A 113,914-nucleotide genomic window follows, 5' to 3' on the forward strand; every position below is an offset into this window, starting at 1 on the left:
GGAGCAGGCAGTTGCAGAAATGAGCCATTACGCGGAATATGATTACCTTATTGTGAATGATGATTTTGATGCCGCGCTGAGCGATCTCAAAACCATTCTTCGCGCAGAACGCTTGCGTATGAGCCGCCAGAAGCAGCGACATGACGCATTAATCACCAAACTGTTGGCAGACTGAACCCACTTTCAGTATCATGCCCAGTCATTTCTTCACCTGTGGAGCATTTTAAGTATGGCACGCGTAACTGTTCAGGACGCTGTAGAGAAAATTGGTAACCGTTTTGACCTGGTGCTGGTCGCCGCGCGTCGCGCTCGTCAGATGCAGGTAGGCGGTAAAGATCCGCTGGTACCGGAAGAAAACGATAAAACTACCGTTATTGCACTTCGCGAAATCGAAGAAGGTCTGATCAACAATCAGATCCTCGACGTACGTGAGCGCCAGGAGCAGCAAGAGCAGGAAGCCGCAGAACTGCAGGCCGTAACCGCCATTGCTGAAGGTCGTCGTTAATTAAACCTGCGGGTCGCCCTTGTATCTGTTTGAAAGCCTGAATCAACTGATTCAAACTTACCTGCCTGAAGACCAGATTAAGCGTCTTCAGCAGGCGTATCTCGTTGCACGTGACGCTCACGAGGGCCAGGCACGTTCAAGCGGTGAACCCTATATCACGCACCCGGTAGCGGTGGCCTGTATTCTGGCCGAGATGAAACTCGACTACGAAACGCTGATGGCTGCCCTGCTGCATGATGTGATCGAAGATACCCCTGCCACCTACCAGGATATGGAACAGCTGTTTGGCAAAAGCGTTGCCGAGCTGGTGGAAGGGGTCTCTAAGCTTGATAAGCTGAAATTCCGCGACAAGAAAGAGGCGCAAGCCGAAAACTTTCGCAAGATGATTATGGCGATGGTGCAGGATATCCGCGTCATTCTTATCAAACTTGCTGACCGTACCCACAATATGCGCACGCTGGGCTCACTTCGCCCGGACAAACGTCGCCGCATTGCCCGTGAAACCCTCGAAATCTACAGTCCGCTGGCGCACCGTTTAGGTATCCACCACATTAAAACCGAGCTGGAAGAGCTGGGTTTTGAAGCGTTATACCCGAACCGCTATCGCGTGATTAAAGAGGTGGTGAAAGCCGCACGCGGCAACCGTAAAGAGATGATTCAAAAGATCCTCTCTGAAATTGAAGGACGTTTACAGGAAGCGGGAATTCCGTGCCGCGTCAGCGGTCGCGAAAAACATCTGTACTCCATCTACTGCAAAATGGTGCTCAAAGAGCAGCGTTTTCATTCGATCATGGACATCTACGCGTTCCGCGTGATCGTCCACGACTCTGATACCTGCTACCGCGTGCTGGGCCAGATGCACAGCCTGTACAAACCGCGTCCAGGGCGCATGAAAGATTACATCGCCATTCCAAAAGCGAACGGCTATCAATCTTTGCACACCTCAATGATCGGTCCACACGGCGTGCCTGTTGAAGTGCAGATCCGCACCGAAGACATGGACCAGATGGCGGAGATGGGTGTGGCTGCACACTGGGCTTATAAAGAGCACGGTGGCGAAAGCAGTACGACCGCACAAATCCGCGCCCAGCGCTGGATGCAAAGCCTGCTGGAGCTGCAGCAGAGTGCAGGTAGCTCGTTTGAATTTATCGAGAGCGTTAAATCCGATCTCTTCCCGGATGAGATTTACGTTTTCACCCCAGAAGGCCGCATTGTCGAACTGCCTGCAGGCGCTACGCCGGTCGACTTTGCTTACGCCGTGCATACCGATATCGGCCACGCCTGCGTGGGCGCGCGTGTCGACAGGCAGCCTTATCCGCTCTCTCAGCCGCTTTCCAGCGGCCAGACGGTGGAAATTATTACCGCACCGGGCGCACGTCCGAACGCGGCCTGGCTGAACTTTGTCGTGAGTTCCAAAGCACGCGCCAAAATCCGCCAATTGCTGAAAAACCTCAAGCGCGATGATTCTGTCAGCCTGGGGCGTCGTCTGCTCAACCATGCGTTGGGTGGTAGCCGTAAGCTGGCTGAGATCCCGAAAGAGAACATTCAGCGTGAGCTGGAGCGCATGAAGCTCGCCTCGCTTGATGACCTGCTGGCAGAAATCGGCCTCGGCAACGCCATGAGCGTGGTCGTGGCGAAGAACCTGCAGCAGGGTGATACCACGGCGATCCCGACGACGACGCAAAGCCACGGTCATCTGCCGATCAAAGGCGCGGACGGCGTACTTATCACCTTCGCGAAATGTTGCCGTCCTATCCCGGGTGACCCGATTATTGCGCACGTCAGTCCGGGTAAAGGGCTGGTTATCCACCACGAATCCTGTCGTAACATCCGCGGCTATCAAAAAGAGGCGGAGAAGTTCATGGCAGTCGAGTGGGATAAAGAGACGGCACAGGAATTTATCACCGAAATTAAGGTGGATATGTTCAACCACCAGGGTGCCCTGGCGAACCTGACGGCAGCAATCAATACGGCCTCTTCCAACATTCAGAGCCTGAACACGGAAGAGAAAGATGGCCGCGTCTACAGCGCCTTTATTCGTCTGACCGCCCGTGACCGCGTGCATCTGGCGAACATTATGCGCAAGATCCGCGTGATGCCGGACGTGATTAAAGTCACCCGTAACCGAAACTAGACTTATGAATTCAAAACGTTACGAGCGTATCTGCGAAATGCTCGCCAGGCGTCAGCCTGATCTGACGGTCTGCATGGAGCAGGTCCACAAACCTCATAACGTCTCTGCAATTGTCCGTACCGCAGACGCCGTAGGCGTGCATGAAGTACACGCCGTCTGGCCGGGTGCCCGCATGCGAACCATGGCTTCAACTGCCGCAGGCAGTAACAGCTGGGTGTCCGTCAAAACCCACCAGACTATTGGCGAAGCCGTATCGCACCTGAAAGGTCGCGGTATGCAGGTCCTGGCCACTAACCTGTCCGCAAAAGCCGTCGATTTTCGTGAGATCGACTACACCCGCCCGACCTGTATTTTGATGGGTCAGGAGAAAACCGGGATCACCCAGGAAGCGCTGGATCTGGCGGATCAGGATATCATCATCCCCATGATCGGCATGGTGCAGTCTCTCAATGTCTCCGTGGCCTCTGCGCTCATTCTCTATGAAGCGCAGCGCCAGCGTCAGAACGCGGGTATGTACAAGCGCAGCAACAGTATGCTGCCGGAAGAGGAGCAGCAGCGCCTGCTGTTCGAAGGTGGTTACCCGGTGCTGGCTCGCGTCGCGAAACAGAAAAAACTGCCTTACCCCCACGTCAACGCGCAGGGCGAAATTGAAGCCGATGCCGAGTGGTGGGCCACCATGCAGTACGCAGGATAACCGATGAAAGGCCGTCTGCTGGATGCCATACCGCTCAATAGCCTGACGGGCGTAGGTGCGGCGCAAAGCAGTAAACTGGCAAAAATTGGCCTGCACACCGTGCAGGATCTCCTGCTCCATCTCCCCCTGCGTTATGAAGACCGCACCCAACTCTATAAGATTGGCGATCTGCTGCCTGCCATTTACGCCACCGTTGAAGGCGAAGTACTGAACTGCAATATCACCTTTGGCGGACGCCGGATGATGACCTGTCAGATCAGCGACGGCACCGGCATTCTCACCATGCGCTTTTTCAACTTCAATGCGGCCATGAAAAACAGCCTTGCGACCGGTCGCAGGGTGCTGGCCTATGGTGAAGCCAAACGCGGGAAATATGGCGCAGAGATGATCCACCCGGAGTATCGCGTTCAGGGAGATCTGAGCACGCCGGAGCTGCAGGAGACCCTGACCCCGGTTTATCCGACGACCGAAGGCATCAAGCAGGCAACGCTGCGTAAACTCACCGACCAGGCGCTGGAACTGCTGGATACCTGCGCCATTACCGAGCTACTGCCGCCTGAGCTGGCTCAGGGCATGATGAGTCTGCCCGAGGCGCTGCGCACCCTGCACCGCCCGCCGCCAACCCTGCAGCTTAGCGACCTGGAAAGCGGCAAACACCCCGCTCAACGGCGTCTTATCCTTGAGGAATTACTGGCTCATAACCTGAGCATGCTGGCGGTACGGGCGGGTGCGCAGCGTTTTCATGCCCAGCCCTTAAGCCCGCGAGATGAACTCAAAGATAAGCTGCTGGCCTCACTGCCGTTTAAACCCACCGGTGCACAGGCACGCGTCACGGCCGAGATCGAACGCGATATGGCGCTCGATGTGCCCATGATGCGCCTGGTTCAGGGGGATGTGGGGTCCGGTAAAACGCTGGTTGCAGCCCTGGCTGCCCTGCGCGCGATTGCCCACGGAAGGCAGGTGGCGCTAATGGCCCCCACCGAACTGCTGGCTGAACAGCACGCTAATAACTTCCGCGCGTGGTTTGCCCCGCTTGGGATTGAAGTGGGCTGGCTTGCCGGGAAGCAAAAAGGTAAAGCGCGTCAGGCACAACAGGACGCCATTGCCAGCGGTCAGGTACAGATGATTGTCGGCACGCACGCGATTTTCCAGGAGCAGGTGCAGTTTAATGGTCTTGCCCTGGTGATTATCGACGAACAACACCGCTTCGGTGTACACCAGCGTCTGGCGCTGTGGGAGAAAGGGCTGCAGCAGGGCTTCCACCCGCATCAGCTGATCATGACTGCCACACCTATCCCGCGCACCCTGGCAATGACCGCCTACGCCGATCTCGATACATCGACCATCGACGAACTGCCGCCGGGCCGTACACCGGTCACCACGGTCGCCATTCCGGACACACGCCGCAGCGATATCATCGACCGCGTGCGCAACGCCTGCACTCACGAAGGCCGTCAGGCCTACTGGGTCTGCACGTTAATTGAAGAGTCTGAACTGCTTGAAGCGCAGGCCGCGGAAGCGACGTGGGAAGAGCTGAAGCTGGCGCTACCCGAGCTGAACGTGGGTCTGGTTCACGGGCGGATGAAGCCTACTGAGAAACAGGCAGTGATGCAGTCGTTCAAACAGGGTGAACTGCATTTGCTGGTTGCCACAACGGTGATTGAAGTCGGCGTAGACGTGCCCAATTCCAGCCTGATGATCATCGAAAACCCGGAGCGTCTTGGCCTTGCGCAACTCCATCAGCTGCGCGGCCGCGTTGGCCGCGGTGCTGTCGCCTCTCACTGCGTGCTGCTCTACAAAGCACCGCTCTCGAAAACCGCACAGATGCGTTTGCAGGTGCTGCGCGACAGTAACGACGGTTTTGTGATTGCACAAAAAGACCTGGAGATCCGCGGCCCAGGCGAACTGCTGGGCACGCGTCAGACGGGTAACGCCGAATTTAAAGTGGCGGATTTACTGCGCGATCAGGCCATGATCCCCGAAGTTCAGCGCCTCGCACGCCATATTCATGAGCGCTACCCCGAACAGGCGGCAGCGTTAATTGAGCGCTGGATGCCGGAAACCGAACGCTATTCCAACGCCTGATCTCAGGCAAACATCGGCAGCATCAGGTAAAGCTTGATCACCAGCGCGTTGACGATATCAATGAAGAACGCCCCGACCATCGGGACCACCAGAAACGCCATATGCGAAGGCCCAAAACGTTCTGTGATCGCCTGCATGTTGGCGATAGCCGTCGGCGTTGCCCCCAGACCAAACCCACAATGCCCGGCCGCCAGCACTGCTGCATCGTAGTTTTTGCCCATCATGCGCCAGGTCACAAACATGGCGTAGAACGCCATAAACAGTGCCTGAACGGCCAGAATAGCCACCATCGGCAGCGCCAGTGAGGCCAGCTCCCAGAGCTTGAGGCTCATCAGGGCCATCGCCAGGAACAGCGACAGGCAGACGTTACCAAGCACCGATACGGCACGTTCAAATACGCGGTAGAAGCCCATCAGCGCCAGACCGTTACTCAGCAGCACCCCAACAAACAGCACGCACACAAATGTCGGGAGCTCGAACGCTGAACCTGCCAGCCATTGCGCAACCACTTTGCCCACCGTCAGGCAGATGGCAATCATCGCGATAGTTTCAATCAACACCAGCGAAGTGATGGTGCGCCCGACGTCGGGTTTCTCAAAGGCAGTGGGCACCAGCTCATCGTCCGGTCTTCCGTCTGGCGTACCAGAGTGCTTCACCAGATACCGCGCCACCGGCCCGCCGATCAGGCCGCCCAGCACCAGACCGAAGGTGGCGCAGGCCATCGCCACTTCGGTGGCGTTTTCAAAGCCGTAGCGCTCAGTAAACAGCTTGCTCCACGCCGCCCCGGTACCGTGGCCACCTGAGAGGGTGATTGATCCGGCCAGCAGCCCCATCAGCGGATCCAGCCCCAGCAGCGTGGCCATCCCGATACCAATGGCGTTTTGCATCACTAGCAGCCCTACCACCACGATCAGAAATACGCCGAGCACTTTGCCACCCGTCCGCAGGCTCGCCAGGTTGGCATTCAGGCCAATGGTGGCAAAGAAGGCCAGCATCAGCGGATCTTTCAGGGACATATCAAAATCAATTTCCCAGCCCATGCTTTTCTTCAGCACCAGCAGGGCCAGCGCCACCAGCAGTCCGCCGGCAACAGGTTCAGGAATGGTGTATTTCTTCAGAAGGGAAACGCTGTGTACGAGCTTACGGCCAAGCAGTAAGACCAGCGTTGCGGCAACAAGGGTCGACAACGTATCGAGATGAATCATAAAAGGCTCCTGTTATGCGCGTGTTCCATACACACGCGGCGTTATCCTGGGCCGGCTTGCGCTCGTCATGAGCCGCCGGCGCAAAAAGTGTAATTTTTTTTCCCCATGGGTTGTAGAAAACCTGCTCACAGCGGCAGATTTTCTTGTCTTTTTTTGTTGGCAATCGTTTGCTTTTACCAGGTGGTCAGATAAAATGCCCGCTTTTCCACCGTGGGATTGCCGCCGATGTCCGTTAACACCCTTGAGTCTCCCGATGCGCAACCGATTGCGCAGAAGCAAAATAGCGAACTGATTTACCGCCTTGAAGACCGTCCGCCTCTTCCTCAGACGCTTTTTGCCGCCTGCCAACACCTGCTGGCTATGTTCGTTGCGGTGATCACCCCGGCGCTGCTGATCTGCCAGGCGCTTGGTTTACCGGCTCAGGATACACAGCACATCATCAGTATGTCCCTCTTTGCCTCCGGCGTGGCGTCAATTATTCAAATTAAAGCGTGGGGCCCGGTGGGGTCTGGATTGTTGTCGATCCAGGGCACCAGTTTTAACTTCGTCGCACCGCTGATCATGGGCGGTACAGCCCTCAAAACCGGCGGCGCGGATGTTCCGACCATGATGGCGGCGCTGTTTGGCACGCTGATGCTGGCCAGCTGTACCGAGATGGTGATCTCCCGGGTACTGCACCTGGCGCGTCGCGTGATCACGCCGCTGGTATCCGGCGTGGTGGTGATGATCATTGGCCTGTCGCTGATTCAGGTTGGCCTGACCTCCATCGGTGGCGGTTATGCGGCAATGAGCGACCACACTTTTGGTGCACCGAAAAACCTGCTGCTGGCCGGCGTGGTACTGGCAATCATTATTCTGCTTAACCGTCAGCGTAACCCGTATCTGCGTGTGGCATCGCTGGTGATCGCCATGGCGGCCGGTTATCTGCTGGCCTGGGCGCTGGGTATGCTGCCGGAGAACACCCCGCAGACCAACAGTACGCTGATCACCATTCCAACGCCGCTGTACTACGGCCTGGGCATTGACTGGGGTCTGCTGCTGCCGCTGATGCTGGTCTTTATGATCACCTCGCTGGAGACGATTGGCGATATCACCGCCACGTCTGATGTCTCCGAGCAGCCGGTCTCCGGCCCGCTGTATATGAAACGCCTGAAAGGCGGCGTGCTGGCGAACGGCCTGAACTCGTTTGTCTCTGCGGTCTTCAACACCTTCCCGAACTCCTGCTTCGGCCAGAACAACGGCGTGATCCAGCTGACTGGCGTTGCCAGCCGCTACGTCGGTTTTGTGGTGGCACTGATGCTGATCGTCCTCGGCCTGTTCCCGGCGGTAAGCGGTTTTGTGCAGCATATACCTGAACCGGTGCTGGGCGGCGCAACGCTGGTGATGTTCGGGACCATCGCGGCTTCCGGTGTACGTATCGTCTCCCGCGAACCGCTGAACCGCCGCGCCATCATGATCATTGCCCTGTCGCTGGCCGTGGGTCTGGGTGTTTCACAGCAACCGCTAATCCTGCAGTTTGCCCCGGACTGGGTGAAAAACCTGCTCTCTTCCGGCATTGCGGCAGGCGGTATCACCGCGATTGTTCTGAACCTCGTTTTCCCGCCTGAGAAAAATTGATCGCCCTTACGGCAGGCTGTCAACGCCTGCCGTGACATCTCTTTACACCATTCCCGCCTTGAGCATTGCGCATAAATCGTGCATAACTCCCTTATGTGCGTTTCGCGGGATGGAAGACCATGAAATTTATTGGAAAGGTACTCGTCTATCTTCTGGTGGCCCTGCTCATTGTGGTGCTGGCGCTCTATATTCTGCTCCAGACCCACTGGGGAGCATCTCAGGCCAGCAACTGGATAACGGTGAATACCGATTACGAACTCAATTTCGACCTGATGGATCACCGCTTTTCGTCACCTTCCCACATCATTCTGGAAAACGTCACGTTTGGCCGCGACGGTAAACCCGCCACGCTGGTGGCCAGGAAAGTCGATATTGGTCTGAGTAGCCGACAGGTCACCGATCCGCTGCACATGGACACCATTACCCTGTTCGATGGCACGCTTAATCTTTCTCCTCAGACGGCACCGCTCCCGTTCCAGGCGGACCGTTTGCAGTTGAACAACATGGCCTTTAACAGCCCCAATACGGAATGGGATCTCAGCGCACAGAAAGTGACGGGCGGCGTCAGCCCGTGGCAGCCAGAAGCAGGCAATGTGCTGGGTAAAAACGCACAGATCCAGGTGAGCGCAGGCTCGCTTACCCTGAACGGCGTGCCGGCCACCAACGTGCTGATCCAGGGACAACTCAACGGCAAAGAGGTGGTGCTGAACACCATTGGTGCCGATATGGCGCGCGGTTCGCTCACCGGGTCCGCCCTGCGCAACGCTGACGGCAGCTGGATTATCGACACCATGCGTCTGAATGAGATCCGCCTGCAAAGCGATAAGTCACTGGTGGATTTCTTCGCGCCTCTGACCACCATTCCCTCGCTGCAGATTGGCCGTCTGGAAGTGACTGACGCACGCCTGCAGGGGCCGGACTGGGCGGTGACCGATCTCGATTTAAGCCTGCGCAACCTGACACTCAGCAAAGGTGACTGGCAAAGTCAGGAGGGGCGTTTGTCCATGAACGCCAGCGAGTTTATTTATGGCTCTCTGCATCTGTTCGACCCGATCATGAATGCGGAGTTCTCCCCGCAAGGCGTGGCGCTGCGCCAGTTTACCTCCCGCTGGGAGGGCGGCATGGTACGCGCTTCCGGCAACTGGCTGCGCGAGGGTAACGCGCTGGTGCTGGACGATGTCGCCATCACCGGGCTGGAATACACCCTGCCGCAGAACTGGAAAACGCTGTGGATGGAGCCGTTACCGGAATGGCTGAACAGCCTGACGCTGAAAAAATTCGGCCTGAGCCGCAACCTGGTTATCGATATCGACCCGGCCTTCCCGTGGCAAATTACCTCTCTTGATGGCTATGGTGCGAACCTGCAGCTGGCGAAAGATCGCCAGTGGGGCGTATGGGGTGGCAGCGCAACGCTGAACGGCGCGGCGGCGACCTTTAACCGCGTGGACGTGCGTCGTCCGTCGCTGGCGCTGAACGCTAACGCCTCAACGGTAAACATTACCGACCTGAGCGCTTTCACCGAAAAAGGCATTCTGGAAGCCACGGCGACGGTTTCACAGCTTCCGCCACGGCAGACCACAATCAGCCTGAACGGACGCGGCGTGCCACTCAACGTGCTGCAGGCGTGGGGCTGGCCGGCGCTGCCCATTGGCGGTGATGGCAATATCCAGCTAACCGCCAGCGGCAGCGTGCAGGCCAACGCACCGCTGAAGCCGACGGTTAACGGGAAACTGAATGCGGTAAATATGGATAAACAGCAGGTGCAACAGACGATGACGGGGGGAGAGGTGTCGACACTATCCTCGCCCCTGCCCTCTCCCTGAAAGGAAGAAGAAGCAAACCCTTCCCTCCCCCCGTTGGGGAGAGGGTCAAGGTGAGGAAAATTAAAGGTGTACCACCACCTCATTACCCTCCGCTTTCACCACCACGCCCCACTCGCTTCCGGCCTCTGAGCCGCCTTTTACGCCACTCAGTTTCTGCACGTTGCGCAAGCAGACCGACCAGTTTCGTGCGTCACCTGTGCCGGTAATGGTCACGGTGTCGCCGCTGCGTGTGGCTTTCAGCGTAAATGCCACAGAACCGTCCGCCGCGGGCACTTCGCTCACCGCCATCGCGCCATCGCCCAGGTTAAACAGCTGGAAAGCTGTCCCTTCGTTCCAGGCGTAGTCCGGTTTCTGTTGATTGTTGCCCAACGCCAGCAGGGTGTTATCGCGCACATAGACCGGCAGGCTGCGGAAATCATGCTGCTGTTTATGCCAGCGGCTGCCCTCGATTTCATCGTTATGCCAGAGATGGGTCCAGCGCCCTTCCGGCAGGTAAAACTGCACGTCACCGGCCTCAGAAAACACCGGGGCTACCATCACCGACTCCCCCAGCATGTACTGACGGTCGAGGTAATCGCATGCCGGATCGTCCGGGAACTCCAGCATCATCGCCCGCAGCATCGGTGTGCCATACTCGCGAGCCAGAGCAGCCTGGCGATAGAGATACGGCATCATCTGACATTTCAGCTGAGTGAAGTGACGCACCACATCACAGGACTCATCATCGTATGCCCACGGTACGCGGTAAGATTTGCTGCCATGCAGGCGGCTGTGGCTGGATAACAGCCCAAACGCGCACCAGCGTTTGTAGACGTGTGCCGGCGCGGTGTTCTCAAATCCACCGATGTCATGGCTCCAGAAGCCAAAGCCGGACAGACCAATCGACAGCCCGCCGCGCAGGCTTTCCGCCATCGACTCGTAGTTGGCGTAACAGTCGCCACCCCAGTGCACCGGGAATTGTTGCGCACCTACCGACGCCGAGCGGGCAAACAGCACCGCCTCATCCGCGCCCACCGTTTCTTTCAGTACGTTCCACACCAGTTCGTTATAAAGGTATGCGTAGTGGTTGTGCATCTTCTGCGGATCGGAACCGTCAAACCACTGGACGTCCGTCGGGATGCGCTCGCCAAAGTCGGTCTTAAAGCAGTCGACGCCAATATCCACCAGGCCTTTCAGCTTGTCGGCATACCACCGGCACGCGTCCGGGTTAGTGAAGTCATAAATCGCCAGGCCCGGCTGCCATTTGTCCCACTGCCACAGGGAACCGTCCGGACGCTTGAGCAGGTAGCCCTTCTCTTTCAGTTCGCGAAATACCGGCGACTTCTGGCCGATGTACGGGTTAATCCACACGCAAACCTTCAGCCCTTTCTCCTTCAGGCGGCGGATCATCCCCTGCGGATCCGGGAAGGTCACCGGGTCCCACTCAAAATCACACCACTGGAAGGCCTTCATCCAGAAGCAGTCGAAGTGGAAGACATGCAGCGGCAGATCGCGCTCCGCCATGCCGTCGATAAAGCTGTTCACCGTCGCTTCGTCGTAGTTGGTGGTGAACGACGTGGTCAGCCACAGGCCGAATGACCACGCGGGCGGCAGTGCCGGGCGCCCGGTGAAGCACGTATAACGATTCAGGACCTCTTTTGGCGTCGGGCCGTCGATCACAAAGTACTCGAGATATTCACCTTCCACGCTGAACTGCACTTTGGAGACCTTCTCGGAGCCAATTTCAAACGACACGTTTTCCGGGTGGTTCACCAGCACCCCGTAGCCGCGGTTGGTCAGATAGAACGGAATATTTTTGTATGACTGCTCGGTACTGGTGCCGCCGTCGCGGTTCCAGGTCTCGACCGTCTGGCCGTTACGCACCAGCGCGGTAAAGCGCTCGCCCAGACCGTAGACCGTTTCACCTACGCCCAGATCCAGACGCTCAAAAACATAATGACGATCGGTACGGGTATCCTGCACGTAACCGTTGTTTTTCAGCTGACTGCCGGTAATACGCTGTCCGTTGCGCAGAAAATCCAGCGCCCAGCACTCGCCTTTGGTGACGCGCACGCTGAGGTGACCGCTTTTCAGCTCAGCAAATTCGGCATTGTTTTCAATCTCAACGTTCATCTCTTTGATGACATTCAGAGGATAGTGCGGACCGTTGTTCAGCACGCCCTGGAAGTGCTCGATACGCACGCCAACAATCCCTTCCTGCGGGGAGAAAAGACGGACGGTGAACATCAGGGTATCAAGCTGCCAGGTACGTTCTCGTACATCACGCGGCGCCACGTACACCACAAGGTCATTGCCCTGCTGCTCTACATCGAACACCTGAACCGGGCAGGTGACGTTCAGGCCCGGTTGAATGAGCCAGTTTCCATCACTGATTTTCATACTCTCGTCCTCTTAGTTCTGTAATTCTTTACTCACCGGCAGGTTGTCAAACTCCTGCTGATTGCGGCGCGCGCCGTGTGCCAGCTCGCTCATGATTTTGGTCAGGAAGGGCGTTTTCAGGGTGTAGTAGCGTTTGGCGATGATGGCGCTCAGCACGTAGCAGACCGCCGGGGCCAGGGTGAACAGGCCGATAATGATGCTGATGGTCGCGCTGTTCTGGGTTTTAGCTGCAGCGTCATAACCCCCCCCTGCCAGCAGCCAGCCGATCATCGCCCCGCCCAGCGCCAGGCCGAGTTTCAGCACAAACAGCGTGCCCGCGAAGCTGATGCCGGTAAGACGCTTGCCGTTGGTCCATTCGCCGTAGTCGACGGTATCGGACATCATGACCCACTGGATCGGCGTCACCAGCTGATGCAACACCCCAATCACAAAGATGAAGGTGAACATCACCACCGTGGCATGCATGGGAACGAAGAACATCGCCACGCTGACCACCGCCAGGGCGGCGTTAGTCCACCAGAAGATGCTGACCTTGCATTTCCAGTCGGTGAGCGGTTTCGCCAGCGCAGAGCCAATCAGGTTGCCGACGCAGTAGGTGGTGAGGAACGCGACAAAGATTTCCGGCGAGCCCATGATCCAGGTGCAGTAGTACATCATCGCGCCGCCACGCACGCAGACGGCGAGGATATTGAGAATGGTCAGCACACCAACAATACGCCACTGGTCGTTGTGCCAGATATCTCGCAGGTCTTCGCGCATGGAGGTGGTGCTGGGCGGCACCTGGATGCGCTCTTTGGTGGTGAAGAAGCAGAACGCCAGCATCAGGAACGCGACCACCGACAGCACGGCGATCCCGCCCTGGAAACCGAACGCTTTGTCATCGCCACCAATCAGGTTAACCAGCGGCATCATCAGTACCGTCGAGAGCATGCCGCCCGCGGTCGCCAGCACAAAGCGCCAGGACTGAAGGGAGATACGCTGCGTCGGGTCGTTGGTGATCACACCGCCCAGCGCGCAATAAGGGATGTTAACCACGGTATAGAGCAGCGTCAGCAGCGTGTAGGTAATGGCGGCATAGATCATTTTGCCGTTGAGGCTGAGGTCCGGCGTGGTGTAGGCCAGCACGCAGACAATGCCGAACGGGATAGCACCGAACAGTATCCACGGCCGGAATTTACCCCAGCGGCTGCGGGTACGGTCGGCGATCAGGCCCATGCACGGGTCCGAAATCGCATCCAGCGCACGTGCCAGCAGGAACATCGTGCCGACAAACCCGGCAGGAATGCCGAAGATATCGGTATAGAAAAACATCATGTACAACATAACGTTATCGAAAATGATGTGGCTGGCGGCGTCACCCATGCCGTAGCCAATCTTCTCTTTTACTGACAATACGTCGCTCATTTTTTATCCTTCACGCTGTAGGGGGCGCTGAGACCGGTTACAGATTTTTAAACCATTGTTTCAGGAGCGGGTATTGCGTTTTCTGGTTAGCTGGTTACGTTTCTTGTTTTTTGTGATCGCGGTAAATATTGACGAGCACGAAATGCTAACCTGAGGATTTTCTTAGGAATTAACTGAAACAGGGGTGTTAAGGTCAAAAGAGAGGTGAAAAAAGTGTGCCGGGGTATGTGGTAAATGCCTGAAAGTAGCTATAATGCGCCCCGCCTCCATGTAGCAATGCAGGCGCGGAAGATCGTCATCTCCGGTGAGGTGGCTGGACTTCAAATCCAGTTGGGGACGCCAGCGTTCCCGGGCAGGTTCGACTCCTGTGATCTTCCGCCAAAATTCTTTGAATAGATTATTCTCATATTTGTTCCACTATTATACCCAAATAATACTTTAATCTATTCACTAAAATTTTTTATGTGACTCTTCTGCTTTTCAGTAATTCTTAAGTTATCTTTTTTAGTTTTCTTACCCACAAATATTCGGGCATTAAACTTTACCCAAGTGTTTCAACTAATTAATTACGTTGATATTGATTTGTTCGGTTATATTACGGATATCATAATAGCCAAACTTTAATCGTGAGGTATAATTCCTGAACGGCAAAACGCGTTGCATTTCATATCTAACGAGTAGGATATCTGCGTTAAGTTAGCATTCACTCACCCAACCGCATATGCAACAACGGAAACGCATTCCCCTGTCCGTCGCGTTCTGAGCGCCCGACCTGCACAAACCCCATATGCTGATAAAACGCAACGCCCTGCGGGTTTTGCTCGTTTACATCCACTTCATTCGCACCAAAATGCGCAATGGCATAGTTCAGCAGCAATTTCCCTACGCCTTTTCCCCGGCTCGCATCATCCACAAACAGCATTTCAATGCGGTTTTCATCGACGCCTAAAAAGCCATGAATAACACCCGCTTCATCGCGGGCAATCATAACCTTGAGATTGGGCAGATAGGCATTGAGCAATAACGGGCGCAGGGTCGCAATATCGCTTTCCTGTAAAAAGTGATGGGTGGCACGAACGGAAGACTCCCAGACTGTGACGAGGCGTTCGAAGTGTGAGGGGTGTGCGGTTTCGATTTTCATGAGGGGGATCATTATAGAGCGCAGCGATTAAATCAAGTATCCAGAAGTATAGAGACAATAAAATGAAGACCTTAAATGAAGTAATAAACTCTCGAACCTGTGAAAGTCGAGAGCGTATCAAGGAAATGGCCCGGAAGTTGGTTCAGGAGACTGGTCAGCAGATAGAGCATGAAAAGCAAGAATCCCCAACAGACATTGAGAATAAAGAAACCAGCTAATCCTTCATGGTAGTTGTTCGGGTAAACCGAACAACTGAGGAATGGTAAATATTCTAGCGCCCTGTCCCCCCTAACCTAGCCCTCTCCATCAGGGAGAGGGAACTGACCGTGCGGTTTGTCATCCCCCACCTTAATCTCCATCACTGCATACACCCCGTCTTTTGGCACGACCACGGTGACGTTTTCCACCGGCACACCTGCCGCGATATGAATATCCTGCAGCTGCCGGAGCGTCCGCGGGTAAATATCCTCCCAGCCGATACAGCGCAAAATAAAATCGATTTGTGGGCTGCTGGCCAGCATATTCGAGACAATCACCGCCCCGCCGGGCTTTATCAGCCGCAGCGCACGCTGGAGAAAAATCACCGCATCGGCATCGTTGAAATAGTCGAAAATCCCCAGCGCATCCACCAGTTCGGCCTGATGCTCGCCCAGCTCATGCAGTAAATCTTCGTTACGCACCAACGTATGGAGCAAGTTGCGCCTGAGCAGGGTCAGCTGTTCACCCACGATAATGCCTTCCTGCGCCGCCATAGTTTCGGCCCAACTGAGCGCCACAGGGTCTTTATCCACCAGCGTCAGATACACCTGCTGGCCGTCGAGCTTCGCCTCGCGCAGCGCCTCCAGCACGGGAATTGCAGCCCCGCTCGCCAGGCTCACCCAATTGTTATCGTTCCCGTTGCGGATGTATTTATCCACCATCGCAGCCAGTACTTTTGCACGGGAGCGCACACCAATGGCATCGTTCGCATGGATAAACCACTGGCGGCTGTCGCTGTCCATTCGGGTTCCGTCTGGCAGGCGCTCCTCCAGCGGGTTTTGCACCACAAAAAGCGCCAGCGCGGAGGGAACCAGCCGGGTACGCCACGCGGTGAGCGCCGGACGATTGCGGTAGGCTTGCCCGGAATAACGGTTCTGTGGGACAAGCACGGCCTGTCCCCCCTCTTCGTATTCAATCAACGGAGGACGAAGCGCCGGGTCGGCTTTCAGCGCCCGGTTAATCGAATTGATCTCACGGGCAGTGTCGTCTTTCATCGGCCACTGGTCGCTAATATCCGGAAATGACGCACTGAAAATGGTCATATTTTCCGGTGCGTCGCCGCGAAAAGGCTGCCAGTTCATGTCGTCGTCTCCCGTTGAGCTTTTAACGGAAGTCTATCCAGGCGAGCCAGTAAAACCCTACGAAGAAAGCACGATCTTCACTGCTTAACCCACACCAGCTGATCAACCTTGAAGCCCAGACTGCGTGCGGTATTCAGGTAGTCCTGTTTCACGGCATCCGGAATCGTCGGCGTACGAGACAGGATCCACAGATAGTCGCGGTTCGGCCCGCTCACCAGCGCATACTGGTACTTATCGTCCAGCTTGATCACGTTATAGCCGCCGTAGAAGGGGCCGAAGAACGACACCTTCAGCGCTGCCGTCGTCGGTTCGCCGGTAAAGTACGCTTTGCCTTCACTCTCATTCCACTTGTTTTTGACCGGGTCGAAACCCCGGTTAAGCACGCTGATGCCACCGTCGCTGCGCTCGCCGTAGGTGGCGGTCACCTTCTCCAGCCCGCGTTCGAAGCGGTTTTCCAGGCGGGCAACTTCATACCACTTGCCGAGATAGCGGCTGGCTTCAAAATTTGAAATGGGCTTTACGCCTTTCGGTGGCGTAGGGGATTTGCAGGCCACCAGAGTCAGGGCAATGGCGACACCCGTCACAACAGGCCATAGTTTCATGAGAATTCCTTTCATTTGCACGGTTGGAAGTAAAGTGTAGTGCACCGTTACGGCGCTTCATCCCGTGAGGGAAAATTCGTAGTATATTGAGAGTATTCCTCCACTCTGGACACGGACATGGCTTACTCCATCGGCGAATTCGCCAGACTCAGCGGGATCACCGCCACGACGCTGCGGGCATGGCAGCGTCGCTATGGTTTACTCAAGCCACAGCGCACGGAGGGCGGCCATCGCCAGTACAGTGATGAGGACGTCCAGCAGGCACTGAAAATCCTCGACTGGGTGAAAAAAGGTGTGCCCATCGGCCAGGTCAAACCGCTACTGGAACGCCCCGTCCCGCGCCGGACCAACAACTGGCAAACGTTGCTTGAGACCATGCTGCAACGCCTGCAGGACGGGAAAATTGAGTCCCTGCGCCAGATGATTTACGACGCCGGCCGCGAATACCCCAGGCCAGAGCTGGTTGCAAATGTGCTGCGTCCGTTGCGCAGCCAGATGTCAGCCAACATCCCTGCCGCCATGACCCTGCGCGAGATCCTCGACGGCATTATCATCGCCTATGCCTCGTTCTGCCTTGAAGGCGACAAAAAAGCGCCGGGTGATAACATCCTGCTTAGTGGCTGGTACCTGAATGACCCGTGTGAAATCTGGCTCGAGGCCCTGACGCGTACCGGACAAGGTCACCGTATCGATATTTTGCCAACCCCCTCCACGTCACTGGCGCCTGAGATTTTCCCCGAGCGCAAATGGCTTCTGGTGACCAGCGGTAAACTGACCGCCGCCCGGAAAAAGCAGGTGGCGCAGTGGCAACAGCAGGTATCCCTTGAAGTGATTATCCTCTGATTATTTTCTCCTGCGGTAAACTTCACGAAAAGTTGAATATTTTTCCGTCCCGCAAATGCTAACGTTTTCCTGTGACTGACAACCCCACAGGAAAACACAATGAAAAAAACAACCCCTCTGCTGATGCTGGCCGCCATGGCCTTTACCCCTGCCGCGTTTAGCGCCCCTGCCGGCACCCTGAGCGTACATATTCTCGACCAGCAAACCGGGATGCCGCCATCTGACGTTACCGTCACGCTGGAGAAGCAGCAGCAGAACACATGGACCCAGATTGCCAGCGGCAAAACCGACCACGACGGACGTATCAAATCACTCTATCCGCAGGATCAGGACATGCAGCCAGGCGTGTATAAAGTGACCTTTAAAACCGCTGATTACTTCCACGGCAAAAAGCTGGACACCTTCTTCCCGGAGATCCCAGTGCTATTTACCGTGACCCGAACCAACGAGAAACTTCACATCCCGCTTCTGCTGAGCCAGTACGGCTACTCGACCTACAAGGGCAGTTAAGCCGCATTGATTTTAAAGGATAATAAAAAATAACTCCGCCAATACTTGGACAAATTACTCATGTTGTGTAAGTTTTAGATATACGAACTGGAGACACACACCATGACAATGAAACCTGTAATCGGTATTAGCGGATGTTTGACCGGTTCCGCCGTTCGCTTCGACGGCGGACATAAGCGTATGGGCTTTGTCATGGACGAACTGGCCCAGTGGGTGAATTTCAGGCCCGTCTGCCCTGAGATGGCCATCGGCTTGCCGACGCCACGCCCTGCACTGCGTCTTATCGTGACGGACAGCGGTGAAACCCAGATGCGTTTTAGCCACGCCCCGCACGAAGACGTTACGCAAAAGATGGCTGACTTTACGGCAGATTATCTGCCTAAAATCGGCGATCTGGCGGGATTTATCGTCTGTGCAAAATCCCCCAGCTGCGGCATGGAACGCGTGCGGCTGTATGATGAAAACGGCAACCGGGGCCGCAAGGTGGGTGTCGGGCTGTTCACTGCCACCCTCCTTGAAACCCTGCCGTGGTTACCCGTGGAAGAAGATGGCCGCCTGCACGATCCGGTGCTGCGGGAAAACTTTGTTGAGCGTGTTTTCGCGCTTCATGAACTGAACACACTGCGCGCCCAGGGTCTGACGCGCCGTGCGCTATTGGACTTCCACAGCCGCTACAAACTTCAGCTGCTGGCGCACCATCAGGCAGGTTATCGTGAAATCGGCCCGTTCGTTGCCACGCTGCACGAGTGGGAAGATCTGGACGCCTTCTTTGTGGCGTACCGCGAAAAGCTGATGACCATCCTGAAAAAACCGGCTTCGCGGAAGAACCACACCAACGTGTTGATGCATATTCAGGGCTATTTCCGTAACCAGCTCAACAGCCGCCAGCGCGGCGAACTTCGCGACGTGATCCTGCACTACCGTAACGGGCAGTTGCCCATCCTCGCGCCGATCACGCTGCTGAAGCACTACCTGGCCGAATACCCTGACCGGTATCTGATGACGCAAAACTACTTTGATCCCTATCCTGATGATTTGGGTCTGCGTCTGGCAGTCAAGTGATCATAAAAATGCGAAGGCCCCATTGACCCTCAGAGGCCCAAAGCAGTACCCCGTTTAGACGACACCCTCACTGTCGTCTCTTTTTTTGCATTTAACCTTAAAGACTGTAATTATATACAGGCCTACAGTGCAAAAAAGGAGCCTGCCTGTGATCAAAAGCCTGCACATCCAAAACTACCGCTCGATTCGCGACATGTCGCTGGAGCTGGAAGCGCTCAATATCGTCTTCGGCCCCAACGGTACCGGGAAATCGAATATCTACAAGGCGATACACCTGATGCACAGCGCGGCGCAGGGGCAGTTCTCCCAGGCGCTGGCAAATGAAGGCGGTATTCTGAAGGTGTTCTGGGCAGGTAAGACCCGTAGCGACCAGCTCCGGCGGATGAATCTTGCGGTGGAAACGGACACTTACGAGTACGAGCTGCAGGTGGGCTTTGTCGAGCAACTGCCCTATCCCTCCCAGTTTCAGCTCGATCCGGTCATTAAAGAAGAGTCCATCTGGCTTACCGGTCAGCGCCGTCGCCCTTCATCACAGCTGATGAAGCGCAGGAATCAGGCGGTATTTCTCAACAACGTGCACCACGAAAAAGTGACTCACAGCGGCACGCTGTATGAAAACGAATCGGTGTTCGGGCAGCTCGGCGAACCGCATCTCTACCCGGAAGTGTCGCAGATGCGCGAGTCCCTGCGTAACTGGCGCTTTTATCATGAATTTTCCGTCTCGTCCGGCTCGGCGATGCGTGCCCCGCAGGTCGGTTTCCGCTCCCCGGTACTGGCCAGCGACGGCGCCAACCTGGCGGCCGCATTTCAGACCATTGTCGAGATTGGCGATGAAATGTTGCTGATGCGCATTCTCGACCAGGCCTTCCCCGGCTGCGAATTTTACAGCGACAACACCGGCGGCCGCTTTCGCATGATGATGCAGCGCGAGGGGCTGAGCAGGCCGCTGGAACCAGCGGAGTTTTCCGACGGCACGCTGCGCTTCCTGTGCCTGGCGGTAGCGCTGTTAAGCCCGCGCCCACCGGCCTTTATCGCGTTGAACGAACCGGAAAATAGCCTGCACCCGCAGATGCTGCCCGCGCTGGCGAGCTTAATCGCCGAGGCCAGCCGCTACTCGCAGATCTGGCTCACCAGCCACTCGCCGGAACTGGCGAAGTTGATTGAGAAGCAGCGGTCGTTTTCGCTGTATCAGCTGTCGATGGTGGAGGGGGAGACGAGGGTGGAGAGGCTGGGGTAGTTTTTTGTCTTCTTGCTTCATCAAATTGAGTGATTAATAAGTGACAACGCCTTCGACCAACCACCAGTGAACTGCGGGGATGCGCTGAAGGGCTGAAGGGCTGAGCGTCGTCAGTATTGACCAGCCAAAGATATGTGAATGACTAAGATCCCGGTTCAGTAACCGAGATCTTAGTTTTACTCTTTTCTCAGATATACCAATATACCATATGTATTTTTATTTTTTATGGGTAATCAAGACACTGAAATGTTGTATCACAGTAATTATGCCTCAGATCCAGCCCATTATTTTTTGCTACAATTTGCCGATTTTTATCATTTTTTTAGCACGTTAGCGATCAATAACATTACTCCAGCAAAACTACCAATGTATATACTTATTTTACCTAAAAACAAAATAATACTCGGTGAAAAAGATATTGGTATTCCTTTATAAACTAAGAAAAAAACCTCTCCGCATGCATATAAAACGATCCCTGTCAGAAAAATTGAAACCATACTAAATACTATAAAAAAAACCAGAGGAAGAGTATATTTTAGTATTTTCATCTACCATCTCCTACTTGCTTCATTTTATACTCTGTATACTTACCTCCAACTTCTGAAGAAATACTACCACCAATGTCACCAATTGAGCTTGGCACATTGCTTGGTTTCATTTCTTTTGAAAGACCATAATCCCCTTTTACTTCAGTAAACTGTCTTAGGTCAGTGTTAAACTTGGGATCCCAACCACCTTTCCACCAGTTAGCACCAGCGTTAACTCCCCATTTAAGGCCATTGCCAGTGCCATAACCCACAACGGAACCTGCACCATTTACTAACGCACCAGATATTGGATCTTTACCTTCAAGCCAGTTTCCTAATGCACCTCCGGCCGCATTCCAGCCAACTGTTCCTCCAATACCATTTCCGGCACTGATCACATTAACCCAGCCACCAATAATAGCTGTTGTTGGGTCTATAGTTCCATCAGCTAGATAGTTGATACCAGCATTAGCACCTGCGCCTAATCCCCATAAGACCTGAGCGCTACCGGGTAAGAGAGCTACACTGCCTGTTGCAAGCGCCACCCCTACGGCATCACGTTCATTCATTGCTTTCTGACATGCGGCCCCACTCGGATTATCGGAACAGGTCGCCATATCGACGCCGTGCTGGCGTATCCACGCTGCCTGAGCCTCTTCACTACCGCCGAATAAATTATTCCCAACACTATTCTTCCCTGCACTGGCCCCGGCCGCCGCACCAGCCGTATTTCCCCCGGCAAGCCCGCCAGCTATGCCCGCTGAAACAGATGCCAGCGTACTCACGGTCTGCTTTTGCTCTTCCGTCAGCGTCGACGGGTCTGTGTCCGGATAGAGCTGTCTGGCAATCGCTGTCGCAATCAGTTCGCCGGATGCCGCCCCCACAGCGCCTGCTGTTGGTGATGCTTCCCCCCTTCAGGGTGACGTTGTTGCCCGCAATCACGCTGCCGTTATTGACGGTAACGTCCTTCGCCGACAGGTAAAGCTTCGGCACCATCACCGTTTCGCCGTTGACGGTGGCCTTCTCCCACCACAGTAAGCTGTGGTCGAGCGCAGCAATCTGATCCGCCGTCAGCGAGACGCCAAACTGCAGGCCCAGCGACTGCTGCGCCGCCGCGGCGTTATCCATCAGATAGCGCATCCGATCCAGATCGGAGCCGATACCGTTCAGGTAGCGGTTATCAGTCTGGTCGAGCACTACGTTGGAAACATAGCGGGTATCGAACGCCGCATCGCCGAGGAAGCCGTAATAAATTAATGACGAAGCCGAAAAGTCTTACGCCATTCTGCCGGACTCACGCCAAAACGCGCCTTAAATTGCTGGCGCCAGGTCACCGCAGAGTTAAACCCTACCAGCTCTGCCACGCTTTCAATGGGCATATTCCCGGCTTCTAACAGTATCTGGCTGCGCCGCAGGCGCTCGGTGGTCAGCCAGTCGGCCACGCTCATCCCGGTGGCTTTTACAAAATGGCGGGTAAGCGTGCGGCGGCTCATCGATACCACCTCTGCCAGCGAGTCCAGATTATGCGGTTCGGCAATGTGCTGCTGGAGATAGTCAATCAGGGAGTTGATTCGTCCGTCACGGGTATCTTTTGGTACCGGCTGGGCAATAAACTGTGCCTGCCCCCCCTCGCGGTGTGGCGGCACGATCATACGGCGGGCAATCTGGTTGGCGACCACGCTGCCAAAGCGCTGGCGGATGATGTACAGGCAGCAGTCAAGCGCGGCAGCGGTACCCGCAGAGGTGATGATATTGCCGTCATCGACGTATAGCGCATTGATATCCAGCTTTACGTCCGGGAAAAGCGTCTGAAACTGATGTTCAAACTCCCAGTGCGTGGCCGCGCGTTTACCGTCGAGAATGCCCGCATAACCCAGCACAAACGACCCCAGACAAAGCCCGACGATCTCCGCCCCGTTGTCTCTGGCCTGGACCAGGCTGTCGAGAAGCGTCTGGGGCGGGCGTTGCTGGACATGCTGCCAGTAAGGCACCACGACGATATCTGCCTGGCCGATGGCGGAGAAATCGTGAGTCGCATTAAGCGCAAACCCGTCTGTGGATGTCAGTAATCCCGGTTTTTCGGCGCAGATCAACACACTAAAGCGCTTTTCGCCGGATACCGTATCACCAAACAAAATGCAGGGAACGGAGTAGTGGAACGGGCTGAACCCGTCTACCGCAACAATCGCGACGTTGATTAGCGCCATGTATCTCTCCTTTCCCCTGGTGATGCTCAGAATATAACGGTTTCACCATCCTCGGGAATGCTCACCGCATCCCCAATCAGGTTCGCGTCAACGTACTCACGCAGCGCATGGCGGGTCAACAGACAGTGGTTGATGGCCTCCATATGGGTCGCCACAATTTTCGCCTGCGGCAGCAGGAAGTGGATGTTGAGCACATCTTCCTGGCCCATGATAATCGGCCCAAACCCGATGACGTGAGCATAGCCCGCGTTAAGCACCACCACATCCGGCTGATGCTTATGCAGATCGGCTGCCACTTCATCACGCCAGATGGTATCCCCGACAATGTAGAGCGTCTTCTCATCAGGATGACGTAAAACCACACCACAGGCTTCGCCCAGCCGTTCCGCCAGCTCCGGCACGGCGTAAGCACGATCGGTACCGTGCTGGCCGCCGCGGGTTTTAGCGATCCGGATATCGCCAAACGCCGTCTCCTCGGTCATCACCGTCAGGTGGGTAAATCCCTGGCTGCGCAACAGCGCGGCGTCGCTGTCGTTCTGCACAAAGACAGGTTTATCTTTGCCGATCAGTTCGACTGCGGCGCGATCCCAGTGATCGTCATGGGTATGGGTGACGATCACCGCATCCGCCTCCAGCAACGTGTTGACGTCAACGGGTAGCTCAACCATCGGGTTGCGGATCTCCGCGTGCGCCGTGCCGGGGAAGCCCGGATAAGCGCCCTTCGGGGCCAGCATTGGGTCGATTAAAAAGCGTTTCCCGGCGTAGGTAATCAGCTGAGTGGCATTACGAATCTGAGTGATGTTCATGGGTATTCTCCTCATAGTGTGAAGAGGAGAATAGCCCGATGCCGCGCGTAACAATGTGGGCCACAGGGCGATGATCGATGAAATCGGGTCAACGTTATCGCATTCGCAGCGCATCTACCACCAGAGAAAAGGCCGGCGACGGCTGCTTTCGGCTCGGGTAGTAGAGATAATACCCCGGGAAGGGCAGACACCAAGGGTCCAGCACGCGGATTAACCGGCCTTCAGCAATATGATCGCCAAACTCGTCTTCGGGCAGGAAAGCAATCCCGAATCCCGCCAGGGCAGCTTCGACAATATGCCAGGAAGTATTAAAGGTCAGCTGGCCATTCACGCGCACGTTCAGATCGCCACCGTCCTGATCAAAATCCCAGACGTAAATCCCGCCGGATTTAATCATCCTCTGGTTAATACACTGGTGCTGCGTCAGCTCATGCGGCGTTTGCGGAACAGGATGACGGGCGAAGTAATCCGGCGAGGCGACCGCGGCCATACGCAACTGCGGGCCTATCGGCAACGCGATCATGTCTTTATCGATGGTATCTCCCATTCGAACGCCCGCATCGAAGCGGTCGGCAACGATATCGCGAAAACCGTGATTGGCGTCGAACTCAATGTGAATGTCGGGGTATTGCCGCAAAAGTGGCGTCAACTTAGGCAAAAGAGTGCGCGATAACACATCGGGTCCACAGGTGATCCTCACCGTGCCGGCAGGCTTGTCGCGAAGCTCCGTCAACATGTCCAGCTCCGCTTCGATTTCATCGAAACGGTTGCCAATGGCGTTAAGCAAGCGTTCGCCGGCTGCGGTGGGGGAAACGCTGCGGGTGGTGCGGGTCAGCAGGCGGATCTGCATCCGGTTCTCCAGCCCGGTTATGGCCTGGCTTAACGCGGGCTGGGTCACGCCCAACTGTGCCGCGGCACGGGTAAAACTGCCCTCACGCGCCACGGTGACAAAAGCAAAAAGATCGTTCAGGTTACGCTTCATCACGCCCTCATTTATAAGCCACACTTATAAGCTCATTAAGCATTGATTAGCTAGTCAGAATACACCCGCCGTGTAAAATTTTCACTGTGACCTGACGTCAACCACATTCCAACCCTTCATCTGCATGCGTTATTCCCGTGAATAGCGCCCGGCCCCGGCTTGTCCGAATCTGGCCGAACGAATAACAAGGTAAACATGATGTCCGCTATGGTGAACGAAACATCAGCGCGCCAGTCCCGTGCCTGCTGGAGCGGCGTGCTGGCAATGACCCTCTGCGCTTTTACGCTGGTCGCCTCAGAATTTATGCCGGTAAGTCTGCTGACGCCCGTTTCGCGGGATCTCGCCGTCAGTGAAGGCCTGGCGGGCCTCGGGATCGCGATATCCGGCGCGCTGGCCGTATTGACCAGCCTGTTTCTCTCTTCTCTTGCGGGAGGCATTAACCGCAAATCGCTGCTGCTGGGCCTGACGGCGTTGATGGCCGTCTCCGGTCTGATTATCGCCGTGGCTGAGAGCTATCCCCTTTATATGCTGGGACGCGCACTGCTTGGCGTGGCCATTGGCGGCTTCTGGTCGCTCTCCGCGGCGACCGCAATTCGCCTTGTGCCACCGCATCAGGTTCAACGTGCGCTCGCCATTTTTAACGGTGGCAACGCCCTGGCGACCGTCGTTGCGGCTCCGCTCGGCAGCTGGCTGGGGGCGACAATCGGCTGGCGCGGTGCCTTTTACTGCCTGGTGCCCGTGAGCCTGCTCGCGTTTATCTGGCAGTGGTTCAGCCTGCCTTCCATGTCCGTGGAAAAGCGCACCGCGTCGTCCACCAGCGCCTTCGGCCTGCTGAAAAACCCTCTGGTGGCAAAAGGAATGGTCGCGTGCGGCGTCTTTTTCATGGGGCAGTTCGCGCTGTTTACCTACGTGCGTCCGTTCCTTGAAACCGTGACTTTCGCCAGCGCGACGCAGTTATCGTTAATCCTGCTGGTGATTGGCGTGGCGGGTTTTATCGGCACCCTGTTGATCGGCACGTTTCTGCGCCGCGGATTTTACACCACGCTGGTCGCCATTCCCGTGGTGATGGCGCTGATTGCCGCGGCACTGATGGCCTTCGGCCATCACCTTGCCGCCGTCACCGCCCTGCTCGGCCTCTGGGGACTGGTCGCGACGGCCGCCCCCGTCGGCTGGTGGACCTGGGTTGCCAGAACGCTTCCTGAAAATGCCGAAGCGGGTGGCGGACTGATGGTGGCAATGGTGCAGCTCTCCATTGCGCTCGGCTCCACGCTCGGTGGCCTGGCCTTTGACCACAGCGGCTGGCAAAGCACCTTTGCACTCAGCGGTGTACTGCTTATCGCCGCTGCCATGTTCACGTTTTACACCTCACACAACGACACACTTCACAGGAGTTAATCATGAGAAGATTCACCATGGCGCTCGGGCTGTTAGTCAGCGCCTTCGCCGCCAGCGCTGCCGATATGTCCCGGGGCGCAGATAATTTCTACAAAAGCGATAAGGTTACGCAGCAGAAGGTGACCTTTAAAAACCAGTATCAGATGAACGTCGTCGGCAATCTGTATAGGCCAAAAGAGGCGGATAAAAACGCCAGACTGCCGGCGATCGTGGTCGGCCATCCGATGGGCGCGGTGAAAGAGCAAAGCGCCAGTCTCTATGCGCAAAAGCTCGCGGAACAGGGCTTTGTCACCCTGGCGATTGATCTCTCATTCTGGGGGGAAAGCGAAGGTAAACCGGGGCATCTGATCTCACCAGAAATCTATTCCGATGATTTCAGCGCGGCCGTGGATTATCTGAGCACTCAGTCTTTTGTCGATCCACAGCGCATCGGTGCGCTGGGCATTTGCGGCAGCGGCAGCTTCGTTATTAGCGCGGCGAAAATTGACCCGCGCATGAAAGCGATCGCCACCGTCAGCATGTATGACATGGGCTCCGCCTTCCGCAACGGTCTCAACCATTCCGTGACGGTTGAACAGCGTAAAGCGATGATTGCCTCTGCCGCTGAGCAGCGTCTGAAAGAGTATCAGGGTGCAGAGACAGCCTACATTCCCGGGACGGTAAATAAGCTGGATGATTCTACGCCGGCTATCCAGCGTGAGTTCTTCGATTTCTATCGCACCGAACGCGGCGGGTACACGCCACAGGGCGAGAAAGAGGCGCTGACGACGAAACCGATGATGAGCAGCATCGGTAAGTTTATGAACTTCTATCCGTTCAACGATATCGAAACCATTTCACCGCGTCCGATGCTGTTTATCACGGGTGATAAAGCGCATTCGAAAGAGTTTAGCGAAGACGCCTATAAACGCGCCGGTGAACCGAAAGAGCTGTATATCGTGCCGAATGCAGGCCACGTTGACCTGTATGACCGCACGGATCTGATCCCGTTTGCAAAACTGGCCTCGTTCTTTAAAGCCAACCTGAAATAACCCGGTAAGGCGTATAACACCCTGTTATACGCCTTTGTCCTGACTACCAGCCTGGCACCGCGCCACCGTTAAAGAGAGTCTCTGCGGCCTTCGCCACTTCCGGCGACTGATACGACTGGATAAATTCCTTCACGTTTTCCGCGTCTTTGTTGTCTTCCCGCGTCACCACGATGTTCACATACGGCGAGTTTTTATCTTCAATAAACACGCTGTCATGCACCGGCGACAGCCCGGTTTGCTGGAGATAGGTGGTGCTGATAATGGCAACATCCACTTTCGGATCATCCAGCACGCGCGGCAGTTGCGCCCCTTCCAGCTCCATAATGTTCAAATGCTTCGGATTGGCGGTGATATCCAGCGCCGTCGGCAGCAGGCCAACGTCAGGCTTCAGGGTAATCAGCTTCTCTTTTTGCAACAGCAGCAGTGCGCGGCCAAGGTTGGTCGGATCGTTTGGAATGGCGATGGTCGCGCCGTCCTTCAGCTCAGACACGGATTTTATCTTGCGGGAGTAGCCGGCCATCGGGAAAACAAAGGTATTCGCTACAGCAACCAGCTTGTAGTGATGCGCCTTGTTATCTTCTGCCAGGAACGGGCGATGCTGGAAGACATTGGCATCAAGATCGCCCTGACTGGTGGCATCATTGGGCAACAGCGAGCCGCTGAACCCCACCAGTTCCACATCCAGACCGTATTTCTCTTTCGCCACTTTTTTAGCGACTTCCGCGACATCCTGCTCAGCGCCGTTAATCACGCCGACTTTGATGTGTTTGGCATCGCTGCCGCCTTGATCGCAACCTGCCAGCAGCAGGCCCGCGAGAACCAGAGCACCCAATCGAAGTTTCACGAGACATTTCCTTTTGATAAACGTTTCAGTGACTATATCGACAACGGTACGGCTGGCTAAAAAACGAAAAAGCATCAATAAGACGGATAAGTTATATGTGCGGGGGCGCTATTGATCCGACCTGAGCATGCCCGCACGGCGTAACGGCGTTTCACGTAAAAACCACGACAGTACAAACGCCAGCACCATAATGCTTGCCGCCAGCAGGAACACCGCGTGAATGGCTGAGCCAAACGCGTCCAGGTAATCGAGCCGCAGTGCCTCTGGCAGCCGGTGAATGGCCGCAGGATTGAGCTCATGCGGTAACTCCGCCCCTTGCGGTAAACGGTCCATCAGACCCGATTGCAAAACGTGGGTGAAGACCGCGCCAAACAGCGCGACGCCGATGGCCCCGCCAATGGAACGAAACAGCGTGACCCCGGAAGTCGCTACCCCGTATTGATCGGCAGAGACGCTGTTCTGCACGGCCAGCACCAGTACCTGCATGACCAACCCCAGACCCATCCCCAGCACGCCGGTAAAAATGTACAGCTGCCAGGTCGGCGAGTGGATCGAGATACGCGTCAGCAGCACCATGCCCACCACGCCAAGCAGCGTACCGGCGATCGGGAACAGACGGTATTTTCCGGTACGGCTGATAATCCGCCCGCTGATGATCGAGGTCAGCAGCAGTCCGCCCATCAGCGGGATCAGCTGCAGACCGGCCTGAGTCGGCGTGGCGTCTTTCACAACCTGCAGATAGAGCGGCAGGAAGGTGACCGAGCCAAAGAGCGACATCCCGATAATAAAGCCAATCAGGCTGCAGAGCAGAAAGCTGCGATCGCGGAACAGCGAGAGCGGAATGATCGGCTCCCAGGCCAGACGCTCCTCATAGATAAACCCGGCGATACCCGTCAGGCCAAAGGCCAGAATGCACCACAGCTGCGGGTCGTTCCACTGGCGTATCGTCCCGCCTTCAGTGGTAAACAGGATGATACACAGCAGCGCCATGCTGAGGTAAATCGCCCCCAGATAATCAATCTCGTGCTTGTTGCGCCGTGCGCTGCCGTGGAACACCGCGCCTATCACCAGCAGGGCAAAGAGACCGAGCGGCAGATTGATATAAAAAATCCAGCGCCAGGAGGCATGCTGCACGATAAACCCGCCGATAAGCGGCCCGATCACCGTCGCCAGACCAAACACGCCGCCAAACAGCCCCTGATAGCGGCCACGCTCCGCAGGCGGAATAACGTCCGCCACGGCGGCCATACTGATGACCATCAGACCGCCGCCGCCCAGCCCTTGCAGGCCGCGCATCAGCACCAGTTGGGTCATGTTTTGCGCCAGACCGCAGAGCACCGACCCCGCCAGAAACAGCACAATAGCGATTTGAAGGACGATTTTACGCCCAAACAGATCGCCGAATTTTCCGTACAGCGGCACCACAATGGTCGAGCTGAGGATATAGGCCGTCACCACCCAGGAGAGCTTATCCAGGCCACCCAGTTCCCCAACGATGGTGGGCAACGCCGTGGAAACAATCGTCTGGTCCAGCGCCGAAAGCAACATCACCAGCAGCAACGCGCTGAACAACAGCTTTATCGACGGCGCGTTTTGCGCAGGTTGAGTCATTACGTCGGACTCCATAAGAGATCGCTTGAAATTAATTAACTGGATAATTAATATTTAAGTAAGTGATGAATAAGATCAAGAGATCCTGCGACTATGCCAGCACATAAGGACAATTCTGAACCGCGCCGCCCCGGTCGACCACGCGGCGGAAAGCGGGCAACCGCCAGCCGCGAACAGCTGCTGGATATTGCGTTGAGCCTCTTTTCCCGCCAGGGAATCGCTCAAACCTCGCTGAACGCCATCGCCAAAGAAGCGGGCGTAACGCCAGCGATGCTGCATTACTACTTCAATTCACGAGAACAATTGCTCGACGCGATGATTGAGGAGCGCTTCCTGCCCTTACGTAACCGGATCGGCGCAATTTTCGCCGAAAACCCCGACTCGCCGGTCAACGCATTAACGCAAATGGTGAAGGTACTGGCCGAGCTGGCGGAGCAGCACCGCTGGTTTGCCCCGCTGTGGATGCAGGAGGTCATCGGGGAGATGCCTGTACTGCGCACGCATCTGCACGCGCGGTTCGGTGACGACAAATACCAGGCAACGCTCGCCACCCTTAAACGCTGGCAGCAGGAAGGGCAACTGAACCGGGCACTCGCGCCAGAACTGCTGTTCACCACGCTGCTAAGCCTGGTGCTGGTGCCGTTCTCAAGAATGCGCAACGACGAGAGGCTACACGCCCTCTCGCCAGAGATCATTGTGCGTCATGCGCTGGCCGTGATGGGCAACGGCATCGGCGGTTAAAGGGATTTGGTCAGATAATGCCTTTGCATACCCGGGTACGGGTAATCCGGCAACGACATCTGCAGCTGATAGCCCTGCTTTTCATAGAATGGACGTGCCTGGAAGCTGACCGTATCCACCAGCGCATGGGTGCAGCCTTTGCGTCGGGCTTCGTCTTCTGCCGTTTTGATAAGCTGGCTGCCGACGCCCGATCCCCGCACGGTGTCGCTGACCCACAGAAAATCGATGTTCAGCCAGTCGCCTTTGCGCACGCCAATTAACCCGCCCAGCATCACGCCCTTATCGTCTCGCACATAAACGCCAATGTCGCCGCTAAAGTTTGAGAGATCTAAAAATTGTCCGTTGTAGGCACGAAGCCCTGTTAATAATTCTTCTTTTTCATCGTGTGTGACGTTATCCGTCGTGCTCAGATGCATATTTTTCTCCTTATTTTCTGTGCAATCTTAATATTGCACAGCCTTTCCTTCATCAAAACTCCTTTTTTTCTCCATTCTTTAAACATTGAAATATTCATTCAATAAGTACTTAAAAAAAGTCTTTCCAATACGCGCCTGAAACGTATAATGAGAACGATCATTCTCACTTTTATAGGGTAACCGACGATGAGCACAAAACTGGAAGAACGCCAAAAACAGCGTCAGGACGACATCATCGCTGCCGCGCGTCAGTGCTTTCGCACCAGCGGTTTTCATGCGGCCAGCATGTCGCAGATCGCCAGCGAGGCAAAGCTCAGCGTCGGGCAAATCTACCGTTATTTCAGTAACAAAGATGCGATTATTGAAGAGATGATTCGCCGTATCATCGACTCACGCATCGAAGAGATTCAGGGTAAAACGCTGGTCGAGGGGATGCCTCAGGCGCTCGCCTGGCGACAGACCCTGAATGAAGATGACGATGCGCTGATGCTTGAGATGTCGGCTGAAGCCACGCGTAATCCCCAGGTGGCGGCCATGCTGGTCGAAGCGGAAAAGCGGATGTTTGCTAATGCCTGCGCACACCTGAAAAAACAGTTTCCCCACCTGAGTGATGATCATATTCGCTGCTGCGTGGAGATTACTGCGGTAATGATTGAGGGGTCTATTTACCGTCGACTCACCCCCTTAAACGTACCCCCTGAACAATTAGAGCCTCTTTATCAAAATATTTTAAATATGCTTTTCTCTGCGAAGTAATCGCATGTGAATAATTAGCGGGAAGACGTTATTCCCTTATTAACATTTCCGGCTCTGCCGGAGATGCGGTATCGCTGTGCCTTTAAATAGCCCCCTTCCTTGTTAAGCCATTAACAGGGCAGGCATCGTTCACCCTGGAAAAAATTATGAAAGCCATAACAACCTCCATCGCAGCATTATTCCTCCTGACGGGGTGCGATAATGCACAAACATCTGCTCCTCAACATCCCCTCCCGCAAGTGGGGATTGTTACGCTCCTGAGCCAACCCGTTTCCGTGGTCAGTGAACTGACCGGACGCACCACGGCCGCCATGAGCGCGGAAGTGCGTCCTCAGGTGGGCGGCATTATTCAGAAACGGCTCTTTACCGAAGGCGATACCGTGCAAGCCGGACAGGCGCTGTATCAAATTGACCCTTCCAGCTACCGCGCCGCCTACGATGAGGCCGCCGCAGCCCTGAAACAGGCGCAGGCGCTGGTGCAGGCCGATTGCCAGAAAGCTCAACGCTATACACAACTGGTGAAAGACGACGGCGTATCGCGTCAGGATGCCGAAGATGCAAAGTCCACCTGCGCGCAGGACAAGGCCAGCGTGGAGTCGAAAAAAGCAGCCCAGGAAAGCGCGCGCATTAACCTCAACTGGACCACGGTGACCGCCCCGATTGCCGGACGTATTGGCATCTCTTCGGTCACCCCCGGCGCACTGGTCACTGCCCAGCAAGAGACCGCACTCGCCACCATTCGCGGCCTGGACAATATGTACGTCGATTTAACCCGCTCCAGCGCCGATCTTCTGCGATTACGCAAACAAACGCTTGCCAGCAACAGCGAGACATTGAGCGTGTCGTTGATCCTTGAAGATGGCAGCACCTATCAGGAAAAAGGCCGTCTGGCCCTGACTGAAGTGGCAGTGGACGAATCCACCGGATCGGTCACACTGCGCGCTGTCTTCCCCAACCCGCAGCATCAGCTTCTGCCCGGGATGTTTGTTCGCGCCAGAGTGGATGAAGGGGTAATGAGCGAGGCCATCCTCGCCCCGCAGCAGGGAATTACCCGTGATGCCAAAGGCAACGCCACCGCGCTGGTGGTGGGGGCCGGCAATAAGGTGGAACAACGTCAGCTGGAAACGGGTGACACCTACGGCGACAAATGGCTGGTGCTGAGTGGACTGAAGGCTGGCGATAAGCTGATTGTGGAAGGCACCGATAAAGTGACCGCCGGTCAGCAAGTTAACGCCGAAGAGATGAAAACCGCGGGAGGAAACGCCTGATGTTTTCCCGCTTCTTCGTGCGTCGCCCGGTTTTTGCCTGGGTGATTGCTATTCTGATTATGCTCGCCGGGGTGCTGGCGATCCGTACCCTGCCCGTCGCGCAGTATCCCGACGTCGCCCCGCCGTCGATAAAAATCTCTGCCACCTACACTGGCGCGTCGGCACAGACTCTGGAAAACAGCGTCACCCAGGTCATTGAGCAACAGCTGACCGGGCTGGATAACCTGCTCTATTTTACCTCCACCAGCAGTTCGGACGGCTCGGTAAGCATCACCGTCACGTTCGAACAGGGAACCGACCCGGATACCGCGCAGGTTCAGGTGCAGAACAAAGTTCAGCAGGCCGAGTCGCGCTTGCCGACCGAGGTACAGCAGGCCGGCATTACGGTGCAAAAATCGCAGAGTAACTTCCTGCTGATCATGGGCGTGTACGATAAAACCGACCACGCCAGCAGTTCGGATATCGCCGACTGGCTGGTGAGTAATATGCAGGATCCGCTGGCACGCGTAGAAGGCGTCGGCAGCCTGCAGGTGTTTGGTGCGGAATACGCCATGCGCATCTGGCTTGACCCGGCAAAGCTGGCGTCGTACTCGCTGATGCCATCCGACGTTCAGAGCGCTATTGAAGCGCAGAACGTGCAGGTTTCCGCCGGTAAAATCGGCGCGTTACCCGCGTCCGGTACCCAGCAGTTGACCGCCACCGTGCGTGCCCAGTCGCGCCTGCAGACGGTCGATCAGTTTAAAAATATCATCGTTAAGAGCCAGTCCAGCGGCGCAGTGGTGCGTATCGGCGACGTGGCGCGCGTGGAGATGGGCAGCGAGGATTACACGGCTACCGCCAGGCTGAATGGCCACCCGGCAGCCGGTATGGCGGTGATGCTCTCGCCGGGCGCGAATGCGCTCAATACCGCCACCGCGGTGAAAGATAAAATTGCCGAATTCAAACGGGCAATGCCGGAAGGCTATGACGTGGCCTATCCGAAAGACAGCACCGAGTTCATTAAGATCTCGGTGGAAGATGTGATTCAGACGCTGTTTGAGGCCATTATCCTCGTGGTAGTGGTGATGTATCTGTTTCTGCAGAACATTCGCGCCACGCTCATCCCCGCGCTGGCGGTGCCGGTGGTTCTGTTGGGCACCTTTGGCGTGCTGGCGCTGTTCGGTTATTCCATCAATACCCTGACGCTGTTTGCGATGGTGCTGGCGATAGGTCTGCTGGTCGATGACGCCATCGTGGTAGTGGAAAACGTCGAGCGCATTATGCGCGATGAAGGTCTGCCCGCCCGCGAAGCCACCGAAAAATCGATGGGCGAAATTTCCGGTGCGCTGGTCGCCATTGCGCTGGTGCTTTCCGCCGTGTTTCTGCCGATGGCCTTCTTCGGCGGCTCAACCGGCGTCATCTACCGCCAGTTTTCGGTCACCATTATCTCAGCGATGATCCTCTCGGTGGTGGTGGCGCTGACCCTGACACCCGCGCTCTGCGGCTCGGTACTGCGCCATACGCCTCCTCACAAAAAAGGGTTTTTCGGCGCGTTTAACCGCTTCTACAGTAAGACCGAGCATGGCTACCAGAATAAAGTCCTGCGCGCGCTGCGCCGCTCCGCGGGCATGCTGGTGGTCTACGCCCTGCTCTGTGGCGCGATGGCCGTGGCAATGCTGAAGCTGCCCGGCAGCTTCCTGCCCACGGAGGACCAGGGTGAAATCATGGTGCAGTACACCCTGCCTGCCGGTGCGACAGCGGTACGTACCGCGGAGATCAGTCGTCAGGTTCGCGAGTGGTTCCTCACTAAAGAGAAAGCCAACACCGATGTGATTTTTACGGTCGAGGGCTTTAGCTTTAGCGGCAGCGGCCAGAATGCCGGGATGGCGTTTGTCTCCCTGAAAAACTGGTCCGAGCGTAAAGGCGACGAGAACACCGCTCAGGCGATTGCCCTGCGCGCCACTCAGGAACTCGGCTCCCTTCGCGATGCCACCGTCTTTGCCATGACGCCCCCGGCCGTAGACGGCCTCGGTCAGAGCAACGGTTTTACCTTCGAGCTCATGGCCAGCGGCAGCACCGATCGCGACACGTTGCTGAAGATGCGTAATCAGCTCATCGGCCAGGCGAATCAGGACACCTCCCTGCATGCCGTTCGCGCCAATGATTTGCCGCAGATGCCGCAACTGCAGGTGGATATCGACAACAACAAAGCCGTATCGCTGGGGCTTTCCCTGAGCGACGTCACCGATACCCTCTCCAGCGCCTGGGGCGGAACCTACGTGAATGACTTTATCGATCGGGGCCGCGTGAAAAAGGTCTACATCCAGGGAGACAGCGATTACCGCGCCGTGCCTTCCGATCTCAACAAATGGTACGTACGCGGCAGCGACAGCACCATGACGCCGTTCTCCGCTTTCGCCACCACGCGCTGGGAATATGGCCCGGAGAGTCTGGTGCGCTACAACGGCTCGGCGGCCTATGAAATTCAGGGCGAGAACGCCAGTGGTGCCAGCTCCGGTACGGCGATGACCCGGATGGAACAGCTGGCGAACAACCTGCCGGCCGGCACAACCTGGGCGTGGAGCGGGTTGTCGTTACAGGAGAAACTGGCGAGCGGTCAGGCGATGAGCTTGTATGCCCTCTCCATCCTGGTGGTATTCCTGTGCCTGGCCGCGCTGTATGAGAGCTGGTCGGTGCCGATTTCAGTCATTCTGGTGATCCCGCTTGGGGTGCTGGGTGCGGCGCTGGCCGCCTCGCTGCGCGGGCTGAGCAACGACGTCTATTTCCAGGTGGCGCTGCTGACCACCATCGGCCTGTCGTCAAAAAACGCCATTTTGATCGTTGAGTTTGCGGAGGCGAAAGTCGCGGAAGGTTACTCCCTGACGCGTGCCGCGCTGCGTGCGGCTCAGACGCGACTGCGTCCGATCATCATGACGTCGCTGGCGTTTATCGCCGGGGTAACACCGCTGGCCGTCGCCACCGGTGCAGGCGCCAACAGCCGCGTGGCGATTGGGACCGGCATCATCGGCGGGACGCTCGCGGCAACGCTGCTGGCCATCTTCTTTGTTCCATTATTCTTCGTACTGGTGAAACGTCTCTTCTCCGGTAAGCACGCAAACCGGAGGTCATAATGTTTCGTGTATCTGTTTTAGTGTTGGCACTGCTGAGCGCAGGCTGTGTTTCGTTAGACCCTACCTATCAGCGTCCTGACGCGCCCGTCCCGGCCACGTTGCCGGGCACCCACGGCGAAGCCACCACCGTGGTCAGCCAGTGGCAGCAGGTGATGAACGATCACCGCCTGAACAGGGTGGTAACAATGGCACTCACCAGCAACCGCGATGTGCAAAAAGCGATTGCTGATATCGACGCCGCCCGCGCCCAGTATGGTGAGACGCGCTCGTCTCTGTTCCCGTCGGTGGATGCCAGCCTGAGCCATACCCGCAGCCGCACGCTGGCCAGCGGCGTGAGCACCAGCGATGAGGCTAACGGCGCCGTCTCCAGCTTCGAGCTGGATCTGTTTGGTCGTAACCAGAGCCTCTCGCGCGCCGCGCGTGAAACCTGGCTTGCCAGCGAGTTCACGGCGCAGAACACGCGCCTGACAATGGTCAGCGAGCTGACCACCGCCTGGATTACTCTGGCGGCAGATAACAGCAATCTGGCACTGGCAAAATCCACTCAGGAGAGCGCAGCGAACTCGCTCAAGATTGTGCAGCGTCAGCAGGACGTCGGGGTCGCCGCCGCAACGGATGTCAGCGAAGCGATGGCGGTTTATCAGCAGGCCCGCGCCAGCGTCGCCAGCTATCAGACGCTGGTGATGCAGGACAAAAACGCCCTGAATTTGCTGGCGGGCGAGACGGTACCGGAAAACCTGCTACCCGGTACGCTGGAGAGCCTGAGCGATAACGCCATCACCCTGATCCCGGCGGGCGTTAGCTCCGCCACGCTGCTGCGTCGCCCGGATATTCAGGAGGCTGAACATAACCTGTTGAGCGCGAATGCCAACATCGGTGCTGCGCGCGCCAACTTCTTCCCGACGATGTCGCTTACCGCCAGCGCCGGGGTCGGCAGCGATTCGCTCTCGTCATTGTTCAGCCACGGCATGAAGGTCTGGTCGTTCGCGCCGTCCATCTCCCTGCCGCTGTTCAGCGGCGGCAATAACATGGCGCAACTGCGCTATGCCGAAGCGGAGAAAAAAGGGCTGATTGCCACCTATGAGAAAACCATCCAGAGCGCGTTCAAAGATGTAGCCGATGCGCTGGCGCGCCGCGAAACCCTGAGTGAAGAGCTTGATGCGCAACGTGAATACGTGGCGGCAGAGCAAAAAACGCTGGATGTGGCAACGCGCAGCTATCAGGTGGGGGCGGGTGATTACCTGACCGTTCTCACCGCGCAGCGCGCCCTGTGGTCGGCACGGGCATCATTGATTGCCCTGCAGCAGACCGACTTTGAAAACCGTATTACGCTGTGGCAGTCGCTGGGCGGAGGGATTCAATAACCGCCGGTGCCGCTCCGGGTGCAGGGTTCTCATACGCAGGAAGACAAAAATTCATACTTTCGGCTGGCGTCGCTACACTGAATGTAACGATATATTTCATGGGAAGCCTGTGACGTCTAAAGGGGATTTTGATGAAAGCTGCACACCTGGTTTGCCTGCTCGTTTGTCTGCTCTTCGCCGCGTTTGTCCATGCCCAGGAAAAAGACGATCCCGTGAAAGAGGCCCAGATAAAGCAGCAGATCCTTAAAGATGTGAAGAAGGCCTGCACGCCCCAGAAAAAGCAGAGCGATAAAGCCTGGCAGGCGATGATTTTGTCGTCTGAGGCCAATCAACTGTTGATCAAAAACGCCATCACGGCCGTGAAGCGCGACAATCTGGGTGCTTACTGGGACGCGGTCAGTCAGGTAGATTGTATGGAAGATTATTAAGCGTGAAGCCGGGCTTCACGCTTTTTTTTAGCGCTTTCGTACATCCGGAATAATCAAATCCCCGCGCAGAACATAGGACCCCAGCATCTGCGTTTTCTCCGTCAGCCAGCCCACAATACGTGCCGCCATAGCATCCATCGAGTATTCAATGGCCGGGATCACCGGGATACCCGGCAGATGCAGCGATCCGGCAAGGCTAAAGACCATAATGTCGTCCGGCACGGATTTATTAAACGCCTGCAGCTGCGGGATCACCCGCTGAGCTTCCTGTTCGTCCGCCACCAGCAGCGCGTTAAAATTCAGCGTGCTCGCATTGTTAAGCAACTCCTGCAGCGCAACGGATGAGGAGGTGGCATCCATAAAGACGAGGTTGCGATTAAAGGGCAGGAAATTTTTCTCCAGCGCGTGTTTATAGCCCAGCAACACCTGGTCGGCGAAACCGCTGCCTTGCGGATGGATCAGGGCTATCTGGCGTCGCCCCTGGCTGGTCAGATAGTTACAGGCGGTTTCGGCGGCAAAGGCGTGATCGAACTGGATGCTGTTGGAATTATCGGACTCCATACAGTCAACGAGGATGACATTGTCCATCTCGACGTCCAGCGGGAAACGCGCGCCAATCACCAGGATGTCATCACATAACCCACAGGAAAGTTCTTCCAGGGCGTGCATCACTTCCGCTTTGGTATGCGCGAAGCGCAACAGCAGATGTTTTTGATGCTGGCTGAGGTGCTTTTCCAGCGCGTAAAGATAACCGGTGGTCTGGTTAATATTCTCCTGCGCGCAAATCACCCCAATACACCCCGTCGACTGGCTCAGCAGCGACTGCGCAATTACATTGGGCCGGTAGTTCAGTTCATCAACCGCTTTTAAAACGGCCTGGCGGCTGGCTTCCTTTACGCCACGCGACCCACTCAACACTCGCGATACCGTGGCTTTAGACACCCCGGCAAGACGTGATACATCATTGATTGTCGACATCTCTTTCCCCTGGCAGGCTTACTTCGCACCTGCAAATTCCATCACCGCTACGGCTCATATTATAGCCAGAATGGAGTATATCCTTTTCCGTTTTTCATGGAAACCGATTTTCCATTTCAACTCAAAATGATGTCAAAACACGCAAATTATGTGACTTGCATCTGGTTAATTAGCGTCATAAGTAGTGGATCTTGATGGTTGTCACACTTCTGTCTTTTATAAATGGAAACCGGTTTCCGTATAATGTCCAATCATCCTCGCAATAACTTTTTACATTTAGAGGATGGTTGTCGATGTTCAAGATTATGCTGTGTTGCTCTGCCGGGATGTCCACCAGCCTGCTGGTCAGCAAAATGGTCGATGTCGCGAAAGAGCGCGGGTTGCCGGTAAAAATAGACGCGTATGGCGTTTCCGAATTTGATACGCAGTTTCCGCAGTACCAGGTTGTCCTTCTCGGACCCCAGGTGAAGTACATGTTACAGACACTCTCAGACAAGGCGGCTACAAAGGGCATCCCGGTCCAACCCATCGACATGATGGATTACGGTATGCAACGTGGCGATAAAGTACTGGACTATGCTCTGTCGCTCATCGAAGCGGCACACTAAAAGGTGTTCACATGAGTTCGTTATATCAATCAATGGTCGCGGTTATTGAGCAGTCAATTACCCCGCTGGCCGCGAAGCTCGGCCAGCAAAAGTATGTGATTGCCATCCGCGACGGCTTTACCGCCGCGCTGCCGTTTATGATCATCGGCTCGTTTATGCTGGTGTTCATCTTCCCGCCCTTCTCCGCGGATACGACGAACAGCTTTGCCCGCGGCTGGCTGGATTTCTCCCAGACTTACCGTGAACAGCTGATGCTGCCGTTCAACCTCAGCATGGGCGTGATGACGTTCTTCATTTCGGTGGGGATTGGTGCAAGCCTGGGGCGTCAGTTTAACCTCGATCCGGTGATGTCCGGTCTGCTGGCCTTTATGGCCTTCCTGCTGGTGGCGGCTCCGTATGCCGACGGCAAGATCTCGACCCAGTACCTCTCCGGCCAGGGGATTTTCACCGCGCTGATCACCGCCATCTACTCTACCCGCGTGTATGCGTGGCTGAAGCAGAACAACGTGACCATCCGTCTGCCGAAAGAAGTGCCGACCGGTGTGGCGCGTTCATTTGAGATCCTGATCCCGGTCATGGTGGTGATCGGTACCCTGCACCCGCTGAACCTGTTTATCGAAGCACAAACCGGGATGATTATCCCGCAGGCGATTATGCACCTGCTGGAACCGCTGGTCTCTGCATCTGACTCCCTGCCTGCCATTCTGCTCTCCGTGCTGCTGTGCCAGATCTTCTGGTTTGCCGGTATCCACGGCTCGCTGATTGTCACCGGCATCATGAACCCATTCTGGATGGCCAACCTGTCCGCAAACCAGGCGGCACTGGCGGCTGGCGCGGCGCTGCCACACGTTTACCTGCAGGGTTTCTGGGACCACTACCTGCTGATTGGCGGCGTCGGCTCCACGCTTCCGCTGGCCTTCCTGCTGCTGCGCAGCCGCGTCACACACCTGCGCACCATCGGCAAAATGGGTGTTGTGCCCAGCTTCTTTAACATCAACGAACCGATTCTGTTCGGCGCGCCAATCATCATGAACCCAATGCTGTTTATCCCGTTCGTGTTTGTTCCGCTGGTGAACGCCTGCCTGGCGTACGGCGCCACCAAAATGGGCTGGCTGGCACAGGTGGTGTCGTTAACCCCGTGGACGACCCCGGCCCCTATTGGCGCATCGTGGGCAGCAAACTGGGCGTTGAGCCCGGTGGTGATGTGTCTGGTGTGTATGGTGATGTCAGCGCTGATGTACCTGCCGTTCCTGCGTGCTTACGAGCGTACGTTGATGAAAAACGAAGAGCAGAAAGCCCAGGCAACCGTCGGTGCCGCTGAAACAGCAAGTCATTAAGTCAAAGAGGAAAGGTCATGAAATACGCATTTCCCGATAATTTCTGGTGGGGCAGCGCAAGCTCCGCCCTCCAGACCGAAGGGACACGAGAGGGTGAAACCACCTGGGATTACTGGTTTGCCCGCGAGCCGAACCGTTTTCATAATGGCGTGGGACCGCAGCACACCTCCACGTTTTATCAACACTGGAAAACGGACATTCAGCTGTTAAAGCAGCTGAACCACAACAGCTTTCGCACCTCGATTAGCTGGGCGCGCCTGATCCCCGACGGTATCGGTGAAGTGAACCCGGAAGCGGTCGATTTTTATCATCAGGTCATTGATGAGCTGATTGAACAGGGTATTACCCCGTTTATCACCCTGTTCCACTTCGACATGCCGATGGCGATGCAGGAGATTGGCGGCTGGGAAAACCGCAACGTGGTGGACGCTTACGCCCGTTATGCGCAGATTTGCTTCGATCTGTTTGGCGATCGCGTGCTGCACTGGTTTACCTTCAACGAGCCGATTGTGCCGGTGGAAGGCGGCTATCTGTACGATTTCCACTATCCCAACGTGGTGGATTTTCGTCGTGCGGCCACCGTGGCGTATCACACCGTGCTGGCGCATGCACAGGCGGTACGCGCTTACCGTGCCGGGCACTACGCCGGGGAGATCGGTATCGTACTGAACCTGACGCCGTCCTATCCGCGCTCGCAAAACCCGGCTGACGTCAAAGCGGCACACATTGCGGACCTGATGTTTAACCGCAGCTTCCTTGACCCCGTCCTGCGCGGTGAATACCCGGCGGATCTGGTGGCGTTGCTGAAATCTTACGATCAGCTCCCCGCCTGCAAACCGGAAGACAGTTTCCTGATTGCGGAAGGAAAAATCGACCTGCTCGGCATTAACTATTATCAGCCGCGTCGCGTGAAATGCCGTGACAGTGCGGTGAACCCACAGGCACCGTTTATGCCGGAGTGGTTCTTTGATAATTACGAAATGCCTGGCCGCAAGATGAATCCATACCGTGGCTGGGAAATTTATGAGCCGGGTATTTACGATATTCTGATTAACCTGCGCGACAATTACGGTAACCCACGCTGTTTTATTTCGGAGAACGGTATGGGTGTCGAAAATGAACAGCGCTTTATTGAGAATGGTCAGATAAACGATCAATACCGCATCGATTTTATTTCCGAACATTTGGCCTGGCTGCATAAAGGTATTAGCGAAGGGTGCCAGTGTCTTGGCTACCATATGTGGACCTTTATTGATAACTGGTCGTGGTGTAATGCGTATAAAAATCGCTACGGATTTATCCAGCTCAATTTAACTACCCAGCAGCGCACCATCAAGAAAAGCGGCGAGTGGTTTGCCGCCACCGCATTAAATAACAGTTTTGACAGAGAGTCAGCGTAATGATCGCATTAGAAGAAGCCGTAATGGAAATTATCGTCAACGCCGGTCAGTCGCGTAGCCTGTGCTTTGAAGCTCTGCACGCGGCGCGTCAGGGCAACCTTGACGAAGCCAAAAGCCTGCTGCGCGAAGCCGATGGCTACGCGCGCCAGGCGCACAAAATGCAGACCAAACTGATCGAACAGGATGCGGGCGAAGCCCGCCAGCCGATGACCTTAATAATGGTTCACGCGCAGGATCATTTAATGAATTCCCTGCTGGCACGTGAATTATCCGAAGAAATAATCCATTTATATCAGAGATAATGTATGGCGAAAAAACGTTAATGTAATCACTCTGTACCTAAAATAGAAATCCACTTGTTCTGATGATAGCGACAAACTCTGTCAGATCGGAGCGGGATGGTTATTGTCTGAATAAAATTAAACTATATTGAGATAACCATGAATTATATTAAAAAACTTCCATTAACCATGGCGGTTGTCGCCGCGCTTTGCCCAATTTCTGTACTCGCACAAGAATTTACGCAAGAGCAAATCGACGCCATCGTGGCGAAAGCGGTAGACAAAGCGCTGGCCGAACGGCAGGCCAAAATGGACGCTGCCGTCGCGAAAAAAGCGGACGTGGTCACCGAACCGCAAAGCGCGGCGCAATCACCGGACCTCGCGATTCCGTTTGGGGTTAAATTTACCGGCTATGCCCGCTACGGCGCGCACTTCCAGGCAGCCGATCAGAAATACGTGGCGGTAGACGGTTCCTATAACGGCGCATCCGCAATCGGTCGTCTGGGTAACGAAGGCAACGGCGGTGAATTCCAGCTCTCCAAAGCCTTCAAGGGCGACAACGGTGCCATCTGGGACATCAACGTGATGATCGACCACTGGGGCGACGAGGTTAACCTGAAAAAAGCCTATGCCGGTGTGACCAACATTATGGCCTCCAACCCGAACGCCTACTTCTGGGCCGGCCGTGACTTCCACCAGCGTCCACAGCAGGGTATCAACGATTACTTCTGGATGAACCACGACGGCCAGGGTGCCGGGGTGAAGAACTTCGACATCGGCGGCGTGCAGTTTGACGTTGCCGCGGTGGCCGCGGTGGAATCCTGTAGCCCGGAAGTGATGGAAGATGAGGCGAACCCGTCGCGCATTACCTGTACCGGCGGTTCCGGCACGGGCGACAAAGGTAACTACGCTGCGACCTCTAAAATCCACGGCATAAAAGTCGGCCCGCTGGATCTGGAGCTGTACGCGAACTACGGTTTTGACTCCAAAGCCATTGAGAGTGAAGAGCGTCTGAAGGCCTGGCAGGGCGGCGTGGTGCTGAGCCACACCAACGACAGCGGCGTGAATAAGGTGATTGCCCGTTATTCTGATAACGCGGACAACAGCGTATTCAACAAAACCGAGGATCTGACCACGGTCTACGCCAGCTTCGAAGGGCTGTACAAATTCACCCAGGCCACGCAGGTGGAGTACATCCTCGCCTTCCACGACTATGACAACAGCCGTGACAAGACCGACAACCGTAAGAACTACAACGCCATCGTGCGTCCGATGCACTGGTGGAATGACGTTCACTCCACCTGGCTGGAAGCGGGCTGGCAGCACGTGGATTACGACAATGGCGGTGATAACAAAGGCTGGAAGCTGACCCTGTCGCAGAACATGTCTATCGCCATGGGGCCAGAGTTCCGCCCAATGCTGCGCTTCTACGTGACCGGCGGCAAAGTGGATAACGAACGCACCGCCCGAGTGAACGGTACAAAAGATGAGACGCTGGATGATTTCAACGTCGGCGCGATGTGGGAAGCGTGGTTCTAAGCAAGGTAAAAGCAAAACGGCAACGCACGTTGCCGTTTTTCGTGTTTGCACCCTCTCCCTGTGGGAGAGGGCCGGGGTGAGGGCATCAGGCCACACCGCACCCGGCAAGACCCATGTTATGCTACACAAAAACCAACATAACAGGGGAGAACATGGGTTCCACACGTAAAGGAATGCTCAACGTTCTGATCGCCGCCGTTTTATGGGGCAGCTCAGGGGTTTGCGCGCAGTACATCATGGAGAAAAGCCAGATCTCGTCCCCTTACCTGACGATGATTCGCCTGCTGTTTACCGGCGTCATCTTGCTGACCCTCTCCTTCGTTCATGGCGACAAGATTTTCTCGGTCATCAAACATCGTAAAGACGCCCTCAGCCTGCTGTTTTTCTCGCTGGTTGGTGCGCTCACCGTCCAGCTCACCTTCCTGCTGACGATTGAAAAATCCAACGCGGCGACGGCCACCGTGCTGCAGTTTCTCTCGCCAACGATCATCGTCGCGTGGTTCGCGCTGGCGAGGAAAAAACGTCCCGGCGTGTTTGTTTTATCCGCCATTTTGACGTCACTTGTCGGCACCTTCCTGCTGGTCACCCACGGCGATCCGACCTCGCTCTCCATCTCCCCTGCCGCCCTGTTCTTCGGTATCGCCTCGGCCTTTGCTGCCGCGTTTTATACGACCTACCCGTCGACGCTTATCGCCCGCTACGGCACGCTGCCGATTGTTGGCTGGAGTATGTTAATCGCGGGGGTCGTGCTGACACCGTTCTACGCCGGACGCGGGACCACCTTTGTGATTGATGGCAGCCTGCTGCTGGCGTTTTTCTATCTGGTGGTGATTGGCACGGCGCTGACGTTCAGCCTGTATCTGAAAGGCGCGCAGATGATTGGCGGGCCGAAGGCGAGCATTCTGAGCTGTGCCGAGCCGCTGAGCAGCGCACTGCTGTCGGTGATTTTGCTTGGAGTGGCGTTTACGCTGCCGGACTGGCTGGGCACGCTGTTGATTGTGTCGTCGGTGGTGCTGATTTCGATGGATTCGAGAAGACGGGTTCAGACATCGGCATAGCCTGATATCCCCTCTTCCCTGTGGGAAGAGGGGATTTACTTATTTTGCTTTCACCTTACTCGCCACCAGCAGCGCCGTCAGCAACATCAGGGTTCCTGAAATCACCAGCGGTGATGTCAGCCCCAGATGGTCCAGCGCAACGCCGCCGATCGCCGCACCGCAGGTGTTCGCCAGCTGGATCACCGCGACCTGAATCGACCCGGCTTTTTCCGCCTGATCGGCGAGCGAGCGGGTGATCCACGTCGACCAGCCCACCGGCACCAGCGCAAAAGCAAAGCCCCAGATAATCGCAATCGCCGACGCAACCCACTTATCGCTGCCCCACAGCACCAGCACCGCAGCGCTAATTGCCAGCACCAGCGGCGCGCCCGCCAGCGCCACTTTCAGGGAACGCTTCAGGAACGCGGACGACAGCGAGGTGCCGACAAAGCTGGCGATACCGAAGCTCAGGAGCACCAGCGTCAGGCCATCCACATCAAACCCGGCCATGTTCATGAATACCGGGCGGATATAGGTGAAGAAGGCAAACTGTCCGGCAAATGCCATAAAGATGGCGGTCATCCCCGCCAGCACGCCCGGGCGCTTCAGCAGACTGAACATATTCTGTTTATGATGTGCCGCTTCCCCCGGTAAAGACGGCAGCGCTTTCCAGACCCAGAGAATGCATAGCCCCCCCATCACCGCGGCAGCGTTAAAGACGTTGCGCCAGCCGATGATCCCGCCAAGGAAACTGCCCAACGGCGCAGCTATGACCAGCGCAATCGAAACAGCACCAAAGATCACGGAGAGGGCTTTCGGCACGGTGCGCGCGGGAACCAGACGCATGGTGAGCGAGGCCGACATCGCCCAGAAGCCGCCTAATCCCAGCCCCAGACAGGCGCGACCCAGCAGCAGCAGGGTGAAGTTATTGGCAAAAGAGACCAGCAGGCAGGAGAGCGTCAGCAGCACGCTGAACAGAATGACCACTTTGCGGCGGTCGATGGTGCCGATCACCTGGGTAATAAACAGGCTCGCGAACATCGCCACAAAGGCGGTCACGGTGACGGACTGCCCCGCCACGCCTTCGGAAATGCCCAGATCCTGTGCCATCGGCGTCAGCAGGCTCACCGGCAGAAACTCAACGGTAATCAGGCAGGCAACGCAAAATGCCACGGAGAAAACCGCCGACCAGTTGGGGCGAGTGACCTCCTGGGTCTGCGGTCTGGGTGTGGGCTGAATGTGTTCTGTCATGGCGTCACCTGAAGATAAAAACGTGCGGAAAAGTCGCGCAGTTTATCATCAAAAGTGTGACGGATTTAACGATTTGACAACTTTTGTCGTTTTTAATGAGCCTGGAGAGAGCGCGTCGTCGACTGATACCTTTTCTGCATAACGAAAATGAAAATTCAGTCTCCACATTTGAGGTGAAACAATCATAGCGTCTGAAAAGGAGAAACTATGAAAACACGTAATTTATCTCAAAATCTTACCGTCAGTGCCGTCGGCTACGGTGCCATGGGTCTGAGTGAATTTTATGGCCAGACTGATGACAACGCCTCGCTGCGGGTATTGCATAGCCTCATCGATCTGAACGTGACGTTTATTGATACCGCAAATTTATATGGCCGTGGTCATAATGAAAGACTAATCGGTCATTTTCTTGCCGGGCTGGATAAAAGCACTCGCGAGCAGTTCAAAATAGCCACGAAATGCGGCATCGATCGCTCTCCCGACGAGTCTTATGCCCGCACCATCAACAATACGCCTGACTATATCATCCGCTGCTGTAATGAGTCCCTCAAGCGGCTTGGCGTGGAGCGAATCGACCTCTTTTATCTACACAGACTGAGTAACACCACCCCGGTCGAAGAGAGTATGGATTGTCTACGCACCCTTGTGAAAGAGGGCAAGATCAACCACATCGGCCTTTGCGAAGTGTCGGCGTCAACGCTGCAACGGGCCCATGCGGTACATCCGGTCACCGCGCTGCAAACGGAATATTCTCTGTGGACACGCGATATCGAGGAAAGCATTCTGCCGGTCGTGAAAACGTTAGGCATTGGTCTGGTGCCCTACTCGCCTCTTGGCAGAGGCTTCCTGACGGGAAAATACCTGAACAATAGCGAATTTGCAGAGGGTGATTTCCGTAAAAATAACGAGCGCTTTATGCAGTCCAGCCTCGATCATAATCGCCAGCTGCTCGATGTCATCCACCCGCTGGCGGCGAAATACGGCTGTACCGCGGGTCAGATTGCCCTTGCCTGGCTGTTAGCGCAATACGATCGGCTGGTTCCCATCCCGGGCACTAAGCACACTGGCTATCTGGCCGAGAACGCGCGCGCTGCCAACATTGAGCTTGAGAAGAGCGATATTGAATCATTGAACAACCTGCATCGCCGGATAGCGATTAAAGGCGATCGCTATTCTGCCGAGGGTATGAAGGGCGTGAACGCCTGATACCTCATCATGAAAATAAAAAAACCGGGTTTTCCCGGTTTTTTTATATCGGATACGCCGTGCCGTTAGCGATAAACGCTCAACGCGACGCCTTCCCCACCGCCTACGCACAGCGCGGCGACGCCACACTTGCCGTCATTACGGACCAGGGCATGAACCAGCGTCACCAAAATCCGGCAGCCGGATGCGCCTATCGCATGCCCAAGCGCGATTGCCCCGCCGTAAGAACCTGACCCATAATGACCCGAGAGATATCACTGGCCTCTACGCCAGATTCTTTCAGGAGCGCCTGAATGACCCAGCTTCCCAGGTCAGCGGCGGAATGCTCCGCAAGCGCGCCCAGAAATGCGCCCGTCGCCGTGCGGCGGGCTGCAATAATGACAACCTCGCTCATGCGTCACTCCCTTTCAGTCCCGGCAACGTATGACCCGTCGCAGCGATTGCCGCGCGGTAGGCGGTAAGACCGTTCATACAGGCGGGAACGCCGGCATACACCGCCATCTGTATCACAATTTCAAGCAGCTCTTCCGGCGTCACGCCGGTGTTGAGCGCGCCTCTCATGTGCAGTTCCAGCTGCGGCATAGCATTACCCAGCGTCACAAGCGAGGCGACAGTCAGCATTTCGCGCGTTTTGAGCTCCAGTCCCGGACGTCCCACCACATCCCCGAACGCATAGTCGGTTATCAGGGCGGGCAGGCCCGGGTCCAGTTCGCTCAGGCGGCGGGTGACTTTATCCGCGAGCCCTGCTTCAAGACGGTCCATGATCTCTCTGCCATAGCGCGTGCGGTCATTAATTTGACTCATAAGATTTCTCCATACGGGATTGTTTTGCGGTCAAGGTTGCAGGAATAACCGCGACAAGCAGAACGGACAGGCCGATAGCCGTGCCGGCGACGATATACAGGAGCGGCATTGAAAATGATGAAACCATCCAGGCACCGACCGACGCGCCGATACCAATGGCGGTATTGAAAAACGAAACGTAGATTGCGGAGGCCGGGAAGGCTTTATCTTCAGCCATACGTAAAACCCACGTCTGGAAGCCGACAAATATTCCTGACACGGCAACGCCCCAGATAATCATGCTGGTGAATATCAGCGCAGCAGAGAGCGAGGAACCTGACAGGCCCAGGAACAGCAGCACTGCACAGATCAGCAGTACAGACAGCGAAACCGTCAGCTTGAGATACTTATCAATCATCACGCCGGTCAGGAAATTACCGGCCAGACCCGCGATGCCGTAAACAAAAAGCACGGCGGGAATAAAGGCGGTGGACAGTAAACTCTGCGTGTGAAGCCAGGGTTCAATGTACGTAAAGGCGGCAAAGTGCGCCGTAACAGCCAGCAGGGTTGCTGAGTAAATTTTCCACAGGGTAGACGATTTCAGCACGCCCTTAAGCGCATCCAGGCCAAGCGCGCTTTTGCTGGCGATCTGGGGAACAAGCACGCTAATACCCACAAAGGCAATTACGCTCAGCGCGGCCATCAGCCAAAATGCCTGCCGCCAGCCGAAGTGGATACCAATGTAGTTGGAAACCGGTACGCCAAAAACGCTTGCTGCGGAAACGCCACCAAATACGATTGACGTCGCCGCACCAATATATCTGGCAGGAACCATGGCAACCGCCGTTGCGCCGATCATCGCCCAGAATGCACCGTGAGCAAGCGCGCCCAGCACGCGGGCACTAAGCAGCATTCCGAAGGTGTTTACCGTCGCGGCCATGACGTTAGAGATCAGAAGCACCACGGTGAGCACGAGTAAAAGCCGCTTCTTAGCCACATTGCCTAAAAAGACGGAGGCAAACAGCGCACTCAACGCCCCCACCCAGGCATAAAGCGACACGGTCATGCCCACCGCGGATTCCGAAGACCGTAATCCCTCTGCGATTGGCGTTAATAATCCGACCGGCGCCAGTTCGGTAGTGACAATAGTAAACGTTGAAATAGCCAGAATGAATAACGCAAGCCATGACCTTAACGTCATATTTTGCGGAGAGAGTTCTGAAGTCATACTACTTACCTCAATAATGGTTTAAATAATGTGCCAATTTTTTTCTGCTGCATATCGGGTAAGCGCGGAATGCTCTCCCACACAGACGGGATGCCCAATGGCTTCGAGCATTGGAATATCCGAAAGATCGTCACCTTAGGCATAACAATCCGCTGGATTAATCTCCTTATCCCGGCAAAACGTCATCAGGGCGTCTTTTTTACCCGCTCCAATTGTTTCGGGCAGACCGATTTCCCCCGTCAACTCGCCTGCGTCATTTATTATTAACGGAGCACAGAGTATGTCCGTTACCCCAAGATATTTCGCAATGGGTGACAGAATCGGAAGCATAGAGCCCGATATAAATACGATGTACATGTTCTGTCTCTGATGGCTTTTAAGTGCTGAAACGGCACTCTCAATAAAAAATTCGTTTTCTGGCTTACGCCTGAACCGTTCATCGCCCATTTCTTCCAGATAACGACAAGACACACCTTTAAACTGGCGATAATACTCTCTGTTCAGCGTCTCCCCTGCACACCGTTTTTTACGTCGACGCGAAAGCGAAACATATAGCGTTGAAGACGATCGTTTTGATTATTTCCCCTGCACCAGAAGTCATAGAAATCAAACATGCTTTTAATATTTATTAGCGTCTCATCAACGTCAAAAAATGCGGCGTGGTTTCATCGCGCCCCTGACGATACTGCTGATAGTTATGGGCGGGCACCTCAACGTGACGAAGCTGAATATAATTTGATTCGGGTAAACTCTTTTTATTATCGATAGAGGATTCAACAAACTTAAGCAGTTCGCGACGAATATCGGCAGAAAGAACAACAGAGAAACGATGGAATATGGATTCCATTTCACTCTCAGCACACGCAATTTCTTTAATGTCATTGACAGCGCGCAGTTCCAGCAGTTCATTAACACCGTTTTCTTCACAGGAAAACTAGCGAACGTTTTCATTGCTTTTTAAGGAGATAAAATCTTTCTCTGTAAAAGTATTTTTTAACGGGAAGCGTGATGCCAGTACATATTTAGATGACATAATTACTCCGAATATTGATTGAATGAGGATTCGGGTAGAAATTTATCAATATAGGAAACAATTGGAATTGTTAAATTTGTAATATATTTTTGGTATTACTGTTGAAATGGGTTTACTGCCCGCATTTAGCGTGTAATATCGAAATGGAAAAAAGACGAAATACCTTTTCGCATTCAGGACCCACGTATGGCCACAGCAGAACATTTAATCAGCAATAACCTGCCCAGTATCAAACAATTACAATGCTTTCTCGCTGTCGCACATGAACTGAACTTCCGTAAGGCTGCCGAACGCCTACGCATGACTCAACCGCCATTGACGCGTCAGATAAAATGCCTTGAAGCGGTTCTGAAACGTCAGTTGTTCAGCCGCAACACGCATGACGTTAGCCTCACAGAAGCAGGCCGTGCGCTGGTTGTTCAGGCTGAAAAAATACTCAAAGACATCAGTAACCTAAAAGAAGATCCTCTCTCTTCTGAAACGAGCCTGCGTATTGGACTCACGCGGACCCTTAATTTTGAATATATTGAACCCGTGAATACCCAGCTTCAAAAAATGAACGCGGGAGATGATGTCGAAACGCCGGACCTGACGTCAGCCCAACTGCTGCAAAGCTTGTCTAAAAACATGCTGGATCTGGTGCTGACCGGTGAAAAAGGAACGGGTCATGAAGACATTGTTCAATACCGCTGGGTCTGCCAGGAACCGTTGCTCATCGCAATGCCCTCTTTACATCCTGCCAGCCTGAAAGAGAAAGTCGCGCTGGAGGATATTAGCGATCTTCCCATTTTCTGGTTTTCCAGAAGTGCCAACCCGTCATTTTACGACAAATGCGAAAGCTACTTTGATACGCTGAAAACGCCTCTGAAGCGGATAAAAGAGCCGGATGATACCCTTGTGATGCTAAGCCGTATCGCAAGAGGGAAAGGATTTGCGCTGCTGCCTCAGTCGAAATGCACCTTTAATCAGGAAGGACTTTGCTACCGTGAACTCACGGACGCCGAGGCAAAAAGGTTAAACATAGATATCTATGCCGCCACTCGCCTCAATGAAAATAGAGAGGAGATCCTCAACGCACAGAATGTGTTATGCGGGAAAACGGCTTAATGCAGGTAAAACACGCCCTCTTCCGGCAGGAAAAGCTGGTTATAGCGCAACTGGAAGGCGTTTAGCTCCTGCGGATCGGGCTCCATTTCACGCATAAAACCCAGCGTCAGACGGACCTGCGCGTCCGTGATCGGCGCGGCAAGGCGGGCTTTACGCAGCATACGGTGCCAGGCAAGCAAATTCTCTTCACTGCCGTCGACAATGCAGACCTGCCAGATCAGCAGCACCTGCGCCGCGTTTTGCAGATGCGCCTCGTCCGGGCGTTCAAGGTAGCGGATAAACTCATTGCCGGGCGTTTTTCCGAACTGATCGATCATCGATTCTACAGGAACCGGGGTGATCCCCAGCCGCTCGCTCAGGCGTTTAATTGCGCGACGTGAATCTGAGGTCAGGACCCGAAATCCCACCACAAACACCACGGCAAGCGTTGCCAGCATTATCCAGACCATGCGTTCTCCTCTACGTCAGCCGCTCATCATAGCGGGAAACGCGCGGCGTCGACAGCGGGCAAGGCCATAATAGTGCAGTGAAAAAAGGTGGAAAATCGTTATAAGGGCAGCACCAGGTATGCTGGCGTGTAGTGCGCGGAAGACAGCCCGCGCAGAACGGGCTGCGGGGCTGTTGCTTTAGACCGGTCAGCGTGCCTGCAGCCCTTTCAGCAGCGCGTCATGGAAGCGCTGAGGGTCCTGCATCTGCGGCGCATGGCCCATGTCGTTAAACTCAACCAGCGTCGCATGCGGAATGCGTTTTTCCGTCTCCTTACCCAGTACTGCATAGTTGCCCAGCGTCTTGCGGATCGCCGGCGGGGCGAGGTCTTTCCCGATGGCGGTGTTGTCTTTGGTGCCGATCATCAATAATACCGGCATCTTCAGTTCACCAAATTCGTAGATCACCGGCTGGGTATAAATCATGTCGTAAAGCAGGGCTGAGTTCCAGGCGACACGCGTTTTGCCCGGCCCATTGTTCAGCCCGGCCAGCATCGTCACCCAACGCTCATATTCCGGCTTCCACTCCCCGGCATAGTAGGTATTTTTCTCGTACTGACGAATACCATCGGCGCTGGTTTTAAGTTCACGCTGATACCACTGATCGACCGTAATATGCGGTACGCCGCGGGCTTTCCAGTCTTCTAAACCAATCGGGTTAACCATCACCAGCTGTTCCACTTCCTGCGGCCACATCAGCGCGTAGCGGGTCGCCAGCATGCCGCCGGTCGAGTGCCCAATAACCGTCACGCGATCGACGCCGAGCTGCTTAAGCAACGCGTGGGTGTTATCCGCCAGTTGCTGGAAGGTGTACTGGTAATGCTCGGGTTTGGTGGATTTACAAAAACCAATCTGGTCTGGTGCCACCACGCGGTATCCGCTGGCGGAAAGCGCGCGGATAGTCCCTTCCCACGTTCCGGCGCAGAAGTTTTTACCGTGCATCAGCACCACGGTGCGGCCGTTGGGTTTTTCTGGCTTAACGTCCAGATAGGCCATATCAAGCGGCTGATGTTGCGAGGTAAAGGTGAAATGCTTAACCGGCCAGGCGTAATCAAACCCCTCCAGCTTCTCGCCGTACGTCGGCGCATCCGCCGCCAGGGCGGGGGAGGCAAGCGCCACCAATAGCGCAAGACAGGATAGTCGTCGGTTTACCATGCAAGCTCTCCATAACAAAACGGACAAAAGCCGCGGGGTGCGGCAGCAAAATTAAAATGTAGAGCATTGCAGGGAGCGGGTCTGTAAAGGGGGGTAAAGGTGGGATGTAAAAAAAAGCCCGGCGGTCAACCGGGCAAAGAAGTTACCTGCACACTCAGGCTACTTTTAATTTCTGCATCCGATTTTCACGGCGGATCTTACGTTCTTCCAGCACCGCGACCATCGCCATCAGGACGATACAGCCGATGGCGGCGGCATCCAGCGCGGCAAAGGTGCCCGCCCAGCCGGTGAGGCCGAAAATCGGCGTGCCGTCGGCGATCATACCCAGACCCAGCTTGGCGAAGCTGTCACCGATCAGGTAGGCGAAGGTGCCTTTAATTCCATCGGCAGCGCCGATCGCTTTTTTCGGTACGAAGCCGACTGCTGCCACGCCGATCAGCAGCTGTGGACCAAACACCAGGAAGCCGAGCGCGAACAGGGACGCCAGGTAAACGTACTGGTTGCTGGCGTGCTGGTAGACGCCGAGCGTGGCGATAATCAGCGCCAGCGCGACGCAGGCCACCAGCGCGCGGCGACCATTGGCGAGGTCCGAGAGCCAGCCCCACAGCAGCGTGCCGACCAGCGCGCCCACTTCAAACAGGGTAAAGCCCTGAATCGCAACTTCTTTGGAGAGCTTCAGCTCCTGGAAGGCATACACGGTCGACCACTGGTCGATACCGATACGCACCACGTACAGGAAGATGTTGGAGAAACAGAGTAGCCAGATCACTTTGTTTTTCAGCACGTACTCAACAAAGATCTGCCATTTGGACATCTCGTTTTCTTCGGTCTCTTTGTCCTCTTCGCTGATCTCCTCGCCGAACAGCTCTTCGGCTTTGCCGAGGCCGTACGATTCCGGGGAGTCGCTGCCGTAGCGCAGGCCAATAAAGCCGACGATCAGGGCGATAATCGACGGGAAGATAAACATGCCGATCACGTGGCCGTCGAACAGGTAGTTTGCGCCGAACAGCGCCACGCCTGCCGCACCCGCCCCGCCGAGGTTGTGGGAGATGTTCCACATGCCGAGGTACGAACCACGCTTGCGGCGAGGGGTCCATTTGGTGATGGTGGAGTAACTGCACGACCCGCCGGTACTCTGGAAGAAACCGCTCAGGGCGTAGAAGGCGATCATCATGAACAGGCTGACGGAACCCGCGCCCATGCTGGCGCTGAAGCCGAGCATACAGATGGCGGAGAGGATCAGCATAAACGGCAGGAACTGCTTGGTGTTTTTGCCGTCCGCGTAGTAGGAGACGACGGTTTTACCCACGCCGTAAGTGATGGAGAAGCCCAGGCCAATCATCCCCAGCTGCGTCATGCTCAGCCCGTAGGTTGAGATCATGTCGTTCTGCGCGATGTTAAAGTTTTTGCGGATCAGGTACATGGTCAGGTAGCCGATAAAGACCACCAGGTAAGACTGCATGAACGGTTTGAACCACATTTTACGCCGCACATCGAGCGGCAGATCCAGGGTCGGTTTGCGCACCTGATTTAAGAAGGCCAGCATGATTGGTTTACTCCTGAGCTGATTTTTGCAGCATTGTAAAAACCAGCCGGGAGCGACGCCTGAGACAGCGTCCAGGTGAAACCAGGAAAATTTCTTAGTTTTGCGCCATTCGGAATGAAAAGGTGAAGCACATCACGCTTCGTGTGCCTCGCGCGGTGCCTGCGCATGCAGGAACGGCAGCAGCAGCAGGGCCGAAATCCCTGCCGCGATGGCGATCACGGCAAAGAAACCGCTCCAGTGCCAGACGTCGATCACCCGCGCCAGCGGCCAGCCGGAGAGCGATGCGCCAAGGTAAGCAAACAGCCCGACAAAGCCCGTGGCTGCTCCCGCGGCGTCTTTGTGTGAACACTCCGCCGCGGCCATGCCAATCAGCATCTGCGGGCCAAAGACGAAAAAGCCGGTGGTGAAGAAACACGCCGCCTGCATCACGTAGCTGGCGAACGGCATCAGCCATAGCGAACCAACGGAAAGTAAAATCCCGGCGGCGAAGATCAGGTTCATCGGCCCCCGGTTACCGTTGAAGAGCTTATCCGAGCCCCAGCCCGCCACCAGCGCGCCGATAAAGCCGCCCAGCTCGAACATCGTCACCGCCGAGTTGGCGGTCACCAGATCGACGCCCAGGGTTTCGGACATATACAGATTGCCCCAGTCGTTGATCGCCGCACGCACCACGTAGACCAGCACGTAGCAGAGGGAGAGTAACCAGATATAGGGATTTAACAGCACATATTTGGTGAGGATCTCTTTACGCGTCAGCCCCGCACCTTCCTGCTGTTGAGCGACTTCCATCTCGTCGTGCCGCCAGTCGCCTACCGCGGGCAGCCCCACGGTTTGTGGCCTGTCACGCAGTCGCCAGCAGAGAAACAGCCCGGCAACGATCGCCAGCCCGCCGGCAATCATCATTCCCGTGCGCCAGCCGTAGTGCAGCGCCGCCGCCCCGACCACCATCGGAATAAGCGCCCCCCCGACGTTATGCGCCGTGTTCCAGATAGCCCACCAGCCGCCACGCTCGTTGCGCGAGTACCAGGCGGTAAGCAGACGGGCACACACCGGCGCGCCCCATCCCTGGAAAAAGGCGTTCAACGCCCACAGCAGCGCAAAGGCCCAGAGCGAGGTAGAGAAGCCAAACAGAATGTTCACCACCCCGGTGGCAATGAGTCCTGAGCCCATAAAATAACGGGCATTCGAACGGTCGCTGACGATACCGGAAAAGAACTTCGACAGGCCGTAGGTGATGTAAAACAGCGTCGCCAGCAGACCAATATCGGTGCGTGTCATCACCCCGCTGGCGAGGATTTCCGGCGCGGCGGCGTTGAAACTTTTGCGGGTAAAGTAAAAAAGCGCATACCCCAGCCAGATGGTGATCAGGATATGGCGACGCCAGTAACGATAGCGGGCGTCAATTTCACGTTTATCATTTAGCGGGGCGGCATTCGCCGGGGTTTTAAACATGCTGACTCCTCAGCGGTAAACTGACGCTGACGCGCGTGCCGTGGGTGCAGGAGATCGTCAGGGTGCCGCCCAACGCCTTGACGCGCTCACGCATGCCCGCCAGGCCAAAACCCAGCTGGCCGGAGCCCGGCGGCAGACCGCAGCCATCATCTTCAATCACCAGCATCAGGCGTTCATCCTGTTGCCATCCCTGCAGCGTTACCGCGCTGGCGCTGGCGTGTTTAACAATATTATTCAGCCCTTCCTGACAGACGCGGAACAGCGTGACGCGCTGGCCCTCGCTCAGCAAAGATTCATTGATGCGCCAGTCAAGATGGCTGACGATCCCGCGGCTTTCCAGCTCCATCTCGCGCATCAGCGACCGTACCGCCTGCTCAAGCGTAAGATCGTCCAGCTGGCGTGGTCGCAGCCTGCCAAGCAGTCGCCGCACCGAGTCATACACGCCAAGAGAGAGCTGTTCGATATGTGCCCCGCCCTGCTTTACGCCGGCGTTTTCGGCCGCCAGACGCTGAACGATGCCTGCCTGAGTGCGAATGGCAGTAATGGTCTGGCCGATGTCATCGTGCAACTCGCGGGCCACCTCCTGCCGGACGCTCTCTTCCGTTTCCAGCAGGCGTTCTGCCAGACGGCGATTACGCGCCAGCTCGGTTTGTAATGAGTGGTTAAGTTCACGCAGGCGCTGAATCCCGGCCCCCAGCAGCAGCCCGGTCAGGCTCTGGGCCAGCAGTGAGAGCAGTAAATCGACGGGGTGATCGTGCCAGGTCTGGCTGGCAATCAGCGCGATAGCGTTCATCAGGGTGGCAATCAGCGCGCCCTGCCAGCCGTAGTGCCACGCGAGGGCAATAATCGGCAACGCCAGGCAAAACGGGGTAAAGCGCGACAGCTCATCGGGCAGGCCAAGCTGCAGCCACAGGCTGATCGCAAACAGCAGCAGATACCAGATAAGATGCCGGGCGCGCCAGTTTACCGGCTGAGAGACCAGCGCCGGTCCGAGCGGCTGCCAGACGGTACTGGCGAGGTAGTGCCAGATAACCAGGCAGGTGGGAGCCAGCGTCAGACCGCCGGTCAGCGTCAGCAGAAGGGCGTTAAGCATCTCCTCCTCGCCGGTCCAGGGCAGGGACTGCAACAGCGCGGCGGCAATCAGCGCAGCCCCCTGACGCAGCAGCGTGCGCCAGTCGCGCTGGTGACGATAACGGGAGATCAGCGCCACCGGGATCAGCGTGAGTACGCTGCCCGTCACCAGTAAAGGCAAGTGCGCCAGCGCCACCTCCTGCGCCAGCCAGATCAGCATCAGCCATTCGGCACCCAGCAGTACCGGCCAGAAACCGCGCGGGCATTGCAGCATCAGCCCCAGACGCAGGCCAAACGGGAAAAGCAGCACCGCCAGCTCCGGGCGTTCAACCAGATGCAGGCTGATGCTCCACAGGCAGAACCAGGCGGCGGAGAAAATGGAAAAACTGGCAGCAACGGCGATCAGCCGTGAAAACAGCGGGTTCATTGCCAGCTGTCGAACATGCGGCGCGCCAGCTCAACGTCATTACTGACGCCGAGTTTTTCCATCAGGTTAGCGCGGTGAACGTGAACGGTTTTTGGCGACAGCCCCAGGTCCACGGCAATCTCTTTCACCGACATCCCCTGTGCCAGTTTTTCTGCCACCTGACGTTCGCGTCGGGTGAGTGGGTCCTGTCGCCCTGCCGCCAGCTTGATGGCGATATCCGGCGTCAGGTAGCACCCGCCGGTGGAAACCGTGCGCACGGCAGCGATCAGTTCGTCCGGGCTGCAGCGCTTGGAAAGAAATCCGCGTGCGCCTGCGTTCAGTGCCTGCTCCACCAGCGCCGGGCTGTCATGGACCGAGAGCATCACGATCGCCATCCCTTTCGGCAACTGGCTCAGCAGCTCGAGTCCGGAGAGATCCGGCATTGAGATATCGCAGATACAGACCTGGACACCGCGCCCGGGCAAACCTGCCAGCGCCTCGCGACCGGAGCCGAACTCCGCCACCACCTGAAAATCAGGCTCAAGGTTCAGCAGCTGGGCAAATCCGGAGCGGACGATGAGGTGGTCGTCGATAAGGGCGATGGTGGTCATGGCGCGTTCCTGGCGGGTTAAAAAACGCGCTTACCTTAACGATAAGCGCGTGGGGGTTCAAGCTTTGCGCTATTTACTCGAAGAACACCGCAATTTTGTTAAACATGGTGGGATCGGACTGGTTGCGCACCACTTTCTCGACATCTTCCAGCTTGTCGATCTGCGCAATCATCTGCTCCAGACGCTGATCGTCATTCACCAGTAGCCAGATGCGGCTGTGCTCGCTGCCCTGAATGGGCAGACAGAGGATACCTTCCACGTTAAACGCGCGGCGGGCAAAAAGCCCACAGACGTGCGTCATCACGCCAGGGTGGTTGCGGACGGTGAGTTCCAGAATGACGTTATCATGTTGTTTCTGCATGGCTTATTCCCCCACCATCTCAGTATTTGCCGCACCTGGCGGCACCATCGGGTACACTTTTTGTTCAGGATCGATACGCACGTGGATCAGCGCCGGGCCAGGACGAGAAATCGCCGCCTGCAGCGCCGCATGAGGGTCCGCTTCGGCGTTCAAATCGCAGGTATGCAGGCCAAAACCGGCGGCAATCTGCATAAAGTTAATCGTTCCTGGATAGGTCGCGGCAAACACGCCCTGCGTATAGAACAGACTCTGCTGCTGGTGCACCAGCCCCAGCGCCTGGTTGTTCATCAGGATGATTTTCACGTCTAACTGGTTTTCGGCTGCCGTCGCCATTTCCTGAATGTTCATCATCAGGCTACCGTCACCGGAGAAGCAGATCACCTTGCGATCGGGATTGGCCAGCGCCGCGCCCACTGCCGCCGGCAGGCCAAAGCCCATGGTCCCCAGCCCACCCGAGGTCAGCCACTGACGCGGACGGTTCAGCGGGTAGGCCTGGGCGGTCCACATCTGGTGCTGGCCCACGTCGGTGGTGATAATCGCGCTGTCATCAACGCAGGCGGCCACGGCGTTAATCAGCCCATAATGGCTCAGCGGGTCCCCCTCGGTTGGGATAGCGCCCGGGAACTCTTTTTGCAGATCGGCAACCAGCTGACGCCAGTCGGCGCGATCGGAAGCGTCCGTTTGCGGAATCAACTGCGCCAGCACCTCGGCAACATCACCCTGAATCGCCACGTGCGGCTGCTTGATTTTACCCAGCTCGGCACGGTCGATATCCACATGAATGATTTTGGCGTTCGGGCAGAACTGCTCGGTCTTGCCAATCGCCCGGTCATCAAAACGTGCACCCAGAACAATCAGCAAATCCGCTTCTTGCAGAATGTAGTTCGTGCTGCGCGCGCCGTGCATCCCCAGCATACCCAGCGACAGCGGGTGCGCTTTTGGCAACATACCCAGCGCCATCAGGGTCATGGTGGTGGGCAGGCTGGCTTTCTCTGCGAGCTGGCGTACCGCGTCGGAGGCATTAATCGCCCCGCCACCCAGATAAAGCACCGGGCGTCTGGCGGCGTTAATCATCGCCGCTGCAGCCTGCACGCTCTCTGCGCTGAACTGCGGCGCTGGCGCACGTTCACCCGGCTCCGGCAGCACGTCAATCTCGATCTCTGCGGTCTGAACATCCTTAGGAATGTCTATCCACACCGGGCCGGGACGGCCGGATTGCGCAATACGAAACGCATCGCTGATAACCTGAGGAAGCTCGGCGATATCGCGAACTAAATAGTTATGTTTAGTGATGGGGATAGAGATGCCGTAGGTATCCACTTCCTGAAACGCATCGGTACCGATCATGGAGGACGGCACCTGGCCGGTGATGCAGATCAGTGGAATTGAGTCCAGGCGCGCGTCGGCGATAGCGGTGACCAGGTTAGTCGCCCCCGGGCCACTGCAGGCCATACAGACCGCAGGTTTGCCCTGCGTACGCGCCATACCCTGAGCGATGAAACCCGCACCCTGCTCGTGACGCGCCAGAACGTGACGAATCTGCGTGCTTTGGCTTAACGCATCATACAGCGGCAGCACCGTGCCGCCCGGGATCCCCGCAACCGTGGTGATGCCCTGTCGTTCCAGCAAATGAACGATTAACTGCGCGCCCGTGAAACGCGTTTTGGTGGATGTTGTGCCCGAACTTGCCATGCTCCAGTCCTTTTCTTCTGAGCCGACTTTCCGGGGAGGGTCCTTAAACGAAAAACCCCGCCCGGTTTGCGCCGGCGGGGTTTTGGATTCGTGTGTTGATCCAGTCCCTACGGCGCATTGCCGACGACCACCACCACACGCACGACGACCACTGCGGCTGGTTGCGCAGTTGCTAGTAGGGTCGAGGTGAACATGGATGCTGTCATTGGGGACCTGTGTTTGGAATCTATTGATAGAATTTATACAAACACAGCTTTTCGGGCATGACAATGGAAATATTTTCATCTGCGCAAAAATGCGTCGAAGATCACGTTTCGTTTGTTGCGTGCAGAAAACAAAAAACCTCGCCTGAGCGAGGTTTTTTTCAGAGGTTTTGCGGTTGGTCGCCGCAGAACACACTGTGTTACGTCAACGCAAAAAGTATACGCGATCGAAGACGAACGCGCAATTCGGGCACGGATTTTGACGTTTTTGAGTATGGACCGCCTTCTGAATTTTGTCCAAAAAATACTGTTCATACATACAGTATTTATCTATACTGAGGGTGTTCGCAGTGAGCGAGGGGGCCGCAGTTCTACCGGCGCAACGAAGTCCTGGCTGAAACGGGTGGTGCCGTCAGTGCCTTAACCCCCTGAAGTGAGCACACTGTGTTACGTCAATCCAGGTGCTGGTCACAGGCGGCGGAAAGGTACGCCAGCATCGTGCTCCTTTTAACCAAAAGGAGACGCGTATGAGCGTAGTGGATATGGTGATACTTATCCTCAAACTCATTGTTGCTGTACTGCAACTACTTGATGCTGTCCTGAAATACCTTCGGTGATTCAGGTTCAAGTCGCACCTGAGAGGGGCGGGCAACCGCCCCTCTTTAATAACGAGGGAATGCTATGTCGCGTCTGTTAATTGAGCCTGTCACGCCAGAAGAACCTGGCTATATCGCCTTAAAGGCCGAAAGTATCGCATCGAATTTCAACATGCTGCGCCGGCTGGAAGAGAACTGGCAGCGCGGTGAAAACCGTTTTAACGCACCGGGCGAAAAGCTGCTGGGCGCCTTTTTGAACGGCAAGCTGGTGGGCGTATGCGGTCTTAACCGCGATCCCTTCAGCCAGCAGCCGCGCGCCGGCCGCATTCGTCATCTCTACGTCAGCGAGAAGTGCCGCGGGCTGGGCATTGGTAAGCAGCTTCTGACCGTGGTAATGGCCGATGCCAGCATCTGGTTTGATTTTCTCAACACCCACGCGCCGGACGCTGCATACGGGTTTTATCATCAGGCGGGCTTTACGCTGGTCTCGGATGAACCACGGGTCACACACCGTCTGTTTTGCGCGGTGTGACCGGCTGGCAGCATCAGGTTGTGAATGTTACAGTTGAGTGACAATTCACCGCCAGATACGCCATGACCATTACCGTCTTTTGCATTTTACTGTTCGCCGCGCTGCTGCATGCCAGCTGGAACGCCATTGTTAAAGCCGGTACAGACAAGCTCTATTCAGCAATCAGCGTTAGCGGTTCCGCCGCGTTTATCGCCCTGGTATTACTGCCCTTCTCCCCACAGCCGTCTGCTGCCAGCTGGCCGTTTTTAGGGGTCTCCTGCGCGCTGCAGGTGGTGTACACGGTGCTGGTTGCAAAGACCTACCAGGTCTCCGATATGAGCCAGACCTATCCGCTGATGCGCGGTACGGCACCGCTGCTGGTGGCATTGATAAGCGTGCTGGTGCTGGGAGATAGCCTGTCATGGCTCGCGTGGTCAGGCATCGCCGTGATCTGCCTGTCGATTCTGGCTATGGCCATGAACGGCCGCATGACGTCGCGTAAGGGGGTCTGGCTTGCACTGCTCAATGCCTGCTTTATCGCCGGGTATACGCTGGTCGACGGCACCGGCGTGCGGTTATCAGACACCGCGCTGGGCTATACGCTATGGACCTTCTTTATGAATGGTTTTTGCCTGCTCTTCTGGGCGATGTTGGCGCGCCGACGCGAAGCTTCCAGATACCTGCGTACGCACTGGAAAAAAGGGCTGCTCGGGGGTATCGGCACCATGGGCTCTTACGGGCTGGCGCTCTGGGCGATGACCCAGGCTCCGCTGGCCGTGGTCGCCGCCCTGCGTGAAACATCCATCCTCTTCGGGGCGCTGATCGCATTTGTGCTGTTAAAAGAGAAGGTTGCGGGCCTGCGTATCGCGGCCGCAGTGGGAATTGCGGGCGGGGCGATCCTGCTGCGCCTGGCATAAATCACTGGCAACATTAGTTGCCGATCTTGTTTACAAATCCTGCCTTTGCCCCTTCTGACATTCATCACAGGAATGCTTAATTTGTCATCTCTCTGTGGTAGATTCCTCGCGCATTTATGGGAATGCGTAGTCACTTATTCTTTATTTCTCTCTTTTGGCAAAAGTATTCAGCGACATGAAAAAACACAGGAACGTTAACTTATTGTTGATGCTGGTGTTACTGGTGGCCGTCGGTCAGATGGCGCAAACCATCTACATTCCGGCGATCGCCGATATGGCAAAGGAACTTAACGTCCGCGAGGGCGCAGTACAGAGCGTAATGGCAGCTTATCTGCTGACCTATGGCGTTTCGCAGCTGTTCTATGGACCGCTGTCTGACCGCGTCGGGCGTCGCCCGGTGATTCTGGTGGGTATGTCCATTTTCATGGTGGCGACGGTGATTGCCATTACCACCCATAACCTGACCATATTGATTGCCGCCAGCGCCCTGCAGGGTGTCGGCACCGGCGTCGGAGGGGTGATGGCGCGAACCCTGCCACGCGATCTCTATCAGGGCACCCAGCTCCGCCATGCCAACAGTTTGTTAAATATGGGGATTCTGGTGAGCCCGCTGCTGGCGCCGCTGATTGGTGGCCTGCTCGATACGATGTGGTCCTGGCGTGCCTGCTACGCTTTCCTGCTGGTGCTGTGCGTAATTGTGACCTTCAGCATGGCGCGGTGGATGCCGGAAACCCGGCCAACGGACGCGCCACGCACCCGCCTTATCACCAGCTATAAAACGCTGTTCGGTAACGGCGCGTTTACCTGTTATCTGCTGATGCTGGTTGGTGGCCTGGCGGGTATTGCCGTGTTTGAAGCCTGCTCCGGCGTGCTGCTGGGTGCCGGGCTTGGCCTGAGCAGCATGGTGGTCAGTATCCTGTTTATTCTGCCCATCCCGGCCGCGTTCTTTGGTGCCTGGTTTGCCGGCCGTCAGAACAAGCGTTTCTCAACGCTGATGTGGCAGTCGGTGATCAGCTGCCTGCTGGCAGGTCTGATGATGTGGATCCCGGGGCTGTTTGGTGTGATGACCGTCTGGACGCTGCTGATCCCGGCGGCGCTGTTCTTCTTCGGCGCGGGGATGCTGTTCCCGCTCGCCACCAGCGGCGCAATGGAGCCGTTCCCGTTCCTCGCAGGCACGGCGGGCGCACTGGTGGGGGGACTGCAGAACATCGGTTCCGGCGCGCTGGCCTGGCTCTCGGCGATGATGCCGCAAACTGGCCAGGCTAGTCTGGGTTTGCTGATGACGCTGATGGGGCTGCTGATTTTACTGTGCTGGCTGCCGCTGGCGTCGCGTGTTCCCCATCACGAGCAGCCGGTTTAACCGCATGATGGCCCGGCTTCTCGCCGGGCTTTTCACAAACAGGCGCGATCATGGTCTGCAGCAGCGGCTCTGGCGCAGGACGCCAGGCGCCCTCTTCCCCGTCGTAAAACTGAATATCCGCGTTGATAGCGTAGGGAATGTTGGCCTTTTGCAGTTCGCAGGCCATAAACGAGGCAAACGCCATTTGCGATGCGGTGGGGGTGAAGTGAGTTGATTCACCTACGCCCCAGCCGCCCACCCAGCTGACGTGACCGGTTTTTTGCTGCCAGTGCAGCGCGGTCGCAATGCGATTATGGATAGCCGCTTTCTCCGCCACCGTCCCGGACGTCCACGGATATTTACCGTTACTCTTTAGCGGACCCCACGGGAAAATGTGCCACTCCGCCAGCAGATAATTTTGGCTGTGCGCCGGGAGTTTCAGGCTGGGGAGATCCTCTGGCGCAGCCCGCAGACGTGGCGCGATGAAGATCATGCGATTAGCATCAATTGCATGAATGTCTTTGACGGTTTTCTCATAAACCCGGTTAAGCGACGCGGCGTTATGGTTGAGCTTGTCCGCCGGTTCATAAATCAGGTCAAAACCCAGCAGGGGATAGCTTTGGCCGAAGTAGTGCGCCACGGCAATCCACCAGTTAATCACCTCTTTTTCCGTCTCGGCTTTCGGGTCGTTTTTATATTCATCGGCCTGATAAGCGATAATCGGGATCACCCCGTATTGCTCGCAGGCTTCCACCAGCTTACGCAGATGAATCAGCCGCGCCTCCGTCGGTTCATCGGCCACGCGGATACGCACATGGCTGATACCCTTCGCACGAAAATCGCGAACCACCAGCGGATCGAACTCCCGAATGCCGCGCTCGGTGCGCGCCCAGTCCACGTCCATCCCCACGCCCAGCTTTTGCGCATAAAGCGCAGCCGTCAGCGGTGGCTCAGCGGCAATCACCCAGCCGGAAGAGAACAGTAACGCAGTGGCAATCAAAGGCTTTAACACGGTGTACCTTGCGAGAAATCAAAAGCATTACCTGTATTTAGCACGCTTTTTCACATTTGGTGTAGCGCCAAAGCGTAATAATTCTTCAGCCAGCCAGTTCTCTCAGCCAGCTAATAAAGGCATCAATTTTCGGCCACTGTCGTCCTGGCAGGGTCGACATGTAGTAATGCTGATGGCATTTAAGCGTTTTCTCCCCAAACGGTGCAATCAACTCACCGCGTTCGAGCCGCTTTTGTACCAGCCGTTTTCGCCCCATCGCGACCCCGACATGGTTCATTGCCGCGACAATCGCTAAATCAGAACGATCGAAGCCAATGCCCGATGATGATGGCATGTTCACTGCAAAATGTGCCGCCCAGCTGAGCCATTCGTCGGTACCGGAATCGTTGCTCCAGGCCTGGCGATCGTGCAGGAGCGTACAGTGGCTGAGGTGGCCGGGATTTTTCAGCAGGTCATGTTCCCGGGCATACGCCGGCGAGCAGACGGGTAAAATCGCCTCGTCCATCAGGAAGTGATGCGTCAAATTGGCTGGCGGCGTATCGTCGAAATAGAGCGCCAGATCGATACCGGTTCGCTGCATATTGACGTTTTCATTGCCGGTCAGGATGGTCAGCGAGATCGCGGGATAACGCCGGGTGAAATCCCCGAGCATAGGAACAAGCCAGCACTGGGCAATCGACGGGCGAGAGTAAACCGTCAACGTGCCGGACAGCGCCTGGTTCTTGATATCCAGGATCTCCTGGTTCAACGTATCCAGCGACGATTTCAGCGTCCAGTAGACGCGTTTTCCCTCCTGCGTCAGCTCCACTTTACGGTGGGAGCGGACAAACAGCGCTATCCCTAACTCCTCTTCCAGCAGGTTGATACGGTGGCTCACCGCACTGGGGCTGAGCGACAGCTCCTCCGCCGCCAGCGCGAAGGACTCGTGGCGGGCGGCCACTTCAAACGTATACATTTTTGACAGTTGCCAGCCGTTTAACAGCCGGTTTCGACCTTCATTTGCGTCATTCATCGCACTTCTCACACGGACTTTGCTGCTCAGAATACCGCTCAAAGTTGAATTTATGTGAACCAAATACGCATTAAGTGCGCTTTTTTGAGTCCAGTCACGCGTTTGATCCAATCTGGCTCACCTGAAAGGCAATTTATATCGTTTGTCAGCACCCGCTGATTTTTCGTCCAATACCCGTAAATAACATAAGGGTGAGGTGAGATATGGGTGCTCAGGTCTGGGTTGTGGCGACGCTGCTCATCAGCATCGCGTTAATCGTATTAACTATCGTAAAACTGAAGTTTCACCCGTTCCTGGCGTTGCTGCTGGCGAGCTTTTTTGTCGGTGCCATGATGGGAATGCGCCCGCTGGACATGGTGAATGCCATTGAAAGCGGTATTGGCGGCACGCTCGGCTTCCTGGCGGCGGTGATCGGGCTTGGCACCATCCTCGGCAAAATGATGGAGGTGTCCGGTGCGGCAGAACGCATTGGGATAGCGCTTCAGCGTTGCCGCTGGCTGTCAGCTGATGTCATCATGGTACTGGTGGGGCTTATCTGCGGCATTACGCTGTTTGTTGAAGTCGGCGTCGTCCTGCTTATCCCGCTGGCCTTCTCCATCGCCAAAAAGACCCATACCTCGCTGCTGAAGCTGGCCATTCCCCTCTGTACCGCGCTGATGGCGGTGCACTGCGTGGTTCCGCCGCACCCGGCAGCACTGTTTGTCACGAATAAGCTGGGGGCGGACGTGGGGACGGTTATCGTCTACGGTCTGATGGTTGGCCTGCTGGCCTCACTGGTTGGCGGCCCGCTGTTCCTGAAATTGCTGGGCGATCGCCTGCCCTTCAAAGCCGTCCCGGCTGAATTTTCTGACCTCAACGTTCGTGAAGAACACACGCTGCCCTCGCTGGGAGCCACGCTGTTTACCGTGCTGCTGCCCATCGGCCTGATGCTGGTGAAGACCCTCGCCGAGCTGAATATGGCAAGAGAAGGCACGCTGTATACGCTGCTGGAATTTATCGGTAACCCGATCACCGCCATGTTCATCGCCGTGTTCGTCGCCTATTACCTGCTGGGGCTGCGCCAGCATATGGGGATGGGTACGATGCTGACCCATACCGAGCATGGCTTTGGCGCCATCGCCAACATTCTGTTGATTATCGGCGCGGGCGGCGCGTTTAACGCCATCCTCAAAACCAGCGGCCTGGCCGATACCCTGGCGCACATTCTGTCGAACCTGAATATGCACCCGATCCTGCTCGCGTGGCTGGTGGCGCTGGTTCTGCACGCGGCGGTGGGGTCGGCCACGGTGGCGATGATGGGTGCAACTGCCATCGTCGCACCCATGCTGCCGCTCTATCCCAACGTCAGTCCGGAGATCATCACCATTGCCATCGGTTCCGGTGCCATTGGCTGCACGATCGTGACCGATTCCCTCTTCTGGCTGGTGAAGCAGTACTGCGGTGCCAGCCTGAACGAGACCCTGAAGTACTATACGACGGCGACGTTTATCGCCTCGGTACTTGCACTTGGCAGCACATTCCTGCTTTCTTTCATTATCTGAGCGCGAAGAGACGTACTATGGAAAACGCAACTATCAGCACCTTAACCGCACAGTTCCCTCTGATTGAGGATCTGATTGCCCTGAAAGAGACCACCTGGCTAAACCCGCGCACCACCTCGCTTGCTGAAGGGTTGCCGTATGTCGGGCTGAGCAAAGCCGATGTGGACGATGCGCATGCACGCCTTAACCGCTTTGCGCCGTATCTGGCAAAAGCGTTCCCCGAAACGGCGGCCACACAGGGGATTATCGAGTCCGAGCTGGTGGCTATCCCGGCGATGCAGAAAAGGCTGGAGAACGAATCGGGGGTGGCCATTCCCGGCACGCTGCTGCTGAAAAAAGACAGTCATCTGCCTATCTCTGGCTCCATCAAAGCGCGCGGGGGCATCTATGAAGTGCTGACTCACGCCGAGAAACTGGCGCTGGAAGCAGGGTTGCTGAGCGTCGAAGACGATTACAGCATCCTGCTGGAACCGCGTTTTAAAGCGTTCTTCAGCCAGTACAGTATCGCGGTGGGATCCACCGGCAACCTCGGGATGTCCATTGGCATCATGAGCGCGCGCATCGGCTTTCAGGTTACGGTGCACATGTCTGCCGATGCCCGTGAGTGGAAAAAAGCCAAACTGCGCAGCCACGGTGTGATCGTCGTGGAATATGAGCAGGATTACGGCGTGGCGGTGGAGCAAGGACGTAAGGCCGCGGAGAGCGATCCGAACTGTTTCTTTATCGACGATGAGAACTCCCGCACGCTGTTCCTCGGCTATGCGGTGGCAGGCGAGCGGCTAAAAGCGCAGTTTGCCGCACAGGGTCGCGTGGTGGATGCGGAACATCCGCTGTACGTCTATTTGCCTTGTGGCGTCGGTGGCGGTCCTGGCGGCGTGGCGTTTGGCCTGAAGCTGGCCTTTGGCGATAACGTACACTGTTTCTTCGCCGAGCCGACGCACTCCCCGTGCATGCTGCTGGGGGTCTACACCGGACTGCATGATGCCATCGCCGTGCAGGATCTGGGTATCGACAACGTGACGGCCGCCGACGGGCTGGCGGTTGGACGCGCGTCTGGCTTTGTGGGCCGGGCGATGGAGCGGCTCCTTGACGGGTTCTATACCCTTTCCGATCAAAGCATGTACGACATGCTCGGCTGGCTGGCGCAGGAAGAAGGCATTCGCCTTGAGCCGTCGGCGCTGGCGGGCATGGCCGGGCCGCTGCGTGTTCCTGTCGCATCCGCGAACGCGACCCATCTGGTCTGGGCGACCGGCGGCGGAATGGTGCCGGAAGACGAGATGGCGAAGTACCTGGCTAAAGGGAAAAAATAAACTGCAGATGGGTGACCGCAAACAGCAGTGACAACGACAGCACCGCGAGGGCGATCAGGAACTTATCGCGCACCGCCTTCGGCTGTACAAAATCGTCCTGCGTCACATCCATTACGTTGCGACTGCGGGTATAGCGCCACAAAACGATCGCCACAAGCGCCAGCACGACCAGTGAGATCCAGAATGGCACGCCTGTGCGATGCCAGTTGTGCTTGATGGCGAGGGCAATCAGCGCGCCATACCCCAGTAACGTACGCAGCCAGGCCAGCGACGTCCGCTCCGGCTGCAGACCGGGGTCGGCTTCGCGTCGCGCTTTGCGGTTATCCACCATACAACACCAGCACCATCACCACGCCCGCTACCGCCAGCAAAATCATGCTGATGATGAGTAACCCACGCGTATAGGGGAGATCCTGCTTGAGCCGCATCGCCTTTTCGTTACGCAGCCAGCGTAGGTAGCCGTAAATGGCCAGCACGCCGGCAAACAGGCACAGCAGCAACGCCAGCACTTCGCGGATCAGCGGCGTGGCAAAATCAGGCGCGAGCTGGTCAAGCCCCACACCCGCGGCGAGAAAGCCCAACGCGGTGCGGATCCATGCGAGGAACGTACGCTCATTAGCCAGCGAGAAGCGGTAGTCAGGGGCTTCACCGAGGCGGGAAATTTTCATGAAGATTCCTTGTCTGCTACAGGCAGGTTCCAGCATAGCGTAAATCGACAAGGACAAGGAGACCGGCATCGGGCGATGCCGGTCAGGACGATTAATGCAGCGCTGGCCAGTACGCTTTGTTGGCCTCGATCAGGTCATCCAGAATCGCTTTCGCAACGGAGGCGCTCGGCACCGTTTTCGACAGCGTAATCGCCTGCCACAATTTCTGGTACGAGCGCTGCTCCCAGGCATCCACTACCAGTTTTTCCACCGCTACCTGTTGGCTCATCAACCCTTTCTGGAAGTGTGGAATATCGCCCACCGTTAACGGCTCCGGCCCGTTATGACCGACCAGGCACGGAATTTCTACCATCGCGTCGGCATCAAAGTTATGAATGGCACCGTTGTTGGGCACAATCAGCAGCATGCGCTCCTGAGTGTTGAAGGCAATCGCAGTCGCCAGATCGACGATGTACGACGCATGTTCGTCGATTTCCAGCTCTCCGGCGGACGATACACCGGCTTCGATAATCGCCCGGCAGGCGCTGAACACATGCTTCTCACGGTGATCCATCACCTCGTTAGCGCGCGTGCGTTCCGGATTGGAGTGCGCGACCACGTAGTCCGGGAACAGGTAATATTTCAGATAGGTGTTTGGCATGGTGTCGGGATCCAGCGCCTGCACATCTTTTGCCTTCGCGAACGTGTCGTTCCAGCTGGCTTCGGTATGGGCATTGTCAGAGGGCGGCACATAGCCATTTTTCGCGACATATTCGCGCAGTTTCGGCATTAAATCATTGCCGTTTGCATCTTCAATGGATGTCCACCATCCGAAGTGGTTCAGCCCGTAGTAACGCACGCGCATCTCTTTACGGTCTTTAAGGCCGACTATCTGCGCCATACGCCCTTCAATGCCGATGGGCATATCGCAGATGTTGAGGATTTTGGCGTTGGGTCGCAGGCGACGGGTCGCTTCAGCCACGATGGCCGCCGGGTTCGAGTAGTTCAGCATCCACGCATTCGGGGAGTATTGCGTCATGTAATCGACCAGCTCCAGCACGCCGCCAATAGAGCGCATGCCGTAGGCGATCCCGCCGGGTCCGCAGGTCTCCTGACCCAGCACACCGTGACGCAGGGGGATTTTCTCGTCTTTTTCACGCATCGGGTATTTCCCCACGCGGATATGTGCCATCACAAAATCGACGTCGGTAAAGGCCGCTTCAGGATCGGTGGTGTAGCTAAACTCAATCTCCGGAGCTTGCTCTTTAAGGATGATCTTGCACGCCTCGGCGATGGTCTCCTGACGTGCGCCGTCGTTGTCATAGAATTTCAGCGCGCGCAGCGGAAAACGGTCACGGTTGGCTAACAGCATCAGGACGATACCCGGCGTGAAGGTACTGCCGCCGCCTGCAATGACAACTGAGAATTTTTTCATGATATAGCCTCTGTCAGGGTAGTTTGTTCGTTTGTTGAAGGGGTTTTCATCAGCGATTCAAGCTGGTCTCGCACCTGAGGGACGTGCAGTCCAACAATCACCTGAATGCCGTTGCCGCGTCGCACCACACCGTGTGCGCCCAGGGCCTTAAAGACGTCGTCGCTTTGGGTTTGCGCCATGTCGACCAGCGCGATACGTAAGCGGGTGGCGCAGTTATTAATGCTTTCGATATTGGCCGCGCCGCCCAGCGCCTGCAGGAATCCGGCGGCTTGCCCAACCTGCTGGCTGGCGGCAGCCGGTGCGGTGGTTTGCCCGCGCGCCGCTTTATAATCCGCCTTGCTGTAAAGTTTGACTTCGCTCTCTTCACGGCCCGGGGTTTTAAGGTTCAGCCGTTCAATCAGCGTTTTGAAGACCACGAAATAGAGGCCGGTGAAGCAAAGACCGATACCCATCTGGGTGAATACCGTCGAGGCGTGGTTGTGGAACATGGGGATCCAGTTTTGCGGCAGGAACTGGTCCAGCAGTCCGCCGCCCATGTTGCCCACGACGCCGAAGATGTACATCACCGTCGCCATCGTGGCGGCCAGAACGGCGTGGACGGCAAACAGCAGCGGCGAAATGAACAAGAAGGTGAATTCCAGCGGCTCGGTAATGCCCACCAGCACGGCGGTCAGCGTGGCCGGGATCAGCAGGCCTGCCACTTTGACGCGGTTTTCCGGTGACGCGGTGTACCAGAGCGCCAGCGCAATCCCGACAGAGCCAAACACTTTGGCGTTGCCATGAAGCGCAAAACCGCCTTCCGGGAACAGGGTTTTCAGCGGCAGCGTGCTTTGGCTAAATTCCTGAAGATGCTGCGCCCAATAAACCTGGATGCCGCCCTCGACCGCTGCCGGGCCAAAGATAAACGGACCGTAGACAAAGTGGTGTAATCCGGTAGGGATCAGAATGCGTTCCAGGAAGGTATAAACCCACACCCCCAGCGCACCGGCAGAGCGTAAAAAGGCCTGCAGGGACTCAATGCCGAGCTGCACTTTCGGCCAGCCCATCAGCGTCAGCCAGGCGCAGGGGATCATCACAAAGAACGCGAGGATAACGACAAACGAGGTGCCCTGAAAAATACCCAGGAAAACAGGCAACTGCTTGTCGAAATAGCGGTTGTGGATAGCGGTGACGATCCCCGAAATCACAATCGCCCCAATGATGCTGGTATCGAGCGTTTTGATACCGGCAATCATGGCCAGTCCGCTGCCAGCAGTGGGCTCAGCGGCGAAGTTGACGCCAAAGAAATGACCCCATGTCATCCCCATCGCATTGATAAAGTAGTTCCAGGTCAGAAAACTGATCAGCACCGCCAGGCAGGCGCGGCCCTGCGCCTGCTTCGCCAGACCAATCGGTAAACCCACGGCAAAAATCAGCGGCATGTTGCGAAACACCGCCCAGCCGCCCTCTTCAATGATGTGAACAATTTGCGCGAACAGATTATCGGGGGCGGTTAAGGCCTCGCCCACAAACAGCGGGTTGCGAAGCATGATGGCGATCCCGACCACGATCCCGGCAAAGGGAAATAACAACACCGGGGTAAACATGGCGCCGCCAAAACGTTGTATTTGACTGAGCATTTTTAAATCCTCACGTAACAACCTGTAGGGGGTAGAGGCCTTTATGATTTTTTGCTGGGCCTGAAGTGAGCATAAGAATTTACCCATGGGCGAACATGACGTGCCGCTGCGATTCGTGATCGCATTCATGGTTTTATTTTGACCAGTCAGGTCTACTTTTCGTTGTTAATATGGACATGTCAGGACGCAATCCACGCGTTAATACGGGCAGAGAGGTCTACTGGTGATCTACAAATCTATCGCTGACAGGTTGCGGCTGCGGCTGAATTCGTCGGACTACAATATCGGGAGTCCGCTGCCGGGTGAGAAAGCGCTGGCGCAGGAGTTTGGCGTGGCGCGGATGACCATTCGAAAGGCGCTGGATCTGCTGGTGAACTGGGGGCTGGTTGAACGCCGACACGGTAGCGGGACATTCGTGGCGCGTAAAGATGTCCACCACGAAACCACCAATCTGACCGGGCTGGTGGAGGTGCTGCGCCAGCAGGGAAAAGAGGTGCAGAGCAAGGTGCTACAGTTCGAAGTGATGCCCGCCCCGCCCGCTATCGCCAGCCAGCTCCGCATTCAGGTGGATGAGCGCATCTACTTCTCGCGCCGGGTGCGTTATGTCGACGGAAAACCCCTGATGCTGGAGGACAGCTTTATGCCCGTGAAGCTGTTCCGCACGCTTTCACTGGCACATCTGGAGGGGTCGAAGTTTGATTACATCGAGAAGGAGTGCGGAATAACCATCAGTGGCAACTACGAGAGCCTGACGCCGGTGCTGGCAGATAAACAGCTCGCCGGTTACCTGAACCTGCCGGAACAGACGCCGCTGCTGCGGATAACGTCTCTCTCCTACAGCGACAGCGGCGAATTTCTCAATTATTCCGTGATGTTCCGTAATACCCGTGATTACCAGGTGGACTACCATCTGCGGCGCATCCACCCGGACGATCTGCTAACTCATCCCCCAGAACAGCACCGCCAGTAGCTGCGGGGTAATAATGCGCAGGAACATCACCAGCGGGTAGACCGTGGCGTATGACAGCGCCGCCGCGCCGCTGGTGGCGTGCAGGTTGTTGGCAAAGGCCAGTGCGGGTGGGTCAGTCATTGATCCGGCGAGCATGCCGCAGAGCGTCAGATAGTTCATTTTGGCGAACATCCGCGCCAGAATCCCCATCGTCAGGAGCGGAATCGCCGTGATAAATATCCCGTAGCCGACCCAGCTCATCCCCTCGCCCTTCACCAGGGTATCGATAAAATCGCCCCCGGATTTCAGGCCGACCACCGCCAGAAACAGCACAATCCCCAGCTCGCGCAGCGCCAGGTTGGCGCTCGGCGGCATAAACCAGTAGAGCTTACCGATACAGCCGATACGCCCGAGGATCAGCGCCATAATCAGCGGTCCCCCCGCCAGGCCCAGCTTGAGCGCAACCGGAAAACCCGGGACATACAGCGGAATGGAGCCAAGCAGCACTCCCAGCCCGATACCGATAAAGACCGGCAACATCTGCACCTGCTGCAGTTTTTGCTGGGCGTTACCCACCATGTCCGCTACCGCATCAATGGATGACGGGCGCCCAACCAGGTTCAGGATATCGCCGAACTGCAGGCTGGCTTCCGGGCTGGCGACCAGTTCCACCCCAGCACGGTTAAGACGGGAGATCACGACGTCATAGCGCTCTTTAACCTGCAAATCGCGTATTTTCTTGCCAAGCACGTGCTCGTTGGTCACCACGACGCGCTCTACGCGCATATCGGTGCCGCGCGTGGAGAGCGAGGTCTCCACCTCCTGACCAATCACCAGCCGCGCGTTATTTAAATCCCCGGGCTGTCCGACCAGGTGCAGCAGGTCACCCTGCTGAATAATGGTCCCGGGCGCAGGTACCATCAGCATATCGTCACGTTTAAGGCGTGAGCAGATAATATTGGCGCTGTTCAGGATCGGCACATCCTGAATCGCCATATTGTTGAGGTTGGGGTTATCGACGCGAATGTTGATGGTTTTGATCGGCATATGGCCGTTGGTGAGCGTGGTTTCGTGGTCTTTTGCCTCGTTTTCGACGTTAATGCGAAAGAGTACCCGCACCAGCCACATGGAGAGCAGAATGCCACAAATCCCAAACGGATAGGCCATGGCGTAGCTCATCCCCATCTGGTCGACAATACCGGGAGAGATGCCAAGATCGCGTAAAATTTGCTGCCCTGCACCCAGTGCAGGCGTATTGGTGACCGCCCCGGAGAAAATACCCAGCACCACCGGCAGCGGAATATCGAAGAGCTTATGCAGAATGGCGGTGACCAGCCCTCCCATCACCACAATGCCGAAGGCAAACAGGTTCAGCCGTAATCCGGAGACCCGAAGGGAAGCGAAAAAGCCAGGCCCCACCTGAATACCAATGGTGTAGACGAAGAGGATCAGACCGAATTCCTGGATGAAATGGAGCATTTCGGCGCTGAGCACCAGCCCAAGCTGGTCGGCAAAATGGCCAACAAAAATCCCGCCGAACAGCACCCCGCCTATCCCAAATCCGACGCCGCGGATTTTAACATTGCCAATCCACAGACCCACCACTGCGACCAGGGCCAACACGCTAACGGTTAACGCGATATCACTCATGATCCACTTCCTGTGCATAACCTTAGTTATGCTAAGGATTCTCTCAGAGCCGCACGCGGTTGTATGGGCGATGGCGCACAAAAAAGCCCTGCCGGGGCAGGGCGTTATCTTTTCATCCTCTCCCTGTGGGAGAGGCAACAACCCGCAGAGGGTTAACTGTTCAGCGCAGGACGCTCGCTAATGGCGATACGCTGCGGTGCAATGGCTTCCGGCACGTTGCGGGTCAGGTCGATATGCAGCAGCCCGTTGGTAAATGTCGCGCCGGACACTTCCATATGGTCAGCCAGAGTAAAGCTCAGGCTAAACGGCTGATTAACCAGGCCCTGGTGCAGCCATTTGGTCTCGGTTTCTTGTTTTTCCGGCGTACCTTTCACGGTCAGGCGCGTGCCTTCGAGCTGAATATCCAGATCGTCCTGGCGGAACCCGGCCAGCGCAAGGGTGATGCGATAGTGGTTGTCATCGCTTTTTTCGATGTTGTACGGCGGAAACGTCTGTTGCTCGGTGGTGCTTTGCAGGGCATTAGCCAGTTTGTCAAAACCAATCCACTGACGCAGCAGGGGGGATAAATCGTAGTTACGCATACTAAATCTCCTTCTGAGAAGCGAGTTCGGCACAGTTTATTTTTGTGCGCAGTTGTTCCTGCAAATCCTCATGGATTCACATATGCTCCCATTACGGCAAGCAATTCTGGGTGGGCCGCTCGCGCGACCCGCATAATCAGTTGATCTCGATACGGCGCGGTTTTTTCTCTTCCGGAATCACACGTTCCAGTTCGATAAACAGCAGGCCGTTGACCAGGTTCGCGCCTTTCACGTGAATGTTCTCGGCTAACTGGAACTTGCGTTCAAAGTTGCGCTCGGCGATACCCTGATAAAGGTAGGTACGTTCTTTCTGCTCGGCCGTATGTGAACCTTTCACCACCAGCAGGTTGTCCTGCGCGGTGATCTCCAGTTCGTTCTCTGCAAAACCGGCGACGGCAATGGCGATGCGGTAGTGGTTTTCATCAACCAGTTCAACATTGTATGGAGGGTAACCGTTGCTCTGGCTTTGGTTATTTTCTAAATGGTTAAACAGGCGGTCAAAACCAATTGCAGAACGGTATAGCGGGGAAAGATCGAAGTTACGCATAAATAAAAGCTCCTGAAATCAGCGAGAAATTGTAGCCTTCCACCATGGACAGGCCAGTGTGCCCCTGAACACCCCGCAGGCGTGTTCGTTATCGGGTTACATTCTTAAAATGGGTCTGGAACCGGTCTTTTCAAGCGCAGCAGGCGCACTTTTTTTTGCACTTTCGTGCATCTCGCTTAGACTGGGACAACAGCACAAAGGGTTAAATTGCGATGGCTGCCACAGTGCGGGGTTATCGGGCTATCCATTTTGAACGAGGCTCGCTATAACCCTGAGTTGCAGGTTTATGCAGTGCCATTAACGATGACTGAGTGATGATGAAAAATGTTCTGATAAAGCTGACGACGTTCAGCGGGGTTGTTTTACTTTGCGGGTGTTCGAGCGTGATGTCTCACACCGGCGGTAAAGAAGGAACATATCCGGGGACGCGTGCCAGCGCTGAGATGATCTCCGATGACGATACCAACTGGGGCACAAAATCCCTGGTCATCCTGGATATGCCGTTTACGGCTGTGGCCGATACGCTTTTGCTGCCGTGGGATATGTTCCGTAAGGACAGCTCCGTGCGCTCGCGGGTAGAGAAAAGCGAGCAGCAAAATCTGGCCACCAATTCCGTCATTCCGCCCGCTTAACGCCAACGCGTTAACGCTGCCCGGTTTCCGTTAGCCAAAGCTGACGGAAACCTTCTGTCTCTTCCATCCATGCAATAAAACGCCCGTCCGGGGAAAACACGACCGCATCACCAGACGGTGGATTGCCGTGATCGGACGTCAAAAACGTCACCTCTCCGGTTTGCGCATCACAGCAGGCAATCCGCTCTTCCAGCACAAATCCAAGACGGTGACCGGCAGGGTGCCAGGTAAATGCTGACTGAATGTCACTTTCGTTATGCGTCAACTGGCGTGGTTCGCCCCCCTCAGGAGCGATAAGCCACAGCTGCACAATACCCTTATCATCACGCATCAGAAACGCAATCTGCGTCCCCTGCGGGTTACAGCGCACCCAGTGACGCGGCACGTTTACCAGACCCGGGAATGCCCGCTGGTGGGTAAAGGTCAGCCGGCGCTGCATGACACCCGCCGGGGGCGCAGGCAGCGTCTCAGGAGTCCCCTGCAGCGGCGCATCGCCCGCGCGTTTCCATCCCTGCTCGTCGTTGGGCAGATCCACAATAAACAGTTCTGGCACTTTCTCGCCTGTCGCAGACACGGTATCGCCGATAAACGCCAGCCTGTCATTGCCCACCCAGCCCTCTTCATAGGCTCGGTTGATCTCATCGCTGCCGGGCTGAGGCGCGGGCGTCGTGCGGCTCACCAGCACGCTCCAGAAGGTGCCGGAATATTCACGTGGATGCGTCCCTTGCGGCGTTACCGGGCCAAAAGGCGCTGCGACGCCGACGTTGCGTAAATCGAGCTTCGGGTCACGCTCATGCAATACATGGTCGTTGTAGGTAAAACTCACGAACTGTCCGTCAGGGCTAAAAACGTGCACGTGGCTGCCGCCACGCAGTGCGCCTGCGGTATAAGGCGGCGTGATATCCATGGCGTCCAGGTTACTCACCTGACCGTTGTGTACAACCACGCCCTGACGATGATGAAAATCGTAGTGCCAGTCTGCATCCGGGTTTTCCGGGCCGTGGATAAAGACATATTTGTCCTGCTGCGGATGAACGGTCACCACGCCAACATGCGCACCGTGACTGGCGCGATAGATCACCTCGACGTCACCCGTAATGACATTGACCCGCTCAATGGTTTCACCGGTAAACGATGCCCCGGACGGACGCACATCGTAGGCCAGCCACTGGCTGTCCGGCGTCCAGGTATTGATATTGGTAAGCTGGTGATGACGGGAGGCGAAGGTGATTTGTTTCATGGCGTTACCCTGATGCGCAGTTATCGCATCAGGGTAAAACATTGCGGGGAATTAGCCTACACGTTTGACGTCACCTACCAGCAGGATATAGGAGAGCGCACCGAGCAAGGCCACTGCGGAGATATAGATCAGTGCCGGGCCAAAGCCATAGTCCTGAGCCAGATAACCGATGACCAGCGGAACCGTGATCCCCCCCAGGCCGCCGACAAAGTTGAACACGCCACCGGTCAGACCAATCAGGCGCATCGGGGCCAGCGAGGAGACCAGCGACCAGGTGATGGAGGCAAAACCGTTCCCGAAGAACGCAATCGCCATCAGCGTCATAATCCAGACCGGATCGTTGGTGTAGTTTGCACCCATGATGCAGGTGGAGATCAGCAGCCCGCAGATAATAGGCGTTTTACGCGCGACACCCAGCGAGAACCCTTTTTTCACCAGCCTGTCCGCCAGCCAGCCGGAAAGCAGCACACCAAAGAAGGCCGCCAGGAACGGTACGGTGGTCATAAAGCCCGCCTTCAGCGCGGTGATGCCTTTTTCCTGGGTCAGATAGTTCGGGAACCAGGTCAGGAAGAACCACAGCGTGGAGGTCACCGCGAACTGCCCCAGATAAACCCCCACCAGCTTGCGGTGGAAAACCAGCTTCCAGTCGGCTTTGGTCAGCGGCTGACGCGCCTCTTTTTTCACCGGCGCATCGCCATCCACCAGACCGCCACCGTCGCGGATATAGTCCAGTTCAGCGTTGCTGATACTTTTGGTGAGACGCGGCGGTTGATAGACCTTGAACCAGATCAACGACCAGATAATGCCGATCCCTCCGGTCACAATAAAGACCCAGTGCCAGCTCAGCAGTTCCTGGATCCAGATCAGCAGCGGCGTCAGGAACGCCAGGCCGACAAACTGCCCGGAGGTGTAGAACCCAACGGCCGAGGCGCGTTCATGCTCCGGGAACCAGCTGGTCACCATGCGGTTATTGGTCGGAAACGCCGGGGCTTCGAAAATCCCGGTGATCGCACGCAGGCCAATCAGCGACATCAGCCCGGTGGCAAAGCCCTGGAACAGGGTCGCCACCGACCAGCCGAAGATGGCAATGAAATAGGTCAGGCGCGAGCCGACGCGGTCAAGGAACCAGCCGCCGGGGATCTGGCACAGCGTATACAGCCAGGCAAACGCCGAAAAGACGTAGCCCATTTCCGCTTTGCTGATCCCAAACTCCTCCTGAATATGGGCTGAAGCCACGGCAAGGTTGGCGCGGTCAACGTAACAGATGACCACAGTAATAAAAATCATGACCAGCGTCAGGTAGCGCCGACGCCCGGTTTTTGCAGCAGTAACGGGAATATCCATCGCAATCTGTCTCCAGATTTTGGGCATAGCGAAGCCGCTCACCATGCCCTGTAATTTACAGAGGGTGTGTTTGTTATTGTTGAAATTACTTTTTAGTGGCGATGTGCTTTGGCTGAATTACCACTCAGCGACAGAGCCATCTTCATGACGCCATAACGGGTTGCGCCAGTCCGGCGCGTTTTTACTCAGCTCAATGACTTTGGCTTCGTCGATATCCACGCCAAGGCCCGGCTTCGTTAACGGTTTAAAGAAACCGCCTTCCATGCTGAAATCATCTTTGTTTTTCACAAAGTCGAGCAGTTCCGCGCCCTTGTTATAGTGAATGCCCATGCTCTGTTCCTGGAACACCGCGTTGCGCGAGACAAAGTCGACGTGCAGACAGGCTGCCAGTGCGATCGGCCCCAGCGGACAATGCGGTGCCAGCGCCACGTCGTAGGCTTCCGCCATCCCGGCGATTTTGTAGCATTCCGTGATGCCGCCGGCATGCGACAGATCCGGCTGCAATATCGCCAGGCCGCCAGCTTCCAGCACGCGTTTGAACTCGAAGCGCGAGAACATGCGCTCACCGGCGGCAATCGGGATATGCGTCTGAGCGGCCAGTTTCGGGTAGTACTCCGCCTGCTCGGCCAACACCGGCTCTTCGATAAACAGCGGACGGTACGGCTCCAGCTCTTTAATCAGCACTTTGGCCATCGGCGCGCTGACGCGACCGTGGAAGTCCAGGCCAAACTCAATCTCGTTGCCGAACGCTTCACGGATCTGCGCCACGGTATTTACCGCGCGGTCTACCGCCCGTGCGTTGTCGATAACGCCCATCTCTTCGCAGCCGTTCAGTTTAAAGGTGTCAAAACCAATATTGCGCAACTGCCTGATACCGTCGATTACCTCCGCGGGACGGTCGCCGCCCACCCAGCTGTACGCTTTGATTTTGTCGCGCACCAGGCCGCCCATCAGCTGCCAGACCGGGGCATTCAGCACTTTGCCTTTGATATCCCATAACGCCTGGTCGATACCGGCGATGGCGCTCATCAGAACCGGTCCGCCCCGGTAGAAACCCGCGCGGTACATCACCTGCCACAGGTCGTTGATGCGGGCAGGATCTTGTCCTGTCAGGTACTCGCCCAGCTCATGCACCGCCGCTTCCACGGTACGCGCACGCCCTTCAATGACCGGTTCGCCCCAGCCGACCACGCCTTCATCGGTTTCGATTTTCAGGAACAGCCAACGCGGCGGTAAACGGTACGTGGTGAGTTTGGTTATTTTCATTTCACTGCCTCTCGATACGCTTTCACAAATGCGGCCGCCTGCTGTGCGGTACGTTCGACGGATTGCCCGGCGCGATAGAGATCGCTGCCCAGACCCGCTCCGACACAACCTGCGTTGATCCACTGCGCCAGGTTTTCTGGCGTCACGCCCCCCACGGCAAAGACCGGTACGCTGGCGGGCAATACCGCTTTCAGCGCGCTGATATAGGCCGGACCAAAAGCCGATGACGGGAAAATTTTGAGCGACTGCGCGCCCGCATCGAGAGCCGCGAACGCTTCTGTTGCCGTTGCGCATCCCGGGCAGACGGTCATGCCGTAGCCCACTGCGCGACGGATCACCTCAGGGTGAATATTCGGCGTCACAATCAGCCTGCAGCCCATCTGCGCAAGCTGGTCCACCTGCTCCGGTTGCAGAACGGTGCCAGCGCCAATCAACGCCTTATCACCAAACGCGTCCACGACCGCCGGGATGCTCTTTTCCCACTCTGGGGAATTAAGCGGTATTTCCACGGCGTCAAAACCGGCGTCGATCGCTGCGCCTACGTGCGCTAAAACCTCGTCGGGCGTGACGCCGCGCAGGATAGCGATGAGGGGAAGATTAGTTTGCCACTGCATGAGCGATGCTCCTTATTCCTGCCTGAAATGCCGTGTCGCCTTCTACCGCTGCCACGTCCCGCCCGATGGCATTGAACGCCTGGCGGTAGCGAGAGGTCAGCGATGAACCCGCGACGAGGGTGATGGTCTGTTGCCCGGCGAACTGCTCGCTCAGGCTGGCGACTTCCGCGCCAATCAACAGGCCCGATAAAAATTCGCTGACCTGCGTACGGGGAAGCGTGCCCAGTACATGCGAAGCGCGAACTTCAAAAAGTTGCGGCAAAACGGCAGGGCTGGCGATACCCCGCTCCAGCCCGGCGGCAAAGGCCTCGGGCGAAGCGTCCTGCTCCGGCAACCCCGCGCCCACCAGCGAGTGCGTCAGCAGCAAGTGGTGCAGCTCACCGGTCATCACGGTGCGAAAATCGTGGATGTGCTCAGCGTCGGCCTGCACCCATTTACAGTGCGTGCCGGGCATGACGTAGACAGAAGAAGGAGAGAGCGTGCGCGCGCCAAGGAGCTGGGTCTCTTCGCCGCGCATCACATTGTGGTTATCGTTCCGGGAAACGCACAATCCTGGAATAATCCAGATATTGTCACCAACGGACGTTAACTGCTCGCCAATGGCAGCGAACGCGGCAGGTACGGGCAGATAGGGCGCGACCTTCCAGCCCACGTTACTGCCCACCATGCCCGCCATGACCACCGGCGTGGCGCCCTCGCGCCAGTTGTGTGTCACCTCTGCTAACACCGCCTCGGGGGATTTACCGTTCAGGCGCGTCACGCCTGCTTCTGATTGCCTGCTTTCCAGGCACTGCTCGCCCTGATACAGCCAGGCGCGCAGATTGGTCGATCCCCAGTCAATAGCGATGTAGCGAGATGTCATGTGATTTCCTTCAACCTTCGTGTCGAGCTGGCGATCATCGTGAGTGCCGCCTGCTCTGCCGCATCGCCGTCCTGATGCCGGATAGCATCGAACAGCGCTTTATGTTCCTGGAGCGTTTTTGGCATGTTGGCCTCATCGCCCATCCAGGTTCGTTCAAATACCGCGCGCTGTAGCGAGCTGATGGCAACGCTAAGCTGCTGTAATACCGGGTTATGGACCGACTGCAGCACCGCTTCGTGATAGCGGATGTCCGCTTCGTTGAACGCATCCCGGTTCTGGTTATTGGCAATCATGTCGTTCAGGGCGGACTCAATCTGAGCCAGGTCTCCTGACGTTGCACGTTCCGCAGCCCAACGGGCGATGGCCGGCTCTACCAGGTTTCGTACCTCACTCATCGCGCCAATCAGCCTTGGGTCGTAGTCGTTTTCCAGCACCCACTGCAGGACATCGGTGTCGAGGTAGTTCCACTGATTACGCGGGGCGACAAAGGCGCCGCGGTAGCGCTTCATTTCAATCAGCCGCTTTGCCATGAGCGAGCGAAACACTTCCCGAATGATGTTGCGCGAGGTTTCAAACTCCTCACACAGCTCTGCCTCAGCAGGCAGCGGTGAACCGGGAACGTACTTTCCACCCACGATCTGGGTGCCCAGCGTGATGACGATGCGATCGGTTTTATTGAGAGTCATGGAGAGTCCTTATGCTCTGTATGTTCAGGACTACTTTACCTCGACCGCTGAATTTCGCCTCACTTTTGCAGTACAAACGTGACGCCTTTCTTCATTACCGTGTCTGTAATGTAGTACAATCAATTAATGTTGTACTACAATCCAGATCACAAAAAGAACAATTCGATAAATTCAGCGCAAAAAAAAGCCCCGGTTGATAACCGAGGCTGATGAGCGTGAAACGCGGTTACTGCAGAACAAATTTCTCGATCGCGTAGGCGACGCCGTCTTCGAGGTTAGATTTGGTCACGAAATTGGCCACGTCTTTCACCGACGGGATCGCATTGTCCATTGCCACACCCATGCCCGCATATTCAATCATCGCAATGTCGTTTTCCTGATCGCCCAGCGCCATGATCTCGTCCGGTTTGATGCCCAGCGTATCTGCCAGCGATTTCACACCGGTGCCTTTATTGACACGTTTATCCAGGATTTCGAGGAAGTACGGCGCACTTTTCAGCACGGTGTATTTCTCTTTTACCTCAGCCGGAATGCGCGCAATCGCTTTATCCAGGATGTCAGGCTCATCAATCATCATCACTTTCAGGAACTGGGTGCCCGGATCCATTTTCTCAGCTTCGCAGAACACCAGTGGGATCGTCGCGACATAGGATTCATGTACGGTGTAATAGCTGATATCACGGTTAGCGGTATAGAGCGTATTGCGATCGAGCGCGTGGAAATGGGAACCGACCTCGCGGGACAGTTTTTCCAGGAACAGGTAATCGTCATAGTTCAGCGCGGTTTGCGCCACCGTGCTGCCATCCGCCGCCTTCTGTACCAGCGCACCGTTATAGGTAATGCAGTAATCGCCCGGCTGATTCATATGCAGCTCTTTCAGGTAGCTGTGCACGCCCGCATACGGACGACCGGTGGTCAGTACCACATTCACGCCTTTTGCGCGCGCAGCGGCAATCGCGTTTTTAACGGCTGGAGAAATAGTGTGGTCTGGCAGCAACAGCGTGCCGTCCATGTCGATAGCAATAAGTTTGATAGCCATAGGGTCCCCGGGATAAATGAGTGCTGCCTCATGCTAACGCGATTAAGCCCACAAAAATAGAGCTACATTGCGCAACAAAAGCCCCCTTTTACGCCTGTCCCGGGGATAACGGCTTACTCGCGGGTGAGGACTATTTTGCCAAAAGCACCGCGGTCGAGGTGTACAAGCGCCTCTTCAAGCTGGTTAAAACGGTAGCGGTGTTCAATCACCGGTTTCAGCCCCGTGACATCGACTGCGCGGACCAAATCTTCCAGCGCACGGCGGTGCCCGACACCAATCCCCTGAATCACAGGTGATTTCAGCAAGAGTTCGCTGGCAGGCAGCGAGATTTCACTCCCGGCCAACACGCCAATGACGGATATGCGCCCGTGAACGGCAACGGCCCGCAGGGAATGTCTCAGGTTCTCCCCGCCAACGGTTTCAATAATATGGTCGATACCGCGATCCTGAGTCAGCGCGTAAATCTCGTCAGCCCAGTTCCCTTTAAGCCGGTTGATGCCCCGATCGGCACCGAGCGTTTTAGCCAGCGCCAGTTTTTCATCACTGCCCGACGTCACAAAAACTTCTGCACCGTGTGCTTTGGCGATTTGCAACGCGAAGATTGCGACACCGCCTGTGCCTTGCACCAGCACCGACTGTCCGGCACGTAACTGTCCGCGCTCCACCAGTGCAAACCATGCGGTAAGCCCCGCGCAGGGTAAGGTGCTGGCCTCTGCGTCATCCAGCGTTTCCGGGGCGGCCACCAGCCAGTTTTCACGCATGATCACGTATTCAGACAGCATCCCCTGGAAGTAACCGCCCAGCGTCTGGTAGGGCAAATTGCGGGCGTCGCCTTTCGGTTTACCGTCTACCCACTCCGGAGAGAAGGTGGAGATGACGCGAGCTCCGGGTTTAAAGCGGGTAACGCCTTCACCCGTACTGTCCACCACGCCAGCCATGTCAGATGCCGGAGTAAACGGGAAGGTGAGCGCGATCGGCATGTTGCCTTCAATGACCATTTTATCGCGATAGTTGAGCGCAACAGCGTTCACCCGCACGCGCACTTCACCCGGGCCCGGCTGGGGTACTGGCGCCTGAGTGAGTCTGAGGTTTTCACGCCCAAGGGCGTCCATTGACCAGCGTTGCATCATCTCTGTCATCTTTTTCTCCTGTTATCAAATGCACTTCAGTACTGACAGTCTAACGTTGACTCATGGTCGCCAGTGGCGATACCTTTTCCCACTATTGATTCCTGAAGAACGACAATCCATGACCGATACGCTGAAGGATATTCCCGTTTTTGTCGCCGCCGTAGAGGCAGGCAGTTTTGCTCAGGCCGCGGTGCGTTTGCATTTGTCGCGCTCGGCGGTAGGGAAAAGCATTGCTCGCCTTGAAGCGCGGCTGGGGGTACGCCTGTTTCAGCGCACAACGCGTAGCCAAAGCCTGACCGATAACGGTGCCCTTTTTTATGAACGTTGCCTGCGAGCACTCCAGGAAATCCGTGGCGCGGAGTCGCTGCTGGAAACAGGGAAACATCAGGTGAGTGGCCGTCTGCGTGTTGCCATGCCGGTGCTGTTTGGCCGCCAGTGCATCGCCCCGCTGCTGATAGCCTTGACGCAGGAGCATCCTGCCCTTGAGCTGGAAATGTCATTCAGCGATCGCGTAGTGGATATCGTCGAGGAAGGGTTTGATATGGCGGTGCGAAACGGCGCACTGCCGGACAGCACCATGCTGGTCGCCAGACGCCTGGGGGAACACCGAATGGTGCTGTGCGCCGCGCCGGAATACCTTAGGAATAACGGCCAGCCTGAAACCGTTGCCGATTTACGCCAGCATAAGGCCATTAACTACCTGCGTGCCGGCAGGGTATTACCGTGGGAACTGGCGGACCACGAAGGCACGCAGCACACCCTAATTCCCCGCTCATCCCTCAATATGGACGATCTGCAGGCTATCTGCGACGCAGCGCTGGCCGGGCATGGTATTGCATGGTTACCCTGCTGGATGGTGCGCAAAGAGTTGCAGAATGGAAGGCTCATCCCACTCTTAAAACAGGCGCCGGATGTGCGTTTCGACGTTCACGCGGTCTGGCAGCAGACGCCGCATCTGCCCCTGCGAGTCAGGATTGCGGTCGACATGCTGGTCAGCCGGTTACCGTCAGTCCTGTCGCTGGAGCTGGATGCTGATAATTCTGCGCCCACAAAAAAGCCGCGCTAAACGCGCGGCCTCTGACTTGCGGTGTAACCACCCTTAGATATCGATATTCGCCGCTTTCAGGGCGTTCTCTTCGATAAAGGCACGACGTGGTTCAACCGCATCGCCCATCAGGGTTGTGAACAGCTGATCGGCTGCAATCGCATCTTTAACGGTCACGCGCAGCATACGACGGCTTTCAGGATCCATGGTGGTTTCCCACAGCTGATCCGGGTTCATTTCACCCAGACCTTTATAACGCTGAATAGACAGACCACGACGGGACTCTTTCACCAGCCATTCCAGCGCCTGCTCGAAGCTTGCTACCGGCTGACGACGTTCACCACGTTCGATAAATGCATCGTCTTCGATAAGACCACGGAGCTTCTCACCCAGCGTACAGATACGGCGATATTCCGGACCGGTCACAAACTCGTGCTCCAGGGGGTAATCGGTATCTACGCCGTGAGTACGCACGCGCACAATCGGTTCGAACTGCTGCTGAGCGTTCTGCTGGACATCAAACTTCCACTGGCTGCCGTGCTGCTCTTTCTCGTTCAGCTCGGTTACCAGGGTGTTCACCCAGCGGGTAACAACCTGTTCATCGCTCAGATCGGCTTCCGTCAGGGTTGGCTGATAAATCAGCGCCTTCAGCAGCGATTTAGGATAACGACGCTCCATACGACCAATCATTTTCTGTGCCGCGTTAAACTCGGACACCAGACGCTCCAGCGGCTCACCGGCCAGTGCAGGGGCGTGAGAGTTCGCATGCAGGGTCGCACCATCAAGCGCGATCGCGATTTGGTACTGATCCATCGCTTCGTCGTCTTTGATGTACTGTTCCTGTTTGCCTTTCTTCACTTTGTACAGCGGTGGCTGTGCAATGTAGACGTGGCCACGTTCAACAATTTCTGGCATCTGACGATAGAAGAAGGTCAACAGCAGCGTACGGATGTGCGAGCCGTCGACGTCCGCATCGGTCATGATGATGATGCTGTGGTAGCGCAGTTTGTCCGGGTTGTACTCGTCACGGCCGATGCCGCAACCGAGCGCGGTGATCAGCGTTGCCACTTCCTGAGAAGAGAGCATCTTGTCGAAACGGGCCTTCTCCACGTTGAGGATTTTACCCTTCAGCGGCAGGATAGCCTGATTCTTACGGTTACGGCCCTGCTTCGCAGAACCGCCCGCGGAGTCCCCTTCCACAAGGTACAGTTCGGACAGCGCCGGGTCGCGTTCCTGGCAGTCAGCCAGTTTGCCTGGCAGGCCAGCTAAATCCAGCGCGCCTTTACGGCGGGTCATTTCACGGGCTTTACGCGCCGCTTCACGGGCACGTGCCGCATCGATAATTTTGCCAACCACGATTTTCGCGTCTGACGGGTTTTCCAGCAGGTATTCGCTCAGCAGTTCGTTCATCTGCTGTTCAACCGCCGATTTCACCTCAGAAGAGACCAGCTTGTCTTTAGTCTGAGAGGAGAACTTCGGATCCGGTACCTTCACGGAGACAACCGCAATCAGGCCTTCACGGGCATCGTCACCGGTGGCGCTGACTTTCGCTTTCTTGCTGTAGCCTTCTTTGTCCATGTAGGCATTCAGGGTACGGGTCATCGCCGCACGGAAGCCCGCAAGGTGAGTACCACCGTCACGCTGTGGAATGTTGTTGGTGAAGCAGTAGATATTTTCCTGGAAACCGTCGTTCCACTGCAGCGCCACTTCCACGCCAATACCGTCTTTTTCGGTAGAGAAGTAGAAGATATTCGGGTGAATTGGCGTTTTGTTCTTGTTCAGATACTCAACGAACGCCCGGATACCGCCTTCGTAGTGGAAGTGGTCTTCTCTGTTGTCGCGTTTGTCACGCAGACGAATCGAGACGCCGGAGTTCAGGAACGACAGTTCACGCAGGCGTTTCGCCAGAATCTCATATTCGAACTCGGTAACGTTGGTGAACGTTTCAAGGCTCGGCCAGAAACGCACCATGGTACCGGTTTTGTCGGTGTCACCCGTAACAGCCAGCGGTGCCTGCGGCACGCCATGCGTATACAGCTGACGGTGAATTTTGCCTTCGCGCTGGATAACCAGCTCCAGTTTCTGCGACAGGGCGTTAACCACGGACACACCTACACCGTGCAGACCGCCGGAAACTTTATAGGAGTTATCATCGAACTTACCGCCTGCGTGCAGAACGGTCATGATAACTTCCGCAGCCGATACACCCTCTTCCGGGTGAATACCGGTTGGGATGCCACGACCGTCATCGGTGACGGAGACGGAGTTGTCCGCATGGATCGTGACCACGATGTCTTTACAGTGACCCGCGAGCGCTTCGTCGATAGCGTTATCTACCACCTCGAATACCATGTGGTGCAGACCGGTGCCGTCATCCGTGTCGCCGATATACATACCCGGGCGCTTACGCACCGCATCCAGCCCTTTCAGGACTTTGATACTGGAGGAGTCATAAGAATTCGACATCAACGTTTCTCGCTCATTTCAACTTGGGTTAATCCGTTATTTTACCCTTTTCCACGGTAAACATCTTCGAATTTTCGTCCGACATGTCTATAACGTGTTCAGCGCTAATCGCACTGACGAAAACCTGTGACTGCGTGGCTTTTAAGCGGCTGGCAAGCAGCCCGCGCCGCGCGTCGTCAAGTTCCGAGGCAAAATCATCTATCAGGTACAGGCAGCGTCGCCCGCTCTCGCGGGTCAAAAACTCTCCCTGCGCCAGGCGCAGCGCGCACATCAAAAGCTTGAGCTGCCCACGCGACAGCGTGTCTTCCACCGGCGCACCGTCGGCACGAATGCGGAAATCCGCCTTGTGCGGGCCATGTGCGGTGTAGGTCAGCATGCGGTCGCGCTCGAAATTTCTCTCTAACACTTCGGCATAATCTGTCTCTTTCTCCCAGCCGCGCTGGAAGGAGAAGGTGAGAGAGAATTCAGGTAAAAACTGTTTGCAGGTGTCGGCCATATCGTCGGCGATACCCGCGCTGTATTCGGCACGCCAGCAGCTGATTTGTTCCGCAAGGGGAATTAATTCCTTGTCCCACGGGCGCAGCTGGGCGTAGCGTGTCACCTGGCGCAGTGCAGCGTTACGCTGCTTAAGCAGGCGCTTCAGGTTGCTCCAGGCGTTAAAGAAACCGGCTTCGTTGTGAAAGCATCCCCAGTCAAGGAAGGCTCTTCTGTATTTGGGGCCGCCATTGAGTAAAGTAAACCCCTCCGGCGTAATCAGCTGCATCGGCATCAGCAGCGCGAGCTCAGCCACTTTGTGGCCGTCAGTACCGTCGATACGAACCTTGCTGTCGCCCTGCTTGTCTTTGGTCAGACCGATGGCCGTTTCACGCTCCTCGCCCTGCAAACGCCCGTGCAGAACAAAGGCTTCCTGTTCGTGGCGAATGACGCGGCCAATTTGCAGACTGCGAAACGCCCGGCCATGGCCGAGCGTGTAGATGGCCTCAAGCACGCTGGTTTTACCGCTGCCGTTCGCGCCAACCAGGAAATTAAAGCCAGGGGATAAAGCGAGATCCGCGTTTTCGATATTGCGGAAATCTTTAATTAAAAGGCGCGTCAGTGACATATCTGGATTTCTTCGGGCCAGGGCGTAATCGGCTCAGCCCGTTTCAACGCGGACTGCACGCAGACCCTGGCGCGTACACAAAGTACGAGACAGGGACGAGCACAGCCCGGGTTGAAAAAGGCAAGTAAGATAGCCCGATAGCGTTCACTACAGCCTCATCGGCATGACAACGTAAGCCGCACTTTGGCTGGCCGCATCTTCAATCTGTACACTCGAAACGGAGTCGGTCAGCAGAATGCGAACGTTTTCGCATTTAAGCGCGTTCAGCACATCCAGCACATAACTGACGTTAAAGCCGATTTCCATCTCAGTCCCGGCATAGGTGACGTCCAGAATCTCTTCTGCCTCTTCCTGCTCCGGGTTGTTGGCGGTGATTTTGATCTGATTTTCGCTCACATACAGACGCACCCCGCGGAATTTCTCGTTAGAGAGAATCGCGGCGCGGGCAAAAGCCTGCTTGAGGCTGTCGCAACCGGCTTCCAGCGTTTTGTCCGGGTTCTTCGGCAATACGCGGCGATAATCCGGGAAACGACCGTCAACCAGCTTCGATGTGAAGACAAAATCACCCACATGAGCACGGATGTTATTGCTGCCGATCTGCACGCGCAGTGGCGTATCACCACCGTCGAGCATACGCATCAGCTCAATCACGCCTTTACGCGGTACGATCACCGAATGGTTTGGCAGCGAGTCGCCAATGGGCATGGAACAGACTGCCAGTCGGTGACCGTCGGTAGCCACGGTACGCAGCTCTTCACCTTCGGTTTCGAACAGCATGCCGTTTAAGTAGTAACGAACGTCCTGATGCGCCATTGAGAACTGCGTGGCTTCAATCAGACGCTTCATCGTTGCCTGCGGCAGGGTGAATTCAACTTCACTCTGCCAGTCGTCCAGGTTCGGGAAGTCCGCGGCAGGCAGCGTCGAGAGCGAGAAACGGCTACGGCCAGAGCGCACCAGCATACGGTCGCCTTCCAGCTGCACGGCAATTTCAGCGCCTTCCGGCAGCCCGCGGCAGATATCAAAGAATTTACGTGCCGGAACAGTGGTCGCGCCCGCTTCATGCGGCTGAGACAGCGTAACGCGCGCGATCATTTCCATTTCCAGATCTGTGCCGGTCAGCGACAGCGTACCGTCCGCGACCTGAAGCAGCAGGTTTCCGAGAATTGGCAGCGTTGGGCGGCCACCTAATGGGCCACTCACCTGTTGCAGCGGTTTTAATAAATGTTCACGTTCAACGGTAAATTTCATAGCGTCACGATGATAATGTTCTGATTAAATTGGAAAAATCTTCTTTTATGTCGTGGCTTTCTTCGCGTAACTGCTCAATCTTACGACAAGCGTGCAGCACGGTCGTATGGTCACGGCCACCAAACGCATCGCCGATCTCCGGCAGACTGTGGTTGGTTAACTCCTTTGCCAGCGCCATCGCCATCTGACGCGGACGCGCCACCGAGCGGGAACGACGTTTAGACAGCAAATCTGCCACTTTGATTTTGTAGTACTCGGCCACCGTCTTTTGAATATTGTCGATAGTGACCAATTTTTCCTGCAGTGCCAGCAAATCGCGCAGCGCTTCACGCACAAAATCGATGGTGATCGCACGGCCGGTGAAGTTGGCATTGGCAATCACGCGGTTCAGTGCCCCTTCAAGTTCACGGACGTTGGAGCGCAGACGCTTGGCAATAAAGAACGCCACTTCACCCGGCAGGCGAATGTCGTTTTCATCGGCTTTCTTCATCAGGATCGCGACGCGGGTTTCCAGTTCCGGTGGCTCGATCGCCACGGTCAGGCCCCAGCCAAAACGGGATTTCAGACGATCTTCAACGCCGTTGATCTCTTTTGGATAACGATCCGACGTCAAAATGATCTGCTGATTACCTTCCAGCAGCGCATTAAAGGTGTGGAAAAACTCTTCCTGGGATCGTTCTTTGTTGGCAAAGAACTGGATGTCATCGATAAGCAGTGCGTCAACAGAACGGTAGTAGCGTTTAAACTCTTCGATCGCATTGTTTTGCAGGGCTTTTACCATGTCCTGAACGAAGCGCTCGGAGTGCATATACACCACTTTCGCATTTGGCTTACGCGCCATAATGCCGTTGCCTACCGCATGCAGAAGGTGCGTTTTACCCAAACCCGTGCCGCCATAAAGGAACAGCGGGTTGTAAGCACCACCGGGGTTATCTGCAACCTGGCGTGCCGCCGCGCGCGCCAGCTGGTTCGATTTACCTTCAACGAAGTTATCGAACGTGTGTTTAACATTGACGTTAGAACGGTAGGTTTGCTCTGCCGGAGCAGGCACGTTGTCCCAGCCCGAACGGGTCGCCGGAAGGGCGCGCGGTGCCGGAGCGGGGGCTGCCTGAGCAGGTATTGCCACATTTACCGTTTCACGCACGGTCTGCGTGACCGGTTTTGTTCCCACTTCAAAGCGTAGCTGTGGCGCATCGGATCCGCAGAAATCATTCAGCAGTCCATTGATGTTATTAAGGTATTTATCCCTTACCCAATCGAGCACAAAACGGTTTGGCGCATACAAAGCCAGCGTGTTATCGCTCAGTTCCGCCTGCAAGGGGCGGATCCACATACTGAATTCTGTGGCTGGTAACTCATCCTGCAATCGGGCAAGACACTGCTGCCAAAGCGAAAGTGACACGGCGGACTCCACTCGAACAATAAAAGAAAACTATTGAATATTCATGATTGTTGGCGCACATCGACATGACCCTGTGCAAAAGGGTGATGTGCGAACCGCTATCTGCGGTTATACCCGGCCAGGATCGCTGGATCCCGATCGGGACCGCGGATCATAGCCTAAACTGAGCCAGAGATCTTCTGTTTCTCACAGATTCTTCCCGATTTATCCACAGGAAGATCGGAAACCGGGTAAGTGTAAACGATCCTGGGGCGAGTACCCTACGATTTAGCCCGCATATTGGAAAAATTAATGAGCACAGACAATTTCTTGCTTAAATGATCTAACGAAGATCCGGGACGATCCTTGCGCTTTGTTTGGGAGGCCGTATAATCCTCGACCCGGCGCGTGGTGCTCATCTTCCTGCGTCGTCCGTTGCTCATTTTCCACGCGAAAACGTGCGGAAATACGCGGGAAATAAGGAAAGAGAATTGACTCCGGAGTGTACAATTATTACAATCCGGCCTCTTTAATCACCCACGCTGAGGCGTTAGTCGTTCGAAACTCGTTCGGGTATACGCAAAAGTCAGTGAATTTATTCAAGTTTAGGTAGAAATCGCCATGAAACGCACTTTTCAACCGTCTGTACTGAAGCGCAACCGTTCTCACGGCTTCCGTGCTCGTATGGCTACTAAAAATGGTCGTCAGGTTCTGGCACGTCGTCGTGCTAAAGGCCGCGCTCGTCTGACCGTTTCCAAGTAATAAAGCTAACCCCTGAGTGGTTAAGCTAGCATTTCCCAGGGAGTTACGTTTGTTAACTCCCACTCATTTCACTTTCGTCTTCCAGCAGCCACAACGGGCTGGCACGCCGCAAATCACCATCCTCGGCCGCCTGAATTCGCTGGGGCATCCCCGCATCGGTCTTACTGTCGCCAAGAAAAACGTTAAGCGTGCGCATGAACGCAATCGGATTAAACGTCTGACGCGTGAAAGCTTCCGTTTACGTCAGCACGAACTGCCTTCAATGGATTTCGTGGTGGTGGCTAAAAAAGGGGTTGCCGACCTCGATAACCGTGCTCTCTCGGAAGCGTTGGAAAAATTATGGCGCCGCCATTGTCGCCTGGCTCGCGGGTCCTGATAGCCCTCATTCGGGTCTATCAACGCCTGATTAGTCCGCTACTCGGGCCGCACTGCCGTTTCACGCCAACATGCTCAAGCTACGGAATTGAGGCATTGCGCAGGTTTGGAGTGATAAAAGGCAGTTGGTTGACGGTGAAACGCGTATTAAAATGCCACCCTTTACACCCAGGTGGAGACGATCCCGTCCCGCCAGGACCCTTTGATACCAGAGAACACTAACGATGGATTCGCAACGCAATCTTCTTATCATCGCTTTGTTGTTCGTGTCTTTCATGATCTGGCAGGCATGGGAGCAGGATAAAAATCCTCAACCCCAGCAGCAGACCACGCAGACTACGACCACCGCAGCGGGTAGCGCCGCCGACCAGGGCGTACCGGCCAGTGGCCAGGGGAAACAGATTACGGTTAAGACCGATGTGCTTGAGCTGACTATCAACACCCGTGGTGGTGATGTTGAGCAGGCGCTGCTGTTGACCTACCCAAAAGAGCTGAAGTCTAACGAACCGTTCCAGTTACTGGAAACCACGCCTGAGTTTATCTACCAGGCCCAGAGCGGCCTGACCGGTCGTGATGGCCCGGATAACCCGGCTAACGGTGCGCGTCCACTGTACAACGTCGAGAAAGAGACCTTCGTACTGGCTGATGGTCAGAACGAAATCGCTATCCCGATGACCTACACCGACGCCGCGGGCAACACCTTCACCAAAACCTTCACCCTGAAACGCGGTGAATATGCGGTGAACGTGGGCTACAGCGTTCAGAACACCGGTGCGAAACCGCTGGAACTGTCGACCTTTGGTCAGCTGAAGCAGTCCATCAATCTGCCGTCTCACCGTGACACCGGAAGCAGCAACTTTGCGCTGCATACCTTCCGTGGCGCGGCGTACTCCACGCCTGATGCGAAGTACGAGAAATACAAATTCGACACCATTGCCGATAACGAAAACCTGAACGTCAGCGCTAAAGGCGGTTGGGTGGCAATGCTGCAGCAGTATTTCGCCACTGCGTGGGTGCCAACGAACGACGGTACTAACAACTTCTATACCGCGAACCTGGGTAACGGTCTTGCAGCCATTGGCTACAAATCTCAGCCGGTTCTGGTACAGCCGGGTCAAACCGGTAAGCTGGCAAGCACCCTGTGGGTCGGTCCGGAAATCCAGGACAAAATGGCTGCCGTTGCGCCGCACCTGGATCTGACCGTGGACTACGGCTGGTTGTGGTTCATCTCTCAGCCGCTGTTTAAGCTGCTGAAGTTCATCCACAGCTTCCTGGGTAACTGGGGCTTCTCCATCATCGTTATCACCTTCATCGTACGTGGCATCATGTACCCGCTGACTAAAGCGCAGTACACCTCCATGGCGAAGATGCGTATGCTGCAGCCGAAGATTCAGGCAATGCGTGAGCGTCTGGGCGATGACAAACAGCGTCAGAGCCAGGAGATGATGGCCCTGTATAAAGCAGAGAAAGTGAACCCACTGGGTGGTTGCTTCCCGCTGCTGATTCAGATGCCAATCTTCCTTGCGCTGTACTACATGCTGATGGGTTCCGTTGAGCTGCGCCACGCGCCGTTCGCCCTGTGGATCCATGACCTGTCTGCACAGGACCCATACTACATCCTGCCGATCCTGATGGGCGTAACGATGTTCTTCATCCAGAAGATGTCGCCGACCACCGTGACCGACCCGATGCAGCAGAAGATCATGACCTTTATGCCGGTCATCTTCACCGTGTTCTTCCTGTGGTTCCCGTCAGGTCTGGTGCTGTACTATATCGTCAGCAACCTGGTGACCATTATCCAGCAGCAGCTGATTTACCGTGGTCTGGAAAAACGTGGCCTGCATAGCCGCGAAAAGAAAAAATCCTGATTCGGTAAGTTAACGCTAAAATAAGGGCGGTCGATTGACCGCCTTTTTTATTTGTATTGAACGAGACCAACCATGAGCCATAACGACACTATCGTCGCCCAGGCAACCCCACCGGGACGCGGTGGTGTAGGCATTCTGCGTATCTCCGGCCTGAAGGCCCGCGAGGTCGCCGAAGCGGTGCTGGGTAAACTGCCAAAGCCGCGCTACGCTGATTATCTGCCGTTTAAAGACACTGACGGCACGCCGCTGGACCAGGGCATTGCGCTGTGGTTCCCGGGCCCGAACTCCTTTACCGGAGAAGACGTACTGGAGCTGCAGGGCCACGGTGGCCCGGTCATCCTCGACCTGCTGTTAAAACGCATTCTGACGCTGCCGGGCCTGCGCATTGCAAAGCCAGGTGAGTTCTCCGAGCGTGCCTTCCTGAACGACAAGCTCGACCTCGCACAGGCAGAAGCAATTGCTGACCTGATCGACGCCAGCTCCGAACAGGCAGCTCGCTCCGCACTGAACTCGCTTCAGGGCGCATTCTCGGCGCGCGTGAATCATCTTGTGGAAGCACTTACTCACCTGCGCATCTATGTCGAAGCGGCTATCGATTTCCCGGATGAGGAGATCGACTTCCTCTCTGACGGTAAAATTGAAGCTCAGCTCAATAGCGTGATGGCCGATCTCGACGCGGTGCGTGCCGAAGCACGTCAGGGTAGCCTGCTGCGCGAGGGGATGAAGGTCGTGATTGCGGGCCGCCCTAACGCCGGTAAATCGAGCCTGCTCAACGCCCTGGCGGGCCGTGAAGCGGCGATCGTCACCGACATCGCCGGTACCACCCGCGACGTGCTGCGTGAGCATATTCATATCGACGGTATGCCGCTGCACATCATCGACACGGCAGGTCTTCGCGACGCCAGTGACGAAGTAGAGCGCATCGGTATCGAACGTGCCTGGCAAGAGATTGAGCAGGCTGACCGCGTGCTGTTTATGGTGGACGGTACCACGACCGATGCCGTTGATCCGGCGGACATCTGGCCCGACTTTATTGCCCGCCTGCCGGCAAAACTGCCGATCACCGTGGTGCGTAACAAAGCGGATGTGACCGGCGAAACGCTGGGTATTAGTGAAGTGAATGGCCACTCACTTATTCGCCTGTCGGCCCGTACCGGTGAAGGCGTTGACGACCTGCGCAACCATCTCAAACAGAGCATGGGCTTTGATACCAGTATGGAAGGCGGCTTCCTTGCGCGCCGTCGTCACCTTCAGGCGCTGGAAGACGCGGCACGCCACCTCGATCAGGGGAAAGCACAGCTGCTTGGCGCATGGGCGGGTGAACTGCTGGCGGAAGAGCTGCGTCTGGCGCAGCAAAATCTGAGTGAGATAACCGGCGAATTTACCTCGGACGATCTGCTGGGACGGATTTTCTCGAGCTTCTGTATCGGCAAGTAATTACCGCTGATGATGGGTGATTTCCTCCCGGGAAATCACCTTTGTCCAAATGGCAACTCGCCTAATCCCTTTTATCCCCCTATTCTGCTTGCCTGCATCTATGGGGGGTTTATGGCTCGTTTTCTGTTTTGTAGTTTTGCGCTGGTTCTGCTCTATCCATCGGGTATTGATATGTATCTGGTGGGGCTGCCGCACATTGCCCGCGATCTGGGTGCCAGCGAGGCGCAGCTGCATATTGCGTTTTCGGCCTATCTCGCCGGGATGGCATCATCGATGGTATTTGCCGGGAAAATCGCGGACAAAGCGGGTCGTCAGCCCGTGGCCATTACCTGTGCCATCATCTTCGCGCTGGCGTCAATGCTCTGCTCCCTGGCCCAGGACAGTACCCTGTTCCTGACAGGACGCTTTATCCAGGGGATAGGTGCCGGTGGCTGTTATGTAGTGGCCTTCGCCATCCTGCGCGATACCTTAAGCGCTCAGCGCCGTGCCAAAGTGCTTTCCATGCTCAACGGTATTACCTGCATCATTCCGGTGATGGCGCCGGTGGTGGGCTATCTGATCATGCTGAAATTCCCGTGGCAGAGCCTGTTCTGGACGATGGCGGCCATGGGTGCGCTGGTCTTTATCCTCTCGATCACGGTGTTGAAAGAGACCCATCCAGGCTCGCAAAACACAGGCCATACGGCAACCCTTCATCCGGCCGAGACGCTGCTAAACCGCTTTTTCCTGAGTCGCCTGGCCATTACCACACTGAGCGTGGCGGTGATCCTGACGTATGTAAACGTTTCCCCGGTGTTGCTGATGGAGACCATGGGGTTTGATCGCGGTGAGTATTCCACCGTGATGGCACTTACCGCGATGGTCAGTATGGCCGTCTCGTTCTCGACGCCGTTCGCACTGAATATCTTCCGTCAGCGCACACTCATGCTAACTTCGCAGGTGCTGTTCCTCGCTGCGGGGGGGATTCTGGCGACCACCAGCACACATGCGCTGATGCTGGTAGGGATTACGCTGATTTGCGCCGGCTTCTCCGTCGGCTTTGGCGTGGCGATGAGTCAGGCGCTTGGCCCGTTCTCGCTGCGCGCGGGTGTGGCAAGCTCGGTGCTGGGTATTGCACAGGTCTGCGGTTCGTCGCTGTGGATATGGCTGGCGGCGGTCATCGGCCTTAATGCGCTCAATATGCTGATCGGGATTCTGATTGGTTGTAGCATGCTCTGCATCACCTTACTTATGGTCATCCAGCCCGCGGCCCATTATGAAGAAGCCAATCAGCAGTCTCGATCTTAACCTGTTGTTGTGTCTGCAGCTTTTGCTGCAGGAGCGCAGCGTAACCAAAGCCGCGAAACGGATGAACGTAACCCCGTCCGCGGTAAGTAAATCGCTGGCGAAACTGCGCGACTGGTTTGACGATCCGCTGTTTGTGAAAACACCGTTAGGCCTGCTGCCGACACCGCTGACGATGAGCCTGGAGCAGGATCTGGCCGACTGGATGCAGATTGGCAATCAGATCCTCGATAAATTCCATCATGACTCCCCGGGCGGGCTGACGTTCGTGCTGGCCGCGGAAACGCCTCTGATGTTGATCCGTTTTAATGCCCTGCTCGAGCAGGTCAATCAGCGCTATCCACAGGCCACGGTAAAGATGCGCCACTGGGATTACGACTCGGTGGATGCCATTACGCGCGGAGAAGTCGATCTTGGCTTCACGGGCCGTGAAACGCATCCGCGCTCCCGCGAGCTGTTGAAGCTCATGCCGTGGTTTATCGACTACGAAATTCTGTTCAGCGACCGCCCCTGCGTCTATTTGCGCGAAGATCATCCGGCTCTTCAGGAAGAGTGGAACCTGGAGACTTTCCTGCGCTATCCGCATATCAGCATCTTCTGGGAGCGCAGCGACACCTGGGCGCTTGATGAGGTGCTCAGAGAGATGGGACGTGAGCGTAATATCGCCATGAGCCTGCCCGGTTTCGAACAGTCGATGTTTATGGCGGCGCAGCCCGGCCATAACTACATCGCCACGGCACCACACTACTGCCATCACTATAATCAACTCCACCAGCGTAAGCTGATCGCCCTGCCCATTCCCATTGATGAAGCCCAGGCTGAAAAACTGACCGTTCCTTTCACGCTGATCTGGCATAAACGAAACAGCCATAATCCGAAAATCCTCTGGCTCCGTGAGACAATCAAAGCGCTATATGCCGCTCCAGCGCTTATTTTTGCCTAAGAAAATGTAAAGTTGGGTCCTCAGGCTTCTCTTACTCCCATTTACTGATTAAAACAGAAGGCAAGTTAAGCGATAATCATGTAACCGTTTAACCGAATACGACCATTATCAAGGAGCGAAAAATGGCAACGCACTTTGCAAGAGGGATACTGACAGAGGGACATCTCGTATCGGCCAGAATTTCATCCGCGTGTCACCAGGAAGCACGTAAACTGCCGGAGCATCGCCGGACGCGGTTTTTGGCATCCCGCGCGCTTCTCGCTGAGCTGATGTTCATGCTGTACGGCACCAGTGAACTGCCGGATATCCTCACCCAACCTGAAGGCCGCCCGGTCTTTGCCGACCCGGAGCTGCCGCGTTTCTCCATTGCCTACACGGGCAATATCATTGGCGTCGCGCTCACTACTGAAGGGGATTGCGGCCTGGACATGGAGCTTCAGCACGCAACCCGCGGCTTCCACGGCGCGAACCCGCACGATGACTACCCGCTTTCCAGTAATGAAAAGCTGTGGGTGCGTAACCAGAACGATCCCATCGAGGCCAGAGCTCAGCTCATTACCTTACGCCAGAGCATTCGAAAGCTCTGTGGCTGTGCATCAGACGACGCCAGCCTGCTGCAATTGCTTCCCGGCTCCGGACGCCTGCGTTCCGCTAAAGCCACGCTGGTAGAGGCGCTCAGCGATGCTGAAGACGTACTGATTTGGTCCATCGCGGTGACCCCCGCCATCGAACGATTGAAAATCTGGGAATTTGACAGTCAACACGGATGGAGTAGCCTTCCGGATGTGCCCGAGCGAGCCAACGAACCCGCCGCGCGCCTGATGAGATTAACCAGTTTACCGGCAGAAAAAGCATATACCCTTAGCTGATCCATTCAGGGTCATCATGATGAAACAGGAGTAATCATGTCTGATACGTTGAAAGTTGTTACGTTACTGGGAAGCCTGCGCAAAGGTTCATTTAACGGGATGGTTGCCCGCACGCTGCCTCAGCTGGCACCGGCAGGTATGGACATTAGCGCCCTGCCATCGATTGGCGACATTCCGCTTTACGACGCGGATGTGCAGCAGGAAGAAGGGTTTCCACAGAGCGTAGAAGCGCTTGCAGAGCAGATCCGCCAGGCCGACGGCGTGGTGATTGTTACGCCTGAATATAACTACTCCGTCCCGGGTGGCCTGAAGAATGCCATTGACTGGTTATCCCGTCTCCCGGAGCAGCCGCTATCGGGTAAACCGGTGCTGATCCAGACCAGCTCTATGGGCGCTATTGGCGGGGCACGCTGCCAGTACCATCTGCGTCAGATCCTGGTCTTCCTGGATGCGATGGTAATGAACAAACCGGAATTTATGGGGGGCGTGATTCAGAACAAGGTCGACCCGCAGACGGGTGAAGTGGTGGATCAAAGTACGCGTGACCATCTTTCTGGCCAGCTGACCGCGTTTGGTGATTATATTAAGCGAGTGAAAGCTTAAACGTAGCCTGACACCCTCACTCTGGCCCTCTCCCACAGGGAGAGGGCGCAAACACAAAAGCCCTTTTCGTCGAAAAGGGCTTTCTGTTTATTTGGCATCAATAAAAACAATCTTCAGCACAAACAGCAGCGCCACAATGATGACGCACGGGCTGAGGTCGCGGAAGCGACCGGTACCAATCTTCATGACGCAGTAGGAGATAAAGCCCAGCGCGATACCTTCGGTGATCGAGAAGCTAAACGGCATCATCACCGCGGTAATAAACGCAGGCACCGCTTCGGTTAAATCATCCCACTTCACGCGCGACAGGCTGGAGGTCATTAACACCCCCACGTAGATCAGCGCGCCGGCTGCTGCATACGGAGGCACCATGCCCGCCAGCGGTGACAGGAAGATCACCAGCAGGAACAGGATACCCACCACAACCGCCGTCAGACCGGTACGGCCACCCACAGAGACACCTGAAGAGGATTCAATGTAAGCGGTAACAGACGATGTACCGATAAACGCGCCGGTGACAGAGGAGACACTGTCAACAAACAGCGCCTGCTTCATGCGCGGGAATTTCCCATTCTCATCCGCCAGGCCAGCTTTGTCGGTCACGCCAATCAGCGTACCGGAGGAGTCAAACAGGTTAACCAGCATGAAGGAGAAAATCACGCCCGCCAGACCCAGGTTCAGGGAGCCTGCCAGATCGACGTGCCCAATGACGGTGGACACGCTCGGTGGCGCGGAGACAATCCCTTTGTACTGCACATCGCCCAGCATCCAGCCCAGCAGCGTGGTGACCACGATGGAAACCAGCACGGCCGCATGAATATTGCGCGAGGCCAGGATAGCGATGATAAAGAAGCCCAGCACGCCCAGCAGCACGTTGTGCGAGGTCAGGTGACCGATGCTCACCAGCGTGTCCGGGTTAGCCACGATAACGCCTGCATTTTTCAGACCCATCATGCCGATAAACAGACCAATACCGCTGGTAATGCCCACGCGCAGGCTCACCGGAATATTGGCTATCATCCAGTAACGTACGCGGAAAATGGTCAGTAACAGCAGGCCAACCGCGCCCCAGAAGATAGCGCCCATGCCAACCTGCCATGGCAGACCCATCGCCTGGACGACCACGAACGCGAAGAAAGCGTTCAGGCCCATTGCCGGGGCCAGCGCCACGGGCAGGTTAGCGAACACGCCCATCAGGATACTGCCCAGCGCAGCGATCAGACAGGTGGTCACGAAGACGGCGCTGGTGTCCATGCCAGCAACGCCCAGAATTTGTGGGTTAACAAAAACGATATAGACCATCGTCAGGAAGGTGGTGAAACCGGCGATCACTTCGGTGCGTGCCGTTGTGCCGTGCTCACGCAGTTTAAACACGCGCTCAAGCAGACCCTGACCAGATGTCTGGGTAGTGTGTTGTTGACTCATCATCAATTTCCGAACAAGGAGGGAAAATTCGTCGCTATCCTATACCAAAATGCGACAATAGTGGCGGTTACGAGAGACATTTTTTCATTGATTTTGCTTATACGGCAACGATTGCGTCTCATTAAACTGCCGTACGTAAACGTTAAACTTGTAAAAAGGGAAAGGCATGTCCGGAATTGAAGCGGTATTTTTCGACTGCGACGGTACGCTGGTCGACAGTGAGGTCATTTGTTCCCGCGCGTATGTGACCATGTTCAGGGAATTTGGCATTACGCTGGATCTCGAAGAGGTGTTTAAACGCTTTAAAGGCGTGAAGCTCTACGAGATCATCGACATCATTAACGAAGAGCACGGTGTGGATCTGGCGAAAGCAGATCTGGAGCCGGTCTACCGCGCCGAGGTCGCACGCCTCTTCGACTCCGAGCTGGAGGTCATTGCCGGGGCGAATGCGCTTCTGGATGCGATGACGGTGCCCATCTGCGTGGTCTCGAACGGTCCGGTCAGCAAAATGCAGCACTCGCTGGGTAAGCTTGAAATGTTGCACCACTTCCCGGAAAAACTGTTCAGCGGCTACGATATCCAGCGCTGGAAGCCAGACCCGGCGTTGATGTTCCATGCAGCAAAAGCGATGAACGTTAACGTGGCGAACTGCATTCTGGTGGATGACTCTTCTGCGGGAGCGCAGTCGGGAATTGATGCGGGTATGGAGGTGTTTTATTTCTGCGCCGATCCGCACAACAAACCGATCGATCATCCGAAAGTGACGACCTTCACCGATCTGGCGCAGCTGCCAGAATTGTGGAAGGCTCGCGGGTGGAATATTACTCGCTGAAAAAAAGCCGGATAGCGCTGACGCTTATCCGGCCTATAAGGTTCGCAGGCCCGGTAAGCGCAGCAGCACCGGGCATGTTAGCGCATCACTCTTTCGGATCTTTACCCGCCAGCAGCTTGTCCAGCTCATCGCCGCCAACGTGACGGAAATCCTGTCCTTTCACGAAGTAGAAGATGTATTCGCAAATGTTCTGGCAACGGTCACCGATACGCTCAATTGAGCGCGCGCAGAACAGTGCGGTCAGGACGCTTGGGATCGTACGGGAGTCTTCCATCATGTAGGTCATCAGCTGACGCACGATGCCTTCATACTCCTGGTCGACCTTTTTGTCTTCACGGTAGATACGTACCGCTTCGTCCAGATCCATTCGCGCAAAGGCATCCAGTACGTCATGCAGCATCTGCACGGTATGACGACCCAGCGACTCGAGGCTCACCAGCAGTGGCTGGTGCTGCTGAGAGAATTTCTCCAGCGCGGTGCGGCAGATTTTATCCGCAACGTCACCAATACGCTCCAGCTCGGCGATGGTTTTGATGATCGCCATAACCAGACGCAGGTCGCTCGCCGTTGGCTGACGCTTGGCGATAATACGCACGCAGGCTTCATCAATGGCGACTTCCATCATATTGACGTTTTTATCACCTTCGATAACGCGCTTTGCCAGCTCGCTGTCCTGGTTGTGCATCGCGGTAATGGCATCGGAAAGCTGCTGCTCAACCATGCCACCCATGGTCATCACCTGAGTGCGAATACTTTCCAGCTCTGCGTTGAACTGGCCTGAAATGTGTTTGTTAAGATTGAGATTGTCCATAGCGCGCTCCTGAATCAACCGTAACGACCGGTGATATAGTCTTCTGTTTGCTTTTTAGCGGGCTTGGTGAACAGATCGTCCGTATTGCTGAACTCAATCAACTCGCCCAGGTACATAAACGCCGTGTAATCGGAACAACGCGCAGCCTGCTGCATGTTGTGGGTCACGATAACCACGGTGTAATCCTGCTTCAGCTCGGTGATCAACTCTTCAATACGGCCGGTTGAGATCGGGTCCAGAGCTGAACACGGCTCATCCAGCAACAACACTTCCGGGCGAATGGCGATACCACGCGCAATGCACAGACGCTGCTGCTGACCACCGGAGAGAGAGTAACCGCTCTGGTGCAACTTATCTTTGGTTTCGTTCCATAATGCGGCCTTGGTCAAAGCCCACTGAACGCGCTCATCCATATCCGTACGGGAGAGCTTTTCAAACAGACGTACGCCAAAGGCGATGTTGTCATAGATGGACATCGGGAACGGCGTCGGTTTCTGGAACACCATCCCGACTTTCGCACGCAGCAGGGCGATATCCTGGCTGTTGGTCAGAATGTTATCGCCGTCCAGGATGATTTCACCTTCGGCACGCTGCTCCGGATAGAGCGAATACATTTTGTTAAAGGTACGCAGCAGCGTGGATTTACCACAGCCAGACGGACCGATAAATGCCGTGACCTGGTTCCTGGCGATATCCAGGTTGATGTTCTTCAGGGCATGGAATTTGCCGTAGTAGAAGTTCAAATCACGAACCTGAATCTTACCCGGGGCAGTATCAACCATACTCATTGACTCATTTCCTCATTCGGCGCCGCGATCTGCCGCGCCGTAAAAATTTAACCGTGTTTCTGCTTCGCGAAAATGACGCGCGCCAGAATGTTCAGCAACAGTACGCAAAGGGTAATGATCAGCACCCCGGCCCAGGCCAGCTGCTGCCATTCCGCGAATGGGCTCATCGCAAATTTAAAAATCGTCACCGGCAGGTTGGCGATCGGCTGCATCATGTCCGTACTCCAGAACTGGTTGGAGAGGGCAGTAAACAGCAGCGGCGCCGTTTCGCCTGCAATACGGGCAATGGCCAGCAGGATACCGGTCATGATCCCCGATACGGAGGCTTTCAGCGTAATCGCGGAGATCATTTTCCACTTCGGCGTGCCCAGCGCGTAAGCCGCTTCACGCAGGCTATCCGGCACCAGTTTCAGCATGTTCTCGGTGGTACGAATGACGATAGGTACCTGCAGCAGCGCCAGCGCAATCACGCCGGCCCAGCCGGAGAAGTGTTCCATTTGCGCCACCACAATGGTGTAAACAAACAGACCGACCACGATAGACGGCGCAGACAGCAGGATGTCGTTAATGAAACGAATCACCTCTGCCAGCCAGGATTTACGCCCGTACTCCGCCAGATAAATCCCCGCCATAATGCCAAGCGGCGTACCAACTACCGTCGCCCAGAGGATCAGCAAACCGCTTCCCGCCAGGGCATTCGCCAGGCCGCCACCCGCCGTATTTGGCGGCGGCGTCATCTCGGTGAACAGTGACAGCGACATCCCGTCGATACCGCGCACAACGGTCGAGAACAGGATCCAGACCAGCCAGAACAGACCGAACGCCATCGTTGCCATTGAGAGCGTCAACGCAACGCGGTTTTTGAAACGACGCTTCGCCTGCATTTTGCGACGGGATTCCGCCAGCGCAGTGGTGCTTTGCATTTCGAGAGTTGCCATTAGCGTGCCCCCTCATTTTTTGCGAGACGCAGGATCATCAGCTTGGAAATCGCCAGCACAATGAAGGTAATCACAAACAGGATCAGGCCCAGTTCCATCAGCGCCGCGACGTGCAGCCCGGATTCCGCTTCGGCAAATTCATTCGCCAGTGCGGAAGTAATACTGTTACCCGGCATGTAGAGGGAGGCGCTGTCGAGCTGGTAGGTGTTACCGATAATAAAGGTCACCGCCATGGTTTCACCCAAAGCACGGCCTAACCCCAGCATGACGCCGCCAATCACCCCATTTTTGGTGAACGGAAGGACGATGCGCCAGATAACTTCCCAGGTGGTGCAGCCGATGCCGTAGGCCGACTCTTTCATCATCACCGGCGTTTGTTCGAAGACATCGCGCATTACCGCCGCAATGTACGGAATAATCATAATGGCGAGGATCACCCCCGCAGCCAGAATACCGATACCGAAAGCCGGGCCAGAGAACAGGGTGCCGACAAACGGAATGGCAGAGAGAACATTACCCACCGGTTCCTGGAAGTACGTTGCGAACAGGGGAGCAAAGATAAACAGGCCCCACATGCCGTACACGATACTTGGAATAGCGGCCAGCAGTTCAATGGCGATACCCAGTGGACGACGCAACCAGCCCGGCGCCAGTTCCGTCAGGAACAGGGCAATACCAAAGCTCACCGGCACCGCAATCAGCAGGGCGATAAACGACGTCACCAGCGTGCCGTAAATCGGCACCAGCGCACCGTAGATATCGTTCGGCGCATCCCACTCTTTGGTCCACAGGAAGGAGAAACCGAATTTCTGGATGCTCGGCCAGGAGGAGAAAATCAGGGACACGATAATGCCGCCCAGCAGCAATAGCACAATCAGCGCAGCCAGTTTGACCAGCGCGCTGAAAATCATGTCACCTTTTTTACCCGGAGGGTTAAATGCAGGCTTTGTTGCAGCCATAAATCACTCTTCTGTTAAACGCGTTTACGAAATCGGCGGGTAGCGCGAGCGCCACCCGCCATTTTCGTCAGAATACTAAGTTAATACAATGCTTTACCGCTGCTGTCTTTCACGTTGGTTTTCCATGCAGCGCGAATCTGCTCAACCACGTTGTCCGGCAGGGTGGCGTAATCCAGCGCGTTAGCCTGTTTGCCGCCGTTTTTGTACGCCCAGTCAAAGAACTTCAACACTTCAGCGCCCTGCTCAGGTTTCTTCTGCTCTTTGTGAACCAGAATGAAGGTGGTAGAGGTGATTGGCCACGCACCTTCGCCTTTCTGGTTAGTCAGATCCTGAGCGAAGGATTTGCTCCAGTCAGCGCCTTTTGCAGCGTTAGCAAAGTTCTCTTCAGTCGGGCTGACTGGCTTGCCATCGGCAGAAACCAGTTTGGTGTAGGACAGGTTGTTCTGCTTAGCATACGCATACTCTACATAGCCGATAGAACCAGGCAGACGCTGTACGAACGCGGCGATACCGTCGTTGCCTTTACCACCCAGACCGGTTGGCCAGTTAACGGTAGAGCCGGAACCGACTTTAGATTTCCACTCTTCGTTCACTTTCGCCAGGTAGCTGGTGAAAACGAAAGAGGTACCGGAACCATCTGCACGACGAACCACTGCGATGTTCTGCGAAGGCAGTTTGACACCCGGGTTCAGTTTGGTGATGGCTTCGTCATCCCATTTTTTGATTTTACCGAGGTAGATGTCACCCAGGGTTTTGCCGTCCAGGACCAGCTCGCCTGATTTCAGGCCTGGAATGTTAACGGCCAGCACAACACCACCGATAACGGTCGGGAACTGGAACAGGCCTTCCTGCGCCAGTTTGTCATCAGACAGTGGAGCGTCTGATGCGCCGAAATCAACGGTATTCGCGGTAATTTGTTTTACGCCACCGGAGGAGCCGATACCCTGATAGTTAACCTTGTTACCGGTTTCTTTCTGGTAGGTATCCGCCCATTTGGCATACACCGGCGCAGGGAAGGTTGCACCAGCGCCAGTCAGGCTTGCTTCTGCAAATACAGAGAACGCGCTCAGAGATAAGGTCGCGGCGACAACAGTTGCGACAGTGGTACGCATAACTTTCATAATGTCTCCTGCAAGATTTTCGTAAATCGTTGTTTAGTGGCTACGATGAGCAAAATAGGACAAACAGGTGACAGATAAATGTACGAATTATGACAGTTTTATGACAATGAAAATTTAGCTTAAATATCAGTAAAAATTCATTTAATTATCATCTAGTTAACCACTTACGTGACAGCAAGTTTTCAGAAATATTTTCTTTATGTGACACTGAAAAAAGTAGCTGAAGATGACAGATTGTCATAAATAAAAATGCGGATGGGTTGATTAAAAACAAACCAGGAAGGGTAAAAAAGCTCCACCCGAAGGTGGAGCCTGAGGGGATTATTCTACGGTGACCGATTTCGCCAGGTTACGTGGCTGGTCAACGTCAGTGCCTTTGATCAGCGCGACGTGGTAGGCCAGCAACTGCAGCGGAACGGTGTAGAAGATAGGGGCAATCACCTCTTCCACATGCGGCATCTCGATGATGTGCATATTGTCGCTGCTCGCAAAGCCGGCGTCTTTATCGGCGAAGACGTACAGTACACCGCCGCGGGCGCGGACTTCTTCGATATTGGACTTCAGTTTTTCCAGCAGTTCGTTGTTAGGTGCCACAACGATGACCGGCATGTCTGCGTCAATCAGCGCCAGCGGGCCGTGTTTCAGCTCGCCAGCTGCGTAAGCTTCCGCGTGGATGTAGGAGATCTCTTTCAGCTTCAACGCGCCTTCCAGCGCAATTGGATACTGATCGCCACGGCCGAGGAACAGGGCGTGATGTTTGTCAGAGAAATCTTCCGCCAGCGCTTCAATGCGTTTGTCCTGAGACAGCATCTGCTCAATACGGCTTGGCAGCGCCTGCAGGCCATGAACGATGTCATGCTCAACAGCCGCATCCTGCCCTTTCAGACGCGCCAGTTTCGCCACCAGCATCAGCAGAACGGTCAGCTGAGTGGTAAACGCTTTGGTGGAGGCCACGCCGATTTCCGTGCCTGCGTTGGTCATCAGCGCCAGATCGGATTCACGAACCAGCGAAGAACCCGGCACGTTACAGATGGCCAGAGAGCCCAGATAGCCCAGCTCTTTAGAGAGACGCAGCGCCGCCAGGGTGTCCGCCGTTTCGCCAGACTGGGAAAGGGTGATCATCAGGCTATTACGACGCACCGCGGATTTGCGGTAGCGGAATTCTGAAGCGATTTCCACGTCACACGGAACACCGGCCAGGGATTCAAACCAGTAGCGGGAGACCATACCGGAGTTGTAGGAGGTACCGCAGGCCACGATCTGAATATGCTCAACCTTACCGAGCAGCTCATTGGCGTTGGCACCCAGTTCGCTCAGGTCCACCTCGCCGTGGCTGATGCGCCCGGTCAGGGTGTTTTTGATGGCGTTCGGCTGCTCGTAAATTTCTTTCTGCATGTAGTGACGGTAAGCGCCTTTGTCGCCTGCGTCGTACTGCAGATTGGATTCGATCTCCGGGCGTTTCACCTGCTCGCCTTTGGTATCGAATACCGTCACGCTGCGACGCGTCACTTCCGCGATATCACCCTCTTCCAGGAAGATAAAGCGACGGGTAACCGGCAGAAGTGCCAGCTGGTCAGAGGCGATAAAGTTCTCGCCCATGCCCAGACCGATAACCATTGGGCTACCGGAACGTGCGGCCAGCAGCGTGGACGGATCGCGTGAATCCATGATTACCGTACCGTATGCACCGCGCAGCTGAGGGATCGCGCGCAGCACCGCTTCACGCAGTGTACCGCCCTGCTCCAGCTCCCAGTGAACCAGGTGAGCAATAACTTCGGTGTCGGTTTCAGAGACGAAGGTATAGCCGCGCGCTTTAAGTTCTTCGCGCAGCGGTTCGTGGTTTTCGATAATGCCGTTATGCACGACCACGATGTGTTCGGACACATGCGGGTGCGCATTGCCTTCAGACGGTTCGCCGTGGGTCGCCCAGCGGGTGTGCGCAATACCCGTGCCACCGTGCAGCGGATGATCTTCCGCAGCCTGGGCCAGCATCTGCACTTTACCGAGACGACGCAGACGGGTCATATGCCCTTCTGCATCCACAACTGCCAGACCGGCAGAGTCGTAACCACGGTATTCCAGACGACGTAAACCTTCGAGAAGGATTTCAGCAATATCACGCTGCGCAACTGCGCCAACAATTCCACACATAGTTTAATTTCCTGATTATGGCGTTATGCCATGCGTTGTCGCTGACCTGTATTTGCCCTTTCCGGGCACCCCGAGCCTTGTAGAGAGTGGGGTTATTGTTATACGTACTGCCTTTGGGGGGAGGATTATGTTATCCCCTCACCCAATCCCTCTCCCCAGAGGGGCGAGGGCAAAAAACACCGCACCGAACGAACTCTCTCCTCGCGGGAGAGAGCAGGGTGCAGGTCGTTACTTTTTCTTCACCGGGCGTTTCCAGCCCTGCTTGTGAACCTGCGGCACGCGGCTCAGCACCAGCTCATTGTCGGCAACATCGCGCGTCACGGTCGTCCCGGCGGCAATGGTTACCCCGTTCCCGACCGTCACCGGTGCCACCAGCTGTGTATCAGAACCGACAAACACATCATCACCGATGATGGTTTTAAACTTGTTGGCACCGTCATAGTTGCAGGTGATTGTTCCTGCACCAATGTTCACGTTATCGCCAATTTCTGCATCGCCCAGGTAGGTTAAATGGCCGGCTTTGGAACCTTTGCCCAGACGCGCTTTTTTCATCTCAACGAAGTTGCCAACATGGGCGCCTTCGAGCAATTCAGCGCCAGGGCGCAGACGTGCGAACGGCCCAATGGTGCATGCCGCGTCCAGATGTGCATCTTCAACCACGCTGTACGGGCTAATGTCGCAGTCGTCACCGATGACGCTGTTTTTGATAACACAACCGGCACCAATTTTGACGCGGTGGCCAAGCGTGACGTTGCCTTCAAAGATAACGTTAGTATCGATTTCAACGTCGCGCCCGTGAGATAAGGTCCCGCGCAGATCGAAACGCGCCGGGTCACGCAGCATAACGCCTGCCAGGAGCAGTTTTTCAGCCTGTTCGGACTGATAAACGCGTTCCAGGCGGGAAAGCTGAAGGCGGTTATTCACCCCTTCGGTTTCGCTAATGCGTGCCGGATGAACCGCCGCAATCTCACGCCCTTCCTGATAGGCCATCGCGATGATGTCGGTGATGTAGTACTCACCCTGCGCATTGTTGTTGTTGAGCTTCGACAGCCAGCGCTTCAGGTCCGCGCCATTGGCAATCAGGATACCGGTGTTGATCTCCTGAATCTGACGTTGTGCGTCGCTGGCATCTTTATGCTCAACGATACCCGTTACGTTACCGTTTTCGCGGGTAATGCGGCCATAGCCGGTCGGATCGTCAAGCACGACGGTTAACAACCCGATACCACCCTGCGGTTTAGCTTCACGCAGGCGGGCAAGGGTGTCGACAGAGATCAGCGGGACGTCGCCATAAAGCATCAGAATATCTTCGTCATCTGCAAAGAACGGGGCGGCCTGCTGCATGGCGTGTCCGGTCCCCAACTGTTCTGCCTGAAGCACCCAGTTGAGTTTGTCATCGTTCAGCGTCTTTTTAAGCAGATCGCCGCCGTGACCATAGACCAGATGGACCTGACGGGCACCCAGTTCATTAGCGGCATCAATGACATGCTGCACCATCGGCTTTCCTGCCAGCGTGTGCAGTACCTTTGGAAGATCGGAATACATGCGGGTACCTTTACCGGCGGCAAGGATGACCACGCTCATTGTATTGTTCAACATACGCGTCCTGACTGTAATTTGAGTAAGAAGTTAAACCCGTTGACGTTGAAAATTCTACATATTTTGCGTCATAAAATGGAATGGCGGTAAAACGTTCAACATCAGCCAATAATGGCTATTTGAGGCGATTTTTAGGGGCAGAGTAAACCCCTTTTTCTCTGGAAAATAGCCTTCTCGCGGTAAGTCGCTAGCACACACAATAGCTTAGCTATTCTTTTGGATCATGAATAAAGATCGGTGTGATACGAAACCATAAAAAAAGCCAGCCTGGAAACCAGACTGGCTTTGTGCTTTTCAAGCCGGTGTTACATCGCTTTTTTGGTCAACTCGATAACGCGCAGTTTCGCGATCGCTTTGGCCAGCTCCGCAGACGCCTGAGCGTAATCCACGTCACCATGAGAGCTGCTAATGTGCTCTTCAGCCTTACGCTTCGATTCCAGGGCTCGTGCTTCGTCGAGATCCTGGCCACGAATAGCGGTATCGGCCAGAACGGTCACGCTGCCAGGCTGCACTTCAAGAATGCCGCCGGACAGATAGATAAACTCTTCATGACCGAACTGTTTAACGATGCGGATCATACCAGGCTTAATGGCGGTGAGCAGCGGTGCGTGACCCGGGAAAATACCCAGTTCACCTTCACTACCCGTTACCTGGATTTTCTCGACCAGACCAGAGAACATTTGTTGCTCTGCGCTGACGACGTCCAGGTGGTAAGTCATTGCCATATCACCCTCCGATTAAGGCGTTAAAGTTTTTTGGCTTTTTCCACGGCTTCGTCGATGGAACCAACCATGTAGAACGCCTGCTCCGGCAGGTGATCGTATTCGCCTTCCATGATGCCTTTAAAGCCACGGATGGTGTCTTTCAGGGAAACGTATTTACCCGGAGAACCGGTGAATACTTCCGCAACGAAGAACGGCTGGGACAGGAAGCGCTGGATCTTACGCGCACGTGCTACCACCAGTTTGTCTTCTTCAGACAGCTCATCCATACCCAGGATGGCGATGATGTCTTTCAGTTCCTGGTAACGCTGCAGCAGGGACTGTACGCCACGCGCGGTGTCGTAGTGTTCCTGACCCACAACCAGTGGATCCAGCTGACGGCTGGTGGAGTCCAGCGGGTCAACGGCCGGGTAGATACCCAGAGACGCGATCTGACGGCTCAGTACCACGGTTGCGTCAAGGTGCGCAAAGGTGGTGGCTGGGGATGGGTCAGTCAAGTCATCCGCAGGTACGTATACCGCCTGAACGGAGGTGATAGAACCGGTTTTGGTAGAGGTGATACGTTCCTGAAGAACACCCATCTCTTCCGCCAGCGTCGGCTGATAACCTACCGCTGAAGGCATACGACCCAGCAGTGCAGATACTTCAGTACCGGCCAGGGTGTAACGATAGATGTTATCAACGAACAGCAGAACGTCACGGCCTTCGTCACGGAACTTCTCAGCCATAGTCAGGCCAGTCAGCGCAACGCGCAGACGGTTTCCTGGTGGCTCGTTCATCTGGCCGTAAACCAGGGATACTTTGTCCAGAACGTTGGAGTCGGTCATTTCGTGGTAGAAGTCGTTACCCTCACGAGTACGTTCACCTACGCCCGCAAATACGGAGTAACCAGAGTGCTCGATCGCGATGTTACGGATCAGCTCCATCATGTTTACGGTTTTACCTACACCCGCACCACCGAACAGACCAACTTTACCGCCCTTCGCAAACGGACACATCAGGTCGATAACTTTGATGCCGGTTTCCAGCAGTTCCTGAGAGCTGGACAGCTCTTCGTAGGAAGGTGCTGCGCGGTGGATAGCCCAACGCTCTTCTTCACCGATGTCGCCTTTCATGTCGATTGGTTGACCCAATACGTTCATGATACGACCCAGTGTTGCTTTACCTACCGGGACTTCGATCGGGTGCTCAAGGTCTTTAACTTCCAGACCACGACGCAGACCGTCGGAAGAACCCATCGCGATGGTACGCACGATACCGCCGCCGAGCTGCTGCTGAACTTCCAGCACCAGGCTCTCGTTACCATTCTGTACCTCAAGCGCGTCGTACACGCGTGGTACGGCGTCCTGAGGGAACTCGACGTCCACCACGGCGCCGATTACCTGGACAATCTTTCCAGTAGCCATCTTGAATCCTCTACGTAATTCGTAAACCTGGTTAAACCGCGGCGGCCCCCGAGACGATCTCGGTGAGTTCCTGAGTAATGCTGGCCTGACGAGCTTTGTTGTAAACCAACTGCAGCTCTTTAATCAGGCTGCCGCCATTATCGGTCGCGGCTTTCATCGCCACCATTCGTGCGGCCTGCTCGCTGGCCAGGTTTTCTACAACGCCCTGATAAACCTGAGATTCAACGTAACGACGCAGCAGGGTATCCAACAGCGGTTTCGGATCGGGTTCATACAGGTAATCCCAGGATTTTTGCTTCAGCTCGTCATCTTCTGATGCCGGTAAAGGCAGCATCTGAGTGAGCGTTGGAACCTGAGACATGGTGTTAATAAATTTGTTGCTGACAACGTACAGTCTGTCCAGACGGCCTTCATCGTAAGCCTGCAACATCACTTTAACCGGGCCGATCAGCTCGGACAGGGA

General features: G+C 55.9%; 106 protein-coding genes, 1 tRNA gene, 3 pseudogenes and 1 other annotated feature (2 of these 111 only partly in view). Of the genes and pseudogenes, 47 read left to right on the plus strand and 63 right to left on the minus strand.

The features are described 5' to 3' along the window. The 5 genes in view from gmk to recG are tightly spaced (at most 54 nt apart) and all read left to right on the plus strand, a layout consistent with a single transcriptional unit that may run on beyond the window. A protein-coding gene (gmk, locus tag QRN24_RS15040) for a guanylate kinase (protein WP_014168044.1) crosses the window boundary here: on the plus strand, nucleotides 1-175 show its final stretch. The gene continues 449 nt to the left of window position 1, outside the view; 175 of the gene's 624 nt are visible here — the last part of the coding sequence; the start codon falls outside the window, past its left edge; it ends in the stop codon at nucleotides 173-175. A 54-nt stretch (nucleotides 176-229) separates the two neighbouring features. After that, nucleotides 230-505, plus strand: a complete 276-nt coding sequence (gene rpoZ, locus QRN24_RS15045) for a DNA-directed RNA polymerase subunit omega (protein WP_000135058.1) — start codon at nucleotides 230-232, stop codon at nucleotides 503-505. Between the two features lie 19 nt (nucleotides 506-524). Continuing rightward, nucleotides 525-2,639 (plus strand): bifunctional GTP diphosphokinase/guanosine-3',5'-bis pyrophosphate 3'-pyrophosphohydrolase, encoded by a 2,115-nt coding sequence (spoT, locus tag QRN24_RS15050; protein WP_014168043.1) that lies wholly within the window; start codon nucleotides 525-527, stop codon nucleotides 2,637-2,639. A 4-nt stretch (nucleotides 2,640-2,643) separates the two neighbouring features. Continuing rightward, nucleotides 2,644-3,333, plus strand: coding sequence for a tRNA (guanosine(18)-2'-O)-methyltransferase TrmH (gene trmH / locus QRN24_RS15055; RefSeq protein ID WP_014168042.1), 690 nt, complete (start codon nucleotides 2,644-2,646; stop codon nucleotides 3,331-3,333). A gap of 3 nt (nucleotides 3,334-3,336) precedes the next feature. Then, a complete protein-coding gene (gene recG / locus QRN24_RS15060; protein ID WP_020882696.1) occupies nucleotides 3,337-5,418 on the plus strand; it encodes an ATP-dependent DNA helicase RecG in 2,082 nt (693 codons plus the stop codon). 2 nt (nucleotides 5,419-5,420) lie between these two features. On the opposite strand, the gene gltS is transcribed toward recG, so the two are convergent. Further along, entirely contained in the window at nucleotides 5,421-6,623 is a 1,203-nt protein-coding gene (gene gltS / locus QRN24_RS15065) for a sodium/glutamate symporter (protein WP_014168040.1), read from the minus strand. Between the two features lie 225 nt (nucleotides 6,624-6,848). Between gltS and xanP the strand changes: the two genes are divergently transcribed. Continuing rightward, nucleotides 6,849-8,240: a xanthine/proton symporter XanP gene (gene xanP / locus QRN24_RS15070; protein ID WP_284942855.1), complete on the plus strand. Its 1,392-nt coding sequence runs from the start codon at nucleotides 6,849-6,851 to the stop codon at nucleotides 8,238-8,240. Nucleotides 8,241-8,359: 119 nt separating this feature from the next. Continuing rightward, nucleotides 8,360-10,063 carry an AsmA family protein gene (locus QRN24_RS15075; protein WP_284942856.1) on the plus strand — a complete coding sequence of 568 codons (1,704 nt, stop codon included), beginning with the start codon at nucleotides 8,360-8,362 and terminating at the stop codon, nucleotides 10,061-10,063. Between the two features lie 60 nt (nucleotides 10,064-10,123). Here the strand turns inward: QRN24_RS15075 and yicI are convergent, their stop codons facing one another. After that, nucleotides 10,124-12,442, minus strand: coding sequence for an alpha-xylosidase (gene yicI, locus QRN24_RS15080; protein ID WP_284942857.1), 2,319 nt, complete (start codon nucleotides 12,440-12,442; stop codon nucleotides 10,124-10,126). A 12-nt stretch (nucleotides 12,443-12,454) separates the two neighbouring features. After that, nucleotides 12,455-13,846: a glycoside-pentoside-hexuronide family transporter gene (locus tag QRN24_RS15085; protein ID WP_284942858.1), complete on the minus strand. Its 1,392-nt coding sequence runs from the start codon at nucleotides 13,844-13,846 to the stop codon at nucleotides 12,455-12,457. A 286-nt stretch (nucleotides 13,847-14,132) separates the two neighbouring features. Here QRN24_RS15085 and QRN24_RS15090 point away from each other — a divergent pair. Then, nucleotides 14,133-14,227: transfer RNA gene (locus QRN24_RS15090), tRNA-Sec, on the plus strand. 322 nt (nucleotides 14,228-14,549) lie between these two features. On the opposite strand, the gene QRN24_RS15095 is transcribed toward QRN24_RS15090, so the two are convergent. The 3 genes from QRN24_RS15095 to QRN24_RS15105 all read right to left on the minus strand — a co-directional run bounded on the left by QRN24_RS15095 (nucleotide 14,550) and on the right by QRN24_RS15105 (nucleotide 16,929). Further along, nucleotides 14,550-14,987, minus strand: a complete 438-nt coding sequence (locus tag QRN24_RS15095; protein ID WP_032669531.1) for a GNAT family N-acetyltransferase — start codon at nucleotides 14,985-14,987, stop codon at nucleotides 14,550-14,552. A 293-nt stretch (nucleotides 14,988-15,280) separates the two neighbouring features. Next, entirely contained in the window at nucleotides 15,281-16,327 is a 1,047-nt protein-coding gene (locus tag QRN24_RS15100; RefSeq protein ID WP_221709609.1) for a class I SAM-dependent methyltransferase, read from the minus strand. Nucleotides 16,328-16,404: 77 nt separating this feature from the next. After that, complete coding sequence (locus QRN24_RS15105; RefSeq protein ID WP_106503602.1) at nucleotides 16,405-16,929, minus strand: lipocalin family protein; 525 nt, start codon at nucleotides 16,927-16,929, stop codon at nucleotides 16,405-16,407. A gap of 117 nt (nucleotides 16,930-17,046) precedes the next feature. Between QRN24_RS15105 and QRN24_RS15110 the strand changes: the two genes are divergently transcribed. From QRN24_RS15110 to QRN24_RS15125, 4 genes are all read left to right on the plus strand, one after another. Then, nucleotides 17,047-17,772 carry a MerR family transcriptional regulator gene (locus tag QRN24_RS15110; protein ID WP_014168030.1) on the plus strand — a complete coding sequence of 242 codons (726 nt, stop codon included), beginning with the start codon at nucleotides 17,047-17,049 and terminating at the stop codon, nucleotides 17,770-17,772. Between the two features lie 99 nt (nucleotides 17,773-17,871). After that, nucleotides 17,872-18,282 (plus strand): hydroxyisourate hydrolase, encoded by a 411-nt coding sequence (gene uraH, locus QRN24_RS15115; protein WP_014168029.1) that lies wholly within the window; start codon nucleotides 17,872-17,874, stop codon nucleotides 18,280-18,282. Nucleotides 18,283-18,384: 102 nt separating this feature from the next. Continuing rightward, nucleotides 18,385-19,344 (plus strand): YbgA family protein, encoded by a 960-nt coding sequence (locus tag QRN24_RS15120; protein ID WP_284942859.1) that lies wholly within the window; start codon nucleotides 18,385-18,387, stop codon nucleotides 19,342-19,344. 148 nt (nucleotides 19,345-19,492) lie between these two features. Next, entirely contained in the window at nucleotides 19,493-20,581 is a 1,089-nt protein-coding gene (locus tag QRN24_RS15125) for an AAA family ATPase (RefSeq protein WP_020882706.1), read from the plus strand. A gap of 544 nt (nucleotides 20,582-21,125) precedes the next feature. On the opposite strand, the pseudogene QRN24_RS15130 reads toward QRN24_RS15125, so the two are convergent. The 5 genes and pseudogenes from QRN24_RS15130 to QRN24_RS15145 all read right to left on the minus strand — a co-directional run. Then, nucleotides 21,126-22,001, minus strand: a pseudogene (locus QRN24_RS15130) (VENN motif pre-toxin domain-containing protein); the annotation flags it as partial. Continuing rightward, nucleotides 22,000-22,356, minus strand: a pseudogene (locus QRN24_RS22850) (hypothetical protein); the annotation flags it as partial. The pseudogenes QRN24_RS22850 and QRN24_RS15130, both read right to left, overlap by 2 nt. Nucleotides 22,357-22,361: 5 nt before the next feature. Continuing rightward, the gene (locus QRN24_RS15135) at nucleotides 22,362-23,315 is read right to left on the minus strand and encodes a GlxA family transcriptional regulator (RefSeq protein WP_014168024.1); all 954 of its coding nucleotides are present in this window, start codon (nucleotides 23,313-23,315) and stop codon (nucleotides 22,362-22,364) included. A gap of 26 nt (nucleotides 23,316-23,341) precedes the next feature. Beyond that, nucleotides 23,342-24,121, minus strand: a complete 780-nt coding sequence (locus QRN24_RS15140) for an MBL fold metallo-hydrolase (protein WP_284942860.1) — start codon at nucleotides 24,119-24,121, stop codon at nucleotides 23,342-23,344. Between the two features lie 94 nt (nucleotides 24,122-24,215). Beyond that, nucleotides 24,216-25,103: a LysR family transcriptional regulator gene (locus QRN24_RS15145; protein WP_284942861.1), complete on the minus strand. Its 888-nt coding sequence runs from the start codon at nucleotides 25,101-25,103 to the stop codon at nucleotides 24,216-24,218. 198 nt (nucleotides 25,104-25,301) lie between these two features. Between QRN24_RS15145 and QRN24_RS15150 the strand changes: the two genes are divergently transcribed. After that, nucleotides 25,302-26,498 (plus strand): MFS transporter, encoded by a 1,197-nt coding sequence (locus QRN24_RS15150; protein WP_032679307.1) that lies wholly within the window; start codon nucleotides 25,302-25,304, stop codon nucleotides 26,496-26,498. 2 nt (nucleotides 26,499-26,500) lie between these two features. After that, nucleotides 26,501-27,529 (plus strand): alpha/beta hydrolase, encoded by a 1,029-nt coding sequence (locus QRN24_RS15155; protein ID WP_025206508.1) that lies wholly within the window; start codon nucleotides 26,501-26,503, stop codon nucleotides 27,527-27,529. A 43-nt stretch (nucleotides 27,530-27,572) separates the two neighbouring features. On the opposite strand, the gene nlpA is transcribed toward QRN24_RS15155, so the two are convergent. Then, nucleotides 27,573-28,373 (minus strand): lipoprotein NlpA, encoded by an 801-nt coding sequence (nlpA, locus tag QRN24_RS15160; RefSeq protein WP_020882712.1) that lies wholly within the window; start codon nucleotides 28,371-28,373, stop codon nucleotides 27,573-27,575. Between the two features lie 108 nt (nucleotides 28,374-28,481). After that, nucleotides 28,482-29,999 carry an MDR family MFS transporter gene (locus QRN24_RS15165; protein ID WP_014168018.1) on the minus strand — a complete coding sequence of 506 codons (1,518 nt, stop codon included), beginning with the start codon at nucleotides 29,997-29,999 and terminating at the stop codon, nucleotides 28,482-28,484. A gap of 78 nt (nucleotides 30,000-30,077) precedes the next feature. Between QRN24_RS15165 and QRN24_RS15170 the strand changes: the two genes are divergently transcribed. Next, nucleotides 30,078-30,725: a TetR/AcrR family transcriptional regulator gene (locus QRN24_RS15170; RefSeq protein WP_025206509.1), complete on the plus strand. Its 648-nt coding sequence runs from the start codon at nucleotides 30,078-30,080 to the stop codon at nucleotides 30,723-30,725. Here QRN24_RS15170 and QRN24_RS15175 read toward each other — a convergent pair. Then, nucleotides 30,722-31,141 carry a GNAT family N-acetyltransferase gene (locus QRN24_RS15175; protein WP_014168016.1) on the minus strand — a complete coding sequence of 140 codons (420 nt, stop codon included), beginning with the start codon at nucleotides 31,139-31,141 and terminating at the stop codon, nucleotides 30,722-30,724. The two genes, QRN24_RS15170 and QRN24_RS15175, sit on opposite strands and share 4 nt — an antisense overlap. A gap of 186 nt (nucleotides 31,142-31,327) precedes the next feature. On the opposite strand from QRN24_RS15175, the gene QRN24_RS15180 reads away from it, so the two are divergent. The 5 genes from QRN24_RS15180 to QRN24_RS15200 all read left to right on the plus strand — a co-directional run bounded on the left by QRN24_RS15180 (nucleotide 31,328) and on the right by QRN24_RS15200 (nucleotide 38,067). Then, nucleotides 31,328-31,897, plus strand: a complete 570-nt coding sequence (locus QRN24_RS15180; RefSeq protein ID WP_044865928.1) for a TetR/AcrR family transcriptional regulator — start codon at nucleotides 31,328-31,330, stop codon at nucleotides 31,895-31,897. Nucleotides 31,898-32,043: 146 nt separating this feature from the next. Then, on the plus strand, nucleotides 32,044-33,165 hold the full coding sequence (locus QRN24_RS15185; RefSeq protein ID WP_032679304.1) for an efflux RND transporter periplasmic adaptor subunit: 1,122 nt from the start codon (nucleotides 32,044-32,046) through the stop codon (nucleotides 33,163-33,165). Then, nucleotides 33,165-36,275, plus strand: coding sequence for an efflux RND transporter permease subunit (locus tag QRN24_RS15190; RefSeq protein WP_047954863.1), 3,111 nt, complete (start codon nucleotides 33,165-33,167; stop codon nucleotides 36,273-36,275). Before QRN24_RS15185 ends, QRN24_RS15190 begins: the two co-directional genes overlap by 1 nt. Beyond that, nucleotides 36,275-37,639, plus strand: coding sequence for an efflux transporter outer membrane subunit (locus tag QRN24_RS15195; protein ID WP_284942862.1), 1,365 nt, complete (start codon nucleotides 36,275-36,277; stop codon nucleotides 37,637-37,639). Before QRN24_RS15190 ends, QRN24_RS15195 begins: the two co-directional genes overlap by 1 nt. Before the next feature lie 131 nt (nucleotides 37,640-37,770). Continuing rightward, entirely contained in the window at nucleotides 37,771-38,067 is a 297-nt protein-coding gene (locus tag QRN24_RS15200) for a YicS family protein (protein ID WP_284942863.1), read from the plus strand. Between the two features lie 27 nt (nucleotides 38,068-38,094). Here QRN24_RS15200 and QRN24_RS15205 read toward each other — a convergent pair whose 3' ends face one another. Next, entirely contained in the window at nucleotides 38,095-39,045 is a 951-nt protein-coding gene (locus QRN24_RS15205) for a LacI family DNA-binding transcriptional regulator (protein WP_014168010.1), read from the minus strand. Nucleotides 39,046-39,338: 293 nt separating this feature from the next. On the opposite strand from QRN24_RS15205, the gene QRN24_RS15210 reads away from it, so the two are divergent. The 6 genes from QRN24_RS15210 (at nucleotide 39,339) to QRN24_RS15235 (ending at nucleotide 45,268) form a co-directional block, all read left to right on the plus strand. Further along, the gene (locus tag QRN24_RS15210; RefSeq protein ID WP_014830072.1) at nucleotides 39,339-39,653 is read left to right on the plus strand and encodes a PTS sugar transporter subunit IIB; all 315 of its coding nucleotides are present in this window, start codon (nucleotides 39,339-39,341) and stop codon (nucleotides 39,651-39,653) included. An 11-nt stretch (nucleotides 39,654-39,664) separates the two neighbouring features. Beyond that, a complete protein-coding gene (locus QRN24_RS15215; protein WP_014168008.1) occupies nucleotides 39,665-40,990 on the plus strand; it encodes a PTS cellobiose transporter subunit IIC in 1,326 nt (441 codons plus the stop codon). 17 nt (nucleotides 40,991-41,007) lie between these two features. After that, the gene (gmuD, locus tag QRN24_RS15220) at nucleotides 41,008-42,390 is read left to right on the plus strand and encodes a 6-phospho-beta-glucosidase GmuD (protein ID WP_284942864.1); all 1,383 of its coding nucleotides are present in this window, start codon (nucleotides 41,008-41,010) and stop codon (nucleotides 42,388-42,390) included. Then, nucleotides 42,390-42,692 carry a PTS lactose/cellobiose transporter subunit IIA gene (locus QRN24_RS15225; protein WP_014168006.1) on the plus strand — a complete coding sequence of 101 codons (303 nt, stop codon included), beginning with the start codon at nucleotides 42,390-42,392 and terminating at the stop codon, nucleotides 42,690-42,692. The genes gmuD and QRN24_RS15225 overlap by 1 nt, the downstream gene beginning before the upstream one ends. Nucleotides 42,693-42,830: 138 nt before the next feature. Then, nucleotides 42,831-44,210, plus strand: a complete 1,380-nt coding sequence (locus tag QRN24_RS15230) for a carbohydrate porin (protein WP_196356161.1) — start codon at nucleotides 42,831-42,833, stop codon at nucleotides 44,208-44,210. Nucleotides 44,211-44,362: 152 nt separating this feature from the next. Then, nucleotides 44,363-45,268, plus strand: coding sequence for a DMT family transporter (locus tag QRN24_RS15235; RefSeq protein ID WP_020882723.1), 906 nt, complete (start codon nucleotides 44,363-44,365; stop codon nucleotides 45,266-45,268). A gap of 39 nt (nucleotides 45,269-45,307) precedes the next feature. On the opposite strand, the gene nepI is transcribed toward QRN24_RS15235, so the two are convergent. Further along, nucleotides 45,308-46,498: a purine ribonucleoside efflux pump NepI gene (gene nepI, locus QRN24_RS15240; RefSeq protein ID WP_284942865.1), complete on the minus strand. Its 1,191-nt coding sequence runs from the start codon at nucleotides 46,496-46,498 to the stop codon at nucleotides 45,308-45,310. Nucleotides 46,499-46,705: 207 nt separating this feature from the next. Here nepI and QRN24_RS15245 point away from each other — a divergent pair, with 207 nt between their 5' ends. Then, nucleotides 46,706-47,704: an aldo/keto reductase gene (locus QRN24_RS15245; protein ID WP_014168002.1), complete on the plus strand. Its 999-nt coding sequence runs from the start codon at nucleotides 46,706-46,708 to the stop codon at nucleotides 47,702-47,704. Between the two features lie 65 nt (nucleotides 47,705-47,769). Here QRN24_RS15245 and QRN24_RS15250 read toward each other — a convergent pair. The 6 genes and pseudogenes from QRN24_RS15250 to QRN24_RS15275 all read right to left on the minus strand — a co-directional run. Then, nucleotides 47,770-47,925, minus strand: a pseudogene (locus QRN24_RS15250) (acetyl-CoA C-acetyltransferase); the annotation flags it as partial. Next, nucleotides 47,895-48,098: a thiolase family protein gene (locus QRN24_RS15255; protein WP_163304408.1), complete on the minus strand. Its 204-nt coding sequence runs from the start codon at nucleotides 48,096-48,098 to the stop codon at nucleotides 47,895-47,897. The pseudogene QRN24_RS15250 and the gene QRN24_RS15255, both read right to left, overlap by 31 nt. Beyond that, nucleotides 48,095-48,508, minus strand: a complete 414-nt coding sequence (locus QRN24_RS15260; protein WP_025206518.1) for a carboxymuconolactone decarboxylase family protein — start codon at nucleotides 48,506-48,508, stop codon at nucleotides 48,095-48,097. Before QRN24_RS15260 ends, QRN24_RS15255 begins: the two co-directional genes overlap by 4 nt. Continuing rightward, nucleotides 48,495-49,715: an MFS transporter gene (locus QRN24_RS15265; protein ID WP_047954855.1), complete on the minus strand. Its 1,221-nt coding sequence runs from the start codon at nucleotides 49,713-49,715 to the stop codon at nucleotides 48,495-48,497. Before QRN24_RS15265 ends, QRN24_RS15260 begins: the two co-directional genes overlap by 14 nt. A 135-nt stretch (nucleotides 49,716-49,850) precedes the next feature. Then, entirely contained in the window at nucleotides 49,851-50,162 is a 312-nt protein-coding gene (locus QRN24_RS15270; RefSeq protein WP_338422542.1) for a haloacid dehalogenase-like hydrolase, read from the minus strand. Nucleotides 50,163-50,343: 181 nt separating this feature from the next. Continuing rightward, nucleotides 50,344-50,562: a hypothetical protein gene (locus tag QRN24_RS15275; RefSeq protein WP_063157086.1), complete on the minus strand. Its 219-nt coding sequence runs from the start codon at nucleotides 50,560-50,562 to the stop codon at nucleotides 50,344-50,346. Nucleotides 50,563-50,934: 372 nt separating this feature from the next. Between QRN24_RS15275 and QRN24_RS15280 the strand changes: the two genes are divergently transcribed. Continuing rightward, a complete protein-coding gene (locus QRN24_RS15280) occupies nucleotides 50,935-51,855 on the plus strand; it encodes a LysR family transcriptional regulator (RefSeq protein ID WP_014167993.1) in 921 nt (306 codons plus the stop codon). On the opposite strand, the gene QRN24_RS15285 is transcribed toward QRN24_RS15280, so the two are convergent. The 9 genes from QRN24_RS15285 to ivbL form a co-directional block, all read right to left on the minus strand. Then, nucleotides 51,852-52,304 (minus strand): DUF1198 domain-containing protein, encoded by a 453-nt coding sequence (locus QRN24_RS15285; RefSeq protein ID WP_014167992.1) that lies wholly within the window; start codon nucleotides 52,302-52,304, stop codon nucleotides 51,852-51,854. The two genes, QRN24_RS15280 and QRN24_RS15285, sit on opposite strands and share 4 nt — an antisense overlap. 186 nt (nucleotides 52,305-52,490) lie before the next feature. Next, complete coding sequence (locus QRN24_RS15290; RefSeq protein ID WP_020882732.1) at nucleotides 52,491-53,495, minus strand: alpha/beta fold hydrolase; 1,005 nt, start codon at nucleotides 53,493-53,495, stop codon at nucleotides 52,491-52,493. 154 nt (nucleotides 53,496-53,649) lie between these two features. After that, a complete protein-coding gene (uhpT, locus tag QRN24_RS15295) occupies nucleotides 53,650-55,041 on the minus strand; it encodes a hexose-6-phosphate:phosphate antiporter UhpT (RefSeq protein ID WP_020882733.1) in 1,392 nt (463 codons plus the stop codon). A gap of 132 nt (nucleotides 55,042-55,173) precedes the next feature. Then, nucleotides 55,174-56,493: an MFS transporter gene (locus tag QRN24_RS15300; RefSeq protein WP_014167989.1), complete on the minus strand. Its 1,320-nt coding sequence runs from the start codon at nucleotides 56,491-56,493 to the stop codon at nucleotides 55,174-55,176. Beyond that, nucleotides 56,486-57,991: a signal transduction histidine-protein kinase/phosphatase UhpB gene (gene uhpB / locus QRN24_RS15305; RefSeq protein ID WP_223398599.1), complete on the minus strand. Its 1,506-nt coding sequence runs from the start codon at nucleotides 57,989-57,991 to the stop codon at nucleotides 56,486-56,488. The genes QRN24_RS15300 and uhpB overlap by 8 nt, the downstream gene beginning before the upstream one ends. Next, on the minus strand, nucleotides 57,988-58,581 hold the full coding sequence (gene uhpA / locus QRN24_RS15310; RefSeq protein WP_014167987.1) for a response regulator transcription factor UhpA: 594 nt from the start codon (nucleotides 58,579-58,581) through the stop codon (nucleotides 57,988-57,990). Before uhpA ends, uhpB begins: the two co-directional genes overlap by 4 nt. 73 nt (nucleotides 58,582-58,654) lie before the next feature. Then, complete coding sequence (gene ilvN / locus QRN24_RS15315) at nucleotides 58,655-58,942, minus strand: acetolactate synthase small subunit (protein WP_014167986.1); 288 nt, start codon at nucleotides 58,940-58,942, stop codon at nucleotides 58,655-58,657. 3 nt (nucleotides 58,943-58,945) lie between these two features. After that, on the minus strand, nucleotides 58,946-60,634 hold the full coding sequence (gene ilvB / locus QRN24_RS15320; RefSeq protein ID WP_020882735.1) for an acetolactate synthase large subunit: 1,689 nt from the start codon (nucleotides 60,632-60,634) through the stop codon (nucleotides 58,946-58,948). A 107-nt stretch (nucleotides 60,635-60,741) separates the two neighbouring features. Continuing rightward, on the minus strand, nucleotides 60,742-60,840 hold the full coding sequence (gene ivbL / locus QRN24_RS15325; RefSeq protein ID WP_071605430.1) for an ilvB operon leader peptide IvbL: 99 nt from the start codon (nucleotides 60,838-60,840) through the stop codon (nucleotides 60,742-60,744). Nucleotides 60,841-61,364: 524 nt separating this feature from the next. Between ivbL and tisB the strand changes: the two genes are divergently transcribed. From tisB to emrD, 4 genes are all read left to right on the plus strand, one after another. After that, nucleotides 61,365-61,454 (plus strand): type I toxin-antitoxin system toxin TisB, encoded by a 90-nt coding sequence (tisB, locus tag QRN24_RS15330; protein WP_020684667.1) that lies wholly within the window; start codon nucleotides 61,365-61,367, stop codon nucleotides 61,452-61,454. 64 nt (nucleotides 61,455-61,518) lie between these two features. Beyond that, complete coding sequence (locus QRN24_RS15335; protein WP_014167984.1) at nucleotides 61,519-61,965, plus strand: GNAT family N-acetyltransferase; 447 nt, start codon at nucleotides 61,519-61,521, stop codon at nucleotides 61,963-61,965. A 62-nt stretch (nucleotides 61,966-62,027) separates the two neighbouring features. Then, the gene (locus QRN24_RS15340; protein WP_073397505.1) at nucleotides 62,028-62,861 is read left to right on the plus strand and encodes an EamA family transporter; all 834 of its coding nucleotides are present in this window, start codon (nucleotides 62,028-62,030) and stop codon (nucleotides 62,859-62,861) included. A 175-nt stretch (nucleotides 62,862-63,036) separates the two neighbouring features. Next, on the plus strand, nucleotides 63,037-64,221 hold the full coding sequence (gene emrD / locus QRN24_RS15345; RefSeq protein WP_020882737.1) for a multidrug efflux MFS transporter EmrD: 1,185 nt from the start codon (nucleotides 63,037-63,039) through the stop codon (nucleotides 64,219-64,221). On the opposite strand, the gene QRN24_RS15350 is transcribed toward emrD, so the two are convergent. Together QRN24_RS15350 and dsdC are read right to left on the minus strand one after the other, a co-directional pair. Then, the gene (locus QRN24_RS15350) at nucleotides 64,124-65,212 is read right to left on the minus strand and encodes a cellulase family glycosylhydrolase (RefSeq protein WP_284942866.1); all 1,089 of its coding nucleotides are present in this window, start codon (nucleotides 65,210-65,212) and stop codon (nucleotides 64,124-64,126) included. The two genes, emrD and QRN24_RS15350, sit on opposite strands and share 98 nt — an antisense overlap. An 85-nt stretch (nucleotides 65,213-65,297) precedes the next feature. Beyond that, nucleotides 65,298-66,224, minus strand: coding sequence for a DNA-binding transcriptional regulator DsdC (gene dsdC, locus QRN24_RS15355; protein WP_047355944.1), 927 nt, complete (start codon nucleotides 66,222-66,224; stop codon nucleotides 65,298-65,300). A gap of 203 nt (nucleotides 66,225-66,427) precedes the next feature. Between dsdC and dsdX the strand changes: the two genes are divergently transcribed. After that, complete coding sequence (dsdX, locus tag QRN24_RS15360; protein ID WP_014167979.1) at nucleotides 66,428-67,765, plus strand: D-serine transporter DsdX; 1,338 nt, start codon at nucleotides 66,428-66,430, stop codon at nucleotides 67,763-67,765. Between the two features lie 17 nt (nucleotides 67,766-67,782). Next, nucleotides 67,783-69,075, plus strand: a complete 1,293-nt coding sequence (gene dsdA / locus QRN24_RS15365; protein WP_032680040.1) for a D-serine ammonia-lyase — start codon at nucleotides 67,783-67,785, stop codon at nucleotides 69,073-69,075. Here the strand turns inward: dsdA and QRN24_RS15370 are convergent. The 4 genes from QRN24_RS15370 to QRN24_RS15385 all read right to left on the minus strand — a co-directional run bounded on the left by QRN24_RS15370 (nucleotide 69,059) and on the right by QRN24_RS15385 (nucleotide 72,776). Then, the gene (locus tag QRN24_RS15370) at nucleotides 69,059-69,406 is read right to left on the minus strand and encodes a DUF202 domain-containing protein (protein WP_014167977.1); all 348 of its coding nucleotides are present in this window, start codon (nucleotides 69,404-69,406) and stop codon (nucleotides 69,059-69,061) included. The two genes, dsdA and QRN24_RS15370, sit on opposite strands and share 17 nt — an antisense overlap. After that, a complete protein-coding gene (locus QRN24_RS15375) occupies nucleotides 69,396-69,743 on the minus strand; it encodes a YidH family protein (protein WP_020882741.1) in 348 nt (115 codons plus the stop codon). Before QRN24_RS15375 ends, QRN24_RS15370 begins: the two co-directional genes overlap by 11 nt. A gap of 91 nt (nucleotides 69,744-69,834) precedes the next feature. Beyond that, entirely contained in the window at nucleotides 69,835-71,157 is a 1,323-nt protein-coding gene (locus QRN24_RS15380; RefSeq protein WP_014167975.1) for a 6-phospho-alpha-glucosidase, read from the minus strand. Further along, entirely contained in the window at nucleotides 71,154-72,776 is a 1,623-nt protein-coding gene (locus QRN24_RS15385; protein ID WP_148576836.1) for an alpha-glucoside-specific PTS transporter subunit IIBC, read from the minus strand. Before QRN24_RS15385 ends, QRN24_RS15380 begins: the two co-directional genes overlap by 4 nt. Before the next feature lie 223 nt (nucleotides 72,777-72,999). On the opposite strand from QRN24_RS15385, the gene QRN24_RS15390 reads away from it, so the two are divergent. After that, on the plus strand, nucleotides 73,000-73,746 hold the full coding sequence (locus tag QRN24_RS15390) for a GntR family transcriptional regulator (protein WP_014167973.1): 747 nt from the start codon (nucleotides 73,000-73,002) through the stop codon (nucleotides 73,744-73,746). Here the strand turns inward: QRN24_RS15390 and QRN24_RS15395 are convergent. From QRN24_RS15395 to ibpA, 3 genes are all read right to left on the minus strand, one after another. Continuing rightward, nucleotides 73,714-75,375 (minus strand): putative transporter, encoded by a 1,662-nt coding sequence (locus QRN24_RS15395; protein ID WP_020882744.1) that lies wholly within the window; start codon nucleotides 75,373-75,375, stop codon nucleotides 73,714-73,716. The two genes, QRN24_RS15390 and QRN24_RS15395, sit on opposite strands and share 33 nt — an antisense overlap. 152 nt (nucleotides 75,376-75,527) lie before the next feature. After that, entirely contained in the window at nucleotides 75,528-75,956 is a 429-nt protein-coding gene (gene ibpB, locus QRN24_RS15400) for a small heat shock chaperone IbpB (protein ID WP_025202652.1), read from the minus strand. A gap of 136 nt (nucleotides 75,957-76,092) precedes the next feature. Further along, nucleotides 76,093-76,503: a small heat shock chaperone IbpA gene (gene ibpA, locus QRN24_RS15405; RefSeq protein WP_008500162.1), complete on the minus strand. Its 411-nt coding sequence runs from the start codon at nucleotides 76,501-76,503 to the stop codon at nucleotides 76,093-76,095. Next, nucleotides 76,497-76,569: a sequence feature (ROSE (Repression Of Heat Shock gene Expression) occurs in the 5'-region of heat shock genes and acts as an RNA thermometer to modulate expression.), on the minus strand. (Overlaps the previous gene by 7 nt.) A 248-nt stretch (nucleotides 76,570-76,817) precedes the next feature. Between ibpA and QRN24_RS15410 the strand changes: the two genes are divergently transcribed. Next, a complete protein-coding gene (locus QRN24_RS15410; protein ID WP_025202651.1) occupies nucleotides 76,818-77,135 on the plus strand; it encodes a YceK/YidQ family lipoprotein in 318 nt (105 codons plus the stop codon). A 10-nt stretch (nucleotides 77,136-77,145) separates the two neighbouring features. On the opposite strand, the gene QRN24_RS15415 is transcribed toward QRN24_RS15410, so the two are convergent. The 8 genes from QRN24_RS15415 to QRN24_RS15450 form a co-directional block, all read right to left on the minus strand. Further along, nucleotides 77,146-78,375 (minus strand): YidR family protein, encoded by a 1,230-nt coding sequence (locus QRN24_RS15415; RefSeq protein WP_187393662.1) that lies wholly within the window; start codon nucleotides 78,373-78,375, stop codon nucleotides 77,146-77,148. A 51-nt stretch (nucleotides 78,376-78,426) separates the two neighbouring features. Next, a complete protein-coding gene (locus QRN24_RS15420; RefSeq protein ID WP_078775102.1) occupies nucleotides 78,427-79,764 on the minus strand; it encodes an MFS transporter in 1,338 nt (445 codons plus the stop codon). 72 nt (nucleotides 79,765-79,836) lie between these two features. After that, entirely contained in the window at nucleotides 79,837-80,985 is a 1,149-nt protein-coding gene (gene dgoD / locus QRN24_RS15425; RefSeq protein WP_014167964.1) for a galactonate dehydratase, read from the minus strand. Beyond that, nucleotides 80,982-81,599: a 2-dehydro-3-deoxy-6-phosphogalactonate aldolase gene (locus QRN24_RS15430; RefSeq protein WP_014167963.1), complete on the minus strand. Its 618-nt coding sequence runs from the start codon at nucleotides 81,597-81,599 to the stop codon at nucleotides 80,982-80,984. Before QRN24_RS15430 ends, dgoD begins: the two co-directional genes overlap by 4 nt. Beyond that, a complete protein-coding gene (locus QRN24_RS15435; protein WP_014167962.1) occupies nucleotides 81,583-82,461 on the minus strand; it encodes a 2-dehydro-3-deoxygalactonokinase in 879 nt (292 codons plus the stop codon). Before QRN24_RS15435 ends, QRN24_RS15430 begins: the two co-directional genes overlap by 17 nt. Next, entirely contained in the window at nucleotides 82,458-83,147 is a 690-nt protein-coding gene (dgoR, locus tag QRN24_RS15440) for a D-galactonate utilization transcriptional regulator DgoR (RefSeq protein WP_006177594.1), read from the minus strand. The genes QRN24_RS15435 and dgoR overlap by 4 nt, the downstream gene beginning before the upstream one ends. A 226-nt stretch (nucleotides 83,148-83,373) precedes the next feature. Further along, nucleotides 83,374-84,186: a sugar-phosphatase gene (yidA, locus tag QRN24_RS15445; protein WP_020882751.1), complete on the minus strand. Its 813-nt coding sequence runs from the start codon at nucleotides 84,184-84,186 to the stop codon at nucleotides 83,374-83,376. Nucleotides 84,187-84,299: 113 nt separating this feature from the next. After that, a complete protein-coding gene (locus QRN24_RS15450) occupies nucleotides 84,300-85,325 on the minus strand; it encodes a zinc-dependent alcohol dehydrogenase family protein (RefSeq protein ID WP_284942867.1) in 1,026 nt (341 codons plus the stop codon). 109 nt (nucleotides 85,326-85,434) lie between these two features. Here QRN24_RS15450 and QRN24_RS15455 point away from each other — a divergent pair, with 109 nt between their 5' ends. Then, nucleotides 85,435-86,382: a LysR family transcriptional regulator gene (locus tag QRN24_RS15455; protein ID WP_050737667.1), complete on the plus strand. Its 948-nt coding sequence runs from the start codon at nucleotides 85,435-85,437 to the stop codon at nucleotides 86,380-86,382. Between the two features lie 33 nt (nucleotides 86,383-86,415). Here QRN24_RS15455 and gyrB read toward each other — a convergent pair whose 3' ends face one another. The 4 genes from gyrB to dnaA all read right to left on the minus strand — a co-directional run bounded on the left by gyrB (nucleotide 86,416) and on the right by dnaA (nucleotide 92,579). Next, nucleotides 86,416-88,827: a DNA topoisomerase (ATP-hydrolyzing) subunit B gene (gene gyrB / locus QRN24_RS15460; RefSeq protein ID WP_020882753.1), complete on the minus strand. Its 2,412-nt coding sequence runs from the start codon at nucleotides 88,825-88,827 to the stop codon at nucleotides 86,416-86,418. Nucleotides 88,828-88,855: 28 nt separating this feature from the next. After that, nucleotides 88,856-89,929 carry a DNA replication/repair protein RecF gene (gene recF, locus QRN24_RS15465; RefSeq protein ID WP_025202644.1) on the minus strand — a complete coding sequence of 358 codons (1,074 nt, stop codon included), beginning with the start codon at nucleotides 89,927-89,929 and terminating at the stop codon, nucleotides 88,856-88,858. A 147-nt stretch (nucleotides 89,930-90,076) separates the two neighbouring features. Then, nucleotides 90,077-91,177, minus strand: coding sequence for a DNA polymerase III subunit beta (dnaN, locus tag QRN24_RS15470; protein ID WP_014167956.1), 1,101 nt, complete (start codon nucleotides 91,175-91,177; stop codon nucleotides 90,077-90,079). Between the two features lie 4 nt (nucleotides 91,178-91,181). Further along, on the minus strand, nucleotides 91,182-92,579 hold the full coding sequence (gene dnaA, locus QRN24_RS15475) for a chromosomal replication initiator protein DnaA (protein WP_020882755.1): 1,398 nt from the start codon (nucleotides 92,577-92,579) through the stop codon (nucleotides 91,182-91,184). A gap of 600 nt (nucleotides 92,580-93,179) precedes the next feature. On the opposite strand from dnaA, the gene rpmH reads away from it, so the two are divergent. The 9 genes from rpmH to QRN24_RS15520 all read left to right on the plus strand — a co-directional run bounded on the left by rpmH (nucleotide 93,180) and on the right by QRN24_RS15520 (nucleotide 100,699). Further along, a complete protein-coding gene (gene rpmH, locus QRN24_RS15480; protein ID WP_000831330.1) occupies nucleotides 93,180-93,320 on the plus strand; it encodes a 50S ribosomal protein L34 in 141 nt (46 codons plus the stop codon). A gap of 16 nt (nucleotides 93,321-93,336) precedes the next feature. Continuing rightward, on the plus strand, nucleotides 93,337-93,696 hold the full coding sequence (gene rnpA, locus QRN24_RS15485) for a ribonuclease P protein component (RefSeq protein ID WP_014172301.1): 360 nt from the start codon (nucleotides 93,337-93,339) through the stop codon (nucleotides 93,694-93,696). Then, nucleotides 93,660-93,917: a membrane protein insertion efficiency factor YidD gene (gene yidD / locus QRN24_RS15490; protein WP_001307474.1), complete on the plus strand. Its 258-nt coding sequence runs from the start codon at nucleotides 93,660-93,662 to the stop codon at nucleotides 93,915-93,917. Before rnpA ends, yidD begins: the two co-directional genes overlap by 37 nt. A gap of 2 nt (nucleotides 93,918-93,919) precedes the next feature. After that, nucleotides 93,920-95,563 (plus strand): membrane protein insertase YidC, encoded by a 1,644-nt coding sequence (gene yidC, locus QRN24_RS15495; protein WP_014172300.1) that lies wholly within the window; start codon nucleotides 93,920-93,922, stop codon nucleotides 95,561-95,563. Between the two features lie 72 nt (nucleotides 95,564-95,635). Then, nucleotides 95,636-97,000, plus strand: a complete 1,365-nt coding sequence (gene mnmE / locus QRN24_RS15500) for a tRNA uridine-5-carboxymethylaminomethyl(34) synthesis GTPase MnmE (protein WP_014172299.1) — start codon at nucleotides 95,636-95,638, stop codon at nucleotides 96,998-97,000. A 111-nt stretch (nucleotides 97,001-97,111) separates the two neighbouring features. After that, nucleotides 97,112-98,287 (plus strand): MFS transporter, encoded by a 1,176-nt coding sequence (locus QRN24_RS15505; protein ID WP_047742678.1) that lies wholly within the window; start codon nucleotides 97,112-97,114, stop codon nucleotides 98,285-98,287. Then, nucleotides 98,256-99,227, plus strand: a complete 972-nt coding sequence (gene yidZ, locus QRN24_RS15510) for an HTH-type transcriptional regulator YidZ (protein ID WP_040018322.1) — start codon at nucleotides 98,256-98,258, stop codon at nucleotides 99,225-99,227. Before QRN24_RS15505 ends, yidZ begins: the two co-directional genes overlap by 32 nt. A gap of 122 nt (nucleotides 99,228-99,349) precedes the next feature. Then, complete coding sequence (locus tag QRN24_RS15515) at nucleotides 99,350-100,096, plus strand: 4'-phosphopantetheinyl transferase family protein (RefSeq protein WP_014172296.1); 747 nt, start codon at nucleotides 99,350-99,352, stop codon at nucleotides 100,094-100,096. Nucleotides 100,097-100,132: 36 nt separating this feature from the next. Then, nucleotides 100,133-100,699: an NADPH-dependent FMN reductase gene (locus tag QRN24_RS15520; RefSeq protein ID WP_020882759.1), complete on the plus strand. Its 567-nt coding sequence runs from the start codon at nucleotides 100,133-100,135 to the stop codon at nucleotides 100,697-100,699. Nucleotides 100,700-100,786: 87 nt separating this feature from the next. Here the strand turns inward: QRN24_RS15520 and QRN24_RS15525 are convergent, their stop codons facing one another. After that, nucleotides 100,787-102,124: an NCS2 family permease gene (locus QRN24_RS15525; RefSeq protein WP_138614807.1), complete on the minus strand. Its 1,338-nt coding sequence runs from the start codon at nucleotides 102,122-102,124 to the stop codon at nucleotides 100,787-100,789. 166 nt (nucleotides 102,125-102,290) lie between these two features. On the opposite strand from QRN24_RS15525, the gene yieH reads away from it, so the two are divergent. Then, the gene (gene yieH / locus QRN24_RS15530; protein ID WP_014172293.1) at nucleotides 102,291-102,956 is read left to right on the plus strand and encodes a 6-phosphogluconate phosphatase; all 666 of its coding nucleotides are present in this window, start codon (nucleotides 102,291-102,293) and stop codon (nucleotides 102,954-102,956) included. 85 nt (nucleotides 102,957-103,041) lie between these two features. Here the strand turns inward: yieH and phoU are convergent, their stop codons facing one another. From phoU to atpG, 10 genes are all read right to left on the minus strand, one after another. Continuing rightward, nucleotides 103,042-103,767: a phosphate signaling complex protein PhoU gene (gene phoU / locus QRN24_RS15535; RefSeq protein ID WP_008500182.1), complete on the minus strand. Its 726-nt coding sequence runs from the start codon at nucleotides 103,765-103,767 to the stop codon at nucleotides 103,042-103,044. Nucleotides 103,768-103,781: 14 nt separating this feature from the next. Then, entirely contained in the window at nucleotides 103,782-104,555 is a 774-nt protein-coding gene (gene pstB, locus QRN24_RS15540; RefSeq protein WP_014172291.1) for a phosphate ABC transporter ATP-binding protein PstB, read from the minus strand. 47 nt (nucleotides 104,556-104,602) lie between these two features. Beyond that, a complete protein-coding gene (pstA, locus tag QRN24_RS15545; protein ID WP_014172289.1) occupies nucleotides 104,603-105,493 on the minus strand; it encodes a phosphate ABC transporter permease PstA in 891 nt (296 codons plus the stop codon). Further along, nucleotides 105,493-106,452: a phosphate ABC transporter permease PstC gene (pstC, locus tag QRN24_RS15550; protein WP_014172288.1), complete on the minus strand. Its 960-nt coding sequence runs from the start codon at nucleotides 106,450-106,452 to the stop codon at nucleotides 105,493-105,495. Before pstC ends, pstA begins: the two co-directional genes overlap by 1 nt. An 80-nt stretch (nucleotides 106,453-106,532) precedes the next feature. Then, nucleotides 106,533-107,573, minus strand: a complete 1,041-nt coding sequence (gene pstS, locus QRN24_RS15555) for a phosphate ABC transporter substrate-binding protein PstS (protein WP_059305815.1) — start codon at nucleotides 107,571-107,573, stop codon at nucleotides 106,533-106,535. A gap of 321 nt (nucleotides 107,574-107,894) precedes the next feature. Beyond that, nucleotides 107,895-109,724 carry a glutamine--fructose-6-phosphate transaminase (isomerizing) gene (gene glmS, locus QRN24_RS15560; protein ID WP_044857050.1) on the minus strand — a complete coding sequence of 610 codons (1,830 nt, stop codon included), beginning with the start codon at nucleotides 109,722-109,724 and terminating at the stop codon, nucleotides 107,895-107,897. Nucleotides 109,725-109,952: 228 nt separating this feature from the next. Next, on the minus strand, nucleotides 109,953-111,323 hold the full coding sequence (gene glmU / locus QRN24_RS15565) for a bifunctional UDP-N-acetylglucosamine diphosphorylase/glucosamine-1-phosphate N-acetyltransferase GlmU (protein WP_049021947.1): 1,371 nt from the start codon (nucleotides 111,321-111,323) through the stop codon (nucleotides 109,953-109,955). Nucleotides 111,324-111,628: 305 nt separating this feature from the next. Beyond that, nucleotides 111,629-112,048, minus strand: coding sequence for a F0F1 ATP synthase subunit epsilon (locus tag QRN24_RS15570; protein WP_006177560.1), 420 nt, complete (start codon nucleotides 112,046-112,048; stop codon nucleotides 111,629-111,631). Nucleotides 112,049-112,068: 20 nt separating this feature from the next. Next, nucleotides 112,069-113,451 (minus strand): F0F1 ATP synthase subunit beta, encoded by a 1,383-nt coding sequence (atpD, locus tag QRN24_RS15575; protein ID WP_006177559.1) that lies wholly within the window; start codon nucleotides 113,449-113,451, stop codon nucleotides 112,069-112,071. A 31-nt stretch (nucleotides 113,452-113,482) separates the two neighbouring features. Beyond that, nucleotides 113,483-113,914 carry the 3' portion of a F0F1 ATP synthase subunit gamma gene (atpG, locus tag QRN24_RS15580; RefSeq protein WP_020882764.1) on the minus strand. 432 nt of this gene lie beyond the right edge of the window, so 432 of the gene's 864 nt are visible here — the last part of the coding sequence; its start codon lies beyond the right edge, outside the window; it ends in the stop codon at nucleotides 113,483-113,485.

Origin of the sequence: Enterobacter sp. MEB024 (assembly GCF_030209635.1) — a bacterium.
Classification (GTDB): domain Bacteria; phylum Pseudomonadota; class Gammaproteobacteria; order Enterobacterales; family Enterobacteriaceae; genus Enterobacter; species Enterobacter ludwigii.

What these genes read in the sequence shown, in the direction of transcription:
- QRN24_RS15450 (WP_284942867.1), bottom strand. Translation starts at nt 85,325, where the DNA reads ATGACAGAGATGATGCAACGCTGGTCAATGGACGCCCTTGGGCGTGAA.
- QRN24_RS15410 (WP_025202651.1), top strand. Translation starts at nt 76,818, where the DNA reads ATGATGAAAAATGTTCTGATAAAGCTGACGACGTTCAGCGGGGTTGTT.
- ibpA (WP_008500162.1), bottom strand. Translation starts at nt 76,503, where the DNA reads ATGCGTAACTTCGATCTTTCCCCGCTATACCGTTCTGCAATTGGTTTT.
- pstA (WP_014172289.1), bottom strand. Translation starts at nt 105,493, where the DNA reads ATGGCAACTCTCGAAATGCAAAGCACCACTGCGCTGGCGGAATCCCGT.
- QRN24_RS15370 (WP_014167977.1), bottom strand. Translation starts at nt 69,406, where the DNA reads ATGGTGGATAACCGCAAAGCGCGACGCGAAGCCGACCCCGGTCTGCAG.
- gyrB (WP_020882753.1), bottom strand. Translation starts at nt 88,827, where the DNA reads ATGTCGAATTCTTATGACTCCTCCAGTATCAAAGTCCTGAAAGGGCTG.
- QRN24_RS15145 (WP_284942861.1), bottom strand. Translation starts at nt 25,103, where the DNA reads ATGAAGCGTAACCTGAACGATCTTTTTGCTTTTGTCACCGTGGCGCGT.
- QRN24_RS15520 (WP_020882759.1), top strand. Translation starts at nt 100,133, where the DNA reads ATGTCTGATACGTTGAAAGTTGTTACGTTACTGGGAAGCCTGCGCAAA.
- gmuD (WP_284942864.1), top strand. Translation starts at nt 41,008, where the DNA reads ATGAAATACGCATTTCCCGATAATTTCTGGTGGGGCAGCGCAAGCTCC.
- dgoR (WP_006177594.1), bottom strand. Translation starts at nt 83,147, where the DNA reads ATGACTCTCAATAAAACCGATCGCATCGTCATCACGCTGGGCACCCAG.
- dsdC (WP_047355944.1), bottom strand. Translation starts at nt 66,224, where the DNA reads ATGAATGACGCAAATGAAGGTCGAAACCGGCTGTTAAACGGCTGGCAA.
- QRN24_RS15525 (WP_138614807.1), bottom strand. Translation starts at nt 102,124, where the DNA reads ATGAGTCAACAACACACTACCCAGACATCTGGTCAGGGTCTGCTTGAG.
- nepI (WP_284942865.1), bottom strand. Translation starts at nt 46,498, where the DNA reads ATGACAGAACACATTCAGCCCACACCCAGACCGCAGACCCAGGAGGTC.
- dgoD (WP_014167964.1), bottom strand. Translation starts at nt 80,985, where the DNA reads ATGAAAATAACCAAACTCACCACGTACCGTTTACCGCCGCGTTGGCTG.
- QRN24_RS15120 (WP_284942859.1), top strand. Translation starts at nt 18,385, where the DNA reads ATGACAATGAAACCTGTAATCGGTATTAGCGGATGTTTGACCGGTTCC.
- QRN24_RS15515 (WP_014172296.1), top strand. Translation starts at nt 99,350, where the DNA reads ATGGCAACGCACTTTGCAAGAGGGATACTGACAGAGGGACATCTCGTA.
- pstB (WP_014172291.1), bottom strand. Translation starts at nt 104,555, where the DNA reads ATGAGTATGGTTGATACTGCCCCGGGTAAGATTCAGGTTCGTGATTTG.
- QRN24_RS15375 (WP_020882741.1), bottom strand. Translation starts at nt 69,743, where the DNA reads ATGAAAATTTCCCGCCTCGGTGAAGCCCCTGACTACCGCTTCTCGCTG.
- QRN24_RS15260 (WP_025206518.1), bottom strand. Translation starts at nt 48,508, where the DNA reads ATGAGTCAAATTAATGACCGCACGCGCTATGGCAGAGAGATCATGGAC.
- dsdX (WP_014167979.1), top strand. Translation starts at nt 66,428, where the DNA reads ATGGGTGCTCAGGTCTGGGTTGTGGCGACGCTGCTCATCAGCATCGCG.
- QRN24_RS15155 (WP_025206508.1), top strand. Translation starts at nt 26,501, where the DNA reads ATGAGAAGATTCACCATGGCGCTCGGGCTGTTAGTCAGCGCCTTCGCC.
- QRN24_RS15205 (WP_014168010.1), bottom strand. Translation starts at nt 39,045, where the DNA reads ATGTCGACAATCAATGATGTATCACGTCTTGCCGGGGTGTCTAAAGCC.
- tisB (WP_020684667.1), top strand. Translation starts at nt 61,365, where the DNA reads ATGAGCGTAGTGGATATGGTGATACTTATCCTCAAACTCATTGTTGCT.
- rpmH (WP_000831330.1), top strand. Translation starts at nt 93,180, where the DNA reads ATGAAACGCACTTTTCAACCGTCTGTACTGAAGCGCAACCGTTCTCAC.
- emrD (WP_020882737.1), top strand. Translation starts at nt 63,037, where the DNA reads ATGAAAAAACACAGGAACGTTAACTTATTGTTGATGCTGGTGTTACTG.
- QRN24_RS15505 (WP_047742678.1), top strand. Translation starts at nt 97,112, where the DNA reads ATGGCTCGTTTTCTGTTTTGTAGTTTTGCGCTGGTTCTGCTCTATCCA.
- uhpA (WP_014167987.1), bottom strand. Translation starts at nt 58,581, where the DNA reads ATGACCACCATCGCCCTTATCGACGACCACCTCATCGTCCGCTCCGGA.
- QRN24_RS15430 (WP_014167963.1), bottom strand. Translation starts at nt 81,599, where the DNA reads ATGCAGTGGCAAACTAATCTTCCCCTCATCGCTATCCTGCGCGGCGTC.
- QRN24_RS15200 (WP_284942863.1), top strand. Translation starts at nt 37,771, where the DNA reads ATGAAAGCTGCACACCTGGTTTGCCTGCTCGTTTGTCTGCTCTTCGCC.
- yidD (WP_001307474.1), top strand. Translation starts at nt 93,660, where the DNA reads ATGGCGCCGCCATTGTCGCCTGGCTCGCGGGTCCTGATAGCCCTCATT.
- QRN24_RS15340 (WP_073397505.1), top strand. Translation starts at nt 62,028, where the DNA reads ATGACCATTACCGTCTTTTGCATTTTACTGTTCGCCGCGCTGCTGCAT.
- yieH (WP_014172293.1), top strand. Translation starts at nt 102,291, where the DNA reads ATGTCCGGAATTGAAGCGGTATTTTTCGACTGCGACGGTACGCTGGTC.
- QRN24_RS15110 (WP_014168030.1), top strand. Translation starts at nt 17,047, where the DNA reads ATGGCTTACTCCATCGGCGAATTCGCCAGACTCAGCGGGATCACCGCC.
- glmU (WP_049021947.1), bottom strand. Translation starts at nt 111,323, where the DNA reads ATGTTGAACAATACAATGAGCGTGGTCATCCTTGCCGCCGGTAAAGGT.
- uhpT (WP_020882733.1), bottom strand. Translation starts at nt 55,041, where the DNA reads ATGCTGGCCTTCTTAAATCAGGTGCGCAAACCGACCCTGGATCTGCCG.
- QRN24_RS15100 (WP_221709609.1), bottom strand. Translation starts at nt 16,327, where the DNA reads ATGAACTGGCAGCCTTTTCGCGGCGACGCACCGGAAAATATGACCATT.
- yicI (WP_284942857.1), bottom strand. Translation starts at nt 12,442, where the DNA reads ATGAAAATCAGTGATGGAAACTGGCTCATTCAACCGGGCCTGAACGTC.
- QRN24_RS15085 (WP_284942858.1), bottom strand. Translation starts at nt 13,846, where the DNA reads ATGAGCGACGTATTGTCAGTAAAAGAGAAGATTGGCTACGGCATGGGT.
- recF (WP_025202644.1), bottom strand. Translation starts at nt 89,929, where the DNA reads ATGTCACTGACGCGCCTTTTAATTAAAGATTTCCGCAATATCGAAAAC.
- QRN24_RS15265 (WP_047954855.1), bottom strand. Translation starts at nt 49,715, where the DNA reads ATGACTTCAGAACTCTCTCCGCAAAATATGACGTTAAGGTCATGGCTT.
- QRN24_RS15280 (WP_014167993.1), top strand. Translation starts at nt 50,935, where the DNA reads ATGGCCACAGCAGAACATTTAATCAGCAATAACCTGCCCAGTATCAAA.
- QRN24_RS15270 (WP_338422542.1), bottom strand. Translation starts at nt 50,162, where the DNA reads ATGGGCGATGAACGGTTCAGGCGTAAGCCAGAAAACGAATTTTTTATT.
- uraH (WP_014168029.1), top strand. Translation starts at nt 17,872, where the DNA reads ATGAAAAAAACAACCCCTCTGCTGATGCTGGCCGCCATGGCCTTTACC.
- QRN24_RS15435 (WP_014167962.1), bottom strand. Translation starts at nt 82,461, where the DNA reads ATGACATCTCGCTACATCGCTATTGACTGGGGATCGACCAATCTGCGC.
- phoU (WP_008500182.1), bottom strand. Translation starts at nt 103,767, where the DNA reads ATGGACAATCTCAATCTTAACAAACACATTTCAGGCCAGTTCAACGCA.
- QRN24_RS15195 (WP_284942862.1), top strand. Translation starts at nt 36,275, where the DNA reads ATGTTTCGTGTATCTGTTTTAGTGTTGGCACTGCTGAGCGCAGGCTGT.
- recG (WP_020882696.1), top strand. Translation starts at nt 3,337, where the DNA reads ATGAAAGGCCGTCTGCTGGATGCCATACCGCTCAATAGCCTGACGGGC.
- ivbL (WP_071605430.1), bottom strand. Translation starts at nt 60,840, where the DNA reads ATGACAGCATCCATGTTCACCTCGACCCTACTAGCAACTGCGCAACCA.
- yidA (WP_020882751.1), bottom strand. Translation starts at nt 84,186, where the DNA reads ATGGCTATCAAACTTATTGCTATCGACATGGACGGCACGCTGTTGCTG.
- ilvN (WP_014167986.1), bottom strand. Translation starts at nt 58,942, where the DNA reads ATGCAGAAACAACATGATAACGTCATTCTGGAACTCACCGTCCGCAAC.
- QRN24_RS15230 (WP_196356161.1), top strand. Translation starts at nt 42,831, where the DNA reads ATGAATTATATTAAAAAACTTCCATTAACCATGGCGGTTGTCGCCGCG.
- QRN24_RS15235 (WP_020882723.1), top strand. Translation starts at nt 44,363, where the DNA reads ATGGGTTCCACACGTAAAGGAATGCTCAACGTTCTGATCGCCGCCGTT.
- QRN24_RS15245 (WP_014168002.1), top strand. Translation starts at nt 46,706, where the DNA reads ATGAAAACACGTAATTTATCTCAAAATCTTACCGTCAGTGCCGTCGGC.
- QRN24_RS15395 (WP_020882744.1), bottom strand. Translation starts at nt 75,375, where the DNA reads ATGAGTGATATCGCGTTAACCGTTAGCGTGTTGGCCCTGGTCGCAGTG.
- ibpB (WP_025202652.1), bottom strand. Translation starts at nt 75,956, where the DNA reads ATGCGTAACTACGATTTATCCCCCCTGCTGCGTCAGTGGATTGGTTTT.
- QRN24_RS15380 (WP_014167975.1), bottom strand. Translation starts at nt 71,157, where the DNA reads ATGAAAAAATTCTCAGTTGTCATTGCAGGCGGCGGCAGTACCTTCACG.
- yidC (WP_014172300.1), top strand. Translation starts at nt 93,920, where the DNA reads ATGGATTCGCAACGCAATCTTCTTATCATCGCTTTGTTGTTCGTGTCT.
- yidZ (WP_040018322.1), top strand. Translation starts at nt 98,256, where the DNA reads ATGAAGAAGCCAATCAGCAGTCTCGATCTTAACCTGTTGTTGTGTCTG.
- QRN24_RS15170 (WP_025206509.1), top strand. Translation starts at nt 30,078, where the DNA reads ATGCCAGCACATAAGGACAATTCTGAACCGCGCCGCCCCGGTCGACCA.
- QRN24_RS15095 (WP_032669531.1), bottom strand. Translation starts at nt 14,987, where the DNA reads ATGAAAATCGAAACCGCACACCCCTCACACTTCGAACGCCTCGTCACA.
- QRN24_RS15225 (WP_014168006.1), top strand. Translation starts at nt 42,390, where the DNA reads ATGATCGCATTAGAAGAAGCCGTAATGGAAATTATCGTCAACGCCGGT.
- mnmE (WP_014172299.1), top strand. Translation starts at nt 95,636, where the DNA reads ATGAGCCATAACGACACTATCGTCGCCCAGGCAACCCCACCGGGACGC.
- QRN24_RS15175 (WP_014168016.1), bottom strand. Translation starts at nt 31,141, where the DNA reads ATGCATCTGAGCACGACGGATAACGTCACACACGATGAAAAAGAAGAA.
- gltS (WP_014168040.1), bottom strand. Translation starts at nt 6,623, where the DNA reads ATGATTCATCTCGATACGTTGTCGACCCTTGTTGCCGCAACGCTGGTC.
- QRN24_RS15385 (WP_148576836.1), bottom strand. Translation starts at nt 72,776, where the DNA reads ATGCTCAGTCAAATACAACGTTTTGGCGGCGCCATGTTTACCCCGGTG.
- QRN24_RS15420 (WP_078775102.1), bottom strand. Translation starts at nt 79,764, where the DNA reads ATGGTGAGCGGCTTCGCTATGCCCAAAATCTGGAGACAGATTGCGATG.
- rpoZ (WP_000135058.1), top strand. Translation starts at nt 230, where the DNA reads ATGGCACGCGTAACTGTTCAGGACGCTGTAGAGAAAATTGGTAACCGT.
- dsdA (WP_032680040.1), top strand. Translation starts at nt 67,783, where the DNA reads ATGGAAAACGCAACTATCAGCACCTTAACCGCACAGTTCCCTCTGATT.
- QRN24_RS15255 (WP_163304408.1), bottom strand. Translation starts at nt 48,098, where the DNA reads ATGAGCGAGGTTGTCATTATTGCAGCCCGCCGCACGGCGACGGGCGCA.
- QRN24_RS15105 (WP_106503602.1), bottom strand. Translation starts at nt 16,929, where the DNA reads ATGAAACTATGGCCTGTTGTGACGGGTGTCGCCATTGCCCTGACTCTG.
- QRN24_RS15455 (WP_050737667.1), top strand. Translation starts at nt 85,435, where the DNA reads ATGACCGATACGCTGAAGGATATTCCCGTTTTTGTCGCCGCCGTAGAG.
- QRN24_RS15135 (WP_014168024.1), bottom strand. Translation starts at nt 23,315, where the DNA reads ATGGCGCTAATCAACGTCGCGATTGTTGCGGTAGACGGGTTCAGCCCG.
- glmS (WP_044857050.1), bottom strand. Translation starts at nt 109,724, where the DNA reads ATGTGTGGAATTGTTGGCGCAGTTGCGCAGCGTGATATTGCTGAAATC.
- pstC (WP_014172288.1), bottom strand. Translation starts at nt 106,452, where the DNA reads ATGGCTGCAACAAAGCCTGCATTTAACCCTCCGGGTAAAAAAGGTGAC.
- QRN24_RS15415 (WP_187393662.1), bottom strand. Translation starts at nt 78,375, where the DNA reads ATGAAACAAATCACCTTCGCCTCCCGTCATCACCAGCTTACCAATATC.
- QRN24_RS15570 (WP_006177560.1), bottom strand. Translation starts at nt 112,048, where the DNA reads ATGGCAATGACTTACCACCTGGACGTCGTCAGCGCAGAGCAACAAATG.
- xanP (WP_284942855.1), top strand. Translation starts at nt 6,849, where the DNA reads ATGTCCGTTAACACCCTTGAGTCTCCCGATGCGCAACCGATTGCGCAG.
- QRN24_RS15210 (WP_014830072.1), top strand. Translation starts at nt 39,339, where the DNA reads ATGTTCAAGATTATGCTGTGTTGCTCTGCCGGGATGTCCACCAGCCTG.
- QRN24_RS15075 (WP_284942856.1), top strand. Translation starts at nt 8,360, where the DNA reads ATGAAATTTATTGGAAAGGTACTCGTCTATCTTCTGGTGGCCCTGCTC.
- trmH (WP_014168042.1), top strand. Translation starts at nt 2,644, where the DNA reads ATGAATTCAAAACGTTACGAGCGTATCTGCGAAATGCTCGCCAGGCGT.
- QRN24_RS15185 (WP_032679304.1), top strand. Translation starts at nt 32,044, where the DNA reads ATGAAAGCCATAACAACCTCCATCGCAGCATTATTCCTCCTGACGGGG.
- pstS (WP_059305815.1), bottom strand. Translation starts at nt 107,573, where the DNA reads ATGAAAGTTATGCGTACCACTGTCGCAACTGTTGTCGCCGCGACCTTA.
- QRN24_RS15335 (WP_014167984.1), top strand. Translation starts at nt 61,519, where the DNA reads ATGTCGCGTCTGTTAATTGAGCCTGTCACGCCAGAAGAACCTGGCTAT.
- QRN24_RS15215 (WP_014168008.1), top strand. Translation starts at nt 39,665, where the DNA reads ATGAGTTCGTTATATCAATCAATGGTCGCGGTTATTGAGCAGTCAATT.
- QRN24_RS15300 (WP_014167989.1), bottom strand. Translation starts at nt 56,493, where the DNA reads ATGTTTAAAACCCCGGCGAATGCCGCCCCGCTAAATGATAAACGTGAA.
- ilvB (WP_020882735.1), bottom strand. Translation starts at nt 60,634, where the DNA reads ATGGCAAGTTCGGGCACAACATCCACCAAAACGCGTTTCACGGGCGCG.
- dnaN (WP_014167956.1), bottom strand. Translation starts at nt 91,177, where the DNA reads ATGAAATTTACCGTTGAACGTGAACATTTATTAAAACCGCTGCAACAG.
- uhpB (WP_223398599.1), bottom strand. Translation starts at nt 57,991, where the DNA reads ATGAACCCGCTGTTTTCACGGCTGATCGCCGTTGCTGCCAGTTTTTCC.
- QRN24_RS15140 (WP_284942860.1), bottom strand. Translation starts at nt 24,121, where the DNA reads ATGAACATCACTCAGATTCGTAATGCCACTCAGCTGATTACCTACGCC.
- QRN24_RS15285 (WP_014167992.1), bottom strand. Translation starts at nt 52,304, where the DNA reads ATGGTCTGGATAATGCTGGCAACGCTTGCCGTGGTGTTTGTGGTGGGA.
- QRN24_RS15150 (WP_032679307.1), top strand. Translation starts at nt 25,302, where the DNA reads ATGTCCGCTATGGTGAACGAAACATCAGCGCGCCAGTCCCGTGCCTGC.
- QRN24_RS15180 (WP_044865928.1), top strand. Translation starts at nt 31,328, where the DNA reads ATGAGCACAAAACTGGAAGAACGCCAAAAACAGCGTCAGGACGACATC.
- QRN24_RS15275 (WP_063157086.1), bottom strand. Translation starts at nt 50,562, where the DNA reads ATGGAATCCATATTCCATCGTTTCTCTGTTGTTCTTTCTGCCGATATT.
- QRN24_RS15290 (WP_020882732.1), bottom strand. Translation starts at nt 53,495, where the DNA reads ATGGTAAACCGACGACTATCCTGTCTTGCGCTATTGGTGGCGCTTGCC.
- QRN24_RS15165 (WP_014168018.1), bottom strand. Translation starts at nt 29,999, where the DNA reads ATGGAGTCCGACGTAATGACTCAACCTGCGCAAAACGCGCCGTCGATA.
- QRN24_RS15190 (WP_047954863.1), top strand. Translation starts at nt 33,165, where the DNA reads ATGTTTTCCCGCTTCTTCGTGCGTCGCCCGGTTTTTGCCTGGGTGATT.
- atpD (WP_006177559.1), bottom strand. Translation starts at nt 113,451, where the DNA reads ATGGCTACTGGAAAGATTGTCCAGGTAATCGGCGCCGTGGTGGACGTC.